Here is a 115,343-nt window from a genome sequence, read left to right on the forward strand (position 1 = left end):
AATCCATACTATATATGCAAGAACAATTATCCCCAACAATCTGAATAATACATTCACAATAGTAACTTCACCAAAAAATGGCTCTAAGAAGCCTAAGTAATTAAAGCTTGATAAAAGGTAAGCTATCAAAGGAACAGCTAAAAATGAGAGTATAACGACCCAATGCCCTGCCTTAATACCAAATGTCTTTTTATCGATCAATCGGTCCTCAGGTGGCATCCCTTTATCTCCGAAAACTCCTTGCTTCATACCTACATAAAAGAATAATAATCCGGCTAACATTCCAATACCGGCTAATCCAAACCCATAGTGGTATCCGAATTCAGCTGCCAGATACCCACATAACAATGGAGAAGCCAAAGCACCAATATTGATACCCATATAAAAAATGGTAAATCCTTTATCCTTACGAACATCTCCGGTTTCATAAAGTGTGCCGACAAAAGTCGAAATATTAGGTTTAAAGAAACCGTTTCCAACAATTATAAATGCAAGCGCCAGATAGAATAAAATATTGTCCTCAAAGGCCAGAACAAAGTGACCGATAGCCATAAGAATACCTCCAAGCATTATGGAATTCCGGTATCCCATTATTTTATCTGCCAGTCGACCTCCAATAACAGGAGTAGCATAGACCAGAGATCCATAAGAAGAGTACACAATAGCTGCAACAGCATCCTTAGCCTGAATGGCATCAAATACTTTTTCAACCATGTAGAGCGTAAGTAACGCCCGCATTCCATAAAAACTAAATCTTTCCCACAGTTCGGCGAAGAAGAGATAAAATAACCCTTTCGGGTGGCCAAACAATTCATTTTCCTTTGCAGAAGACGTATTGCCCAGGGGTTCTGCTGATTGACTCATAGGTTTATGTTAAGTTTTTCTTTTTTCAAAAAATCGGATAAATCTACAACCCGATCAGTGAAATAACAACTTTAGTAGCTACAAGGTGGTTGATTGGTATAAAATAACAGTTTTATTTTCCATGTTAGTTAATTAATTTTTAGCTTTGCGAAAACGATTGAAATCAACAATAACCCTTATTTAATCAAAATAGCAATGGTAGAATACGGCTTGAAATCAACGGTCTCTGGCATAGACAAATATGACATTGACCGGGCAGGACAGGTTTTTTGGAATTTAACCCCCGCAGAATTAGTCGAACACGCCTTAAATAATGACGAAGGCAAACTGACTGACACCGGAGCATTAATGTGTGACACCGGAAAATTCACCGGACGTTCTCCAAAGGATCGTTTTGTTGTTGAAGATGAAAAAACTAAAGATTCTGTATGGTGGGGAGATATCAACATCCCTATTTCTCCGGATCACTTTGACAAGATCTACAAAAAGATGATCGCCAATCTTGAAGGCAAAAACCTATATGTCAGAGATGCATTCGCCGGAGCTGACCCTCGATACAGGCTAAACCTTAGAGTCATCAACACAAAGGCATGGCAGAACCTGTTTTGTAACAATATGTTCATGAGACCTGAGAGAAGCGAACTTGAAGGTTTCGATCCGAATTTCACTATCATTTGCGATCCCGATTTTAAAGCTGATCCTTCATCAGATGGCACTCGCCAGGAAAACTTCGCTATTATCAATTTCACAAAAAGAATGATTCTTATCGGAGGAACTGCTTATGCCGGAGAAATGAAAAAAGGTATTTTTTCTGTACTGAATTTCATTCTTCCTCATGACGAAAATGTCCTGTCTATGCACTGCTCGGCTAATATGAGCATGGATGAAACTGATACGGCAATCTTCTTCGGGCTTTCGGGAACAGGTAAAACTACTCTTTCTGCAGACCCTGAAAGACATCTTATCGGTGATGATGAGCACGGGTGGACTGATAACGGAGTTTTTAACTTCGAAGGTGGATGCTATGCCAAAGTGATCGATCTGACGCGTGAAAAAGAACCTGAGATCTGGGATGCAATTAAATTTGGTGCAATTGTAGAAAATACAAGGTTCAAAGAAGGTACCCGAACTGTTGATTACGAAAACACTTCAGTTACTGAAAATACCAGGACTGCCTACCCGATTCATCATATAGCTAATGCTAAGATCCCTTCGATGGGTGGTATCCCTAAAAATATATTCTTCCTGACTTGTGATGCTTTTGGTGTGTTACCACCAATCTCAAGGCTTTCTAAAGGTCAGGCAATGTTCCATTTCATTTCTGGTTACACAGCCAAAGTAGCTGGCACAGAAGCTGGAATTACAGAACCACAATCTGCCTTTTCAGCATGTTTTGGTGCTCCGTTCCTTCCTCTACATCCAACTAAATATGCAGAAATGCTGGGCGAGAAAATGGAAAAATACGATGTGAATGTATGGCTGGTTAACACAGGATGGAGCGGCGGCCCTTATGGAGTAGGCTCAAGAATGAAACTTCCATATACCAGAGCAATGATCACTGCTGCACTTAATGGAACACTTGCAAAAAGTGATTTTGTTAAGCATGGTATCTTTGGTTGCGAAATGCCAACTTCCTGTCCTAATGTTCCTGATGAAGTTCTGGACCCTAGAAAAACCTGGGAGGATAAAGATGCTTATGATGAAAAAGCAAATAACCTGGCTTCAATGTTCATAAAGAACTTCGATAAATATTCAGACTTCGCAAATGACGAAATCATGGCAGGAGCTCCTGTAACAGGTGAAAAAGTAAAATAATCTGTGAAATTTATACTCAAAAAAAAAGGGACCGAATCGGTCCCTTTTTTTATTATAATGCTATAAATAAAGGAACAAAACTCTAAAATCCTGTTCCTTTACAAGTTAACTGATTAATTCATCTGTAATGAATAGGTGTTATTTACAAGGTCTAAAGTAACAGTATAGTTACCTGCTTCACTTACCTGGATATTATCTCCACCAGCATCAAGACTTCCATCAGCCCCAGAGTCGCCATAATTTAGAGCCCAATCATCATTGGCTCGGAATTTCATTTCACCTGCTTCCAGATCTCCAGTCCATGTCCAGATTTGTCTCTGTCCATCATAAGACATATTATGATCATCAACCCAACCAGCATCTCCATATGGAGGTGTAGCAGAACCAATTATACCCCAGTCGTTCGCTTCTGTTAACTCGATAGTCAAATTAGCTGCATCAACAACTACATTATACACACCTGCAGGAACAGAGAAGTTACCACCTGATGGATCAAGAGTTCCCGTAAACCCTTCAGTAGTTGAAGTTAAAGATCCACCCCATGAATTATCCCAGCTTGGAGCAGGAGTGATCTTAAATTCAACAGGATCACCACCATCAAATCGAATTATATTCTCGTAGATATCATTAAAACCATAAGAATACAATCTGCCATTTTCTCCTCCCGGATTCCATCCCTGGTAAGCACCGGGAACGTAATACATCGGATAGTCTATCAAAGTTTCATAAGGAGTAACTGTATATGAGTTAACAGCTGAATACAACGTATCAACATCAGGAACTACCGTTGAATATACCCTGGCATAAATAGTAGCCTGCTGATCAATAGGTAGATCCCATGCTAATAAAGTAGCATTCAAATCACTCACCTTTACATCTGCTGACAAATCATTTGTCGTTGCTAACGTAGAAAATTCACTGAAACTCTCATCAGGAGAGATTTGAATGAAATACGATGATGCTGAGCTAAATCCTAAATCTGCAGCTGACCATTCAAATGTCAACGTATCACCTGCATTTTCTTTGGTGAACTCAAGATTACCCTCAGCTGGTGAAATCAATGAAGGAGCTGTTGGCTGATCGCTAATCACCACTTCATCAAAATCTTCTTCGCAGGCTACAAATGTTATTGCAGCCATTAAAAACACTAATATTTTATATGTACTTTTCATGTTATTTGCATTTAAGTTCATTAATAACCCGGATTTTGTTCCAAATTAGGATTAGCAGCTATATCAGAAGCCGGAATAGGAAAAAGAAGATATTTATTATCAGTTGCTCTTCCCTCCTGAATTCCACCTTTCCATGGCCACACATAATCCGCAGATGTAAACACTCCGAACCTTATTAAATCAGTTCTTCTATGGCACTCCCAGGCTAATTCTCTGGCTCTTTCATCAAGAATAAAATCTAATGTTAGTCCGTCCTGAGCAATATTACCAGAAGCGTCCCCGTAAGCTCTTTCTCTTAGTGCATTCACATACCCAAGAGCTTCAGATGTAGTTCCACCTGATCCACCTCTTAAAACAGCTTCTGCATACATTAAGTAGATATCAGCTAAACGGAAAATCGGGAAATCTGTATCCGTAAAAGTCAGGTCAGATCCAGGTTGACCGCCAGATGTAATATTCTTCCATTTAGAAACGGCATAACCATCTGTAAAGGTACTAAGGTCTGCTATTTCAAGCGACTGACCCTCAGTAAAGAATAATGCTCTGGAATCAGAATCGCCAGATATATCATCAAACTTATTTACGAATGCAGAAGTTGTTCTCAGTCCGGCCCAACCTCCGTCGATTCCAAAAGCAGAAGCACTCATATCACCTCCTACGGCAGCATGAATTATAAAAGTCGTACCACCAAAAGATTGAGTATTTTGGCCATCAAAAGCTACTCTGAAAATAAATTCACCAACATCCTGGTTGTCAGCAAGAAACATTTCCTGAAAATCAGGATGCAAGGTATAACCTGCATTAATTACTTTATTACAATAAGTAATACACTCAGTATACATACCAGTACCTGTGTAAACTTCTGCATTTAGGTATAGTTTAGCAAGTAAAGACCATACCGCAGCTCTGTCAGCTCTGGCAAATTCATTTGACATTGGTGCGATCATTTGCTCCTCGATTGCTAGAAGCTCTGATTCAACATATTCAAAAACCTCTTCTCTTGATGCTTGTCTTGGAAGGAAAGCTCCAACATTATCTTCTTCTGTTACAAATGGAATGTCTCCGAAAAGATCAAGTGCATGCCAGTAACTTAACGCTCTTAAGAATCGTGCTTCCGCTCTGAAATTAGCAATAGTTTCTACATCAGTAATACCTCTTTCAGCAAGTTTATCAGTAGAAGATTGTCTCAAAAATTCATTAATCAAAACTATTTGATAATAAATACGAGAGTACATTCCTCTGATAAATACATCATTTGCACCCCAATCATGATTGTGAAAATCTTTTATTGTCTGATCATTCCATGCAATTACAGCTTCATCAGTAGTTAATTCCTGATGGTAATAATACTGTCTCAGATAAGATGAAAACCCTTCATCTATACCAGCAATATCTCCTTGTCCCGCAGGACCTTGCTGACCAGTAAGTGCTAACCCCCCATAGATCTTAGCTAAGACCTGCTTGTAGGATTCTACATCTGTAAAAACCGTTTCTGCAGTTTCTTCGTCCGGATCTATCGGCACTACATTCAGGTCGTCTACACAAGAAGTCATATAGACAACCAACCCGATAAATAATATAAATATATTTTTTTTCATTGTCTTAGTATTTAATGTCTCTACAATTATAAGTTCACACCTATTCCAATTAAGAATGTTCTTGGTCTAGGATAGAAATTATTATCTATACCACCATCAACTTCCGGATCTAATCCAGAGTATTTCGTTATTACAAACGCATTTTGTACAGTGAAATTAGCATACATTCCTAACTTATCAGAAATTAAATTCCCGAAGTCATAGCTCAAAGTCATGTTATCCATTCTGAAGAATGAAGCATCTTCAAGATAGAACGATGATAAATATTGAGGCTGTAAAAATCCAGATTCATAAAAATAAGGGGATACATTATTCAGATATCCTGTAGAATTGTAAACATTAGCTAATTGCCCATATTGCGAAGCTACGTTGTTATAAACGTGGTTTCCAATATTCATTCTGGCATTAAAAGAGAATGTTAGATTTTTATAATTAAGCATTGAACTGAATCCAAAGTATGCGTCAGGCGCAGGATCTTCACGTCTGATTCGATCCAGGTCATTTATTATTCCATCACCATTTTGGTCAACATATAGCCCCTCGATTGGAACTCCGCTATTATTGTAAACTTGCTCGTAAACGAAGAATGTATTTCTAGGGTGCCCTGTACTGTGAATTTGGACAGTATTTCCTACACCTCCTCCTATACCACCAACAAACACTCCTAAATAATCAGGATTATCTACTGCGGTCAGGTTAGTGATTTCATTATCATTATAGGTAAAATTCACACCAGCGTCCCATCTGAATTTCCCAGTGTTAACTACCACTGCATTCACAGCTAGTTCCACACCACGGTTTTCCAGACTACCAATGTTTGTTAAAAGTTCATTAGTGAAATTTGTTCCCTGAGGAATTGGAATACTATTTAACAGGTCGGTACTTTCTTTATAATAAAAATCAAGGCTACCGGTAATTCTGTCTTCCAGGAATCCAAAGTCAATACCCGCATTCCAGGTTGCTGTTTCTTCCCATTTCAGATTTGCATCATATCCTTCAAACCTGGTAGTCCTATAAAATTCATTACCTAATTGATATCTTGCTCGGGGCCCACTGGTTGTCACACGTGCAAGGGCTGGGTATCGCGATAACACATTCTGCTGTCCGATCTCACCGTAACCTAATCTCAATTTTAATTGTGAGATGGTTTCATTGTCAACAAGGAAATCTTCCTGATCGATTTTCCATGCAAAAGCTCCTGAAAGGAAATTACCCCATCTGTTTTCTTCGCTAAAACGAGAAGATCCATCTCTACGATAAGTAGCTGTAAAAACATATCTGTCTTTTAATGTATAATTTAAACGGCCATAAAAAGAGATAAGAAATGCTTCACTTTTATCAATCCTTAGTGAATCTTTTACATTTTCTTCTGTAGCATCATATACAGTATTTGAGTTTTCATTGTAGAAATGCTGGTAAGAATAACCACCAAGAACTTCTATTTTACTGTCAATCGACTCTAAATCTTTTGTATAGTTCAGGTAAAACTCCAGGATTTCATCCCTTGTTTCTCCTTCATAGTTATTAGTCGTTCCATTTCCGAATTCGTCATCTATCGCATAACTCGCATCCGCTGAAACAAATTCTGTACCATCTGTCTTAGATCTGTCTAAACCAAGATTTAAATTAGCTTTTAATTCCGGTAAAAAATGGAATTTATAAGTAATATTCGCATTTGTTGTAATGCGGTTTACAGCTGCTGAGTTATTAGTTTGCTCAAGTAATGCAACTGGGTTAGTTGGTGCAATAGTAATTGGACGAGATGGATTTGAAGGCTGTTGCCAGTAGTAATAACCTCCCCACTGTCCATCAGAAACTCTAACAGGTTGAGTCGGATCAAATGTTACAGCAGATCCAATAGCACCTTGATTAGCAAATCTATTATCTACCCAAGAGCTTTTAAAGTTAATATCAAATTTCAAATGATCATCTAATAAAGAAGGATCGAAATTTGCACCAATGGCTTTTCTTTCAAAATTAGAAGTTCTTAAAATACCATCCTGGTTAGAATAATTAAAAGAAAGCCTGAATGGTGTATCAAATTTGGAACCTGATAATGAAACATTGTGTTCTGTTCCGATAGCAGTATCATAAATTTCATCCTGCCAGTCAGTATTTTCATTTCCTAATAAATCCAATGCATCATCCGGAATATTACCAAACGACACCTGGTTATTTATCAATTCTCTGTATTCATCCGAAGATAATACATCAGCAGTATTTGGAACTGTATAAATTGATACGTTACCATCATAAGAGATACTTAATGGAGCATCCTTTCCACCACTTTTAGTAGTGATCATAATAACTCCGTTTGCTGCTCTTGATCCGTAAATCGCAGCAGCTGAAGCATCCTTTAGAACTGTAAATGATTCAATGTCATTCGGGTTAATTGTACTTAACGGGTTTCTCATCCCGGCAATACCCGATTCTCCTAATGGAACACCATCGACAACGATCAATGGATCATTACTTGCTGATAGCGAAGAACCACCACGAATTCTGATAGTTGAACCAGACCCTGGTGCACCACCGTTGGTAGTAACCTGAACACCAGGAAGTCTACCTACAATAAGATCCTGAGGCGAAACCATCGCTCCTTTATTAAAATCTTCTTCCTCTATAGCGCCCACGGAACCAGTCACGTCTTCCTTTTCCTGAGTACCATAACCAATTACAACTACTTCAGACAAAGATTGGATATCTTCAGCCAAAGTCATATCAATAGTAGTTCTGCCATTTACCGGCACTTCTTCTTTTACAAATCCTATTGATGAAAATACAAGAATGGCATCACCTGGTAGAGTTACCGAATAATTACCATTAACGTCTGTCACTGCTCCATTATTTGTCCCCTTTTCGATGACATTCACTGCAGGCAAAGGCTGACCGTTAAAATCAGTTACTGTACCTGAAACAGTAATGGATTGTGCTTGAATGGTAGTAAAAGACATTAAGCCAATTACAACAATTGCGAAGCACGTTAACTTTTGATAAAGCTGCTTCATAGATTATGTTTATTTAGGTTATCAGTTAAAAACACGTATAAATTAATTTTTCTTATTAAAACAGATATTTATCTATCTATAATTCCAGTTTTTCTAAAATGCTTATCAAAAATTGAAAAATTTCTAATAAATAAAGCTCCAGACACATACTTCTCGAAAACGTTTGCAATTAAAATATTCTTGAAAAAAGGCCTCTAAAGCTTCTGAAAACGGTTTTTTTATGTGATTCTTGATAAGCATCTATACCAATTATAAATAAATCTATCTCCTAAAAACAAAGATTATTTTACTTTTTTTAACAATTACGAAACACAAATAGCATATTGTTAACAATTACATTAAATAAAATATTTAATTTTCATGAAAGCTATTGAAATACAAACAGTTAACTCAAAAGAAATACAACTTGTTTCGAAAACGATTCCGGAAACTTCAGAAGATGAAATTTTAATTAAAGGACTTGCTGCAGCTTTAAATCACCGGGATGAATATATCCGTGAAGGTTTATATCCAGGAATTAAAGATGGAGTAACCCTGGGGTCTGATCTTTGCGGAATTGTCATTGAAGCAAAAAAAGACAATAGCCTGATTAATAAACGTGTGATCGTTAACCCTAACCGTCAATGGGGAGATTCAGAAAAGGTTCAGTCAAAAGATTTTCATATCATGGGATTGCCACATAACGGTGCTTTAGCTGAATATTGTAAAGTTCCAGCAGATAAGATTTTTCCTGCTCCTGATTTTTTAACCGATGAGGAATGTGCTGCTTTACCTTTAGGTGGGTTAACAGCATACAGAGCTCTGTTCTATCATGGGAAAGCCGAAAAAGGACAGAAAGTATTGATCACAGGAATTGGCGGAGGAGTAGCACAATTTGCCTGCCAATTTGCTATCGCACTGGGATGTGAAGTATATGTTACTTCCAGTAGTGAACAGAAAGCTAAAAAAATGATAGATCTTGGAGCCAAACAGTCTTTTAATTACAAAGAAGAAAACTGGCATAAAGAACTGGTTAAAGAAACGAATGGTGGTGTAGACCTGGTAATTGATTCTGCAGGTGGTGAACAAATGAATAAATATATAAAGGCCACTAAACCGGGAGGGAAAATTGTATTTTACGGGGCCAGCGCAGGTAAAACCAATAAATTTGACCTCCATTCAGCATTCTGGAAACAACTAACCATCCAGGGATCAACCATGGGTAGTGACAATGAATTTGAGAAAATGCTCGATTTTGTAAACAAACACCAGATACACCCGATTATAGATAGTGAAGGCTTCAATCTCGACAATGCCATAGAAGCCTTCGATAAAATGAAGTCCGGAAAGCAATTCGGCAAATTAGTGATTAACTTAAAAGAAAATTAATCCTGATCGAACTGCCAGTTAGTATATGCATTGCGCAATTCGGCCAGAGTTTTAAGATCTCCCTGTATTTGGGCCAGTTTTATGCCCTCTTCGAAGATCTCAGAAGTTCTGTCCGGATCAGTATCCATAAAAAAATGTGCTGCATGATAATACGTTGGCAGATACTCAGGAAATGTTTTTAGAAGCTTAACGAAATATTCTTCGGCTTCGGCACGATTTTCATCCAAATACTCGAGTGCCAATGCATAGTAGTTAAATGGATCGGAAGAATCTTCTTTAATATAGGTTTTCAGCAACTCTATGCGTTGTTTATTCATGGTTTTAAGTTTTATTATAACGTTTGAATGAGTATATTCGTGCGAAAATAGTATGTATTCATAACAAATTTTATTCTGTATAAATATGAAAATACTGGTTTGTATAACACACGTACCCGATACAACTTCAAAAATCAGTTTTACTGATAACAATACCAAATTTGATTCATCGGGGGTGCAATATATCATCGGACCATATGATGATTATGCACTGGCTAGAGCAGTTGAACTGAAAGAATCTAACGGAGCAACTGTTACTGTATTAAATGTTGGAACTTCTGAAACAGAACCAACAATCAGAAAAGCATTAGCAATTGGTGCTGATGATGCGATCAGAGTTGATGCATTCCCTGAGAATGGTCATTTCGTAGCTGAGCAAATTGCACATATTGCAAAAGAAAACAATTACGATCTTATTCTTATGGGTCGTGAGTCGATTGATTATAATGGTGGTGCTGTTCACGGCATGGTTGGTGAAATGCTGGGATTACCTTCATTATCTCCGGTGATGACTCTTGACATCGAAGGCAATACTGCTAAGATGACCAGAGAGATCGAAGGCGGTAAGGAGTATGTCGAAGCAGATCTTCCTTTCGTTGCTGGTTGCCAGGAGCCTATCGCAGAGTGGAAAATCCCTAACATGCGAGGTATCATGACAGCTAGAACTAAACCACTTAACGTAGTTGAGGCTGTGGACACCACGGAGAAAACAGAACTTAAAAACTACGAGCTTCCACCTGAGAAAGGTGATTGCAAGATGGTAGATCCTGACAATGTAGAAGAGTTAGTTGATCTATTAAAAAACGAAGCTAAAGTACTTTAATCAATCAAAAGAGAATTAATTATGTCATCTATATTAGTATTTGCAGAAAGTACAGACGGAAAATTCAAAAAGACATCCAGGGAAGCGGTAAGTTATGCTGCTGAAATGGGAGGTGATGTTACTGCCGTTGCTTTTGGAGATATTGAGCAGTCTGAACTTGAATCATTAGGAAACAATGGAGCCGGAAAAGTTTTACACGCCGGTGACGACAAATTAAACCAGGGTGTGATCCAGGCTTACGCTACAGCTTTGGCTCAGGCAGTTGAGCAAACTGGTTCCGAGATCGTAGTGATGTCTAAATCATCTTTAGGTGATGCTATTGCTGCACGATTAGCAGCTAAAATTGGAGCTGCCCTTGCTGGGAACGTAGTCAGCCTTCCAGACACATCTAATGGTTTTGTAGTAAAAAGAAGTATCTACACTAACAAGGCCTTTGTTAACGTGGATATGAAAGAAGGTAAAAAAATCATTGCTGTTAAGAAAAATGCAGTAGCAATCAAAGAAGACGGTGGAAGTGCAACAGTTGAAAGCTTCTCTCCTGATCTTGGCGATTCTGATTTCGCTGTAAAAATCACAAAAACTGAAAAAGCTGAAGGAGACATCCTTCTTCCCGAGGCTGACCTTGTAGTTTCCGGTGGTAGAGGTCTTAAAGGACCTGAAAACTGGGATATGATTGAAGAACTTGCTGGTGAGCTTGGAGCAGCGACAGGATGTAGTAAACCTGTATCGGATATGGGATGGAGACCGCATCACGAACATGTCGGTCAAACAGGTGTAAAAGTCGCACCTTCCTTGTATATTGCGATAGGAATCAGTGGAGCTATTCAGCACCTTGCTGGTGTGAATGCTTCTAAAGTGCTGGTTGCCATAAACAAAGACCCGGAAGCACCTTTCTTCAAGGCCGCTGATTATGGTATTGTCGGAGATGCTTTTGAGGTAGTACCAAAATTGATTGATGCTGTCAAAGCTTCTAATGACTAAATAATCATATATCTGTGGATAATAGAATACGACTGGAAATACTTGGATTATCATCGAGTCAATCGCAAAGCGGCTCATTCGCACTTGTATTAGGTGAAGTTGGAGGCAACCGACGCCTTCCGATTATCATCGGAATGCCAGAAGCTCAGGCTATTGCTATTGAAATTGAAAAGATAACTCCAAACAGGCCCATGACACACGACCTGTTTAAGTCGTTTGCCCATAGTTTTGATTTCTCTGTTGACTCAATTACCATCAGCGAATTAAAAGAGGGTGTATTCTATGCAAAAATTGTTTGTCGCAATGAATCAAAAGCAGTAGAAATTGACGCCAGGCCTTCTGATGCTATTGCTATCGGCCTACGCTTTGATGTCCCTATTTTTACCTATGAGCAAATCATGGAAGAGGCAGGTATCGAGCTAACCGAGGAAGCTGATGAAGAAATGTCTGAAGCAAAAAAAGACAAAACTAAGTCTACTGCTGAAAAAAGCAAACCATTCACAGATCGTCTTAAGGATTTTTCAATGGACAAGCTAAAAGAGATGCTTGACAAGGCGCTATCAGACGAAAGTTATGAAGAAGCAGCCAAAATCCGCGACGAAATAAACAGAAGAAATTGATTGATAATCAATAAATTTATAAACCTTTTGACAAAAGCCTTTCCATCTTTGGAGAGGCTTTTTTATTTTTGGCCAAATTTTTAATTTTTTATGGATATTCTCAGAGCCGCATTTGGCATTTTGGTTCTTCTTGGTATTGGATTTTTATTTTCGCGAAATAAAAAAGCGATAGACTGGAAAATTGTCGGGATAGGAATAGCATTGCAAATCCTTTTTGGGTTGTTAATTGCTGAGGTTGAAATCGTAACCAAGATCTTTAGAGGAGTATCCTATGCATTTGTTAAATTTCTGGATTATGCCGGTGAAGGAGCCTATTTCCTTTTTGGAGGATTAGCCAAAAACAGTTACGAAGATGCCTCTGCAGGCCATCAACTGGGGTTTATTTTTGCTTTCCAGGTATTACCAACAATAATCTTTTTCTCAGCTGTATCCAGTGGTCTTTACTACCTGGGTATCCTTCAAAAAATTGTTTATGGAATCGCCTGGGTGATGTCTAAAACCATGCGGCTTTCTGGAGCTGAATCTTTATCTGCAGCTGGAAACATTTTTCTTGGACAAACTGAAGCACCTCTTCTTGTTCGTCCATTTATAAAGAATATGACCCAGTCGGAATTAATGTGTCTGATGACTGGTGGTATGGCAACAATGGCCGGAGCTGTTCTTGCGGCTTATGTAAAGCTTCTTGGAGGAGATAGTATCGAGCTACAAACTCAATATGCATCTTACCTGCTATCTGCATCATTCATGAATGCTCCAGCAGCTATTGTGATGTCTAAGATCTTTGTTCCGGAAACAAACCCGGAAAGTATTGATACTGAACTAAGGGTTAACAAAGAAAATATCGGAGTAAATCTTGTCGATGCACTTTCGCAAGGTACCAGTGTGGGACTTAAGCTAGCTGCAAATGTCGGAGCCATGCTACTGGCGTTTATTGCGATAATTTATGCACTTAATGGATTGCTTGTCGGTGTGATCGGTGATTACACTGGCCTTAACCAATACGTAATCGAATCTACGAATGGAAGCTTTGATGGCTTCTCGTTACAATATATCCTGGGACAAATATTTAGAGTATTTGCATGGGTAATTGGAGTTCCATGGGAAGATACCTTGCAGGTTGGTAGTTTGTTGGGACAGAAAACAGTAATCAACGAATTCATTGCCTATGATAACCTGGCAAAAAGTTTAGGTGGAGAAAATCCACTAACTGGAAAATCATTGATTATTGCAACTTATGTTCTTTGCGGGTTTTCGAATTTCAGTTCAATAGCCATACAGGTAGGAGGTATTGGTTCGCTTGCTCCTAATCAACAAGGAAATTTATCTAAATTAGGTTTTCAGGCACTTTTTGCTGCTACAATCGCTTGTATGCTAACTGCAACGATCGCCGGTGCATTGATCACTAAATAACCTTTTTTGGCATTGTACATTCATTGGTTTAATTTGGTCATCAATTAAACCAGACTAACTATGCTTGTAAAAGACTTTCGATACATATACCTTTTTGTTTTCCTTATTTCTTTTTTTCCTGTACGCAGGATACAACGACGGTTGATGAACAGATAGTTGCAGAGGGAAGCTACGAAATGGATAGTAGCTTTTTTTCGACACAGCTTTTTGAAGATGTTCAAATGGCTGCTGTTTATCCTGACTCTAAAACCTTTGCGGATGCAATTCCTTTGAATCCAATTCCTACTATTCTTGATATTTACGAAGAAAATAAGAATGATGAGAATTTTAATTTGAAGTCTTTTGTTGCTGACAACTTTAAATCTCCCGACAAGCCTGCTTCAGGATTTGTTTCTGATACATCACTAAGTGTAAATGAACACATTACCAAACTCTGGCCGGTACTTACCAGAGAAGAAGAAAACCAACCGGAAGCAGGTTCATTAATCCCCCTGCCCTATGATTATGTAGTTCCCGGAGGAAGGTTCGGGGAGATCTATTACTGGGACTCTTATTTTACCATGCTCGGTCTTGTAGCAGACCAGAAGGAAAGCACAGTCCGAAATATGGTAAACAATTTTAGCTATCTCTTAAATAACCAGGGGTTTATTCCAAATGGAAACAGAACATACTTTCTTGGTAGAAGTCAACCACCATTTTACTCTTTAATGGTCAGGCTGGTTCATGAAAATTACGGTGATAGTATCTCCAAATACCTTCCTCAGCTTTTAAAAGAATATAATTACTGGACCAAGGGCTCATCTGCTTTGATAAATGTGGGTGAACGGTACAGATCGCCCGTAAAAATCGCTGATGGCCTTATATTAAACAGGTATTTTGATACGAAAACCGGTCCACGACCTGAATCTTTTAAAGAAGATGTATATCTGATGAAACAATCAGGCAGAGAGGCTAAAGATCTTTACGCGGATGTCCGTGCGGCATGTGCATCGGGATGGGATTTCAGTAGTCGTTGGTTTGCTGATAGAGAAACTATGGCAACCATTGAAACGAGCAAAATAGTTCCTGTTGACCTGAATGCTTTACTCTTTCATCTTGAGCTGATGATCAGTAAAGGATTTGATGAATTAGAAAATGGAGATAGAGCAGAGGAATATGCTGAGAAAGCCGAAATCAGAAAAGATGCAATAAGGGAATACTTCTGGGATGAGAAACAGCAAATCTTTTCCGATTACCATATAGACAGTGGTACAGTTACCGGCAAGAAGACCCTAGCCATGGCGTTTCCACTTTACTTCGAAATAGCCACTCCCGACCAGGCTGAAAAGGTGAAAAACGTATTGATGAGTGAATTTTTAAAAGAAGGAGGATTTACTACTACCTTGGTAAACAGCGGCGAACAATGGGATGCACCAAATGGCTGGGCTCCTCTGCAATGGATAACGATACAAGGATTGAAGAACTATGGCTTTCATGCGGAAGCTAATGAGGCGAAAAAGCGATGGATAAATCGAAATAAGGAAGTATTTAAGAGAACCGGCAAGATGGTGGAGAAATATGTCGTTACCGGCCAAGTCGAAGAAGCCGGTGGTGGTGAATATCCCTTACAGGATGGTTTTGGATGGTCTAATGGAGTTTATAAGGCTTTAACGACTCAGGAATGATATGATGATCCATTTGCACGCACTGGTGCAAGCCACCACTGGCGCAAGCGTCTCGCTTGTGCCCAAATTCAGCACTTGGATAATTGCAAATTAATCCGGATCACAGATCCTATGATAACAGCACGACATTGCAAATGTCGTGCAGCAGCATAATCTCAGTCCCTGATTTCAAGTGTCCTCACTTGAAATGTATAGCATATTTTTCACTTTGCTTGTGGAGACACAAGCAAGCAATTATTGTTTAATAAAAAACGCTCTTCGGAATTTGCAATTCCGAAGCCTTATCGGTGGATTTGTAATCCATCCATACTTGCCTCATAACTAACAATAATTTTATGGTTATTCAACAATGTTATTTAATCCGGATCACAGATCCTATGATAACAGCACGACATTGCAAATGTCGAGCAGCAGCATAATCTCAGTCCCTGATTTCAAGTGTCCTCACTAGAAATGTAAAGGCAATTATACCTTACTTGTGGGGACACAGGCAAGCAATGTAGCAGTTTTTATTTACGATTTGGACCAAATAATTTGAAGCAGCAATTTCAGCGTTACAAACGCTGGTCTCTTTCCCACCCTCGTTACGCTTCGCTAAACAAGGGCGATGGAGCATTTTTATAGATTTTAACTTCTATAAATAATGTAGCTATAATTAATAAACTGAACTAAGTAGCTTCAAAAAAATAGCAATATCATAAGGGAAAGCAGCCAATCGTCCTCGTTTGCAACGAGGATGCTTGAGGTTGGCGATTGTATCGCCTTATACTTTCATTCCCTCACCAAAATCATCATGCTAACATTCTCAACCCCAACTGATCCTGAAAGTGTTTCAATACCTGTCTCATCCACCTTCTCTTTATATGCAATTACCTTCCAGTCTCCTTCCGGTAGATCAAATTCCAGTGGCTCCTTCCTGGCGTTGTAAATTACTATTACCTTTTTCCAATCTTCGTTTTCTATTTTACTACCATCGATCTCATATACCAGTGCATTATCCTCATCTAAATGAAATTTGATTGACTTGCTGATTTCTTCCTGACTATGCAACCTGAATACCGGATGATCATTATGAACTTTCAATAAATTAACCATATACTCTTTCAGTTCTTTATATTTTACTTGTCGGTCCCAATCGATTTGATTGATCGAATCCGGTGATTCAAATGAGTTTTCTACTCCGTCTTTGGTTCTGGCCATCTCTGATCCTGCATGTAAAAAGGTAATTCCCTGAGAGGTAATCACCATCGATAGAGCCAGTTTGTGCATGGCTAATATCTCCTCCTCACTATCTTCTTCACCATTCGACAAATTCAGTCTGTCAAACAACGTGTTGTTGTCATGACATGAAACGTAATTAACGGTCTTATTTGGCGAATCAGACCAGGGACTGTCACTATAATTCACCGCAGTATAATCAACTCCTTCATGTTTAGTGGATCCTACAACTCCGAATTTGATGCTTTCTTCGAGTCCTTCAGCTCCTGATACAAATCCTTTTTCTTCTACTTCAAAAACGGATCCTTTAATTCCATCACGCATATCATCAGAGAATGCAGCTATTCCTTTTAGTTCTTTAGTGTTTGCTTTTAAAGCCAAAACACTATCCGGTAGTGGTGACGATCCGGCCTTCCATCCTTCTCCATATAGCAGAACATCAGGGTTTATTTTCCTTAGTTCTGCACTGATCTGATTCATCGTTTCAATATCGTGAATACCCATCAAATCGAACCTGAAACCGTCAATATGGTATTCTGTCATCCAGTATTTCAGTGATTCGATAATAAATTTTCGCATCATAGGCTTTTCAGAAGCTGTTTCATTTCCGCATGCTGCAGCATCTGAAAGGCTACCATCTTTATTATACCGATAATAATATCCTGGCACTGTTTCATGAAATGACATTCCATCTACACTGTGAGTATGATTGTATACTACATCCATCACCACACCCATACCTGCATCGTGGATTGCCTTGATCATTTGTTTTGCTTCTTTAATTCTCACTTTTCCCTCTGATGGATCAGTGCTGAAACTTCCTTCCGGCACATTGTAATTCAACGGATCATATCCCCAATTGTAATTTGGATCCTTAAGGGTTTCATCGATTGAAGCAAAATCAAAAAATGGAAGAATATGCAAATGTGTTACTCCTAAATCTTTAATGTAATTTAATCCGGAAGGGTTTCCGTTTTTTGTGGTGGTATTTCCTTCTGTAAAAGCAATAAACTTGCCTTTGTTTTCCATTCCGCTTTCCGGATGTTTAGAAAAATCCCTTACATGCAATTCATAAATCACAGCATCCACCTGGTTCTTTAATTCAGGGCCCTGGTCATTATCCCATTCATCGGGATTTGTTTCTGATAGATCGACAACCTGTGCTCTTACACCATTCGTCCCAACTGCCTTCGCATAAGGTCCCGGAACTTCCTGCATTTCTACATCATCGACTGTTACCTGGTATGTATAGTAGATACCTTTCGCATCTCCATCGTACACAAATTCCCAAACACCCTTTTCAATTGGTTTCATTGGATAACGATCAGTTTCTTTAGAATCAAGATCCTTATCGTAAAAAATCAAATCAACTTTTTCAGCAGTTGGTGCCCATAATTTAAATGTGCTTTTTTCAGGTGAGTAGGTCAGGCCAAGATCATCCTCTAAGTATACGGGATACTCATCATTCATATTAGCATCATTTTTCTTAGCGCAAGAGACCGTAATTACAAATACTGTAAATATAAAATAATAGTTTATTTTCATGTTTGGGAGTCAATAATTAAAAAAACCAGGGTAAAATAACCCTGGTCTCAATAACATACAATATTTATTTATATATAATTTTTATCTAGAATGGAGAATCATCTTCTGTCGGGTCGAGTCCTCCACCTTTTTCTCCAGGACCATAACCAAACCCTCCACCAGAAGGTGGTGGTAAATCATCATCAAAATCATCATTAATCTTTGATCCGAAAATTGCACCACTATCATCTCCTCCGGAACCACCTCCTGAATTTTCAAATGATGAAAATCCACCGGAACCGGCAGTATTCTGGAAACCGCTATCATCAAGATCGGTAAATCGAGTATACTTACCGATAAATTTAAGTTTGACTGTGTCCAGCGAACCATTCCTGTGTTTTGCAATCAGCACCTCACCCATATTGGTCGTTGGCATTCCATCTTCGTCTTCAGTGATTCCATAATATTCCGGACGATAAAGGAACATTACCATATCGGCATCCTGCTCGATCGATCCTGATTCCCTCAAGTCAGAAAGCTGTGGTCTCTTATCGCCCCCACGGGTTTCTACCGCACGGCTCAACTGGGATAGTGCAATTACCGGCACATTAAGTTCCTTAGCCAGGTTTTTTAATGAACGTGAAATTGTAGCGATCTCCTGTTCACGATTTCCCTTACTTGAAGAATCTCCCTGCATCAGCTGAAGGTAGTCAATGATCACCAGTTGGATATCATGCTGAGACTTTAGTCGACGACATTTAGCCCTAAGCTCAAGCACTGATAAGGCCGGAGTATCATCGATAAATATCGGAGCCTCGGTTAATTGAGTAGTCTTATGAACTAATTGTTCCCACTCATAATCTTCCAGGTTACCTTTCTTAAGTTTTTCAGATTCCAGTTCAGCTTCAGCAGAAATCATCCTGTTTACAAGCTGAACGGCAGACATCTCAAGAGAGAATATTGCCACACCTTTGGCAAAATCTACTGCAGCATTACGCATGGCAGAAACTACGAAAGCAGTTTTACCCATACCAGGACGTGCTGCAATAATTACGAGGTCAGATTTTTGCCATCCTGATGTCACTCTGTCTAATGCTGAAAAACCTGTAGGCACTCCTGTAAGTCCTTCTTTTTGATCACGCTTGGCCTCAAGCTCAGTTAAGGCGTCTTTCATGATCGACTTCATATCGGCATAAGACTTACGGATACTTTTTTCACTGATCTCAAATAAATGACCCTGGGTCTTGTCTAGCAATTCAAAGACATCAGTAGTATCTTCAAAAGCCATTTCCTGGATTTCAGAAGAGACAGATATCAATTCTCTCTTGATAGCCTGCTCAACAATAATTCTGGCGTGAGCTTCAATGTTAGCAGCGGAGTTAACCCTTGAAGTCAGTTCGGCGATATAATATGCACCACCGACAAACTCTAAGGTTCCGCTTTTACGGAGTTGGTTTACTACCGTTTCCATATCGATCGGTTCCGACTCATTAAAGAGCGTTACGATCGCTTTATATATTTCTTTGTGATTATCCTTGTAGAAAGATTCAGGATGCAATACATCTATTACTGCTGTTAAAGCATCCTTTTCAAGCATTAATGCTCCTAATACTACCTGCTCAAGATCCGTAGCCTTTGGTGGTACTTTTCCTAATCCCTTCAAACTTTCAGGTACAGCAGGCCTTCGCTGCTTTCTGTTTCCCTTACCTGCCAGAACATTTTCATTATCCATAGAACAAAACTACACTTTAATTTGAGTGGTCTGCCATTTAGTAGATTGTTTTTATCCACTGCAATATCCACAGACTTATCCACAATCCTGATTTTCAGACTGAAACCAACTAAAAATTAATTAAATTAATCTATTCAAAACGCAAAGATTCGCAATGAATTTCATTTTGAAAACGATCTTTTGCAAATTATGATATCTTTGTATCTATAAAACCGGGGAATTCCCCACTACATATTGATTAATTGAGACAAATACTGCCAATGGAAAACATAAAAAAAGTTCACTTTATCGCCATAGGCGGCAGCATAATGCACAATCTTGCCGTAAATCTGAAAAATGATGGTTACCAGGTCACCGGTTCAGACGATACTTTCTTCGAACCTTCTAAGTCAACTCTCAGGGAAAATGAGTTACTACCTGAAAAAGAGGGCTGGTACCCGGAAAAATTATCTTCCGATATTGACGCTGTAATCCTCGGGATGCATGCCAAAAAAGATAATCCGGAATTATTAAAAGCAAAAGAACTAAATATTCCCATTTACTCTTTCCCGGAATTTATCTATGAAAGAAGTAAGAATAAGCAGCGGATCGTGATTGCCGGTAGTCATGGAAAAACGACTATCACTTCAATGATCATGCATGTCCTTAACAAGCTTGGCAAACCTTTCGATTACCTGGTAGGCGCTAAAGTTGATGGTTTTGATTTAATGGTCAAACTTTCTGATGCTCCATTGATCATTATTGAAGGTGATGAATATTCTACTTCAGCACTTGATAACACTCCGAAATTTCTCCATTACCACCATCATATTGCCTTGATCTCAGGAATTGAATGGGATCACGTAAATATTTATCCTGATAGAGACAATTATGTTGCTCAGTTTGATAAACTTGCTGATCAAACTCCAAAAGCCGGGTCTCTTGTATTTAATGAAGATGACAATCTTGTTAGCGTTATTGGGAATAAGGAACGGGAAGATGTTGTAAGAGTACCTTACACTACTCCCGATCATTATGTAAAAGATGGTAAAACATATTTAAAAACCGAGTTTGGTGATATCGAATTAGGTGTTTTTGGTATACATAACCTTCAAAATATAGCAGGCGCAAAAGCAGTGTTATCTCGTATCTCAGTTCAGGATAAAGAGTTTTACGATGCTATCGGATCATTTACAGGTGCTTCAAAAAGAATGGAACTGGTAGGATATAGTACTAATGGAGCAGTATATAAGGATTACGCTCATGCTCCATCAAAGATTGAAGCAACTACCAAAGCTTTAAAAAATCAATATCCAGACCGCAAACTAATTGCATGTATGGAATTACATACCTATAGCAGTTTAAGTAAAGATTTCCTGAAAGAATACAAAGGGAAACTTAAATCGGCTGATGAAAAACTGGTATATTTTAATCCCAAAGCCATTGCTATAAAAGGGCTTGATGATCTGAACCCTGAAGAAGTAAAACAAGCATTTAATGATGATGAAATCAAAGTTTTTAAAGATAGTGGAGAATTAAAATCATATCTGGAAGAACTTGATCTTGGTAATACAAACTTACTGATGATGAGTTCCGGTAACTTTGACGGTATCAACATTGACAATCTATCAGAAAAACTTTTATAAATATGTATTTAAATCTCAAGAGCCCTCTTGCATTTTTTGATCTTGAAACTACAGGCACTAATATCAGCCACGACCGCATCGTTGAAATCTCGATTGTCAAGGCAATGCCTGATGGCACAAAAGATATAAAAACAATGAAACTAAATCCTGAAATGCCGATTCCTGAAGAGGTTTCATTAATACATGGTATCAGGGATGAGGATGTTAAGGATGCTCCGACATTTAAGCAAGTAGCAAAAGAACTGGCTAAATTTCTTGAAGGTGCAGACCTTGCAGGATATAACATTGTAAAATTTGATGTACCTGTGCTCGTTGAAGAATTTTTAAGAGCGGATATTGACTTTGACCTCAGTAACAGAAAACTTGTTGATGCTCAGAAAATATTCTTTATGATGGAAAAAAGAACTTTATCTGCAGCATATAAATTTTACTGTGATAAAACTCTCGATGGAGCACATAGTGCCGAAGCTGATACACTTGCGACATTCGATGTATTAAATGCCCAGCTTGAAAGGTATGAGGGAATGGAAGTCGAAGATCTTCTTGGTAAAAAAATTGGTGTATTAGAAAATGATATGGATAAAATCCATGCACTGACCAATAAGAAAATGGTGGATTTAGCAGGTAGAATCGTTTTCAACAATAAAGGAGAAGAGGTATTTAACTTTGGTAAGCACCGTGGAAAACTAGTTAGCGACGTACTTAAGAAAGAGCCGGGATATTACGATTGGATGATGCGTGGAGATTTTCCATTAGATACAAAACGCAAGTTGACTCAGATCAAGCTACGCGATTTTAACAAGAAATAATTAGCAATTACAAAATTTTTAACAGCCCTTTAACTAATTATCGATTTTTAAAAATCGTGTTTAATTAGTTAAAAGGGCTGTTTTTTTATAGGAGAACTGGATAATTATTAGTAGTATAAATGACAGAAATCAAATCTGCTATGTCAAAAATAATTATTGTCTCCAACAGGTTGCCTTTGAGGGTTGAAAAGAAAGCAGAAGGCATGAAATTCAAACCCAGTGAAGGTGGACTTGCCACAGGGTTAGGTTCTATTTATAAAGAAGGTGATAATGTTTGGGTCGGATGGCCTGGTGCATTTTTTTCAGATTCCACCGAGGAATCAAATGTAACACTGAGACTTAAACAAGAAAACATGCTTCCTGTGTTTCTAACTCAGGAAGAAATTCATAACTATTATGAAGGTTTCAGTAATGAAACACTCTGGCCTACATATCATTACTTTTCTCAATACGCTGTTTACGAACCCGAATTCTGGGAAAGCTATAAACGAGTAAACCAAAAATTTGCAGATGCTGTTGTAAGCATAGCAGAAAAAGGTGATATCGTTTGGGTCCATGACTATCAGCTTTTACTAGTACCCCAGATGATCAGGGATAAATTCCCGGATATCACAATTGGCTTTTTCCAGCACATTCCATTTCCTTCATTCGAGGTTTTCAGGCTTCTGCCTTGGAGAAGAGAATTGATTCAGGGTATGTTTGGCGCAGACCTAATTGGTTTCCATACCTATGATGATATGCGTCACTTTTTAAGTGCAGTGAGTCGTGTGGTCGCAAAAAGTAATTCCAGCGGAATTATTGAAGTTGGAAATCGATCAGTCCTTGTTGATAGCTTCCCAATGGGAATAGATTACGATAAATATTCCGGTCTCGCCATATCTGATGAAACTGGTGAAAGAGAGAAACGGTATCGGGAATCACTGGGAGATGTGCGTTTGATACTTTCTATGGACAGACTGGATTATAGTAAAGGCATACCCCAAAGACTTGCTGCTTTTGAAGCTTTTCTAACTAACTACCCTGAGTACAGAGAAAAAATCTCTCTACTTTTGCAGGTCGTTCCTTCAAGGGATAAAGTAGAAAAATACAAAAAACTAAAAGAAGAAATTGAATTATTAGTCGGCCGCATTAATGGTAAATTCAGCCGTATAAAATGGACACCAATTCATTATTTCTACAGATCACTTCCAATCAACGCCATTTCAGCTTTTTATGGAATGAGTGACGTAGCATTAGTTACACCAATGCGTGACGGTATGAACCTGGTTTGTAAGGAATATATAGCCAGTAAGGCTCATGAAGGCCGGGGCGTGCTGATACTTAGTGAAATGGCCGGAGCTGCGAAAGAACTAAGTGATGCTATATTGGTAAATCCAAATAATCAGAAACAAATGGTCGAAGCATTATACCGGGCCTTGACAATGCCTGCACCAGAGCAAAAAAAGCATCTGGATGTTATGAATGATTCGATTAAAAAATACAATATTCATCATTGGGTAAAGCTATTCATGGATAGATTAACTTTTATTAAAGAAGAACAAAAACAACAAGCAACTAAAATGATCGACCTGAATGCCATCGGAACTATTAAAGATGAATACAGAAAAGCCGATTCAAGAGTTTTGTTTTTAGATTATGACGGAACCCTCGTTGGATTTAACAATGATCCAAAAAAAGTTGCTCCTGATGAAGAATTGGTATCCCTGCTTGACGACTTAAGCAAGGATGATAAGAACAGGGTAGTAGTTATTTCGGGCAGAGATAAAAACACCCTTAACGAATGGCTAGGCGGTCTTGATATAGATTTAATTTGTGAGCATGGTGTCTGGCTTAGAGAAAGAGGTTCCAACTGGAAAAACATCACCAAATTAGATCCGTCCTGGAAAGATCAGATAAAACCGGTGCTGGATAGGTATGTAGATCGTACTCCCGGCTCATTCATTGAAGAAAAGGATTTTTCATTAGCATGGCATTATCGTAAAGTTGAAACAGGCCTGGGTGAAATGAGGGCCAGAGAATTAACTTCCCATCTTAAATACTTAGCTGCACCGATGGATCTGATGGTTCTTGAAGGTGACATGGTGGTTGAAATTAAAAACAGCCAGGTCAATAAAGGTCGTGCAGCTCAGAAGTGGATAGAAAAATTTCCGGCCGAATTTAACCTCGCAATCGGAGATGATAAAACAGATGAGGACACTTTTAGTGTTATGCCTGATGAAGCTTTTACAATAAAGGTAGGTATTGGAAATTCTAACGCTGACTATTCCGTAGAAGATCACGATCAGGTTCGTGTACTTCTCAAAAGTCTATTATAATAAATCTATATAAGAAATTTAAAAAGCCGGTTTAAACCGGCTTTTTTTTATCTATCAGGTCTGATAATTATTTCATTTATCACTGCATGATCAGGCTGTGAAAGCATATAGTAAATACTTTCTGCTATATCCTTACTTTTTAAAACCGTTCCGGAAAAATAGTCTTCAAATTTTTCTGCTGTTTCTTTATGATGGGTATGATCTTTAAACTCAGTATCTACCGCCCCCGGAGAAATATTACTGATTCGAACTTTATCTCTTAATTCAAGCCTTATACCTCTGGTGATCACATCCACAGCATGTTTGCTTGCTGCATACACCACACTACCTGGAAAGACATCATGCGCTGCAACACTTGCAAGATTAATAATGTGCCCTGAAGATTTCAGAAGGTGAGGTAAAGAATAATGAATACATGAAAGCAATCCATTTACATTCACATCAAACATATTGTGAAAATCTTCCAATTTACCTTCTGCTACAGGCCCCAGGTAACCTACCCCTGCATTATTGATCAGAACATCGATTGATCCGAATTTTTCAATAGCTTTATCAATAAAATTCTTAACCTGAGATTTATCGGTTACATCCAACTGTATAGCCAGTGCCCTCTCTCCTATTTCTGAGGCTGTTTTTTCTATTTCATCCTGTCGTCTTGCTCCCAGCACCACATTAGCACCTTTTTCCGCCAAAAGCCTGGCTGTCGCTTCTCCTATTCCACTACTCGCTCCGGTGATTAAAACAGTTTTATCTTTAATTTCCATATTAAAATATTTCGTCAAACTTTTAGTTCTAACAAGAATACTTAGAACTTGTTTATTTAACCTCTTTTTTAATAAAAGTAGTTAAAACCGGGAGTAACATATGATGCAATGGCCCTTCATTAAAGTAACTATCAAGATTTTGCTGATAACCACCCTCGATATCCTTAAGCACATGATTCATTCCCTCAATTTCTTTATATTCAGCAATCCGGCTTTCCTTGGATAGCGCCTTTAATTGTTCTGGTTTAACTTGAAGGTCTTTCGTGCCAGCTACCAGGAGCACAGGAATATCAATCTCATTAATCACTTCTTGAGGATCATATTTCAACCATGTTTTGATGAAATATTGAGCTTGTGGATTAAAAATTGATTTTAATAATAAATGAGGTTGCATAATCGAATCGCCTGCAATCAATGTATCCAGATAGCTACGACTTAATTTTAAAATACCCGGGCCCTGGGGTTCAAGCTGCTCGATTAATACTTTATCTATTCTGTAACCCTGACCACAAAGACTAATAACACCTTTAACTGGAGCTGAATCTCTGGCGGCAACTACCATAGACACCAAGCCGCCCTGACTGTGACCAAGTAAAACTTGCTCATAATCCGGATATAAACTATCTAATTGTAAACTCCATGCTTCCAGATCATTGATGAAATTATCAAATGTGATAAGCTCATTAATCTTACCACTTTCTAACAAGGCAATAGATCGCTTATTATATCTAAATGAAGCTATTCCTTCTTTCGCAAGTTCTTCAGCTAACACCTTCAGGTAAGAAGTTTGCATCATTTGCATATTACCATCCTGGTTAACCGGTCCTGATCCTGGTGTAATGATAACCAAAACACCTTTATCTGAACTTTCAGGTAAAAGAAGGGTACCTGTTAAATCCAGGCTATCCCTGGTAATTGAAAGAACTTTTTCGGTCTGACCATTAATATAAAAAAATGGAAATAAGATCAGAATGAATAAAAGGGCTCTAATCATAAAAATGAGGGTTTATCTAATTTTCTGGATATTCTTGTTGCAGCATTGATTAACCCTACATGACTGTAAGCCTGAGGGAAATTACCCCATTGAGAACCTGACTCCGCATCGACATCCTCACTTAATAAGCCTACGTGATTTTCAAAACTGATCAGCTCTTCAAAGATTTTTATGGCTTCTTCGATCCTACCCACACAAGTAAGAGCTTCAACGTACCAAAACGCTGTTATTAAAAATGTTGTTTCAGGGGTTCCAAAATCATCGGCATGTTTATATCTGTAAAACAACCCGCTATCTGCAGATAATTCCATTTCCAGGTTTTTAAGATGGCTCTTAGCCTTATCACTATTATGAGGAATATAATTCATCATAATCATTTGGAGAGTAGATGCATCCAAATGTTTACTTCCTATAGCCTGAGTATAAACTCCCCGCTCGTCATCCCAGCATTTTTCAATCTTTTCCGTGGATCTGGATACCAGGTCTTCTGCCTGAGAAATAATCTCATCATCTTTTAAATGACGTCCGATTTTCAATGCTGCGCTTGCTCCAGCCCATTGAAAAAGATTAGTGTAGCAATGCTCTTGTGCAAGTGTTCTGAATTCCCATAAACCTGCATCAGGCTCGTCCAGTGTCTTATTAATGAGTCCGAGCATTTTATTGATCAGCTTATGGCTACCAGCTCTTTCATCTATAATAAACCTGTTATCAATATACAGAGGTAATAAAGAAACTAAAACCTGGCCGTAAACGTCATTTTGGATATGTTCATAGGCCTGGTTACCAATTCTCACAGGCTGGTTACCCATATACCCCTCAAGGTCCAGAATATGTTCGATTAGAGATTTCTCACCACTTATACTATAAAGTGGCTGAAATCTTTCACTTTCCTGTACTGAGATATTCGCGATATATTGAAAGTATTGTTCTACCTCTTCGAAGTGACCAATACTATTAAAAGCATTTAAAGTATAGAAAGTATCTCTCATCCAGCAATACCGGTAATCCCAGTTTCGAGTACTTCCAGGAGCTTCAGGCAACGACGTAGTACCCGCTGCAATGATAGCACCGGTATCTTCATATTGGTGAATCTTTAATGCGAGTGCCGATCGAATGATAACTTTCTGATAGAAATTACCTATACTGGTACTTTTTACCCATCCTCTCCAGTACAAGATGGTTTCATTCATAAACCTCTCCGATGTCCGCTCAATAGATGCTTCCAACGGTGCACCATAAGTTAACACAAGGTATTTTGGTTCATTTAACACAAATCCTCTTTCATCTTCGATATATGTTAGAGAGATATTGGTGGTTAGCCTGAGATTTTGTTCGAGACCCAGATATTCGATATGATTACTACCTCTGTGAGCTTCGGGTACTATCTCACCATAATTACCAACAGGATTACATTTCACTTTTATCCTGGGTGTTCCGGAAAGCGGCTCGATTTTCCTGATCATCATCAGCGGTTTGTAATACCTGTCATTCTGATAAAATCTTGGAGCAAAGTCAGTAACCCGATAACTACCATCGGAAGTTTCAATTTCTGTTCTGACTACATTAGTATTTTCTATATAATATTGCTTACTGCTAAACCCGCCATCATCATCGGGAAGTATTGAAAACTCACCACCTTTCCGTTGATCCAGCATCCTTCCGAAAATAAATGAGCTGTCAAACCGAGGCCAGCACATCCAATCGATGTTCGTATTTTTATTTACATATGCCAGAAAAGCACAGTTTCCGACGATAGCGTGAGGATATATATGTTTTTTCTTTTTCATTAATCTTATTCTTTCCTGTAAAAGGTCAAGGTTAACCGGTTTATGCCGAATCTTGAAATCATTATCCAAGAAATAGAACTTATAGATCTAACATCCAACAATCATTTAAGTTTATGATGATTTAATGTAAAATTTATAAAAGTTAGACCATTCGGAGGGGTAAAAAAATAAAAAGCCCAAAAACTTATGTTTCCGGGCTTCTTTAAAATGATCTCTATTTATTTTTATTGTAGTATTCCATTGCTTTTGGCATTAATTCTTGTAAGTCTGATATACGAGTATCATGACTCGGGTGAGTACTCAAGAATTCAGGTGGTTGCTGTCCTCCGGATTTTTCAGACATTCTACCCCAAAAATCAACGGCTTCTCTAGGGTCATAACCAGCAATAGCCATAAATATTAATCCTATTTCATCGGCTTCAGATTCGTGTTTTCTTGAAAATTTCAGCATTCCTAATTGACCACCTACTCCAAAAGCCTGAAGAATCAATTGCTCTCCTGCAGAGGGATTTTGCCCCATAAGTGCACCAAAAGTCCCAAAAGCACCTTGAAGGACCATGGCGTTACTAATTCGTTCTCTACCATGATTGGCTATTGCGTGGGCAATTTCGTGCCCCATAACTACGGCGACACCGGTTTCATTTTCACAAATCGGCATTATTCCTTCATAAAAAGCTACCTTTCCTCCAGGTAAACACCAGGCATTGGCTATATCTTCGTTCACGAGTTTAAATTCCCATTCAAACCCCTCGATAACCTCTATCGAATTGTTATCTCTTAAATACTGTTCTACAGCTGTCTGAATTCTATTCCCGGCATTCTTTACCATCTGGGCATTTTTTGTTCCTGTTACTACTCTTGAAGTATCCAGGAACTGATCATATTGTTGAAAAGCAACGGGAATAAGTTCTTCGTTACTCACCAGGCTAAGTTGTCTTCTTCCTGTTACTGGTACCGTGGCACATCCATAAGCGATAATTGCCACGAAAAATATTGCAAGTACTTTCTTCATGGTTTTTGACTTCAAATTTTTAATAATATAATATTAACTTTGAAATTGGCGTATTGAAACTTAATAATTAATAAATCATAGCTTAAACTTATTATATAAAATATGAAAATTCTGGCAATTGGCAGAAATTATGTTGATCATATTAAAGAATTGAACAACGAGATCCCTGAGGATCCTGTAATTTTTACAAAACCGGATACCGCGTTACTTAAAAATAACGATCCTTTTTATTACCCGGATTACAGTAATGACATCCATCATGAGATCGAAGTAATCATAAAAATTTGTAAACAAGGCAAAAGTATTCAGCCTAAGTTCGCACATAAATATTATGATGCCGTTGGACTGGGAATAGATTTTACTGCCAGGGATATACAATCAAAAGCTAAATCAAAAGGACTCCCATGGGCTATAGCCAAGGGATTTAATGGTTCTGCTCCAATTTCTGAATTTATTCCAAAAAGTGAATTTAAAGATCTGCAAGACCTGAATTTTGAACTTCAGGTAAATGGAGAAACCAAACAAAAGGGAAATACGTCATTAATGATGTATAAGATAGATGAGCTGCTTGCTCATATTTCAAAATACATCACATTAAGTACAGGAGACATAATTTTTACCGGTACTCCCAAAGGAGTCGGGCCGGTTAAAAAAGGGGATAGATTAACCGGATTTTTAGAAGGTAAAAAAATGCTTGATTTCGAGATAAAATAATAATTATGGGTGATTTTTTCAGGGCAACTTTGGTCATTTACTTGATCTTTCAAACTTATTCCATTTTCGGGCAATCAAATGGATCGTCAGAAGGTCCATATTTATTCCCGATGAATCCACATAACCGCAATTACCTGGCTGGAACAATGGGCGAATTGAGATCTACACATTTTCATGGTGGACTCGACATTAAAACAGGTGGAGTTGAAGGCTGGGATGTATATGCTGTGACAGGGGATATATTTCCCGAATTAAAGTTTCGACAAGTGGATACGGAAATGTACTTTATGTTACTCATCCAAATGGATATACTACTGTTTATGCTCACCTAAGTGAATTTGAGCCGGATTTGGCCAAATGGGTAAGAGAACAACAATATCAAAAAGAAACTTTTGAAATTGAACTTTTCCCGAAACCCGGTCAATTTAAATACAATAAAGGTGAGTTAATCGCCCTAAGTGGAAATTCAGGATCAAGTTCAGGACCTCATTTGCATTTTGAGATTAGAGATGAAAAACAACGACCAATAAACCCTCTTTTTAATTATTACAAAGAAGAAATAGTAGATCAAATTCCTCCCACTCTTTACGAAATAGCATTTGAACCATTAAGTAAGGATTCGAGAATAAATGGAAAATACGAGCGACTGGAAGTCAGACCATACAGAAGAGGAAATAATTATTACATCAATAAAAATATAAATATCGAAGGGCCTGTCGGAATTGAAGTAAAGGCTTATGATAAATTTAATGGAGTACCCAATCAAAATGGAGTGCCAGTAGTTCAGTTATTTGAAAATGATCAGATTCTATTTGATCAGTCATTAAATTATTTCTCTTTTAGCGATCAGAGAGATATACTTATCCACACTAATTATGCTGCCAAAATAAAAGGAAGTGGTATGTTTAATAAACTATACATTGAAGACGACAATCCCCTTCCTTTTTACGACCGATCTTTAGGCAAAGGAATTCTGGAGATTTCTGAAGGCGACCAAAAAGATTACTCAATCAAATTAAAAGATGCTTATGGAAATACTTCTACTGCATCTTTTAAGTTATTTGGAGAAAAAACAGACCCTTCTGGCCTCTACACTGCTATTGATGTGCCTTATGAAGTTGACAGAAAAAGAAATAACCTTATAATTTCAACCCCGAAAACAGAGAGTCCTGATAGTATCATAGTCTATTCCGGTTTTCAAAAACACTTTGAGACTCCTGCATATATCACATCAAATGCAAAATTCTATATCTGGGATTTAAACTGGGGAACTCCTGATTCTGCAATGATCAATGAAGTTTCTCATAAATTTGATTTCGTTGCAACCATCCCTAACAAAACCAGCTATAAATTTTATAGCAAAACAGCTGACATAAATTTCCCTTACCGGTCAGGGTTTGATACTCTTTATCTGGAATACAATTACGAATATGATTCGGTTAAAGAAATTGAAAAGTTTTCTATTGGTGACCATACAGTTCCTTTGAGAAAAAGCATGGTCGTAACACTCAAACCTAAAAAAGAATATAGTGACAAAGCCGGAGTATACCGAATAGGAAATAATGGCAGATGGTTTAGTTATGAAGGCGGCAAACGATCTGGCGACGCCTTTACTTTTTACACAAGATACTTTGGTGATTTCACGATCAGGGAAGACAATGAAAAACCTGACATTCGAGCGATAACATTGAATCAAAATTCACTTAGATTTGTTATTGATGATGACATGTCCGGAATAAATACATATAACCTGTATATGAATGGAGAATGGGTATTAATGAAGTATGATTATAAAAGGAAACTGATCGAATCAGAAAAACTTGATCCAAACATTCCTTTTAAAGGTAAGTTATTACTGAGAGTTACTGACAATGCAGGTAACGTAAAAGAATACAACACACAATTATAAACCAAAAAAAACACGATTATGGCATTAGAAATTGGCGATAAAGCGCCGGATTTTGAAGTAAATGATCAAGACGGTAATAAAGTTAAACTCTCTGATTTCAGAGGTAAAAAAGTAGTATTGTATTTTTATCCAAAAGATGCTACACCAGGCTGTACAGCCCAGGCCTGTAACCTTCGAGATAATTATGAAGCATTGCAAAAGGCAGGCTATGAAATTCTCGGAATAAGTTCTGACGATGAAGCAAAGCATAGAAAATTCATTGAAAAGCAAGAGCTCCCATTCACTTTACTTGCTGATACCGAAAAAGAAGTTCATGAAAAATACGGTACCTGGGTAGAGAAAAATATGTATGGCAGAAAATATATGGGTACACAAAGAACCACCTTTATTATCGATGAAGAAGGTAAAATCGAGGATATAATAAAGAAGGTGAAAACAAAAGAACATACGTCACAGATACTCAAATAATTACACAAAATTATACTGTGTAATTATATCCAGATATAATCGGGTATTAGGCCGCAAGATTTCATGGAAATGATTGATTTTTCATGTAACTTGCGGCCTGTTTGATATAAATAACATTATCCTCAGCAAAAAGCATGGAGCAGCAAGTAGATATTGAAAAGTTACAAAACCTGGCTTCACAAGTCAGAAGAGACGTTTTACGCATGGTTCACGCTGTACAATCAGGGCACCCTGGCGGGTCACTGGGATGTACAGATTATTTCGTAGCCATGTATAATGAAATTATGGACTACAAAGTCCCTTTTAACCCGGACGGCATTGGTGAAGACCTGTTCTTCTTATCAAACGGTCATATTTCACCTGTTTGGTATAGTACGTTAGCACATGCCGGTTTTTTTGATGTGAGCGAATTAGCAACCTTCAGAAAGATTGATAGCCGCCTACAAGGTCACCCGGCAACCGAGGAAGGACTTCCCGGTATCAGAGTGGCATCCGGTTCTTTAGGCCAGGGACTTTCAGTAGCCGCAGGTGCTGCTCAGGCTAAAAAATTGAATGATGACAATCACACTGTCTACGTATTGATGGGTGATGGCGAACTTCAGGAAGGTCAGGTATGGGAAGCAGCAATGTATGCATCTCACCACAGAATAGACAACCTGGTTGCAACAGTAGATTACAATGGCCAGCAGATTGACGGCCCGACAAAAGACGTTATGGATCTTGCCGATTTAAAATCAAAGTGGGAATCTTTTGGATGGTCTGTAGTAGAGTCTAATGGTAATGACATGGACAGCATTGTTAAAGCCATGAAACATGCACACAGTCTGACAAGAAAAGGCAGACCAGTTGTTAATTTAATGAGTACTGAAATGGGATTCCCTATTGATTTCATGGTAGGAACTCACAAATGGCACGGTGTTGCTCCTAATGATGAACAATTAGAGCAGGCTTTAGGTCAACTGGAAGAAACCTTAGGAGACTATTAATCTTCCCAATAAATTTTAAATCAAATTAAGAATTAAAGGGTTCGCCCTTCAAAAATATAAATCGATGAAATTCTCTTTTACTGAAAAGAAAGATACACGCTCGGGATTCGGTGATGGTTTATTAGAAGCCGGAAAGCAAGACGAAAGAATTGTGGCTCTTTGTGCTGACCTTACCGGATCACTTAAAATGGGAGCATTCCAAAACGAATTCCCTGAAAGATTCTATCAAACAGGTATTGCAGAAGCAAATATGATGGGACTTGCAGCCGGTATGACAATCGGAGGCAAAATTCCTTTCACAGGAACTTTTGCAAATTTCAGTACTGGCCGTGTTTATGACCAGATCAGGCAATCTATTGCTTATTCCGGAAAAAATGTAAAAATCTGTGCTTCTCATGCCGGTCTAACATTGGGAGAAGATGGAGCTACTCACCAGATTCTAGAGGATGTTGGAATGATGAAAATGCTTCCTCACATGACTGTGATCAACCCTTGTGATTACAACCAAACCAAAGCTGCTACTTTAGCTGTAGCTAAACACGAAGGCCCGGTTTATTTAAGGTTTGGACGTCCAAAATGGCCTGTTTTCACTCCAGAAGACCAAACCTTTGAGATTGGTAAAGCAATCAAAATGATCGAAGGCAGCGATGTGACAATTTTTGCTACCGGACATATGGTATGGTATGCTATTGAAGCTGAAGCTAAACTTGAAGAAATGGGCATCAATGCCGAAGTGATCAATATTCATACGATCAAGCCGATCGATCGTGAAGCGATCATCGAATCAGTTAAGAAAACAGGTTGCGCAGTAACTGCAGAAGAGCATCAGATCAACGGTGGTCTTGGTGAAAGCGTTGCTTCTGTTCTTTCAAGAGAATTACCAGCACCACTTGAAATCATCGGAGTCAATGATTCATTCGGTGAAAGTGGTAAGCCTGAAGAGCTGCTTGCAAAATACGGACTTAGTCCTGAAGCGATCGTTGAAGCTGCTCAAAAAGTAATTAAAAGAAAATAAGTAAAATCAACTTATAATCTGAAGCCCTGACCTGAACGTCAGGGCTTTTTTATTTAATATATCTATTAAAATTGGCCTCTTCTTAAAAATTCAACTATTGAAACCATCGAATATTTTGACTATTCAAAGAAATTATTCGATTGTATAATTCGTGTTTAGGGTATGTTTTATATTTTTACCCTGCCTATGATATTAAAACACATTAACCAGATACCAGTAATTGCGGAAGCCCACGGTGCAAAATATGCTGTATTATCACCTGGATCCAGGGTTGCCCCATTAACATTGGCCTTTACCAGGTATAAAAAAATAGAATGTTTTACGCTTTCTGATGAAAGAAGCGCTGCCTTTGCCGCCATGGGAATGGCTGAAGCATCCAGCACACCAGTCGTCATTGCATGTACTTCAGGAACTGCTGCCTCTAACTATATCCCGGCAGTAACAGAGGCTTATTACAGGCAGATCCCCATGGTAATCCTAACGGCAGACCGACCTCCGGAGTGGATCGATCAATGGGATGGCCAGACAATCAGGCAGAATAACCTTTATTCGAATCATATAAAAAGATCCTTTGAACTTCCGGTAGACACCAGTCATGAGGATGCCCAATGGCAATCTAATCGAATCATCAACGAAGCCTTCATAGAGGCAAAAAAACATCCATGTGGACCGGTACATGTCAATATTCCACTGAGAGAACCCTTTTACCCTGAACCAGGAGAAAATTTCAAATTTGAAAGAAAGGTTAGAATAATAGAAAATGGGGAAATCACCAGATCGATCCCTCTTAATATTTTATCTGATCTTGAGAAAAAATACAAGGAAAGTAGAAATGTATTAATCCTGGCCGGTCAATCAAATATTAGTAGAGAAAACCAGGAAAAACTATCTGATTGGGCAAGAAGGAAGAACATTCCGGTAATTACAGACATAATCAGTAATTGCTTTAATGTTGATACAGCAATTACTAAAGCAGACATCTTCCTTAAAACACTTAAAGAGAGTGAATTTAACAAGCTAAATCCAGACCTCATCATCAGCTTCGGCAAATCAATAATAAGCAAAAACACCAAAATATATTTAAGATTACGGATAAACAGAAAGCAGGAACACTGGTACGTGGGCATCAATGAGTTCTTATCTGATCCGCTACAGAACCTCACCAAGACGATAGATGTAGAAATAGATCAATTTCTGGATCAGACAATGGATTGGGAAAATAAAGATCCCAAGTACTTGAAATCATGGCAGGCTAAGGAAGAAAAAGCGGAAGCAAAGTTGAATAGTATTTTAGGTAAAAACGGGGAGACCCTAAACGAATTATCTGTAAGTAAAGCGATCTTACAAAGCCTTCCGGAAAATACAAATCTCCATCTGGCGAACAGCATGCCTGTCAGATGGGTGAACTTTATATCGGGTAAAGGAAGAAATTTACATATCATAGCAAACAGGGGCACCAGTGGAATTGATGGGACCATCTCCACTGCAATGGGTCATTCAATAGTAAAATCCGATAAGTATAATGTAATCCTTACCGGGGATCTATCATTTTTCTACGACCGCAATAGTTTATGGCATAACTATGACTATAAAAATCTATGTATTGTCATCATGAATAATCGTTCCGGGGGTATATTCGGACTGATAGATGGCCCATCCAGACAACCGGAAAGTAATGAATGGTTTGAAACCAGGCAAATGCTAACTGCCAGAAATATTGCAAGGGACCACAAACTTCAATATTTTAAGTGTACAACGACTACTCATATAGCAGAAGCTAAAGAGCTAATTAAATCTTCTTCCGGTCGAATAATAATTGAAATATTCACTGAACCAGATCATAATAAAAAAGTATTTAAAGCTTTGTTTCAATAAATGAAACGCAGAAATATTAATTTAAAAATAAACGGAAGAGTAATAAGTTTTGAAGAAATACTCAATTCTCAAACCGACCTTGCTCAGTCTGAATTCGAAAAAAGCGTTTTAGAAACCTTAAGATTTTTTTAAGAGAAGATAATGAGCTTATTCAGCAAACTTCAGGTTCTACGGGTAAACCAAAAAAAATTAAGATCAGTCGTGATAGACTAATTGCTTCAGCAAAAATGACCGGTGATTTCCTGGGTTATGATCAAAAATCAAGAGAATCTTTTCTCTGTATCCCAGCATCGTTCATTGGAGGAAAAATGGTGTTGATACGAGCCCTGGTTTTTGACCTTCCTATAATAGCTGAGGAACCATCGGGAAATCCTTTTAAAGGAAATAAAAAAATCGGAATTACCTCGGTAACACCTTATCAGATGAAAAACATCATAGAAAATGGGGATATAGGTGGCATTAATAAAGATTCGATCATTTTAATTGGTGGTGGTGCGATAAGCTATGAATTAGGAAAAAAATTGAGTGGCCTGCCAGGCAGTATTTTTCACACTTATGCAATGACAGAAACAGTGTCAAATATTGCCCTGAGAAAAGTTAACAGGCATGAAAAAGCAGATTTTTTCACAACACTACCCGGAATAAGCATAAAAAGTGAGGAGAGGAAACTATTAGTTCGAGGGAAAGTAACTTCGGACCAATGGCTGGATACAAATGATATTGTGGAAATCATCGATGAGGATAAGTTCAGATGGCTGGGGCGAGCAGACAATGTTATTAATTCGGGAGGAATAAAAATCAATCTTGATGATCTGAAGACCAAAATTGAAGACTACTTAAATAAAAAAAATATTAACAATGATATTGCACTATTAAAAGTATATGACGACAGTTTTGGCGAAAGTTTCGTGATTTTTATCGAAGCAAACCAAAAACTGGCATCAAAGTTGGCCATAAATGAAATGTTAAAACTTTTTGTTAAAGTAAAACCGAAAAAAATAATATACGTTAGTAAAATACCGAAGACAAATACCGATAAAACAGATTATAAATTATTAAAAGAAGAATACGAAAAAATTACTGATAAATAAAAGCTAATTGAAAATAATAACCCCTGAAAAACAGATAGTTACATTAAATTAGCTGAAAACATCATAAAAAAACATATAAATACTTTTAAATAAAATTCTTAAATAATTATAATTGCAAAGATTTTTAAAACCAAGGAATATTTTTTTATCATATACAACTATAATTAATCATTTTACTATTATGAAAATTAAATCATTATTAGGATTAGCGTTTGCGCTAGTAATTACATTTGGTGCTAATGCTCAGGAATTCGGTGCAAGAGTAGGTGGAAACCTTTCAAGCATAAACTATTCAGCAGACGGAGCTGGCGACGATGCTAAGAGCCTTTTCGGTTTACAGTTCGGTGGTACTGCTTTATTGCCAATCAATGACAATCTTAAAATCAACGCTTCATTACTATACACTCAAGCAGGTGAAAGATATGAAGACGGTGATGCTACAACTAAATTCATTGTTAACTATTTACAATTACCAGTTGCAGTAGAATACGGATTTGGTGGAGATCAAATTAAGCCTTTCATTCAGGCTGGTCCTTATTTAGGATATGCTATCGGAGCTAAAGTTAAAGTTGACGGTGGTGATGTTTCTGGAGAAGCAGATCTAAACGTTGGAAACAGCGAAGATGATGATATCGCACCAATGAACTTTGGTTTCACTTTAGGTGGTGGTGTTGACATCCAGAAATTCAGAGTTGGTGTTAACTACGACCTTGGACTTTCTGATTTGACTCCAAAAGATCTACAAGGAGACGAAACAGCTAAAACAAGTGTTTTCAGCTTAAACGTTTCTTATTTCTTCAACAGATAAGAAAAAAGAAATTTACTATAAAAGCCCGGAGAAATTTCTCCGGGTTTTTTTTTGATCAAATAAAACACGCTCCGCCATATACACTTATTACCCCTCTCATGTAAGTATTATAATGTTTCTGCAGATGTTTAATAAGCATTAACTACCTATACTTGTAGAAAATTAATTTATATAATTATGAGACTAAGACTTTTACTAGGATCAGCGTTTTTGATCTTCATGTCGCTAAATTCCCAAGCTCAGGAATTCGGAGCTAGAATCGGAGGCAATTTTTCAAGATTTAACTACTCCGTAGAAGAAATTAATGAAGATGCACTAAGCCTTTTTGGTTTCCATATAGGAGCAACTGGCATTTATCCCATTAATGACAATGTAAGAATCAACGGTTCTTTATTATATTCTCAAAAGGGAGAGCGTTTTAAAGAAGATGGTGGTACTTTAAAAGAAATCGTGAATTACATTCACTTGCCATTTGCTATCGAATATTCATTTGGAGGTGATCAGTTAAAGCCATTTCTTCAGGCCGGACCATATTTTTCTTTTGCAGCATCATCCAAATATAAAATCGATACGCCTGACTTCTCAGGAGAAGTAGATAACAATATTGGTAATGGAGAAAATGACGACATAGCGCCAATGGATTTCGGATTAAATATAGGCGGTGGAGTTGACGTTGAAAAATTCAGAGTAGGCCTGAACTATGAGGCTGGAATTGCTAATTTAATTCCCAATGGATGGGACTCAAACGAGACCTGGAAAAATAGCTCATTCAACATCAATGTTTCTTATTTTTTCAATAGATAATACAAAAATTTTTAATATAATTGAGCCCGAAGAAAATTCTTCGGGCTTTTTTTATTTATTAACTAAAAAACTATGCAACCAAAAAAATTAATCTTTCTCTTAACCATTTTAGCATTACCAAATTTATTGAACGCCCAGGAATTGGGTATCAGAGCAGGTGGAAATCTTTCAACCTGGAACATCTCCTTTCCTTTGGAAGAAGAAGAAACAAAAAAATATCTATTCGGATTTCATATAGGTGGTACGGCACTATATGAACTATCGGACAACTTAAAATTGAATACTGGTTTATATTTCACTCAAAAAGGTGTAGTTGCGGAATATAATGACATCGATGAAACTTCCGAAACCAGACTAAAAGTAAATTATTTGCAACTACAAGGAGCTCTGGAATATTCATTTGGAGAGCAAAACGTTAAGCCGTTTATACAAGCCGGACCTTATTTCTCTTATGGAATCTCCGGGAAAGCTGAAGAAACTTTTGAAGGAACCACTATCGAATCAGATTTGGACTTGGGTAATTCAGAAGATGATGACTTTGACCCGATAGATTTTGGACTTAATTTCGGAGCTGGAGTAGATATCGATAAATTCAGAGTTGGAGTAAATTATGAACTGGGGTTAACAGATCTTGAGCCAAACGATCTTGACAGTGAAGACACATATAAAAATAGTTCTTTTAACTTAAATGTTTCTTATTTCTTTAATCGATAGAAAAGACAGGAAATAAAATATCAGGAAGGGCTTATGAAATATTTCATAAGTCCTTTCTAATTAGTAATCTTTAACAGCACTATTGGTAGCTGCGATATACTCTGAAATACCTTCCACGATCATATCAATCATCATATCCGATCCACCTATTAACTTTGGAGGAACATTGTGAACGAGATTCAGCGTATGATTAATTATCAAGGTTTTATTTTCACCAATCGGATAATAAGCGCAAAACACCACTGACATTTTATTGGTTTTCTGCCATAAAACAGTACTAAAGTTATAATTATGCTGTAAAGTCACCATCATGGGTGTTTTACCAGGGTAATCATGGGTAGTAACATTCTTAAGGAAATACTTCAAAAGAGGCTCTTTATATTCAGGGTAGAAGGTTCTAAGACTATATTCAAAATCCGGAGCCATTCCAGAAGAACCGATTTTATAGTTCCCGTCTTCTTTTAAGCTGACTTCGTATTCAGGCAATGTCTTTCTGATAAAAGAAAGATCTTTTACACGGTTAGAAGAGAAAAAATCTGATGGAGCATCAACTACATATGCAGTCTTAGACATGATGACATGGTAATCCTCATCCTTGTTTTTATTAAGTACATTATAAATATCATATTTTAAAAACCTGGAAAAATCATCCTTTTTGGTCCCTGAAGGCAATTCTCCTTTAGGCTTATAACTGATAAAATACTGGTACGATCCATTAAGAAGTTTTTCAGTATCAATGCGAAAGTCAAAAGAGTTCTCTTTAATTGGACGCAGATCACTGTCCCCGACAGAGATTGAAAATGAGCAGAGACTCAATACTAAAAATGCAAGTATAATATTTTTAAACATATAAGCCTGTTACGAATGATATCACAAAGATAAACGTAACAAACCTGAAATCAAGTATCAAGCCTTTAGACAAATATCATGAGAGTGTAAGATATTTACCTGTCTTTCAACTTAATAACTTCCTGTTGTAGCTCCAGCACCATTTTAGCCAGCTTATCTAACGTCATATCTTTTCCGGATTCAGGCTCCGGAAAGCTTACACTGATAAATGCCTTTGCTTCCCATATTTCAAAAACCTCATCGACCGGAACGCTATACGGTGCATAATTTGTATTATCAGAAACGAGATAAAGACTACCTTTTTCTTCCAGGTAATTAAAAACCCTCTTATAAACAATACCTTCCTTTCCTGTGACCAGCACATAGGTCTTCCCATTTTTAATATCTTCAGGACGTTCTAAATACTGCCCAATAACTATAGTCCCGGATTGAAGTGGCAACATCGAATCTCCACTGATCTCAAATGCCCTGTAAGTAGCATTACCCGGCAAATTGGGTAATTGAAACTTAGGTAGCTCCTCAATATACTCAGGATCTGAATAACCATTGAGATAACCTGCGGAGGCTTTATCAGGCACAAGTTCGATATTCTCGCGGTCATGCTCATCTACAGTGATCGCCAGAACTTTCATTTCAGGGTTTTTACTAACAGAAAGTTTCCTGCCTGAACTATCTATTTTCTCAAGCGATTCACTAACCAGCTCATCCATACTATAATCAAACACTTCAGAGATTCTCATGAGTGTTGGAATGCGGGGATCTGCCCTACCCTCTTCATAGGCTCCCACTTGTGACCGCTTGATTCCCAGCTTATCTGCAAATTGCTCCTGGGTCAGGTCGTTCTTTTTTCTCAGGTATTTAAGGTTTTGACTGATCAGACTCATAATTGAAAAAGTATAATGGTAAAATTAGAATACACCATCCATATATTATACTCCCGAATGAATAAAATACCTTCCCTTCGCCTGGCTACCCGAAAAAACTTCAGAAGCAAGACCTCGCTTTCTCAAAACCTCCTGCCTGATATGCTCTGTCACTTCTTTAAGTGTTAACCCGGAATCAACCAGGCAATATCCCTGCACTGTTTCACGGCTTAATCCGGCTTTGAAATGAACTCCGCACTTATTGGCTTCCAGCTTCTTACTCTTTAACTCTTTAATAATTATATCTCGCATGTCTGTTTATTATTTCTACTACAAATATTAGTAATTATACCAATTAATCAAATTAAATACTAATTTATTTAGCTAAAAGATTATTAAAACAGTATAAATTACTAATTTTGTTAGTAATTAAATGAAGGGAATTATGGAAAAATACTCTACAGTTGGCAGAAGCATCGTCCACATGGATCTCGACTCTTTTTTGTGTCGGTGGAATGTCTGCGCAACCCTACGCTGAAGGGTAAACCATTGATAATCGGCGGGAGCAGTCGTCGGGGTGTAGTAGCTTCGTGCAGCTATGAAGCCAGACGGTTTGGCGTGAGATCAGCCATGCCTATCGCTTTAGCCAGACAACTGTGCCCACACCTGATTAATATCTCAGGCGACATGGATGCATATAGTAAGTATTCCAGGCTGATTACTGATATAATAAAAGATGATGTACCACTCTTTGAAAAATCGTCGATCGATGAATTTTACATTGATGCAACAGGAATGGATCGCTTTTTCGGAACGGTTAAATGGGCTGGAGAACTGAGGCAAAAGATCATGAAAGAAAGCGGACTCCCTATCTCCATGGGACTATCCATCAACAAATTGGTATCAAAAGTTGCCACCGGGGAAGCTAAGCCCAACGGACAACGCCACATCCCCTATGGCATGGAAAAAGCTTTTCTCGCTCCTCTACCTATTCAGAAAATACCGATGATCGGCGACAAAACAGCCCGTTTTCTCACCGACATGGGGATATTTAACGTCCGCACATTACGGGAGATGCCCGTCGAAATATTAGCTGCTGCACTCGGAAGCAATGGAGTAGCCCTGTGGAAAAAAGCCAACGGGGAAGACAATTCTCCCGTAATTCCGTTTCGGGAACAAAAATCGATCTCCACGGAGACTACGTTCCAGAAGGATACTATCGATGTGCAATTCCTTAAAAATGTACTGACGGCTATGGTCGAAAAACTCGGCTTTAAAATAAGAGAAAAGCAAAAACTCACTGCCTGCATTACAGTCAAGCTTCGCTATTCTAACTTTGATACGGTAAGCAAACAGTGTAGAATAGCCTATACTTCTTCCGATCATACCCTGATAAAAAAAGCGCAGGAATTATTTGACCAGCTTTACAACCGCCGAATGCTCATAAGGCTCATCGGCGTACGATTTAGCGAACTGGTTCACGGAAACTACCAGATCAGCCTTTTTGATGATACCGAAGAAACAATAAAGCTTTACGAGGCTATGGATAAAATAAAACATAAGCATGGCAGTCTTAAACTTATGAGAGCTTCTTCCCTTGATCTCAACATGAGACTAAAAGACAGCATCCCTTCTTTTAATGGCAATGAATAAAAAAAGAGCGGTCATACAACCGCTCCTCATGTGCTATAAACTAACTACTCTGTTTTCTTATAACCAGGTAATCTGATATTCGTCAAATTCATCTCCCAGCTCCACTTCTTTTGTGAAATCGACACGAACCCCTGTAGCCTTCGACTTACGCACAAGCCCGTCAAGTAACCCCAACTGTAGCTTACCGTTAAAAGTCTGAGTACGACGAACCACGATCTTTTTTGGTTCATCAGACACAATCTCCCAGCCTCTGCCCTGAGGGTCCTGTATCATCTGGCTTGCCACAAGCTTAAGCGCTTTGATGATATCTATGGGTTTTGAATTTGTATTGATCAAATTGTTTTTCAGAAACTGAGTGTGAACAGTCTCACCAATCGTCCTGCCTACTTTGATCAAATTGAACTTACCTAAATTTTGTTCTATCCACATGCAAAGATCATTATAGATATCCATGGGAACATTGCCTTTCAACTCTATTCCATCTACGATCTGATAAAGCTCGGGATATTTAGACTTGTCATAATTACTTAACACGTCATTAATAAATACAGCATCCAGTGTTACACCTTCTGTTGAGTTATTCATGGTATTTTTAATTTAATTTTATACAAAGTAAGCGCATACCGGTCATTAAAATTACGTCATTAAATGTCACACTATTACATGAAAAAATATTTATCCCTATTTAAACAATATGCTTGAAAGAAAATACGATCATAACCAAAAACAGCCTTTTTAACTGTTTAAACAAACATTTACTTATCACGACAAAGCTGTAGTTAACCCTGTTTTTTCCTCTATTTACAGAATACCCTCGTTTCAACAATCCCCTTGACCACCATGCTAAATAGATTCAGACATGGGACTCACCGAAGTAACAAAAACACTTTCCAACGACATAGCAGACCAGTTTACTCTCCTTTTATTAAAAATATTGCACCAGACTAATACCTCATAATACATTATCCAAAAAAAGTTCCTTCAAACACATTATTTAAAAGCTAAACGAAAAAACATTTTACTAAAAAAATTAGTAAATAATACTAAATAAATTAGTATTTTTGAAGTCCGACTAAAATGTTTTTATGTACCTTAATTGTCACACATGGTTTAGCTTAAAGTACGGTGTACTGTCACCGCAGGAGCTTATTGATGAAGCTAAAAAAAATGGGGTCCGGAAATTAGCACTTACTGATATCCACAATACTTCTGCCTATATCGAGGTAGCCCGGCTAATCAGTGAGCAATCTGCTCCGCTTGAAATAATAACGGGCATTGAATTCAGAAGAGACAATAAGACTGCATACATCATGATAGCCCGGTCGATAAAAGGATTTGAACTAATCAACCGACACTTATCAAGATTAAATTCATTAAAAGAAGAACCTGAATTCAGGGCTCCCCAACTTGAAGATACTTTTGTTATCTACCCATGGTCTCAAAACATACCAAATTCTCTGTCTGAGAATGAATATATTGGAATAAAGCCTCAACAGGCTCACCTCCTTTACCGGGTGAAAAACAAGCAGCTGATCGATCAGGGTGTCATCCTGCAACCGGTCACCTTCAGTTCGAAAATTGGTTACAACACCCATCGCCTGCTCCGTGCGATACACCACAATACTTTACTCAGCAAGCTTACTACGGATCTGCAGGCTTCTCCGGATGAACAAATGATTCCGGAGAGCGAACTCTTAAAATACTACTGGCAGTATCCAAAGATCATCGCAAATACTGAGCAGATCCTTGAAAATTGTTCAATGGATATAGAACTCGAAACCAATAAGAATAAAAAACAACTAAACAATAAAACATCCGATCACAATCAGCTACGGACTAAATCCCTGGAAGGGTTCCGGAGGCGATATGAGCATTACAACAGCTATGCGATGGAAAGACTGCTCAAAGAACTCGATGTGATCGAAAAGCATGGTTTTGAATCTTATTTCCTGATCACTCTGGATATCATTGAATTTGCCAGGCATAAAAACTTTGCCCACGTGGGCCGTGGTAGTGGCGCTAACAGCATGGTAGCTTATTGCCTGGGAATAACAGAAGTAGATCCTATCGAACTCGATTTGTATTTTGAACGTTTTTTAAATCCTTACAGAAGTTCACCTCCGGATTTTGACATCGATTTTTCATGGCAGGACAGGGATGAGGTCACTAAATACATTTTTGAGCGGCATGGTAGCGAACACACCGCCTTGCTGGCTACCTATGTTACATTTCAGGGAAGGTCGATCATTCGTGAACTCGGCAAAGTCTTCGGGCTTCCAAAAGAGGAAATTGATAAAATAGTCAGGGAACCGGATCGCTACGCCAACAGCGACGAAATCAGCGGATTGATCTTTCGTTATGGAAAGAGGCTCCAGGATATGCCCCGAAACTTATCGATCCATGCCGGAGGGGTACTCATCACCGAAAAACCAATTTATACTTATACTGCGACAGACCTTCCTCCCAAAGGCTTCCCTATTACTCATTTTGATATGTTTTCTGCTGAAGATATCGGCATCCATAAATACGACATCCTCAGTCAGCGGGGACTCGGACACATAAAAGATAGTGTAGGACTGGTCAAAAAAAACAAAGGTGTAAGTGTGGACATCACACGAACCGACAAATTTAAAAAGGACAAAAAAATACGCTCGTTACTGAGTGAAGGCCGAACCATGGGTGCTTTTTATGTTGAATCTCCTGCAATGCGAATGTTGCTCGGCAAGCTTAAATGCGAAGACTACATCACTCTTGTCGCTGCAAGCTCGATCATTCGTCCCGGTGTAGCCCGTTCGGGAATGATGCGCGAATATATATTCCGTCATCACAATCCAAACGATTACCAGTACCTCCATCCTAAAATGGAGGAACTCATGAAAGAAACCTATGGTGTGATGGTTTACCAGGAAGATGTAATTAAAGTAGCCCACCATTTTGCCGGCCTGGATCTTGCCGAAGCGGATATTTTAAGGAGGGGAATGTCGGGGAAATATCGATCCCGAAAAGAGTTTGAACGTGTCGAGGAAAAATTCTTTACCAACTGTAAACAAAAAGGATATCCCGAGGCTATTTACAAGGAAGTCTGGCGTCAGATCGAAAGCTTTTCCGGTTACTCCTTTTCCAAGGCACATTCAGCCAGTTACGCAGTAGAAAGTTATCAAAGCTTATATCTGAAAGCCCACTACCCTCTTGAATTCATGGTCGGGGTGATTAATAACTTCGGGGGTTTTTATAAAACAGAATTCTACTTTCACGAAGCCAAACGATACGGAGCGATCATCCAGGCACCCTGTGTAAACACAAGTGAATATTTAACAAGTATCAACGGAAAAGAAATCCATGTTGGTTTTATTCATCTAAAAAGTCTTGAAACCAAACTTGCTCACCGAATCGTAAGCGAAAGAGAAAATGGGAAATACACCGGACTCCAGGATTTTATTGAACGTACTCTTCCCGGACCCGAGCAGATTTATATCCTGATCAGAATCGGTGCATTCAGATTTACCGGCGAAGAAAAAAGAGCCCTGTTGTGGCAGGCAAGACTTTACTATGGCAAAAAAGAAAAAAGCAAAACAAAACTTCCCGGTGGAGATATGTTCCACACAAAAATGAAAACCTATTCTCTTCCCAACCTGGATCATATACCATTTGAAGATGCATTTGACGAATTTGAGCTTATAGGTTTCCCTTTGTGCGATCCTTTTCTTCTACTTCCCGAAAACAGTTTGCTTCCACTGGCGGCAAAAGACATGATCAGCTATTTGAAAAAGCGTTTTTCAATTACCGGATACCTGGTCACGATAAAAAACACGAGAACTAAAGACAGGAAACCGATGTTTTTCGGAACGTTTATCGATAAAAACGGTGATTTTTTTGACACCACTCACTTTCCAAATACAGCAAAGAAATATCCGTTCAGAGGTGCCGGGTTTTACAATATTGAAGGAAAGGTCGTTGAAGATTTTGAATACCCGATGATCGAGATTACGAAAATGGAAAAAGTTCCAATGGTAGACCGGGATAAACTGAGGCAACAGGCATTACTATCTACCTGACAAATTACTTATAGATCACTTTAAAGAACAGAAGAATACCGGCAAGAAATAATGTGGCGCTATTGGCAAGAATTACCGGTAGGTCAGCAACCACTATTCCATAAATCAGCCATAATAATACACCGGTAAAAAATATTAGAAACATGGATAATGACAGATCACGTGCACTTTTTGTCCTCCAGGTTTTTATCACCTGTGGTAAAAAAGCAATGGTTGTACAACAACCTGCCACTATCCCGATAATTTCCTTCCAGTCTATCATGTCTGTATAGAATGCGAAAGCGAAGAATTCAGCAATTCTTCAAATTCAGTCCAGGCATATATTCTTTTATACCTGGTTTCTTTTGCATTGTGGAGTGAATGAAATAAAATTCCCTCTCCTTTGAAACCATCAAAATTATGCGCATGATCATCGATAAGATAATCGGCAATCACAATTGACTTGTCACCACACATCACCATATTTCTCCATCCAATATATGGAAAATGCTTGTTAAGCCATTTAACTTTTTCTTCCATACTATGTGGTAATTGAGTCGCTGCAGTCACGATAAAAATCTCGTGATCCCTATGAAGTTTTTCTATGGTTTCCTGCGCCCCTTCTATAAGCGGAAGATTCTCGAAAAACCCCCTTTGCATCATGTAATTAAGAATTTTCTGCTTATGTTCAGGATCTACATAATCTTCCAGGTGCCATCCCTCCATATCAGTACGGTCGATCTCAATATTGAAATCATTTTGATATCTATCGATCAGAGCTTCAAGCGTGTCAGCCATCACCTCATCCATATCTATTGCAATACGTTTTTTCATAACATTTTCCTTTCTTAACAACTGCACTGCCTAACTAAATTTTCAAGCATCTGCAAAAAATGAACAGCAAATAAAGTTAAAACACCACAATGCTGCAATGTGTTTTATTAATTCATCGAACTAGAGTATGATTTATTCAATTTTTGATGATAATTATATAAGTAAATTACATTTATGGCGACATTTTGACTCACAGATTGAAACAATAAACCAAGTAGCCCGTTTGCTCATAAAAAAAGGCTCTTAGAATTTCTCTAAGAGCCTACTGCCAAAACCGTAATGAATTTGAATATTGTCAGTCTAAAAAATAATATCAAAAAATCAACTGCATGTAAAAAAATAACGTCTAAAAAATTTTCAAATTCATTAGTATATACCGGCAAAGAAAAAAAGGAAACCCCCGAAAGCAATTTTTTTTAATTTTTTTATAAGTTGTATTAATAATCAATGAATAATCAGTTTTTTAACTTATTTTTTGAGGTAAAAAATTTTTATTTTTTTCTGCACTTTATCAATAAGCACCCTTTACCTGATAGTTTTATCAGTCACAATGGTTACCACATTAGATTATCAGAGCTCATAGTTTTTTAGAGTATTTTTAAAATAATTTCAACTAAACCCTTGTACGGTTAAAATCTACTACATACATTTGTATCAAATCAATTCTAAATAATTGATTTATAAAGAAGAGTGGAGGGAACAGGCCCGGTGAAACTCTAGCAACCTATTAAACAAATTAAATAAGGTGCTAATTCCTGCCCGATGTTGGGAAATATAAATGCAATTAAAATGAAAGCACTTACAAACATCTTCAGAGTTTCACAATCAAAGTCTACTAAAGACTTTAATTCTATTCTTGTTGCTTATCCTACTATTTGTTGTTACAGGGTAATGTGTTGCTGTTGCTGATCTGACAACTTTTAACAACACTTACTGATTCAAAGCATTGCAGCAGATCTATATTTCTACTGCGAGATTCAAATTATTTTTTCAATTATTAACAACAAAATCGATGGCAATTTATATAACCGAAGAATGTATTAACTGCGGAGCTTGCGAGCCAGAATGCCCAAACACTGCTATTTACGAAGGTGGTGTACCCTGGACATGGGGCGGCGGAACCAGTCTTGATGAGGTTGAATTAGAAGACGGCACTTCTGTACCTGCAGATGAAGACCAGGAACCCGTTTCTGATGAATTCTATTATATCGTACCGGCAAAATGTACAGAATGCACCGGTTTTCACGAAGAACCTCAATGCGCAGCTGTTTGCCCGGTAGATTGCTGTGTACCCGATCCTGATTATGAAGAAACACAGGAAGAATTAGAACAGAAAAAGGAATGGCTTCACCAGGAAGCATAAATAATATTTAATATGGCAGATTTTAAACATTTTGAAACAAAAGCAGTCAGGACCAGATATCCTCAAACGGAGTTTAACGAGCATTCCAGTCCGCTTTTCCTGACTTCTTCATTTACATTTGATGACGCTGAGCATGCAAGAGCATTATTTCAGGATGAGGTGGAAGGAAATATTTATTCCCGGTTTAGCAACCCGAATGTATCCGAGTTTGTAGAAAAGCTATGTGCTCTTGAAGGCACTGAAGATGGCTTTGCCACTGCAACCGGAATGTCTGCCATGTTTACAAGTATGGCTGCACTGCTGCGTGCCGGTGATCATGTTATCGCAAGCAGAGCAGTATTTGGCTCTACTCATCAGCTATTTACAAGGATATTTCCCCGATGGAATGTGGAAATAACCTATGTTGACATTAATGCTCCGGCTGAAGAATGGGAAAAAGCTGTAAAACCAAACACAAAGCTTTTATTTGCAGAAACTCCATCTAATCCCGGTCTGGATATTATAGATCTTGAATGGCTGGGTGGTTTTGCCAAAGATCATGACCTGATTTTGAACATCGACAATTGTTTTGCAACCCCATACCTTCAAAATCCGGCAAAATTTGGCGCCCATATTGTCACTCACTCTGCTACCAAATTTATTGACGGACAGGGAAGAGTACTCGGTGGAGCAATACTCGGTTCTCAGGAACTAATTGATGAAGTCAGGTTCTTTTCCAGACAAACCGGACCGGTAATATCTCCTTTTAACGCCTGGATTTTATCTAAAAGCCTGGAAACGCTGCCTGTCAGAATGGACAGACATTGCAGCAATGCACTGGAACTTGCAAATTATTTTCTCGACCACGAAGATGTGAATAAAGCAAAGTATCCTTTTCTTCCTTCCCATCCCCAGTTTGAAGTTGCAAAAAACAAATGAGGCATGGTGGCGGCTTAATAACCTTTGAAGTAAAAGGAGGTGTTGAAAGAGGTGCAGCATTTTTAAACAATCTTAAAATGTGTTCTCTATCTGCAAACCTGGGTGATACACGAACAATTGTAACTCACCCTGCCAGTACTACACATAGCAAACTTTCTGAGGAAGAAAGAAGTGCTGTAGGTATTACTCCCGGATTAGTAAGAGTATCAGTCGGCCTTGAAAATATAAATGATATCGTAGAAGACCTTGAGCAGGCTCTTCGGGCAAGCAGAAAAATCTCACAAACAGTATGAAAAACTATTTAGCCATACAGATGAATATTTGTTGTTGTCACAGGTACATGTACGCATGTATTAAGATACCCTATTGTCCGTAGGTACACCCAATTTATATTCATTTGGAAAGCCCCCGCGGATAGTATATCAAATCCCGGGGGCTTTTTTATTGACTTTTAACAAAACAAAATCATGTCCAGTTTATCAAAAAAAGATCTAATTAATCCTGAAGCTCAGGAAGATATAAAAGAATTAAAAACTAAGATCGACCTTTTTAAGGATGGGAAGATCGATGAAGAACGCTTCAAAGCATTTCGTCTTGCCAGGGGAGTTTATGGCCAGCGGCAACAAGGTGTGCAGATGTTCAGGACTAAAATTCCTTATGGAAAATTAACCACTGATCAGCTTTCTGTACTGGCAGATCTTTCTGATCAATTCAGCACAGGAAACCTCCACCTGACAACAAGACAAAACATTCAGTTACATTATGTAAATCTTGATGACTCACCTCAACTCTGGGAAGAACTGGAAGCTGCAGGAATTACCGGAAGAGAAGCTTGTGGAAACACATTAAGAAATATTACTGCCTCACCAGCTGCAGGGATCGATCCACAAGAACCATTTGATGTAAGCCCTTATGTACAGGCTGTATTCGAATATTTCCTCAGATATCCGGTAAATCAGGAAATGGGTAGAAAAATAAAGATCGCATTTTCATCAAGTGATAAAGATGATGCGTATGGTTTTATCCATGATTTTGGATTTATACCTAAAACTAAATTGATCGATGGTAAAGAAGTCAGGGGTTTTCGTGTGCTTATCGGTGGTGGTCTGGGGGCTCAGCCATTTACCGCACAAGAAGCTTTTGATTTTCTTCCATCTGATCAGCTTATTCCATTTATCGAATCCGGGCTGCGGGTCTTTGACCGGTATGGTGAAAGAGAAAAGCGATTTAAAGCCCGCATGAAGTACCTAATCGAACCTAAACGTGGACTTGGACTGGAGGCTTTTCTTGAACTGGCAGAGAAAGAACGTACTGCCCTGCCCTTCCCGGTTTACTCAATCAATCCTGAGCAGCAGGACATTCCTGAGCTACCAAAGTTTAACCGGGAAAAATTATCGCGAGAATTTGACAGGATAAAATTTGAAAAGTGGAGAGCAATAAATGTTTTTGAGCAAAAACAAAAAGGCTTCTATGCAGCACAGGTTAAAGTTGCAAAAGGAGACATCCATTCTGATACAGCACGGAAGCTTTCGTCAATTGTAAAGAAATATGCTGCTAATGATATCCGGATCACTATAAATCAGGGACTGCTACTTAAGTTCATTCCGTCATTGCATCTACCTCATTTATTTGCTGAATTAGATGAATTAGGACTAGCCGAACCAGGTTTTGACAGCTTTGCGGACATCACTTCCTGCCCAGGAACTGACACCTGTAATCTTGCTGTGACTAACAGTACCGGGTTAACTGTTGAACTTGAAAAACTTATTTCAAAAGATTACCCGGAGCTCGTTGGTGATAAAAACCTTCATATCAAGATTAGTGGTTGCATGAATAGTTGCGGCCAACATATGATTGCAGACATTGGCTTTCATGGTAGTTCGATCAGAAATGGTGATAAGGTTTTACCGGCTATGCAAATTGTACTGGGTGGCGGACTGGATGAAAATGGAAACGGACTGATCGCAGAGAAAGTCATTAAACTACCTACTAAGCGAATTCCAAGAGCATTAAAAACAATTATTGATGACTTCCAGGCTTTCAAAAGCGGTGGGAATGAAAAGTTTCACAGGTATTTCAAACAGCAAGGGAAACGATACTTTTATGATATCCTCAAACCATTAGCTGACACAAGCGCCATTCTGCCCGAAGAATATCTTGATTGGGGAGCAGACAGTGAGTTTATTCCTGAGATCGGAACGGGAGAATGCGCTGGAGTAAGTCTCGATGTCATTGGAACGATCATAAAAGATGCCGGAGAAAAGTTAGAGAAATCTAACAAAGAGCTCTATCAAGGGAGGTATGCGCACTCAATATACTTTGCTTACAGCAGCATGATTATTGCAGCCAAGGCAGTATTACTTTCACTGGACATATCATGCAATACACATGCAGGCATTATTAATGACTTCCAGAAGCATGTGGTTGACGAAAATAAAATAGCCTGGACCGATTTTAAAACCAGTGTTCTGGAAATAAACAAAAACAATCCTACAGTAGATTTTGCTACAAAATATAATTCTGAAGCTTCAGAGTTCTTTAAAAAGATCAATGATTTCAGAGCTAATCAAATATCAAACTTTGACAAGGTAGTTGTCAGTGAACATTATAAAGCATGAGAACAAAATTGACATTAGTTGGTGCAGGTCCGGGAGATCCGGATCTGATCACCTTAAAAGGTATAAAGGCTATTCAAGCTGCAGATGTAATTTTATATGATGCCCTGGTCTCACAGGAATTACTGGAGTATAACAAAAATGCTCTGAAAGTTTTTGTAGGAAAAAGAGCAGGTAAGCACAGTAAAAAACAGTCTGAAATAAACGACATGATCATATATTATGCGTTCAAACATGGGCATGTGGTTCGATTAAAAGGAGGAGATCCGTTTGTATTTGCCCATGGGAAAGAAGAATTAGATTACGCTGAGACTTTTGGTATTGAAACAGCAGTAGTGCCGGGAATTTCAAGTTTTCAGTTACCAGGACTTTATTCCTATCCATTAACTCACCGAGGGATTAGTCAGAGTTTCACAGTGGTGACAGCCACTGGTTCTAACGGAAAAATTTCAGAAGACCTGCAAAATTTGATCACTTCAAAATCGACCCTGGTAATACTTATGGGAATGAGAAAGCTTTCGGGTATTATGCAACTATTTAAAAATGCAGGGAGAGAAAATCTTCCGGTTGCTGTAATTATCAACGGAAGCCTTCCCGATGCACAGATCATTAGTGGAAGAGTGAGTGATATCGAAGAAAAGCTAAATGCAGAACCCACTTTGAATAGTCCCGGAATTATTGTAGCCGGAGAAAGTCTTTCAACCCATACAGATTATCAAAGAGTACTTAAATCATGGTTAAAAACAGCATAGCTAATAATTTTAATCCGGAAGCATACCCTGATCGCCAGGATTATCTCGATTACCTGCACAGGAAATACAATGACTTTCAGCCAGAAGACCGTCTGAAAGAATTTTTTAATCTTTTTGAAGAGAAAGACATTCTTTTAACAACGTCCTTTGGAAGTAGTTCGATTGTTCTTCTATCGATGGTAAGTAAAATAAAACCTGCGCTGCCAGTATATTTTATTGATACGGGCTATCATTTTGAAGAGACTTACGAATACAAAGAACTGATTAAAGATCAATTGGGTCTAAACCTGATAGAAATTCATCCGGAAGAAACGAAACATCAATTTACCAGGAAAAATAAAACCTGGATAGCTAATCATGACTTGTGTTGTATGGTAAATAAGGTGGATCCCCTGGAAAAAATAAAACGGAATCACAAAGTTTGGATCAGCGGTCTGATGGCTCATCAGAATGCTAACAGGTCGGGACTCAGAATTTTTGAAAAATCAAAAGGTATCCTGAAGTTTCATCCATTGCTGGATATGACACGGGAAGATATTTCGCTGTATAAATTCATTTATCAGCTTCCAGAAAACAGATTAATTCACAAAGGATATTCTTCGATCGGATGTATCCATTGTACTAAGAAAGGTAATGGAAGAGAAGGGAGATGGGCTGGTACTGATAAGACTGAATGTGGAATCCACATATAAAGATACTGATTGAGTAAAAGGTTTTTTCCTTTTGGCCGGGTATAATCCCGGTTTTTTTATACCCATAAAGCTAAATGATTAATAATCAGATAATTTTGAATTAACTTTTTACTAATATCACTTGACTTTATTCATCGTAATAACGATATTAATAAAAGACGATTAGTGCATAATTAATGTTTTTGGTTGAAAGACCGCCGCCTTCCCAGGGCGGCGTTTTTCAACCTATTTTATTTTTACCCCTGACTTCTCAAGCAAATAATCTTTAAATTCAGAATATGCTTTCCCCATCGGGATCTTTAAAATTTCTTTATCATACAGATCACTGATTTCTTCCGGTATTTTGAGTTTTTCACCAATTGATTTCTCAACGTGCTCGGCAAACTTTATGGGGTGAGCAGTTTCGAGCAATATTCCGGTTGTATTTGTTCTTCCATTTAAATAAGAAGACAAAGCTTTATATCCTACCGCACCATGTGGATCCAAAATGTATCCATACTTTTGATGAACATGGGAAATGGCATCGAGCGTTTCTTCATCTGTATAGTAATAGCCTTTTATTATTTGCCTGGTCAGCTGCCAGTTTTTATTAAATATAGCCATCAACCTTTCAAAATTAGATGGATTCCCCACATCCATAGCATTAGACACAGTCTGAATAGACGGCCTTGGAAGAAATTCCCCCTGATCGAGATAATCAGGAACTACCTTATTAACATTTGTGGCTGCAATAAAATTATCAATCGGAAGTCCCATCATCCTGGCAAATAATCCGCCGGTAATATTTCCGAAATTTCCGCTTGGAACAGCAAATACAATTTTATTTTTGTCAGACTTCAACCTTGACCAGGCATAAAAATAATAAACAGACTGAGGTAAAAGCCTTGCTACATTGATTGAATTCGCTGATGACAAATTTATTTTTTTATTTAACTCCTCATCGAGAAAAGCCTTTTTGACCAGCTTCTGACAATCATCAAAAGTTCCATCTACTTCGATAGCTGTTATATTTTCTCCCAGGGTGGTTAATTGCCTTTCCTGCAATTCACTGACTTTTCCTTTCGGATATAAAATAGTTACTTTAACTCCATTAGTTTTATAGAAACCTGCCGCTACTGCACCACCTGTATCTCCAGATGTAGCCGCTAAAATATTTACTTCTGTATCATTTTCAGAAGCAAAAAATCCCATACAGCCAGCCATAAACCTGGCTCCGAAATCCTTAAAGGCTAACGTAGGACCATGATAAAGTTCCATTGAATAAAAGCTGGGCTTTACTTCTGTTAATGGAACTTTGAAATTAAATGCATTTTCACAAATATCTCTCAAGACATTTTCCGGAATATCCTCTTTCACAAAAGGGTAAATAACTTCTGTAGCGATCTGGTCAATTGACTTTTCGGAAAGGCTTTCAAAAAAATCACTATCATATTTTGGAAAGGTCTCTGGCATAAAAAGACCATTATCGTCAGGGAGACCCTTTATTACCACTTCTTTAAATGAAAATGGCCTATTCTTATTTTTTGTACTAAAATATTTCATCATTCTTACTCTTTAACTACAGGTCCGTCCTGATTAACCTGTGAAACATATATTTTTCCGGAAATCCCAACATGATCCAGCACTTCATTGAGAGGTTTAACAAGTTTTTCAGCACTTTCTTTGCCTTCACATAAAGCGAACATTGAAGGTCCACTACCGGAAATTCCATACCCAAGGGCTCCGTTTTCCATTGCGGTATACTTCATTTTATCATAAACAGGAATTAAAATTTTTCTTATCGGTTCAACTAATACATCCTGAAGAGAACGACTTAATAATTGATAATCATCAGAATAAAGGGCACTAATCAACCCTGCCACATTACCCGTTTGAATAACTGCATCCTGAAGTGATACCTTTTGCTTTAATATTTCTCTTGCGCTTTGTGTTCTCACTTCAACATCCGGGTTTATTAAAACACAATACAGTTTTTCGGGCACCGGCAACCTTACAACATCCAATGGCTGGTAACTTCTTATCAGTGTAAATCCACCATAAAGAGCAGGAGCAACATTATCAGCATGTGCCGTACCACAAGCCTTCCTTTCTCCTTCCATAGCAATTTTCAACTGATCAATTAATGGCATTCCGGTATTAAATAATGCTTCACAGGCAGCTACAGCAGCAACTGCACTCGCAGCACTTGACCCCATCCCACTTCCCAAAGGCATTTGTTTTTCTATATTGATATCGACACTATCAGATATACACGCCTTTTCTAAATAAAGTCTTACAGCAACTCCTGCTGTATTTTCATCAACTTCTTTTGGGAGCCTCCCTCCGTCTCCTGATATGCCGGATATTTGTATGTTACCTTTTCCATCCCGGGTTCTTTGAAGTGTTACTTCATCTCCCGGACTGGATAATGCAAATCCAAGTATATCGAATCCACAGCTAACATTAGCCACAGTGGCCGGTGCAAAAACCTTTATTCTATTTTTCACTTCTATATCAGACATGATTATTCCAGATAGCTGCTGATCAATAATAAATCGCCAAATACTCCTCCGGCTGTTACTTCTGCTCCTGCCCCCGGACCTTTAATAACCATCGGTCTTTCCTTATATCGAGTTGAAGTATAAGATACAACATTATCACTACCAGACATATCAAATAATGGATGTCCCTGCCCAACAGTAATTAATTTTATCTCAGCTTCACCTTCATTCAAGCTGGCGATGTATCGAAGCTTTTTCCCTTCTTCATCCGCTTTTTCTTTTCTTTTTAACATCTCATTGTCAAACTTTTCCAGTTCCACAAAAAAGTCGTCTACTGAATCGACATTAAAACATGATTCCGGCAACATACCTTCTAATTTTATATCCTCCGGCTCCAGTTCATGCCCCGACTCCCTGGCGAGTATCAACAATTTTCTGGCTACATCCATTCCGTTTAGATCTTCTCGCGGATCTGGTTCTGTATAACCTTTTTCCATTGCTTCTTTTACCAGCTTACTAAATGGTTTACTCCCATCGAATTCGTTAAATAAATAAGAAATCGTCCCTGAAAGAACACCTTCAACTTTAATTACACGGTCTCCAGATAATTTCAAGCTTTCAATAGTTTTGATCACAGGTAAACCAGCGCTAACATTAGTTTCATATAGGTATTTAACCCCGTTTTTTAATTCAGCATTCTTTAGTTCTTTATAATATCGGTAAGGACCGGAATTAGCCAGTTTATTAGGAGTTACCACAGAAATTCTGCTATTCAATATCTTTTTATACTGGGCGGCAACCATTTTATTAGCTGTGTTATCAATAAAGACGGATTGCTGCAAATTCATATCTTTCATTTTCTGCACAAACAAATGGACATCACTTTGTTCACCACCTTCCATTAATTCATCATACCACGAATCGATATTAATTCCGTCTTTGCTGAACAGCATTTTTCTACTATTTGCCACACCAACCAGTTTTATATTCAGCCTTCGTTCACTGATGAAATATTCATGCTGATCCCGAATCTGTTCCCAAAGCGTTTTTCCTATAAGCCCGGCACCGATCATGAATACATTTAAGCTATGGATCTCACCCTTAAAGAATGCCCCGTGCAACGCATTTAACCCTTTACTCAGGTCGGGCTTTTCGATTACTACACTGATATTTAGCTCGGAAGAACCCTGGGCTGTGGCTTTTATATTTACACCGTTTTTACCCAGAGTACTGAATAAGCGACCACTTATACCGGGAGTTTCCCGCATCCTTTCTCCAATACAAGCAAGAATGGAAAGATTATATTCTATATCCAATTCATCAATCTTACCGGTTTCGATTTCCCTTTCGAATTCGTTTTCAACAATTTCTCTACAGAGTTCTGCATCTTTCGGATGTACTGCAAAAGTGATCGAATGCTCAGAAGAAGCCTGAGTAATCAAAATAACATTAATTTCAGCACGTGCTAACGAGCCAAACAATCTTGAAGCAATACCGGGAACTCCAACCATACCCGAACCTTGAAAATTCACCAGGACAACATCCTCTACCGAAGTAATCCCTTTCACTGTATAATCACTCTTTGAGGAAAGATCACTGATCATAGTTCCTTCAAACCCCTTGTTAAAAGTATTCTTGATTCTTAAAGGAATACTTTTATTCACAGCTGGCTGTAAGGTTCTTGGGTAAATGACTTTTGCCCCAAAGTGAGTCATTTCCATGGCTTCCATATAAGTTATAGTTGCCAATGAAAAAGCCCGTCTTACTTTTTTCGGATCAGCTGTCATTACTCCATCCACATCAGTCCAGATCTGTATCTCTTCAGCATCTAAGGCAGCACCAAGTATGGCTGCAGTATAATCTGAGCCTCCTCTACCAAGAGTAGTAGTCTGGCCTTTTTCATTAGATGAAATAAAACCAGTAACTATGTTAAGCTTCTGATGATTGTCAAAATATTTTGTTATTTGCTTTTCCGTTTCTTCAAATCGTACCCTTGCCTCACCAAAGCTTGAATCAGTTAATATTAGTTTACGTGCATCTGTATAATTGGCATCAATGCCATTCACTGCTAAATATGCCGACACCATTCTTGCTGAGAACCGCTCTCCAAATGAAAGAATGAAATCAGATGACCTCGGGGTAAGTTCCCTCAATAAAAAGACTCCGTGAACAACGTCTTCAAGATCATTCAAAAGCTTTTTAACCTCTGCAATCACCTGACTTTGTCGGTTAATAGGCATCAGATCACCTATCAAGCCCATCAATTGGTCTTCAATCTCATTAAAGATCCGGGTATACGTTTCATCTTGTTCCGCTGCTAACTCCCCGATCCTTACCAGTTTATTGGTAATTCCAGATTGAGCAGAAACTACAACTGCTACCTTTTCTCCTTCTGATTCAAGGTTCTCAATAATGTTAAATACTTCTTTTACTGCATCAGCACTCCCTACGGAAGTACCTCCGAACTTGATGATTTTCATAAGATTATCTTTACCTGCCTGACTTAATAAGCAATGAAAAAATATCCCTTCAAAGAAAGGGATATATAATTAAGGGTATCTCAACAAAAATGATATATAATTAACAAAAAGACAACTTTTACCAGTCTATTTTAAAAATACGATCAATCGTTAGGCTATAACTTTATTAATTCTTGGAATCAGTTAATCAATTTATTTTATTTATCTTTAATTGAAATTCACATCTAATGAATAAGCTGATATACATAATAATTTTTGTTCTTCTTATACCACCAGCAATAAGTGCTCAACATATATCCTGGGCAGACAAAATAGTTTCTATTTCTAATATTTCTCCTGAAAAAGGAAGTAACAGTGACAACATAATAGGTAAACCTGATGCTATCCAGGGAGTCTCTTCTGAAGGTGGAGTTGAGGTAAATGGATTTGATAAAATTGGTAAAATAGAAGTTGAGTTCGAAAAGCCTCATCAGGTTCAAACTGTGGTAATTATAGAAAATTATGCTCCGGGAAAGGTAACCAAAGTGATTTTAACAGACATCAAAGGTAATGAAATCGAAGTTTATAAAAGCGCCCCTGAAAACATGGTGCAAAATGTAAACTGGCATTTTATTAAAGTTCCTTTAACTGAAGAAAAAATCAAAACTCTGAAATTATCTGTGAGTTCCATAGGAGCTGAAGAGATGCCGCAGATTGATGCGGTTGGTATTAGCCGAACTGCTGATATACCTTTATTAAGGAGAGAATTATTGGCTATGAACCTTCCTTCAGCAGGTAATAACCCTGATTTAAAAATAAAGACAGGAAGGGAGCATCTTGGTCCTGCAGTCAACTATCCTGAACCTGAATTATATCCATTAATTTCAGCAGACGGAGAAACACTATTTTTTAATAGAAAGAATTTTTCTAAAAATAAAAGAGGCCGGAAAGATAAAGGAGATATTTATTTGAGCAATGCTCTTGGAAATAGTTTTGTGAAGGGAAAAAATTTATCTGAACTGAATACCAGAAAATTTGACCGCCTTTTAAGCATTGGTGCTGATGGTGCTACTTATTTAATTTCAGGTAAAACTCCTAATGCTGACAGAGGATTGTTAATAACCTACCGATCAGGAAATGGCTGGACAGATCCTGTACCTATTTCTGTTTCAGGATTAGCGTTTGATGGCATGGAAATGGATGCCGTTTTATCTCCCTCAGGCAAACAAATGATTCTGAGTTTTGCTAGTAAGAAAGATGGCGATAAAGACCTTTACGTAGCTTTCAAGCAAAATAATTTAGCATGGAGCGCTCCTATTCCATTAAAAGGAGTTAAAAGTGGAGAAGATGATTATGCTCCGTTCCTTGCTGCCGATGGGAAAACACTTTATTTCTCATCAAAAGGATTCGGCGGTATGGGTGGGTCAGATATTTACGTTTCCCGACGCCTGGACGACACCTATAGAAATTGGTCTAAACCTGAAAACATCGGTGGTGCTGTAAATACTATTGGTGATGAAGAATATTTTACAGTGACAGCTAAAGGAGACTATGGTTATTTCACTTCTAATCAAAATTCTTACGATAGTAAAGAAGACATTTACAGAATACTTCTGAACATTAATTACAAACCAGACCCGGTGGTGTTAATGTCCGGCCAGGTCTTTGAAAGAAAATCCAAGGATCCTGTCGATGCATCGATTATTCTTACGAATCTTGAAAATGGAAACGCCATAGACCGGTTTAACAACTCACTTTCAGAAGGTTTTTATCAATTCATCATACCTTCTGGTAAATATTATGACTTCACTGCTGTAGCAGAAGGATATCTCTCATTTAGTGAAAATGTGGATCTTAGAGACCTGAATTTTTTCCAGGAAATCCGAAGAGACCTTAAGTTATATCCAAAAGAAGTTGGGGAGATAATACCACTGGACAATATTTTATTCGAAGAAGCAAAAGCAATCATTCTACCTGCAAGTAAAAGCGAATTAAATCAATTGATCAAAATGATGGTTGATAACCCAAATTTAAAAATCGAACTTGGAGGACATACAGATAATAGAGGTAGTTTTGAAAATAAACTGGAACTTTCACAAAAACGTGTTGATGCTGTTAAACAAGTGTTGGTTCAGGCGGGGATTTCACCAGACAGAATATCCACTGTAGGATATGGTGATAAAAAGCCAATTGCTCCGAATGACACTGAAGAAAATATGGCTAAGAACCGTCGGGTCGAAGTAAAAATCCTCGAGATATAAGGCTATAAAAATTTTCTGCTTCACTGCCTGAACTATTATTAAATACTTGCGTATTCATAATAATTCAGGCAATTTTTATGGATAATATTTTAGAATTAAAAAAAGAACTCAAACCTCTTCGAAATAGCTTATTAAACCATTCACTTTATCAGGAAGTAAAAAACATAGATGAACTTCATCTTTTCATGGAAAGTCATGTCTATGCAGTTTGGGATTTCATGTCCCTGTTAAAATCACTTCAGAATCAACTGACTTCAGTTTCTATTCCCTGGAAAGCACCTGAAAATCCTGAGATTTGTCGTTTAATCAATGAAATTGTTTTGGGAGAGGAAAGTGATCTCGATGAAAACGGAAAAGCTGCATCCCATCTTGATATGTATCTAAAGGCGATGGAAACAGCCGGTGCTGATACATCCACTTTCTATGATTTCATGAATAATCTTCCTGAAGACATTGAGAAAATACAGGACTACATTACCTATTCAGATATACCTTCAGAAGCTAAAAAGTTCGTCTCAAAGACTTTTGAGTATATTTCAAAAGGGCAGCCTCATATCCTGGCCTCGCTTTTTACCTTTGGGCGTGAAGACCTCATTCCGGACATGTTTAATGTGATGCTTCAAAAGATGGAGCGAAGTACAAAGGTGAATTTGAACCCTTACATCTATTACTTTGAACGACACATAGAAGTAGATGGAGATCACCACGGTCCGATGGCATTAAAAATGATCAGATCACTATGTGGTAATGACACTGTTAAATGGGCTGACGCTTACCGGTTTAGTGCTTCTGCTCTAAAAGACAGAATCATTTTCTGGAATGAAATAGAAAACAAGATTAAAAATTCCAGGATAAATTCCTTATGAAAGTAGTTGATAGGCTATCAAGGATGATAAATAAGCCAGAGCTCCCATAAAGAAAAATTGTATCGTAGGCCACTTCCAGGATTTAGTTTCTCTTTTTACTACTGCCAGAGTACTCATACATTGCATGGCAAAAACATAAAAGAGTAATAAAGAAACAGAAGTAGCAACGGTGTAGACCTTTTCTCCTGTCTCCGGATCGGTCGCTTTAACCAGTTTATTTCTTATCGTTACTTCATCGTCTTCTTTACTGGCTATACTGTAAATAGTTGCCATAGTACCTACAAACACTTCTCTTGCGGCAAATGAGGTAATAATAGCGATCCCGATCTGCCAGTTAAAACCTAATGGTTCAATCGACGGCTCTATAGCTTTTCCGAAAAAGCCTGCATAACTATTTTCTATTTGCTTGGACGCGATCAGGTCTTCAGTTTCATCCTCATTCAGGTTTCTTGCCTGAGCTAATTCAATTGCTTCTTCTCTTGCCTGATCCATTTGCTGTCCGGGACCATAACTTGCTAAAAACCAAAGTAAGATGGAAATAATCATTATAACTTTACCGGCCTGAAAAATAAATGCTTCAACTTTTTCACGAACAGTTAATAACACATTTTTAATATTCGGTTTCCTGTAAGGAGGTAATTCGATCATTAAAAAACTATGCTCTTCTGTTTTTAGGATCAATTTAAAAATCACAGCAGAAAGCAATGCTCCGATAATACCTAACAAATAAAGCCCCATAAACATTAACGCCTGTGCATTAATAAAGCCACCAATCATAATTGGTGGTACAGTAAAAGCTATTAGTAATGTATATACAGGTATTCTCGCCGAACAACTTATTAACGGCGTAACCATAATAGTTATTAATCTTTCCTTCCAGTTACTGATAGTTCTTGTCGCCATTACAGCAGGTACAGCACACGCACCGCCCGAGATCAAAGCAACGATCGATCTTCCATTAAGGCCGAATTTTTGCATGATGTTATCAAACATAAATACAGCACGAGACATATAACCTATCTCCTCAAGCAAACTGATTAATAAAAAAAGAATTGCTATCTGAGGTATGAACACCAGAACTCCACCAAGACCAGAAATTACTCCATCAGCCAGTAATGATGTATACCAGGCATCGGGTAAATTGGATTTTAGAAAAGTACCTGCTTCGGCAAACATCCATTCTATACCGTCCATTGGATAAGAAGACCAGGAAAATATCGCATGAAATACCAGGAACATCAATCCGAAGAATATGATCGGTCCGGCAATCTTATGAGTTAAAACGCGGTCTACTTTATCAGTAAATGATCGTGCTTCTTCATTGGATTTCCGAACAGCCGATTTCACTATCGGAGTAAATCGGTTATACCGGGCCATTGTCTCGTCGATCTGCCCTCTGAGGTCGTTGTATTCAAATTTATTAACGATTTCTTCAATCTGAGATTTTTGTGTCCCTTCAAGAAAATTAATGTCCTTATAATGATGAGCTACAATTAGTGACCGATAGTCGTTTTCACTACCAATTACTGAATTAATCTCCTTTGCAATATGCTTTTCATTTTCAGAAAGCTTATAAAAAGTATTATGAGATTGATCTAAATGATTGATTCCTTTGTAAACCTGGAAAACCGCTTCTTTTAGTTTATCGAAATTCTCCTCCCTTCGACCACTGACAGCAACGACCGGAATACCTAATTCCTGTCGCAATTTTTCTTCATCAAAAGCAAGGTTTGTTTCTTCAGCCAGGTCGGTCATATTAAGAGCCAGAACCACAGGAAGGTTCAGATCCAAAATCTGGGTTAAAAGCAGCATCTGAGGCTCTAGCTTAGTTACATCAGCAACATAAACTACAACATCAGGATAATTTTGGTCAAAAGGATTACTGAAGGTATTAATGATAATTGACTCATCCTTACTGGTGGGATATAAACTATACGTACCGGGAAAATCTATCACTCTTACTGACTGATCTGCCAGTTTGGTGATACCAACTTTCTTATCAACAGTTACTCCAGGGAAGTTTCCTACCTTTTGTCGTAAACCAGTTAAAATATTAAAAATTGATGATTTTCCACAGTTAGGATTACCCAGCAATGCCAGGGTGGGTAGGTTATTATCACTCATATATCAACTCTGCTCTTCAAGTAAAACACTTGCGGCCTCATGGTTTCGAAGTGCGATACCATATCCGTTAGCTTTCAAATAAATAGCCCCTCTCCCAGGCAATTTACGCACCACTTGTATCATCGATCCGGGCAAAATCCCCATACTCAAAAGTTTCGAAGCAATTCGATCATCCTGAAAAGATAAAATTCTTGCCGATCGTTTTTCTTTAAGTGAAGCTAATGTTGCCATTTATAACGTAATGTTAAGAGACTTATTTAGACTAATTCTAATCAAAGCCCAAAAATAAGGAAAATTATACATGAATCCACCTCTTTGTATATGATTTATTAACCATTTTTCGTATTCATATATCATATCTTCATTCGAAATGAAGATCGTATTCCGGAAACATGGAGTTAACATCTCAGCCATAATTGGCTAACCAACAAATACTGCTTATTTTTGCGCCATGCTCACAAACAGACAATTATTTCAGTCGCACTTAGCAAAGACCTCAGGCTTTCCATTAATGGTAGAAATTGAAAAAGCTGAAGGGGTATGGATGTACGGCCCAAATGGCAATAAATACCTGGATCTAATTTCAGGAATTGCCGTAAGTAACCTCGGGCATTGTAATCCTGCTGTGGTTAAGGCTGTTCAGAAGCAGGCAGAAGAATATATGCATTTACTTGTGTATGGTGAATTTATTCAAAGTCCCCAGGTGAAATTAGCCAAAGCATTAGCAGATACCTTACCAGAAGAGCTGAGCGTGGTTTACCTGGTTAATTCAGGAACAGAAGCGACTGAAGGAGCCATGAAACTCGCTAAAAGATACACTGGAAGATCTAAGCTTGTTTCATGTTTTGATGCCTACCATGGCAGCACAAATGGTTCTCTTTCTTTATTGGGGAATGAAACCTTTAAAAAGAATTACAGGCCTCTCCTACCTGGTGTTGACCATATAGAATTCGGAAATTTTGATCATCTGTATGAATTCATTAATGAGGAAACTGCAGCTTTCTTTGTTGAAACTGTCAGAGGTGAATCAGGTGTGGTAAAAGGTTCTGAAGAATACTGGCAGGCTGTAAGAAAGAGATGCACCGAAACCGGTACTTTATTAGTAATGGATGAAATTCAGGCAGGAATGGGCCGGACCGGGAAATTCTGGGCTTTTGAACATTACGGAATCCAGCCTGATATCTTGCTTACAGCTAAAGGATTAGGCGGCGGAATGCCAATCGGAGCATTTATATCTTCACGGGAAATAATGGAATGCCTGACAGACAATCCAATCCTTGGACACATCACCACCTTTGGCGGTCACCCGGTTTCTGCTGCTGCAGCACTGGCTACGGTGAATACATTAACTGAAACAAAAGTATACGAACATGCACAAATAAAAGCAGATAGATTTGCTGAAAACCTGAAGTCAAATCCTAAGGTAAAAGATGTCAGGTCAGCCGGTCTGATGATGGCAGTTGAATTTGATTCTTTTGAACAGTTAAAAGCAATTATCGACAAAGCCATCGAATACGGTGTAATGACCGACTGGTTTTTATTTAATGATAAATCTATGCGGGTAGCTCCTCCCCTGGTTATTACAGAAGAAGAAATTGACTGGGCATGCAAACAATTACACAAAGCGATCAATGAGGCAGGTTAAATTAGTTATTTTAGGCATTTTTCTTATCCTTGGTTGCCAACAAGAGGAGAAAGTATTAAAAACGTCTGTCACCTTATCAGATATTTCAGACTTCAAGCTCGATGGTGCTCTCCAGGAAAGTGGATGGCGAAATCAACAATGGTATGAGGTTCCCGGAAGAAAAAGAGATTACCTGAAATTTAAAATTGGGAAAACGGAAAACGGGCTGGTCTTATACTTCAGAATTGATGACAATGAATTAATATCAACTCATGAAGTGAATAAGGAAAAATGTGATGATCTGCTCCAGCTTATTATATCAGGAAAAAATATAGAAAAACAGGTGATAGATATTTTTCCGGGAGGATATATAATAGAAAACAACATGGAATCTGATCACCCTGTTTACCTCAAAAGCTCTCAATGGAACGAATCTTTCGATAGCGAAATTCTTGTAAAAACCGAATTAGATCCTCAAACTAAATTTGAATTTGTCTGGACAGACTCGGATACAGAAAATTGCAAGAAAAAGAGGTTAATAACTATTAAATCAGTTCAAATCGACCTGATCAACAAAAAAAAGAAGTAAGAAAACTACTGATAGATCTTTTCACCCCTGGAAAGCCAAACTCCCCACTTTCTGCTATAAGCATGGACCTGATCTGTTGGATTGCCATAACTATCTACAATGGGATAAGACCTGTTTACCCATTCAAAAATTCCCCCGTATAAATTATAAATATTAGTAAAACCTGATTCTACCAACTGTTTAGTTATTTTTTCAGAACGATAACCGATGCTACAATAAACAATTATTGGAGTGCCCTTTTCCAGGTCAGATACTTTTTCGATATCAAACTCTTCAAATCCTACCCACTTGCTGGCAGGGATATGACTTACTGCGTATTCATCAAATGATCTGGTATCCAGAAAAACTGCATCAGGCCTTCTTAATGCTTCATCAACATTAATCTCTTCAACTGAATGATCCAACATAGTTTTAAGAAGTAAATTATAAGAACTGCTTGAAACTTTAGACTGAGCATTCGAAGAAAATATCCCCATAAAAAAAATTAAACCAATAAGTATTTTACTTTTCATTCTTCTATAAGATTCAACTTTAATAAATCTACGTATTCACCTGATCTCCAGGCTTTACAAGTTACATGTTCCTTTAACAAATGTGGCTTTAAAATTGATTTTCCACATAAAATTCGAGCACATTCCTGTATACCCTCAGTGATACTTGGATGTGGATGTACCAATTCTGCCATCTGTTCTATTCCCTGGTTCATATGAATTAAAAGGGCTATCGCCTCGATCGATGCAGAGGCTGAAAATCCAACTACCCGCATACCTAAAATTTTCATATCCTGGTCATCAGTCACAATGATTTTCATAAATCCATCGGTGAGCTGACGGGCTATTGCCCTTGGTATGCACTCATAATCTAGTGTTACTACCCTGTAATCAACACCCTTTTCTTTTACTTGCTGTTCATTATGACCCACCCCGGCAACTTCAGGATTTAAGAACATTATAGTACTAACGTTTTTATAGTTTAATTCCTTATTCGAGCTACCATAAATCTGATCAACCGCATGTCTTCCTTCTAGTTCACCAATATTCACTAATGCCATATCTGATGTTATATCTCCAACAGCATGGATATTGGGTACAGAGGTTCTTGTATCATCATTAATTATGCCCCGATTGTCATGCTCTATCGGAACATTTTCAGACCATAAATTTTCGATATTCGGAACCCTGCCAACTGAAACAAGGGCTTTTTCAACAGTGAAAAGTTGTTTTCTTCCGTTGTGATACTCCAGTTCATATTCCACTCGATCGTCTACTACTTCCATTCTTATCAACCGGGACTTCCTGTGAATAAGGACGTTATTTTTCTCAAAATTGTTTTCTATTCTATTAACAACATCCGGATCTTCAAAAGGAAGAATTCTGTCACCCTTATCGATCAGGTGAACTTTAGTATACCCAAAATTGGAAAATACTGTAGCATATTCACATCCAATAACACCAGCACCAAGAATTACCATACTTTTAGGGAAATCACGAAGATGTTCGATCCCGTCACTACTGAGAATATATTCTTCATCTATTTTGATATCTGGTAATTGCCTGGGTCGACTGCCGGTGGCAATAATAATATGTTCTGTTTCTATTATTTCTTCTGAATTATCTTCACTAGTGATTTTAACAGTATGAGGAGTATCTATAAAAGCTTTTCCTTCTTTAAAAGTAATGTTTTCATCAAAATCAGTATTCCCGGCATATTGAATCTGGCTTAGCAACTGTGCCTGTCTCATATTAGTAGCATTAAGCACCTCATTAAATACTTCTTTAAACCTGATTCTGGGCATATCTTTACCCTGAAGATTCAAATGATGCCTGACTGTTGAAATCTGCCGACTTAACTCCCACCATGTTTTACTACTCAACGCGCCATTCCACAGGCCGGCACCTCCGAGCTTTTTACCTTCTACCAATAAAACTTTCTTATTATAATCAAGTGCTCTCATAGCTGCAGCATAACCCGAGGGGCCTGCACCGATCACACATAAGTCGTATTTCTCCATAAAAAAACCCTGACGTATTATTGTTGTCAGGGTTAAAATAATAATTTCTTATCGATATAAGTTGTTAATTCGCATTCTTTTCGAGCCAGACACCGGCAAGCATGCATCTTACACTGCCCCCGCCGTATTTTTCAATGGTAGGTATTGAAGGAGTTAAGATTGTTGAATGCTTTTCAATCTCCTTAATCTGACCTTCCAGTAATGAATCATAAGCCGTTTTAGACATGATTGTAAATGATTCTCCTTCATTATTTATCACTTCAAGCATATTACCCGCGAAATTATTCATCTGGGCATAGCTGATAGCGATCACCTTTTTATTGGTCTGTTCAAATTTATCGAGCAACATACCGTGATCTTCTTCGGGAATCGCATCAAGGCAGATCACCACAAAATTCTCTGCAAGGCACATTACCACATTTGTATGATAAACATCTTTTCCATACTTCTGGTCATAGGCATGAAAAATAACAGGCTCAAAACCAAGCTCCTCACATAAATTCGTTAACAGTTCTTCGTCAGTTCTAGTCGACAAATTCGCATAGGCCAGTTTATTATCATAGTCAAAAACGATCGAACCAGTACCTTCTAAATATTTACCAGACTTTTCGGGTTCAGAAATATCCCTTACATCAGAAACAGTATATCCAGCTTCCTTTAAAATGTCTACAATATCTTCCCTCCTTTCAAAACGTCGATTTTCAGCTTCCATAGGGTATTTAACTACAATATTACCCTCATGAAACGATATCCAGTTATTCGGAAAAATACTATCCGGTGTATGAGGATCATCAGTATCCTGCACCACTACCACCTCAATTCCATTTTCTTTTAAGAGATCATAAAATGCATCAAACTCATTGATCGCATTTTGCTGGGTTAATTCACTCGCACTATTCTCATCAGATTGCTGAAATGCATTTGACTCGGCAGTTTCAGGATTAGCTCCAAATCTTACCGGTCTGATCATCATCACTGCCGGAGCTGCCTGTATCGAATTACTCATAATATTTTATTTATGTCTCTTTTGTAAAACTTCAATTACTTCTTCCAGATCAATTTCTTTTGCCTGTAATAATACCAGGTAATGATATAAAAGATCAGCTGCTTCACCGAGGAACAACTCTTTATTATCATCCTTTGCTTCAATGACAATTTCTACTGCTTCCTCACCAACTTTCTGGGCTACTTTATTGATTCCCTTCTTAAAAAGAGATGAAGTATAAGATTTTTCAGATGGTGATTCGTAACGGTCTTTTATAGTTTTCTTCAAATGATCTATAAACTGAATACTCCCTTCATTTGATTCATCAAAACAGGTATCTGCACCGGTATGACATGCCGGACCGGCAGGTTTCACATACACAAGTAGTGTATCTGCATCACAATCCTGCCTTATTGATTCAAGGTTTAAAACGTTTCCGCTTATCTCTCCTTTTGTCCATAATCTTTCTTTCGAACGGCTGTAGAAAGTCACCAGATTCGATTCCAGTGTTTTTTCAAGCGCTTCCCTGTTCATGTAGCCCATCATGAGTACACTTTTTGTAGTCACATCCTGAACGATTGCAGGGATCAAACCATCACCTTTTTCAAAATCAAGTTGATCAATATTTAATTTATCAGTCATTATAATCTGATCGTTAGTCCTTTTTCTAATAAATATCTTTTTAATTCCGGAATACCTATCTCATGAAAGTGAAAAATACTGGCTGCCAGTCCTGCGTCAGCATTTCCATGAGTAAAAACATCATAAAAGTGATCCATATTACCTGCACCACCACTGGCTATAATTGGAATATCTACTTTTTCATTTAATTCTCTCATCAGTTCACATGCAAATCCCTGCTTAGTCCCATCGTGATCCATGGATGTTAACAATATCTCTCCTGCTCCACGATCATACACTTCCTTGACCCATTCAAACGTTCTTTTCTCTGTTGGAGTTCTGCCTCCTCTGACATGGACGATATGCTCTCCATCAACAAATCGAGTATCGACAGCAACTACTATGCACTGACTTCCAAATTCAAGAGCTAATTTATCTACCAAAGATGGATCTTTAACTGCTGATGAGTTTATAGATATTTTATCTGCACCTGCATTAAGCAGAGCGGAAACATCTTCAATGGAAGAAATTCCACCACCTACGGTGAAGGGAATATCAACCTGGCTACCCACTTTCCTAACAAGGTCAACCAGGGTCTTTCTTTTTTCGACAGTGGCAGTTATATCCAGAAACACAAGTTCATCGGCACCTTGTGAAGCATAAACAGCTGCCTGTTCAACAGGATCACCGGCATCAACAAGATCAACGAAATTAATTCCCTTGACAGTTCTGCCATCTTTAATATCTAAACAAGGAATAATTCTTTTACTAAGCATTCTGTTCTAATATTATTTGAGATAATTGCTTCAAAGAAACTTTGTTCTCATAAATTGCTTTTCCAATTATAATACCTTCAACTTCCATTGCTATCAGATCTTTGATATCATCTATTCCCGAGACACCTCCACTGGCAATTAATCTAGTCTTTGAAGTTTTTGTCATGATCTCTTTATACAGATCAAAAGATGGCCCTTGAAGAAGGCCGTCTTTAGCTACGTCTGTGCAGATCACATATTCCACACCTTTCTTTTCGTAATCATTGATAAAATCAGTGACTTCCAGCTCAGATTTTTCTTCCCATCCACTGGTGGCGATCATTTTATCCCGAGCATCAGCACCAAGAATTATTTTTTTAGAACCATATTTTTCGAGCCATCGTAAAAATGTTTCTGGCTCTTTTGCAGCAATACTACCACCTGTGATCTGATCAGCACCTGCATTAAAAGCATCTGTAGCATCCTGATCACGTTTTATACCTCCACCGAAATCTACATGGAGACCGTCCAGAGAAGCGATTTTTTCTAAAACCTTGAGATTTACAATCTGCTTATTTCTCGCACCATCAAGATCTACAAGGTGAAGATTTTTCAGACCATTATCTAAAAACTCCCTGGCTACTTCAACCGGATCCTCATTATAGACAGTTTTCTTTCCATAATCTCCCTGTGTAAGTCTGACGCACTTACCTTCGATAATATCTATTGCCGGTATTAATCTGGTTTCCATTTATTTAATGTTTTCAATAAAATTCTTCAAAAATAAACTTCCTGCATCAGCACTTTTTTCGGGGTGTGGCTGAATTGCATAAAAATTATTTCGTTGTATAACAACACTGAAGTCGTGCATATAGTTTGCCGATGCCACGGTATATTTTGATAAAGGAGCATAATAACTATGTACAAAATAAAAATAAGGTTCTGCACCCATTCCATCGAAAAGCGGACCTTCCTTGTAAGCTACTTTATTCCAACCCATATGAGGGATTTTATATGATATGACAGCATTTGGATCCGGCTTAAAACGTTTAACGTCTATATCAAAAACACCCAGGCATTCGGTGTCATTTTCTTCAGTATGGCGACACATCAACTGAAGTCCCAGGCACACCCCTAATGTAGGTTGAGATAAACTTCTTAACACCGTATCAAGGCCGTTTTCCTTTAAGTAATTCATTGCTGTACTGGCCTCCCCCACACCGGGAAAGATCACCTTATCTGCAGACATGATCTCCGAAGCATTATCAGTAAGTCTGTACTTGACGCCTAATCTATCCAGAGCGTATTTTACGGACTGCACATTTCCGGCGTTATATTTAATTATTGCTATATCCATTCAGGTAAAATTGATCGTAAAAAAATTAATAAAATTTGTTCTTAGGGCAACACCCACAAGAATAGATCAATGACAATGATGGTGATGGTGACAGTTTCCGAGAATGTAACTGTGCAACAATGATTTAATTAATTGATTGGTATTCGTAGAAACCATTTTCACCTCTTTGGTCGATTTGTTTTAAAAATTAAAAGCACCTCTATTAAAGGTGCTTTCAAAATTATTGGTTTTAATAGATAAAAACTACTTTGTAACAGCAGAATCTTCATGTTCTGCTACTTTTTTAGCTAAAAGCCTGTCAATTTCAGGGATAGAGTTATAAAGTTGTTCATAACTATCTATAATAAAATACTTTGTCTGGAAAACGTCTTTTCTATAAGAAGTGTCCAGCATAGTATCTACATCGTATTCTATATGCTCTGGCTTATCAGTAGTAGCATATTCTGTTTCACCTTTTGAAGAAAGAATTCCGGCTCCGTAGATTTTCAACTCGCCATTTTCTCTAATTAATCCAAACTCAACTGTAAACCAGTAGACTCTTGATAACAGGTGAATTGCATGAGGATTATCGATATACTTTAATCCAAGTTTTGATAAATCCTGGAGAAAATCTACAAACGATTGATTAGTAAGTAATGGCACGTGACCGTAAATATCGTGGAACATATCAGGTTCCTCAAGATAATCCAGCTGATCTAAGCTCCTTAACCATGTTGAGCTTGGGAACTTTTTATTAGACATCAACTGGAAAAATTTATCATCGTCGATCAGTCCCGGAACGATGAATATTTCCCACCCGGTTATTCCTTTTAATATCTCATTAGTTTTCTTAATATCAGGAATCTCTTCAGCTTTAAACTTGATCAACTCCAATCCTCTGATGTATTCTTCAGAAGCATAGACAGGAATATTGTCTTTCTGTCTATCAAAAAGCATTTTCCAAACCTTAAAATCTTCCTCAGTATAAGCCTCGTAATCCTGGTTCATAACTGGAAGACCGCTGTGTTTTTCGTATTCAGTACTCATATTCCTTAGGGTTAATGTTGTCTAATGTCGTCTAGTTTTAAGAACGAATTTTATTTTACTATGATACAATTCACAGCATTAAAATTCTTATATGGTGAAATTAGTAAAAAAAAAGTATCCGATGCAACCAAAACGACTACAACCTTACAACTGTTAGGTTTTTAATATTAGTAAAAAGCCTTTCTTAATTTATGAGTTTCCTTCATTGCCTTGATCAATTTTTCAGATTCTTTAAAATCAAGGGTTTGCTGACCATCGCTATACGCTTTTTCAGGACATGAATGTGATTCAAATATCACTCCATCAGCACCTGCTATAACAGAAGCCATAGCAACTTCACCAACGTGTTTTCTTATACCAATACCATGTGACGGATCTGCTATCACCGGCAGGTGTGTCTTCTCCTTTAAGATCGGAATGGCATTGATATCAAAGGTATTCCTCGATGCCTTTTCATAGGTTCTTATACCTCTCTCGCATAATAGTAATTTTTCGTTTCCACCTGAAAAAACATATTCAGCTGAATACAATAATTCATCAATTGTCCCCGAAATACCTCGTTTGATCATTACTGCTTTGTCTACTTTCCCAAGTTCATCTAACAGATTGAAGTTTTGAGTATTTCTTGCTCCTACCTGATAGATATCGACGTAATCATGCATTTCTTCTATCTGAGATACCTGCATCACTTCGGTAATGATCTTGAGCCCCGCCTCTCTGGCCATTTTATACCATAATTTAAGCCCATCAATACCCAGACCTCTGAATGAATATGGCGAACTTCGGGGCTTATAAACACCTCCACGCATAATCTTTACACCCTGGCTTTTAAGAAAATCAATCGTATCGGCTATTTGTTCCTCGCCTTCAATACTACACGGCCCGGACATAATTGCAAACTCATCGCCACCAATGATCACTCCATTTCCAAGATCAATAACAGTGGGATTTACTTTCCATTTATTAGAAACCAGTTTATAATCATCGGAAACTATATGGATATCTTTAATCCCTGGTAATTGGCCTATTGCCCGGATATCAAAATCTTTTTTACCGATGCCTATAAGATATTTACCCTTTTGAGTATTAACTTCATTGGCCTTATAACCGATATCCTCAAGACTTTCTTTGACCTTCAATATCTGGTCTTCAGAAGCATTATTTTCTAATTGTATGATCATTGATTTACCTCTTCTCCTTTCACCATGTTTATAAATGAATGAACCCGATCTGCGATCGAATTCTTTTCAGATCCCTTTAATGCCTTAATGAAGGCACTACCGATAATCGCTCCTGATGAATATTCAGAAGCAGTTCTATAAGTCTTGTTATCACTGATTCCAAAACCTATTAGTCTCGGATTACTCAGATTCATACTCTTAATTCTGTTGAAATACTCCAGTTGCTCTTCCGAAATCTCCTTCTTCGCTCCAGTGATCGAACTATTGCTGACCATATAAATAAAGCCTGAAGTATTTTCATCAATCATCCTGATTCTTTCTTCAGATGTCTGTGGTGTAATCAAATACATATTGTGCAGATCATAGCTATCAAACAGATCTTTGTACTGCTCTACATATTCGAGGATAGGAAGATCCGGTATGATCACTCCATCTACTCCACATTCCTTACACTTTTTACAGAAATCCTGCAGGCCATATTGTAGCACCGGATTAAAATATCCCATGAGGACAACAGGAATATCAACCTTTTGTCTCATGTCTTTCAACTGACTGAAGATCTTTTCCATGCTGATCCCGTTATTCAGGGCTACCCCATTGCTTTCCTGTATTGTAGGTCCATCAGCTACCGGGTCAGAATACGGTATACCAATTTCGACCATGTCTGCACCAGACTTTTCAAGTTCAACTAGTATATCCAACGTATCCTCTAACTCAGGGTAACCAGCAGTAAAATATACCGTCAGGACATTTTCAGATTTATTGTCAAATAATTTATTTATCCTGTTCTTAACCATAATCATCAGTATTTTCCCCAATTAATATATGTTTGAAGATCTTTATCGCCTCTTCCGGAAAGATTTATAACCACTACATCACTTTCATTTAAATCCAGTTGATCGAGGGCTGAAAATGCATGAGCAGATTCTACTGCCGGGATTATTCCTTCAAGTCGGCTTAATTCAACACCGGCTTTCATGGAGTTCTCATCATCTACGGCGATAAACTGTGCTCTTCCACTTTCAAACAAGTGAGCATGTAGTGGTCCTATTCCAGGGTAATCCAGACCAGCAGAAATACTATAAGGCTCCACAACCTGTCCATCGACAGTTTGCATCAATAGTGTCATACTACCATGCAATACTCCCGGAGTTCCTTTAAAAGTCGTTGCGGCGGTTTCACCTGACTCAACTCCTTTACCTGCCGCTTCCGCAGCAATAATTTTCACTTCTGGGTTATCGAGATAGTGGTAATATATTCCTGCAGCATTACTTCCTCCACCAACACATGCCACCACATAATCCGGATTCTCTCTACCTTCTACTTCTTTTAATTGCTTTTTAACCTCCTCGCTGATCACAGCCTGAAATCGGGTCACCATATCCGGATAAGGGTGAGGTCCGACAACGGAACCAATTATATAATGAGTATCCTGAGGATTATTGATCCAGTGACGCATCGCCTCGTTAGTTGCATCTTTCAGGGTTCGACTGCCGGATTCTGCCGGGATCACTTCTGCACCAAGGATACGCATCCTCTCTACATTGGGCTTTTGCCTTTCCATATCGACAGCACCCATATAAACTTTGCATTCTAATCCTGCCAGAGCACAAACGGTAGCTGTGGCCACACCATGCTGGCCAGCTCCGGTTTCCGCAATGATCTTTTTCTTTCCTAACCTTTTTGCCAGCAAAATCTGACCAATGGTATTATTTACCTTGTGAGCCCCGGTATGGCATAGGTCTTCTCTTTTAAGATATATTTTTGCTCCGTATTTTTCGGAAAGCCTTTTTGCAAAAAACAAAGGTGTAGGTCTCCCCACATAATCTTTTAGCAATGCCCTGAATTCCTTTTGAAAATCAGGATCATCGATTATTTCAAGATAATTAGTCCTGAGTTCTTCCACATTGGGATATAGCATCTCAGGTATGAAAGCTCCTCCGAACTTTCCGTAATAGCCTCTTTCATCTACTGCGTACTTTGACATATTTGAGCTATTTTATTTTTTATAATTTTAATTTCATTAAGATCTTTTAAAGCGGGTTTAATCTCTACACCACTATTGAGATCAACAGCATAAAAAGCCGGGTTTTTTATTTTGGTGATATTGTGAATGTTTTCCTTATTTATTCCTCCAGCGAGAAAAAATGGCCTTGAAAATTCAAATCCATTCAGGATACTCCAATCGAAAGCAATTCCGTTTCCACCGGGTTTGTCACCCTTAGTATCAAAGAGGTAAAAGTCCACCGAATCTTTAAATTGCTCTGCTTTTTCCAGGTCTTCTTTTGTTCTTACAGGAAAAGCCTTTATTACTTTCACCCCATCCTGCTTAATCTTTTGTGCAAATTCAGGAGATTCATCGCCATGTAGCTGCACAGCTTTGAGATCATATTTTTTGATTGCCTTGTGGATATCTTCCAGATCCAAATTAACAAATACACCGGTTTTAATTATTCCGTCAAACTGAGTAAAGTCTGTGTCGGCATCACCCGCAAACCGTGAGGATTTCGGATAAAATATCAGCCCCATAAAATCGACATCCAGCTTTATTAGCTGATCGATATTCTCAGGATCACGCATCCCACAAACTTTTACTTTTATATCTTTCATCTCAGGCGTTCGTCGGATAGAAATTTTCAAGCTCTTTTACTTTAGCCAAAAACTTAGCCGCTTCTTCATGAGGCCTGGAATATCGCATGAATCGTTCACCGATAAGGAAGCCGTCAAAACCATTATTTTTTAGGTAAACCAGGTCTTCCGGACGATCTATTCCGCTCTCTGCAATCTTTAGTTTTCCTTCTGGTATTAGCGATAGTAGTTCAACTGAATTTTCAAGATTTACATCAAAAGTTTTTAAGTTTCTGTTGTTAACACCAAAAAGATCAGCATCACTATCTGTATTTGAAGTCAATTCATCTTTATCATGAACTTCCAGTAATACTTCCAGGCCAAGATCGTGAGCAAAAGCTGTAAATTTCTTTATGGTCTCAGGGTCCAAAACTGAGGCGATCAACAAAATGCAATCCGCACCAATCGATTTTGCTTCAAGAATCTGGTATTCATCAACAATGAATTCCTTTCTTAAAATCGGGCAGTAATTAAATTTTCTTGCCGTCATCACATCCTCATTGGTTCCTCCAAAATATTTCTGATCAGTCAGTACTGACAAAGCTGATGCTCCTGCCTGCATATATCCAATAGAGATTTCTTCTACAGATATATATTTATTGATGTCGCCTTTACTTGGAGATCGTCGCTTTATTTCTGCTATTACCCCACTTTTATCATCTCTTTTGATATAGTGGCTCATTGAAACAGGCATCGTTTCAAACCAGATGCTCTTTTCAAGTTTTTTAACCGGAATGAGCTCCTTCTTTTCTTTAACCTCTTCTTTCTTATCAACTATAATTCTATCGAGTATATTCATCAGGCTACCAGTTTTTTTAGTACAGAATAAGCATTTCCGGATTCCAGTGATTCTTTCGCTTTTCCAATAGCATCAGCATCGGATAGTTTATCATCAGCACATTTTAAGGCCATGGCAGAATTAGCTAAAACGACTTCTTTTTGTGCCTCAGTTCCATTTCCTTCAAGAATATCGATGAAAATCTTAGCAGAAGTCTCAACTGTTTCTCCACCATATATCTGCTTTGCATCAACTTTGTTCAATCCTAATTGTTTCGGGCTGATAATACTTTCACCGGTATTAGTAATGGCTTTAAAATCACCTGTCAGTGAAATTTCATCATAACCATCTAATGCATGAAGGACAACAAAGTCTTTATCCGTTTGCTGAAACAAATAAGCATACAATCTTGCCAGCTCCAGGCTAAATACTCCTGTAAGCTGCTTTTTAGGGCTTGAAGGATTTACCATCGGTCCAAGCATATTAAAGAATGTCTTTACTCCTAAGTCTTTTCTCACCGGAGCAACGTTTTTCATTGCAGGGTGGAACAAAGGAGCATGAAGAAAGCAGATACCTGCTTCGTCGATCTGCTTTTTAAGCGTGGATTCATCATTTGTGAACTCATAACCCAGGTGATCTAATAAATTTGAAGAACCGCAGGCTGAAGAAACCCCGTTATTACCATGCTTGGCAACTTTCACTCCTGCCCCGGCAACAACAAAAGAACTCAAAGTAGAAATATTGAACGTATTCTTACCGTCTCCCCCGGTACCACAGAGGTCTATCGGATCAAATTCAGCAAGGTTTATCGGAACGCATAATTCCATCATTGCTTTTCTAAATCCACTTAACTCTTCTACGGTGATACTTCGCATCATATAGACCGTCAGAAAAGAAGCCATCTGTGAAGCATTGTATTCTCCCTTTGCCAGGTTAATCAAAACCTCCTTGGCCTGGCCCTCAGACAATGTCCTGTATTCAAATAGTGTATTTAATATCTCTTTCATTTTTATCAGATTTTTAACCAGTTTTGGATCATTTTACTTCCTTCAGGAGTCATGACTGATTCAGGGTGAAACTGCACTCCTCTCACATCCTGAGTCTCATGGCTCAGCGCCATAATTACTCCTGAAATATCTGTAGCTGTAATTTTTATTGGTGAGTTTTCCAGTGAATCAGGGTTCACAGCCCAAGAGTGATACCTGGTAGTAACAAACCGGTCGGGAAGGTCCTTAAATATGGGTTCACTTTTATCTTTCAGATAAGTATCCATTGCCACACCGTGAATAACAGTATCGAGGTTATATAGTTTTCCACCATAAGCCTCTGCTATTCCCTGGCATCCAAGACATACTCCAAAGATGCTTTTTGATGCCCCGTATTCCTTAAGAAGATCCGGAAGAATTCCAGCTTCGTAGGGAAGGCCGGGACCTGGTGAAATCAGAATCTTGTCGTAATTTCTGACATCCTCCAGAGATATTTTATCATTTCTGAACACATCAGTATTATTCTCATATCCAAGATCCCTAAGAATATGAACCAGGTTATAAGTAAATGAATCGTAATTATCGAGAACTAATATTTTCACTTGATCAATTATTAATATCTTTTATTAATTTCTTCCGCATCCGTAATTGCCTGGCGCAAGGCTGCTACCTTGTTATTTACTTCCTGCAATTCGCTTTCTATTTCTGATTTTGCCACCACTCCGGCACCTGCCTGAAAATAGAGCTTATTTTGTTTACTCAGAAAAGACCTGATCATAATCGCATGGTTGAAATCACCGTTAAAACCAAGGTAGCCAATTGCCCCTCCATAGTAACTTCTGGCTGTCGGTTCGAGCGAATCGATCAACGACATCGCTTTATATTTCGGAGCTCCGGATAAAGTCCCTGCAGGGAAAGTATCTGCTACTAACCTGATCGGGCTTGCCGAACCATTGAGCTTCCCGGTAACTTTAGAAACAAGGTGTATTACGTGAGAATAAAACTGAACTTCCTTATACGTTTCAACTTCCACTGATTTAGCAGAACGACTCAGATCGTTTCTCGCCAGATCAACCAGCATTAAATGTTCAGAGTTTTCTTTAGGATCTTCAAGTAGTCTTTCCGCCAGTTGAGCATCAGTTTTATCATTCCCGGTTCTTTTAAAAGTTCCTGCTATCGGGTAAATACCAGCCTGTCCTTCATTAATTACCAGTTGTGCTTCCGGTGAAGACCCGAATATCTTGTAGCTACCATAATCAAAGTAAAATAGATAAGGAGATGGATTGATAGATCTTAGTGCCCTGTAAACATTAAATTCATCACCGTTAAACCCAATATTAAATCTACGGCTCAATACAATTTGAAAGACATCTCCATTAAAACAGGCTTGCTGTCCTTTGTCTAAAATTTCAAGAAAATCTTTTTCATCAATATTGGCTTGCTCATTTTCAGATACTGAGAAGGTATATCCCGGGTAATTTTTATTGTCGATCAAAGACATCAATTCCTGCTCAGTCATTCCTTCATCTTCACTTAAATGATGAGAAATCAGAAAGCAAGCATTTTTAAAATGATCGATTACCAGAATATAACGGTAAACAGAGTACCTAATTTCAGGAATATGGTTTTCATCATCCTTTTGCTGTAGATCCAGATCTTCGAAATATTGAACTGCATCATATCCCATGTATCCGAATAAACCATTCACTGCGAAAGGTAGATCCAGATCACTTCCTTCAAATGATCGTGCAAACTCAGTAAGCTTATCAACGACATTTGATCTGTCAACCTTTTCAGTCACCGGATTTTCACCAGGCATTTCCAGGGTTAACTCACCTTTGTCTACAATAAAAGATGCTATCGGATCAAAACAGATATAAGAATAACTATTCTCATGACCATGGTAATCTGAACTTTCCAGTAGCAGAGTGCCCGGGAATTTATCTCTTAGTTTTAAGTAAAGGTTTACTGGTGTGATCGTATCAGCCAGAAAGCGCTTTACCGTTGATTTAAACCTGTATTTCATACTTTTTTATTGAGTTTAGACCAAAAAAAAAGCTTGCCGGAACCGACAAGCTTTTTAAGATTATTAATTATATCTTTTTATACATAACGGTCCCGTGTTCATCTGTCGATGTACCACCAGTACCATGCATTATGTATATTAATTTTCATCATTTGAAACAAATGTAATCCTTCATATCAATTTGTCAAACAATTTTACATCATTTTTTTTGGGCTGAGGCTCTTACCTCTTTTTTCGTTTCGGCATTTTTCTGTTTTCTGGGTCTGTTCACACCATATGAACCTCTCCAGATTTTACCTTTTCTTGTCTTTTTATCTCCTTTTCCCATAATTATTAATTTTGAGTTAACAGATAATACAACTGAATTAAAAATAAAAAATATCGCCTAAAATAAAAAAAGCAGTTACTGTGATCTTTAGTAACTGCCTTCTCTTAAATACTTATTAACTCTTACCAGATCTTCACTCTTTTTTCTTCCGGAAGATACATATCATCACCTTCTTCAACATTAAACGCAGCATAGAAAGCATCAATGTTTTTTAACGGACCATTTGCACGGTACATTCCCGGAGAATGAGAATCCGTTTGTATAAGGTTTCTTAACGTTTCATCTCTGTATTTGATTCTCCATACAGTTGCCCATGACATAAAGAATCGCTGTTCAGCTGTAAATCCTGCAATTGGTTCAGGCTTACTGGTTGCTTCATAATGATTCATTAACCCATCATAAGCTACTGAAAGACCACATAGGTCACCGATATTTTCTCCAAGAGTCAGCTTTCCATTTACATTTACTGCCGGAAGTGGTTCATACTGATCAAATTGTTTGATCAACATAGCTGATTTTGATTCAAATTGTTCAGCATCTGTTTCACTCCACCAGTTTTTCATATTTCCTTCTGAATCAAATCTCGATCCGTTATCATCAAAACCGTGAGACACTTCATGACCAATTACTGCACCAATACCACCATAATTTACTGCATCATCAGCTTTAAAATCAAAGAAAGGAGGTTGTAAAATTGCTGCAGGGAAAACGATTTCATTGTTTAAAGGACTATAGTAAGCATTAACAGTCTGAGGAGTCATGCCCCATTCTTTTTTATCTACCGGCTGACCTACTTTTTCAATATCTTTTTTGAAATTCCACTCCCTTGCATTGATCATATTTTCAACTAGGCTGGTTTCAACGATATTAAGGTCGCTATAATCTTTCCATTCATCCGGATAACCAATCTTAACTGTGATAGTACTCAATTTCTCTAAAGCTTTAGTTTTAGTTGAGTCTGTCATCCAATCAAGGGCTTCGATTCTATCACCGAATGCTGAAAGAACGTTTTTAACCATTTTATCAGCTGTTTCCTTTGCTTCAGGAGGAAAAGCTTCAGCAACGTACAATTTACCAACAGCTTCACCGGCAACCCCGTTTACCATAGAAAGAACTCTCTTCCATCTAGGTCTCATTTCTTCAGTTCCCCTTAGTTTTTTACCGTAAAAAGCAAAATTTTGAGAAACTAAATCATTACTAAGGTAATTGGCATAATCATTTATTAGATGCCATTTCAAGTAAGCTTTCCAGGCTTCAGAATCATAATTAGAAACAACAACATCCACGCCCTGGAAAAATTCAGGGACAGAAACGATTATACTATCAAGATCTGCAAGACCGATTCCTGCAAAATATTCACTCCAATTAAACTCATCATTTAACTCTGCCACATTCCCAACTGCATATTTATTGTACAGAGCAGGAATATTTCTCATCTCAACCCTTGTTCTTGAAGAATCAGCTAATAGAGTTTCTATCTCCATTACCTTTTTCGCCTGAGAAGAAGCTATTTCCAGATCTTCACCAGCCAGGACGAGCATTTTTTCTACGTGCTTAACATATTCCTCTCTAATAGATTGAGAAACTGAATCTTCTTTAAAATAATAATCTCTGTCAGGCAGACCCAAACCAGATTGCCATAGGTAAGCAGCATTAACTTTACTATTCTTAAGATCAGCAAGAACACCAAAACCAAAGAATACGCTACCACCTCTTTTATGATCCTGAATCACATACTCCTGAAGAGATACTTTATCAGAAATGTCATTTATCTGATCAAAGTAAGGAGCTAACGGTTTAATTCCTACATTTTCTGCAAGACTTGAATCCATACCAACATTGTAAAAAAGTCCTGCTTTGTATTCATCAGAGCCTTCTTTCAACTCTCCGCTTTCAAGTGCATTTTCGAGAACCTCTCTTACAGTTGTTGTACTTTTTTCTCTTAATTCGTTAAAGCTCCCCCATCTTCCCTGATCTCCAGGAATTTCAGTTTCATCTACCCAGGTACCATTTACATACCTGAAAAAATCATCCTGTGCTCTAACTGTTGTATCCATTAATGAAACATCAATGGCCTTATTAGAAGAATTTTCTTCATTAGTCTGACATCCCATTATACCGGCTGCCAACAGAAGTAAATAAATTTTTTTCATGTTATATGATCGAATTTTTAAACTTCAAACTTAACAATATGGTTGATTATCTGGTTAATAAATTTGATAAATGGTAATTTTTAAGTGTAGAAAACAAATTAATTATGGCCAGACCTAATAAATCGTTGATAAATGCCTTGAGAAAGGCCGCGGAGAAATTGAATGAAAGTGATAAATATCAATGGGGGCACATGGGAAGCTGCAATTGTGGATTTCTGGCTCAGGAAATCACTAATTTAAATAAAGGCGAAATACATACTTATGCGATGCAAAAATATGGTGACTGGACTGAGCAAGCCATGGACTATTGCACAGATAGCAAACAACCGTTTGACCTGATTATCAACACAATGGTAAATGAAGGGCTCACTATTGAAGACCTGATCGAGCTCGAAAGGTTAAAAAACAAAGAAGTGCTTAAAAGAATTCCGAACAAGGATTATCTGAGACACAACAAAAAAGATGATGTAGTAAAATACATGAATGCCTGGGCTGATCTACTGGAAGAAAAGCTATTGGAAAAAGAAAGTAGAAAAAATTCTAAAGTTGAAATAGAAATATCTGAACCTGTATTCGCCTAAAAGATCGTCAAATTATATAGAACTTAAACTGCTCATGATTAATTTTGAGCATGAAAAAATCTATTGTAGTATTTGATTACTTTAAAAAAGAATTTCCCGAAGGATTTATTTTATTACAAATCAATCCTCACGATCTGTCCGGAACTGAATTAATGGTTTCTTCTGAGGGAAATATGAAAAAAGAAGAAAGAGAATTTGACGAAGAGATATATGAAGATCTTAAAGAAGATGGGTTTGAAAAAGGTAATCCGTTAGAATTTAATCTTTACCTGGAGAAATATAAAAAGGCCGACAAATAATCATCGGCCTTTCTTTATATCTATACATTTAAAATCTCGAAAATACTATTAGGTAGTTCAGCTGCTGCAAAAAAGAGCCCAAGACCAAACACTTTATGTGCAGGATTTAATCTTAAAAAAGCATTAGGAATTGTACTTACCGAAAGACCGGCATATACTATAGCAAAAACGAAGATCAATATGGTCGAAAGCACACCCGTGGTCAAATAGATCAGACCTCCGAATAATATACTTAGTATGATCGAAGCAATCATCGCTTTATTAATCCCGACTTTACTAACTAATAAAGAAACAGGATAACAGACTAATGCTGAAAAGGCGATTACAATTCCGGTTTTAGTGGCTGCACTCAGATCGATAAATGATATTAAATTAAACTCAGAGATCAGTCCGGGTAATACATTAAAGAAGAAATTAGTAGCTATTCCAAAGATCAATCCCAGTACAAAAACCAACAGGGGCTGACTCTCTTTATTCTTGGCATTCTTCACTTTTAAATTCGTTTTTCGGGAAGAATTTAAATTAGAAAATTGCTTTTGAAGATAGAAACCTGTTCCAAATACCAATACTCCCCCACAGCAAATGTTAACGGGCCACCAAAGAATTCAAGTAATTGTATAATCACCGGTTCCACTGCCTGAGCGAGCTGGATCAATACAATAAATAATGCCATAACTTGTGGATACTTCTTTTCCGGAACGAACATTTCGAATGTGGAAAATGCCGGACTATGAAATACATTCATTAAAATTAACCAAAAGACAATCAGAATAGGAACGAGAAAGCGCCACCATCCATCCGGCTGAAAGAAGACCGTGAAAGCTACAGACATAAAAACCATTGTAACCAGGTTTATCCCCGCCTTGATAATCGGTAACTTTTCCTTTCTCTTTAACCAGATCTTATCTGCAAAAATACCTGCTGCAGGTGGAGTTATTAATAATATAATTGCCTGAATTATTAAAAATTCCCTGGTAATAGATGAAAAACCAAAAATATCCAGTACCACAGGTTGGTATTTGTGATAAGCTATCCAGCTAATTAAAATTGCTATATCTAAAAATATTAACGCCCAGATTTGAGGCCATTTGATAGAAAAAGTTCGAGCCATAATTTAAAAAATTGATCAATTTGTTAACAATACAAAAAACCGGATGAAAAGGTTGCCTGATATTCAGCTAATTATAAAAAAAGTTTCAAAAAAGGAGTTAAAACTGTGGAAAATTAACCGATTTTTCTACCTTTGCATCCGCGAGTCGGCACGACCAGCTCCCGTCGAATTCCCCCAGGGCAGGAATGCAGCAAGGGTAGACGGTCGTAGCGGTGCGATGTCGGCTCGCCTTTTTTTATCCCTCTCAAAATTCTTATCCTTTTAATTCCTTTTGTCTTACCTAATAAAGATTTAGTTTTGCAGCAAAATTCAAACTAATATCTGCAACATGAAATTCTTTATTGATACCGCCAACCTGGCAGAAATCGAAGAAGCACACGACCTCGGAGTTCTTGATGGAGTAACCACTAACCCTTCACTTATGGCTAAGGAAGGAATCACAGGTGAAGAAAATGTGAGAAATCACTATAAGGCCATCTGTGATATCGTTGATAACAACGTTAGTGCTGAAGTAATCGCAACTGACTTTGACAACATTATTAAAGAAGGAAAAGAGCTTGCAAAGATCGATGATAAGATCGTTGTAAAGGTTCCTATGATCAAAGAAGGTGTAAAAGCAATCAAATGGTTTTCTTCTGAAGGCATCAGAACTAACTGTACATTGATTTTCAGTCCGGGACAGGCACTTTTAGCTGCTAAAGCTGGAGCAAGCTACGTTTCTCCATTTATTGGAAGACTTGACGATATTTCAACTGATGGTCTGGAACTTATTGATCAAATTGTACATATTTACGGAAACTACGGTTATGAAACTGAAGTTTTAGCAGCATCAGTAAGACACACGATGCACTTGATCAAATGTGCTGAAATTGGCGCTGACGTTGCTACTTGTCCACTAAAAGTGATTACTGGTTTATTAAACCATCCTTTAACTGACAGCGGACTAGAGAAGTTTCTTGCAGACCACAAAAAAGCAAACGGATAATTTAATTTAGCAGCTATGACTTTCTCCTCTGATCCTTTAGTAAAAGTAGAAAACCTTACTATTTTCCAGTCCGGGATTCCAATCCTTACAGATATTAATTTCGAGTTGGAAAAAGGAGAATTCGCTTTTCTTGTAGGAAGAACTGGTTCAGGAAAAAGTTCATTACTGAAAACATTATATGCTGACCTGCCACTAAAACAAGGGAATGTTGAAGTGGCAGGTTTTAATCTTAAAAACCTCAGCTCATCTAAAGTACCATACCTTAGAAGAAAACTTGGAATCGTCTTCCAGGACTTTCAGCTATTTGATGACAGAACTGTAGCCGAAAATCTTCAGTTTGTTATGAAAGCTACGGGATGGACTGAAAGTTCTAAGATTAAAAACAGAATGACTGACGTTCTTATGCAGGTGGGCTTGGGATCTATTCCTCAAAAATACCCACATCAATTAAGTGGTGGAGAACAGCAACGGGTGGCAATAGCCAGGGCGTTAATTAATGAACCTGCAATGCTAGTAGCTGATGAGCCTACAGGAAATCTGGATCCGGAAGTATCTGAAGGCATCTTTAAGTTATTCCAGGATATAAACAGATCCGGCACTGCTATATTAATGGCTACGCACGACCACAACCTGGTAAAAAAACACCCTGCCAGAATCCTCAAGTGTGAGACCGGCAAGGTGATTGATTCTTCAAAAGAAGATATTGAACTCAATAGTAGTTTTTAATTACTTTAAAGTCACATTCGAAAACTGACCATCAATTGACAGTTTTTTACCTGACCCTCCATTCCTTCGGTATGTAGCGGAAGTAGACTTCTCATTAACAGTTTGGAAAGTAAAACCTGAAGGGTAAGATACTTTTCCATGGCTCACATCAATTTCCATCGTCCAGGCGTTTAAATTTTCAAAATGAAATGTTGGAGAAGAAAACTGAACGTCTAGTTCTATATTACTAACTGATCCAGAGACTTTATCAACCTTAAAAGAACCTGTGTGTTGAACATCCAGAGAAAGACTTTTAGTTAAAGTTCCAATGGAAAACTTGCTGAACTGCACATCCCCTTCTATACTACCAAGCTTATCCGAATGAAACTTACCGTGTTGTAATTCGATTTCAACTGAGGATACTTCTCCAAAACTGATATTAGAGTGCTGACTTTCCAATTCAACATTATTGGCCTTTTCAATGGTTACATTTCCACAATGCTGTATTTCTACTTCTGCGTTTGATAACTCTTCAATATCAAGGTCACCAAACTGAAGCTCGATCGTGGACCCTTCGCCGGTAACTTTGCCAAGCATTGCATTGCCATGTTGATGTGACACATCTAATTTTCCTTTAAGATCTCCGATCACCAATGTACCAAACTGATGACGGACGGACATGGGTTGTGAAGAGGGTACTTTTACTTCATAATTAATCTCAAACTTTTCGTTTTTTGAAGTATTCATGTTACCATTCATATCAGTCTTAGCTCCAACTTCACTTGAATTATCGCTTCCTGTAAATTCGACAGATATTCTTTCCAGAAGTCGATCGGCTCTGTCGTCATTTCTGGCTTCTACTATCACCTCGACATCAATTTTGACATAGTTTTGATTCCATGGTACAATATTCACCTTACCGAATTTATTTTTGACAGTTACTAAAGTCGAATTGTTGACTTTAAATTGCTTGTTAAACTTTTTCTCTTTTCTAACATCAGCCTTGCTATCAGCAATAATTGAAAAAGCTGATATCAGCATGATCAGAAAGAAAATATTAACTGTTTTTATGTTTTTCATCGTTCTCATTTTCGTAGTTTTTGTAATTTTCAAGAATTAATAGTTGTTCATTGAGCAAATCGATCTGCAGTTTTAAATTTTTAACTAAAGCCTGGATAAGCATTTCATTTCCCGGGTTAGCCTCCAGGTCAGCTTTTAATTTTCTATAATTTTTCAATAGGGATTCGATCTCCTGATCATATGCTTCACTAACAGATTTAGGAGCATCCATTTGATCTATTTCCTTTTTCCTTTCAGAAATTAATTGGAAATAATATGTTTCAGTACTGACAGGATCAAAAGAAATCTCTTTATTCTGATCAGGAATATTATATGATTCGACAGTCAATTGTGGTTGAGCTTCATTATTTCTTACGAACATCACTGTGATCAATCCTATGGTACAAACCATAAATATCACAGCAGCAGCTTTCCACCAGTTAAATCTGCTTTCGCTTTTATCGGAAACTTCACCTTTGAGTTCAGATTCAATCCCTGACCACAAATCTTTAGAAGGTTCAAGATCGTCGAACTCCTGTCTGTGATTGTTAAAATATTCTTTTAATTTATCTTTATCTTCCATCGCTTTGATGATTTAATATCGATTCTTTTAATTTCTTCTTACCACGCATATATTGGGTTTTAGAAGTATTCGGGCTGATTCCAAGAATTTCTCCAATCTCATTGTGATCATACCCTTCCATTAAATAGAGTGAAAGAACCACCCGGAAGCCATCAGGTAATTTCTCAAGGCATTTTTTTACGCTTTCTACATCTACCTCACTCAAATATCCTTCCTCAGATTCGTAATCAGGTTTATCACCTATCTGTTCATCCCCGACAAATTCTATTTTACTTTTTTTCAAAACCTGTAAAGATTCATTCACTACAATTCTTTTTAGCCAGGCTCCAAACCTTGAGCGTCCCTCAAAGGCATATAGATTATTGAAAGCCTTAATAAAAGAATCCTGAACAACATCTTCAGCAGCTTGCTTTTCACCCACAATCCGAAAAGCTGTATTTAACATAGCTTTCGAATAAAGCTTATATAATTCATACTGAGCTTTCCTGTCTCCTTCCCTGCATTGATCAATCAGGCTAAAATGTATTTCGTGATTTGCGGATACCAATTTTTTAAACTTTCACAATAAAGATTCAACTAAATATCAAGGGTTGCATTTTCTATATAAAGATTGCAAAAAATTAAAAAAAACTAACTGTAGGTTGAATTTATAATCAAATATCAAGGTGTTTAACAACGATTAATTTAATTTTGTCCTCCTTTTATAAAACTAAATAATACTATGTTAAATCCTTGGCATGATGTAGATCCGGGAGCAGGAGCGCCGGAGCAAGTAAACGGAATTATCGAAATACCTAAAAATAGCAGAGCAAAGTACGAACTGGATAAAGAGTCTGGTTTATTGATATTAGATAGAGTCCTTTATTCTAATGTTTATTATCCTGCAAACTATGGTTTTATTCCTAAGACCTATTGTGATGATGATGATCCATTAGATATCCTTGTCTTTTCACAGATTGAAATTGTTCCTATGTGTATCACTCCGGCTAAAGTAATTGGAGTAATGAGAATGCTTGACAATGGTGAAGCTGACGATAAGATCATCGCCGTTGCTGATCAGGATATGAGTGTAAACCACCTTAAAGACATAGGTGATCTACCGGAGCATATGTTAAGGGAAATGAGAGCATTCTTCGAGGATTACAAAAAACTTGAACACAAAGAAGTGGTTGTTGAAGAATTTCAGAACAGGGAGACAGCTCTGGAAATCATCAACCAGGCCTTTGAAGATTACAATAAAAAATTCGGTAAGGACAATAAAATTCTTCCGTAAATATTGAATTCAAGATCAAACCTTACTTTATATCAATATTTACTTTTGATAAACTCGAAACTTATTTTTTAAATTATACATTTGATCAAAAATCACACGAATCATGAAAAATTATTATTAACATTTTTTGCTGTAGTAGCATTATCATTTGCTTCAAATGCCCAAGGTTGGGGACCTGATAACGGAACCACTCAATTAAGTGTTGGGGTAGGAACAAGCGGATGGGGAGTTCCTGTATTTGCTGATGTTCAATTTGGTGTTTCAGAATTTATTACTGTTGGACCAAGAGCTTCATACTCAAGTAAAACTTACAGAAGCCAGGGATTTAAATATAATGCTTCTGTATTTACTTTGGCTGCGGTTGGTAATTATCACTATTCAAGACACTTAAATATTCCCAGAGAATTGGATCTTTATGGTGGACTTGAGCTAGGATATGCTGTATGGAACAACGATTGGGACGATGATTTTGGTCCTTATTATGGTGAAACTTCAACAATTTATCTTGGACTAAGAGCAGGGGTGAAATACTTCTTCAATCCTAACATAGCTGCCATGTTAGAAGTTGGTGGAGGAACGGGTACTTCTGGTGCTTTAATTGGTGTTACATTTGGCTTATAATAAGCAGATTATCATAATATAAAAAAAGGCCGGAAGAAATCAGATCTTCCGGCCTTTTTTATATTAGAGAATTTATATTAATCTTATTTAAGCTTATCCAAAGCTGATTGAGCAGCTGAAAAATCAGGATTCAGTTTCAATGACATGTTATAATATTCTTTAGCCTTATCCTTATCTCCTGAGTTTTCAAATCGCAAGCCCTGCAAATATCTCACTGCTGTTTCCATTGTTACTTGCTGAGTACCTCCGTTTCCATCACTAATCTCCAAAATTCTATCTTTAAAATTATCAACAAGTGTTGAGGCATTAGTATCAAACTCCTCATATCTTTTTAGATCCAGATTTAAAGTTGCCACTTTATACAGAGTAACAGGATCATTATTCTTCAAATATAAAGTTTCATACCTTGTCACTGCCTGATCCAGTACCCCGAGGTTTTCATAACTTAAAGCTGAAATTTCCAATGCCATTTCATCTTCAGGCAGCACTTGTAAAACATCCTTGGTTACAAGAGCCGCTGACACATAGTTTCTTTCCTCAATATACATTAAAGCTAATGTATCTAATAGATTAATATTATTCGGATTGATTGCGATCAATTGATAAATGGCATCTTTTTGTGCATTTCTATCATTGTATCTTTTCGCTAGCTGATATTTAGAAGCTGCTACCTGAGTAAAGGCCATGCCCATTTGCTGCATTTGTTGTTGTGCAGCTTTTTGCTCAGGTGTCATTGCTCGTTTCGTAGAATCCTGCTGCGCATCCATTGTGAAAAATAACCCTGCAAGTAAAATTAAAATAAAAAGTTTCTTCATGATTTTTGTTTTTGTTTTAGTCCTAGTCTGTTTCCTATTTCTATCATAAGAGGGTAGGTATCTTCATAATTATTAGAAACAGTCCCCTCCAGTACCGCCTCTCTTATTTCGTCTTTTATTTCTCCTATAACCTTTGAAGGTTTAATATCAAAAGTCTTCATTATATCCTCCCCTGTTATTGAAAGTTGAAAATTCCGAAGGTGGTCCTTTTCCTCAACTTCCTTCATTTTCTTTTCAACTTTTTCAAAATTCTTAAGGTACCGCTTTACTCTTTCGTGGTTTTTTGATGTTATATCAGCTTTACAAAGCATCATCAATTCATCGATATGCTCTCCGGCCTCAAAAAGAACCCGCCTGACTGCACTATCTGTAACAGTATCTTTTACCAGGGCTATTGGTCTTAAATGAAGCTTGACAAGCTTTTGAACCATCTTCATTTTCTCATTTAAGGGAAGCTTCAATCTTCTGAAAATCCCCGGAACCATTCTTGCGCCTTTGTCTTCGTGTCCATGAAAGGTCCATCCAACTTTAGGATTAAACCTTTTGGTTGGTGGCTTGGCAATATCATGCAAGATCGCAGCCCATCTAAGCCATAGGTCATCTGAGACTTCTGCTACATTATCAAGCACTTCCAAAGTGTGGTAAAAATTATCCTTATGCGATTGTCCTTTTCTTTTCTCCACTCCGTGCAGATCGACCATCTCCGGAAAGAAATGATTTAATAAGCCTGCCTGGAAAAGTAACTTAAACCCATAAGAAGGCTTTGGTGATAATATAATCTTATTGAGTTCATCTACGATCCTTTCTTTGCTGACAATCTCTATCCGGCCGGCATTTTGCATTATTGACTCAAAAGTATCCGGCTCAATATCAAAATTTAATTGAGAAGCAAAGCGAATGGCCCTCATCATTCTTAAAGGATCATCAGAAAAAGTAATATCAGGATCAAGAGGCGTTCGAATTAATTTTCTACGTAAATCCTTTACCCCACCAAAAGGATCAACTAATTCACCGAAATTATCTTCGTTTAAACTTAAAGCCAGTGCATTAATTGTAAAATCTCTTCTGTTCTGATCATCTTCAAGAGTTCCATCTTCTACTACAGGCTTTCTACTGTTCTTGCGATAAGACTCTTTCCTGGCTCCCACGAATTCTAATTCATAGTCGCCTGAATTAATCATTGCAGTTCCGAAATTTTTAAAGTAGTTCACCTGGTTTTTGCCCGGAAGTTTTCCTGCTACAACTTTTGCAAGTTCTATGCCACTTCCGACACAAACAAAATCGATATCTTTAGAAGGGCGTTTAAGTATAAGGTCTCTAACGTATCCTCCCACACAATAAACATCGACTTTACATTCTCTGGCAGCCTCACTGACTATCTTAAATACGGGTATATCTTCTAAATGTGCTCTTAAATCAACCATTCAATTATATCAGACTCACTCAATCTTCAAAAGTAGCCTAATACAATGGTATTTTCAAAAATACAGAGATCAGAAGCGTGGACAAGGCATGAATTTTTCCTTTCTGGTGATTTTACCTCTTGAAAAGGTCGGAAAGTCATAGATAACCGATACTTCATGAGATCCTCCGGCACGAGGCCCGAGTTCACTTACTGTAATATCATAAGAATATCCGAAATGGAGTTTGTTTATCTCAATCCCAAACATCAATACCACTGCATCATGATTAATGTTATCTTCTATTTCCTGTTGAATGGGTATGCCTCTATACCAGAAACCAATTTTAATAGGTAAATAATTTAACTGTGCTCCAACATCAAGCTGATCATATCTCCCTTGTTTTCTATAGATAAATGAAGGTAACAATGATACTGGTTCCGCTTGCCTTGATTTGGGCTCCCCTATTTTTAGCTTCACTCCACCATGTACAGTGAGTTTAGCAGGTAGTCTGATATCTTCTCCAGTAAGAGAATAAGAAGGAGAATTCATATGTGATACTGATATACCTCCCCAGAATTGCCTGCTGTAAACCAATAACCCGGTTCCAAAGTCCATAAAAGTTACTGGTCGGATATCCCTGATGATCGGATCACTGGTACCGGGAGTAACATTATCAAAATCCAATTGATCACCAAAAAGTAGTTTTTGGGCATCCAATTGTCGACGGACAACTCCAAAAGATATTCCTGGAGAAAACATTATTTTATCTGAAATCTTCAATTTATAGGAATAATTAAAACTGCCATTAAATGTAGTGAGATTTGCAGATCCCATTTTATCGGCCATCAAAAAAACTCCAAAACCACTATTGAGGTGATCAACAGACTTATCAAATGAAAAAGTATAGGTATTAAAAGCCTGGGATAATCCCGGCCATTGAATTCTGTTTACTAAAGCAACCCTATTTCCCTCCGAAGTTCCGGTAAAACCCGGATTCAGATATAAAGGTGCAGCGTAAAATTGAGAGAGCTGCGGATCCTGGGCATTGGCATTTAATAAACTACCAAGCACAAGAATACTAAAAAATAGTTGTTTCAAGTACATTTTCTTTCAGTTAGCTGGTTGCAGACCTATAAAATAGCTGGTCTTAAAAGTCCGCATACAAAAAGAAAGAATAAATGGATAAAAACCAAATCATCAACCGAAGGAAAACACCCTTTAAAACACTGATTAACAGAAGTTTAAATACAATAAAAACGAAATATACTAAAAACTTACATTGGCTAATTCACTATTAAAAAATCCAATGTTTTAAAGGCAAAATTCAAATAATCGATTAATTTGGATTTATCAAACGATTTAAATTAAATATGATTTCAAAAATATAGCTAGTAAGCATCTTTTATAAATGATAAATTGCTTGAGTATAAACAAGTTAAAATGGTTATTAAATAGCCAGAAAAAATCATATTTTCGGATTTAATAACATAGCACTGCTATTTTATTAATAAATTATCGTTAATTAATTTTTTAACAGTACCTTTGTACCCCGTAAGATTTGGAATCTAAAAAAACTTATGGGCGCAGTTAAATACATCTTCGTTACGGGCGGCGTTACGTCCTCACTTGGTAAAGGAATCATCTCTGCATCGCTTGCGAAGCTACTACAGGCAAGAGGCTATTCAGTCACAATTCAAAAATTCGATCCATACATTAATGTTGATCCGGGTACACTAAACCCGTATGAACATGGAGAATGCTATGTTACGAATGATGGAGCTGAAACAGATCTTGACCTGGGTCATTATGAGAGGTTTCTCAATATACCTACATCACAAGATAATAATGTAACCACCGGACGTATCTATTATAATGTTATAATGAAGGAACGTCGTGGCGATTACCTTGGTAAAACTGTGCAGGTAATCCCTCATATTACTGACGAGATCAAAAAGAATTTTTATAAGCTTGGGGAAAGCGAAGATTATGATTTTATCATTACAGAAATAGGTGGTTGCGTAGGTGATATCGAATCTTTACCATTTCTGGAAGCAGTAAGGCAAGCCAGAATTGAACTAGGAACAAGCAATTTCCTGAATATCCACCTGACTTTAATTCCATTCCTACAGGCTGCTGGTGAATTAAAAACTAAGCCTACCCAGCATTCTGTAAAGCAATTACTTGAAAATGGTATTCAGCCTGATATTTTAGTTTGTCGTTCTGAACAACATTTACCTCAGGATATCAGAAAGAAGCTGGCCCTGTTTTGCAATGTCCAGATCAATAGTGTCATTGAAGCTCTGGATGCAGAGTCGATATATGATGTACCACTATTGATGCGCAAAGAAAAACTGGATGAGCGAGTGTTAAGTAAACTAAAGCTCCCTACCAAAACTCAGCCTGACATTGATCAATGGAAAGAATTCCTTGGTAGACTAAAAAATCCTACTAATGAAGTTCAAATAGCAGTTATCGGGAAATATGTTGAATTGCCTGATGCTTACAAATCTATCAATGAATCATTTGTTCATGGGGGTGCTGAAAACGAATGTAAAGTAAAAGTTCATCATATTTCATCTGAAATTGTTTCTGAAGATAATGTTAAAGAGTATCTCGATGAAATGGACGGGATTCTTGTAGCACCGGGTTTTGGAGAAAGAGGTATAGATGGGAAATTAGCTGCTGTGAAATATGCCAGGGAAAATAAAATTCCTTTCTTTGGTATTTGTCTTGGTATGCAGTGTGCAGTTGTTGAGTTTGCAAGAAACGTAATCGGACTTAACGGTGCTGCCTCTTCAGAAATTGATCCTGAAACCAAATATCCTGTAATTGATCTTATGGAAGATCAAAAAGATATTGAAAATATGGGTGGCACTATGAGATTAGGTGCTTATGCCTGTAAAATTAAAAAGGGTACTAAGGCTTTTAATATTTACCATAAAGCAAATATCGAAGAGCGACACAGACACAGATTCGAGTTCAACAATAAATATCTCGAGCAGTTCGAGAAAAACGGTATGATCGCGTCCGGAATGAACCCGGATAGAAACCTGGTTGAAATTGTCGAATTAAAAGATCACCCCTGGTTTGTGGGCTCTCAATTTCACCCGGAATTAAAAAGTACCGTTTTAAAACCGCATCCTTTATTCACCGGATTCGTTAAGGCGGCTATTGAGTATAAGAAAAATAAGAATAAAGAATAGATATAATGGATAGAAATCAAGCTATAGGGTTAGCCCTCATTGCAGCTATGTTTATCATTTACGTACAGTTCTTCATGGGAGAACCTAAGGTAGATGAAACAGCTGAAAGCACGACTGAACAAGTTGAACAAAAAGCTACTGCAGATCAGGATCAGGAAATATCTGAAGTTGTAGAAGAAGAACCTGAAGAGGAATTAAGTGATTCTGTTAAAGCAGCTTTAGCTAACAACAAATTCGGTTCATTTGCAGGTCTTTCTCAAGGCCAGGAGGAATTTTTTACCCTTGAAAATAATCTTGTAGAAATAAAAATCAGTTCTCAGGGTGCTGTAATTAAATCGGTACGTTTAAAGAACAGGGAAACCTATCTTGGTGAACCTCTTTATTTAATAGATGAAGAAAGTTCAAAGCAATCACTGATAACTGAGCTGGATGGTAAAAAGATTGATCTTTCAGATCTTTATTATACTTCCAACTCACCAAAAATAATGGTTGCAAGTGAGGGAGATACAGCAAAATTAGTTTTTACCGGTGAAGGAGCTGGTGGCAAACAAATAAATATTTCTTACGGACTTGCCCCTGATCAGTTCACAGTTGATTATGGTTTATCTTTTAAAGGAATCAAGAATAAAGGAAAAGATCTGATCATTTCATGGGACAATCATACAAAGCGTCTTGAAAAACAATTAGAAGGTGCAAGGGTTGGTTCAAGACCGGAAACAACAATTAATTATTTCCGAACTGACAATGAGGAATTTAAATCACTAGATGCTTCTTCAACTGATCCTCAGTTTGACACTCTTGCTTCACCAGTAAAATGGTTTAGCATGTCTCAGAAATATTTTTCTGCTGCCTTGATATCTGAAAATGGGTTTTCAAACTCTCAGTTTAAAACCATCACTCCTCCGGAAAGTGACACTACAACTGTAAAAGAACTTTATGCTACGGTTGCTGTTCCTATGAAAAACCTGGAAGGAAATTCACCTGAATTCAAATACTACTTCGGCCCTAATAACTACTATGTTATGCAGGATGTAGCCGGAGCTCCCGAGTTTAAAGAAAACGTTCGTTTTGGATGGAAAATACTTGCCTTCATTAATAAAGGATTAGTACTTCCAATTTTCCACTTCCTGGAAAGATTTACCAGTAATTACGGATTAATAATTTTCATGCTGGTACTGATCATTAAGTTGATGTTATCTCCATTAACTTATAAGTCGTACAAGTCAATGGCGAAAATGAAAGTGTTGAATAACCTTTTAAAGCCAGAGACTGATCAGCTAAAAGAAAAATATGGCGATGACCAGGCGAAGATTCAGCAGGAAACTATGAAACTCTATCAGAAAATGGGTACAAGCCCGTTTGCTGCAATGAGTGGTTGTATTCCAATGATCCTTCAAATGCCGATTCTGTTTGCCCTGTTTAATTTCTTCCCGTTTTCTGTAGAGCTGAGAGGAGAATCATTCTTATGGGCAAAAGACCTTTCGACATACGATAGCATTGCAACTTTGCCATTCACCATTCCTTTTTATGGTGACCACGTATCTCTGTTCACTTTACTTATGACATTGTCAACAGTTTTGATGACGTACACCAACAGCCAGATGAACAGTGCACAGATGCAAGGCCCAATGAAGACAATACAGTACTTTACCCCAGTAATTATTATGTTCGTGCTTAATTCATTCCCTGCAGGACTTACATACTATTACTTCCTTTCAAACATTATTACCTTCGGTCAGCAAACATTGATCAAGAAATTCATGATCGATGACGAGAAAATTGAAAGACAAATCGAAGAGAACAGAAAGCTTAAAGGCGGTAAAAAGTCAAAGTTCCAGGCTAAATTAGAAGAAGCAATGAAAGCCCAGGAATCAAAAGCGAAGAAAAAAGCAAAAAGAAAATAGGAATTCAATTTCTAAATAAATCAAAAAGCCCGGTCGGAAAACTTTCCAACCGGGCTTTTTTTATTCATCTATCGATCCCTCAAAAAAATAATTATTTTCTTTATGTAATATAAAGTCATAATTTGGTTTGGAAGAGATCTGCGATATGGTTCTACTGCGTAATCTTGACTCTTCATTACTTAAAGTAGCATTGCCTATCCTCTATTTTTAATGAGTATCATCAAGTGAATGGCTATAACTGGTCAAGATAATCCTTGTAGGATAGATACACATCAGAAGTCTACATCATCTGATCTCAATATGTTGGTGCTTTATACTCACCGGAGGACCAATACCCCGTACAGTGTTACTTCCTTTACTTTATCTAAATGAAAAAAGCCTGCTTGAAAAATCAAGCAGGCCTTCTCCATGTTAAAATATTTATTAACTGCTATTCAGTAATTACTTCGATATCATCAGAAGAATCTTCTGAACCCTCAGTAGAAGCCTCTAACGTTTCAGGATCCTGGATGTCTACTTTTTCCAGTTTAAGAACGTTCATCGGGTTAGACTGAAGATTTTGGATATTGTCATGAACTAATCTCACAACTTCATCATAGAATAAAACGATAACAGGTGCTTCTTCAACGATGATATTATCCATTTTTTGATATAGATCGAAACGCTTAAATCCATCAGTTGTTTCTTTTGCTACATTGTAAAGGCTATCATAATCCTCATTACTGAAATGAGTTTTATTTGGCCCTGCTGGTGCATAATACTTACTGTAGAACATAGAAAGATAGTTTTCAGCATCAGGGTAGTCACCTAACCATGAACCTCTGAAGAACTTTACTTTACTATTATCAACCATTTCCTGATGTTGAGGAACCTGGTTAATCTGGATATTAACATTAACACCAATGCTGTTCCACTGATTTTTAAGGTATTCGATTATGTCTTTAGATTGAATAGTAGTATAAAGATCAAAAGAAGGATATTCTGAAGCATCGTAACCAGACTTCTTCAATAACTCTTCTGCTTTCTTAGTGTTATACTCATATCCTTTAACTACTTCTGCATCAAACGAAGGAAGTGCGGCAGGAACGATTCCAGAGTTACCAGGACGCCCAAGGTTATTTAACAGACCAGAAACAAGTTCTTCTCTGTTGATTGCATAGTTTAATGCTTTTCTAAAATCTTTATTTAGGAATGGGTGATTTGCATCTTCATAGACAGATTTGTCCATCATGAACCCGATATACTCAGTGTTCAAGTATGGTTCTTTGTAAATCTGGCAATTGTGTTCTTTCTCAAACTCTTCTTTTGGCTCGCCATCTTTATTAAGAATCAAGTCAACTGAAGCAGAAAGAATACCAGAAACGAAGTCTAATTTCCCTTGCTGGAAGGTTAAGAGCTCCTGGTTTTTGTCATTAATAAATGATACTTCAACTGCATCAAGATATGGTAATTGTTTACCATTGATATCTTTTTTCCAGTAGTCCTCGTTTTTCACCATGATAAGAGTGTTATTCTCTTTCCATGTGTTAAGCATAAAAGGGCCTGTACCAACTGGGTTGGTTCTGAAGTCTTTACCATATTTATCAACTGCTTCTTTAGGAACAGGGAAAGTATATGGCATTGTTAAAATTTCAAGGAATGGAGCGAATGGCTCATTTAATGTGATTTCCAATGTGTAATCATCAATTGCTTTTACCCAATCTTCAGCGATTTCACCATTTTCATCTACTTTGATTTTGTCTCTGAATACCCATGCTCCGGTACTGGCAGTCGCCGGATCAAGAATTCTGTTAAAAGAGTAAACAAAATCAGAAGCTTTCAATTCTCTTCCTTCTCCCTCTGGGAAACACTCATTATCATGGAATTTAACACCTTTCTGAATAGTGATTGTGTAAACCAATCCATCATCAGAAATCTTCCATGTATCTGCAAGATTAGGAGCAGTATACAATTCATCAGTAAGTTCAAACAAACCACTGAATAATTGAGTAGTTGCCCAAATATTAGCCTGATTTCTTGCAAATGCAGGATCTAATGAACTAAGACCTTCAGCCTGATTGTATCTAAATACTTTTTTTCCTGACAGGTCATTCTGGCCCTCAACATTATCATCTCCGCCACATGACGCGAATAATACAAGGATCATTAATGAATAGCATAACTTTCTAAGCATAGTTATAAAAATTTTACTCATGGAACTTTAATCTCAAAAATAATTCAGGGGTTAAATATTCACTTATTTTCAATTAAAAACAAATAGAATGCTAATTCATTACTGTCCCTGTAATATTGAGAGTAAATTTGCACAAGAAGATTTTACAAATTATGAAATCCAACCAAAATTGATAATATTTGGAACTTGAATTGAAGACTTTTCGATTCAGCTTTATTTAATTAAATCAAACCTATAATTTATCCTATATTCATGGGCAAAGTTATCGCAATTGCTAACCAAAAAGGTGGGGTAGGAAAAACTACAACAGCCATTAACTTAGCTGCCAGTTTAGCAGCTTTAGACCATAAAACCCTCGTGGTCGATGCAGACCCGCAGGCTAATAGTACTTCAGGCGTTGGAATGGATCCAAAAGCCGTAGAGGTTAGTATTTACGAATGTATGGTCAATGACATAGATGTGGATGAAGCTATCGTCAAGACTGATATTGACTACCTTGACATTCTTCCATCACACATTAACCTGGTAGGTGCTGAAGTAGAAATGGTCGACATTGAAGGCAGGGAAACCAGAATGAGAGAGGCATTGACTAACATCGTTGATAATTACGATTATATTATTATCGATTGCTCTCCATCTCTTGGTCTGATTACTGTAAACGCTATGACAGCAGCAGACTCAGTGATCATCCCCGTACAATGTGAGTACTTCGCTCTGGAAGGATTAGGAAAATTATTAAATACAATTAAAATTATTCAGTCAAGACTAAATCCTGAATTAGAAATCGAGGGTATTTTACTTACAATGTACGATGTAAGGTTAAGACTGTCTAATCAGGTAGTAGAAGAAGTAACCGCACACTTTAAGGAATTAGTATTTAAGACAATAATCCCCAGGAACATCAAGCTTAGTGAATCACCAAGTTTTGGCGTACCGGCGATCATTCACGATGCAGAAAGTAAAGGGGCAATCTCTTACTTGAACCTGGCAAAAGAAATTATTGAGAATAACGTAGAAGCGTAGTAGAAAGGAAGAGGACCGATGAGTAAGTCACCACAGAAAAAAAGAAATGCTTTAGGTAAAGGGTTAGGAGCTCTTTTAGCAGATACTCCTTCACAGGAAAAGAAAGCTGAAATTGTTAAAAAAGCTTCAGGATCCATTAATGAGATCCCTGTATCAGCAATTGAGGTAAACCCATTCCAGCCACGAACAGATTTCGATGAAGATGCATTGAATGAACTGGCTGAGTCTATTAAAATACAAGGCATCATACAACCAATAACGGTCCGTGAGCTTGAAAAAGGGAAATATCAGTTGATTTCCGGTGAAAGAAGAACTCAGGCTTCTAAAATTGCCGGACTGGAAAAAATTCCTGCCTATATCAGAGTCGCTAACGATCAGCAAATGCTGGAAATGGCATTGATCGAAAATATTCAGCGCGAAAATTTAAATGCTATAGAAATTGCCCTTTCTTATCAAAGGTTAATGGCTGAATGTGACCTGAAACAAGAACAACTTGGTGACAGAGTTGGTAAAAACAGAACTACGGTAAATAACTACCTGAGATTATTAAAGCTCCCACCGGATATTCAGGCTGGTTTACGAGATGGGCGAATAAGCATGGGTCATGCGAGAGCATTGATCACGATAGATTCAATCGATCATCAGCTTGATATATATAAGAAGATAGTTCAGGAAGACCTTTCTGTAAGAAAAGTTGAAGAGCTGGTGCGTACTATGAGTCAACCTCAAAAGCCAAAGCTTCAAAAAAATGAAGAGTCTTCTCCGGAGATCAAAAGTATGCAAAACAAGCTTTCAAGCCATTTTGGCACGAAAGTAACTATCAATAGTAAAGATAATAAAAAGGGAATTATCAACATTCCTTTCACAAATCCAGATGATCTTTCGAGAATTCTCGAACTTATTGACGGATTATAATGAAAATAATCAAAATATTTATCATCCTGATCATTGCAGCATCAGGAACATATCACCTACAGGCTCAGGATAAAGATACTCTTTACTCTGAGCCTGTACGGGTTTTATCAGATTCCTCAAAGGTTAAAAGAAAGAAATTATCCAGAAGTGAAAGACTGGACAAGAAATATCAAACCCTTCCGGATCCAAGAAGGGCTGGTCTTTTATCGGCAGTGGTTCCCGGTCTGGGACAGATATACAATAAAAAATATTGGAAGGTTCCGCTGATTTATGGCTTAGCAGCCACAGATATCTACTTTATAGACTGGAACAATGGTCAATATGAAGAATTACTGGGTTTACTTTTCGAACAACAAAACACAGGCAGCAATGAAACAGGTCTGTCTGAAGATCAGCTCATCAACCTTGCTGATGAATACAGAAGAAACAGAGATCTTTTAATCATTCTTGGAGTAGTTTTATACACTTTAAATATAGTAGATGCGCATGTTGATGCTCATTTAATTGAATTTAGAGTAAATAAAAAGTATTTTAATGCCGTTAATATCAAACCTGTCAATTATCAACTCGCCACCGGTGAGTATCAGGCAGGATTTACACTGAGCTTGAAACTCAAATAAACAACAATAAACCCTTTATTAAAGTGAAATTAGCAATAATAGGATACGGCAAAATGGGTAAAACCATTGAAAAAATTGCTCTCGACCGTGGACATGAAATAGTCAATATCGTAGAGGAAAGAGGAGCGAACGTCTTAAAACAATTATCCCAGAACGGTGCAGAAGTTGCTATCGAATTTAGCCAGCCTGAAGCAGCTGCCGAAAATATAAAAGCATGCATTGATCAAAAAGTTAAGGTAGTTTCCGGTACTACAGGATGGCTCGACAAAATGGATGAAATAAAAAAATATGCCAAGCAAAAAGAAGGGACATTTTTTTACGCATCCAATTACAGTGTAGGTGTTAATTTATTTTTCCACCTCAATGAATGGATGGCAAACCTGATGAGCAGATATTCTGATTATAATGTTAAAATGGAGGAGATCCATCATACAGAGAAAAAAGATGCTCCTTCCGGAACTGCAATAACATTGGCTGAGGGAATTGTAAAGAATCACCCGGACATTCAAAACTGGAAACTTTTTGAAGGAGATAACGTTCCTGAAAATTCCCCTGAAAACATTGTCCCTATCCTTAGTAAAAGAATTGATCCCACACCCGGAACACATGAGATCATTTATAAATCTGATATAGATGAAATCTCGATCAAACACACTGCTCATAGCAGAACAGGCTTTGCTCTTGGTGCGGTTCTTGTTGCAGAATGGATTAAAGATAAGCAGGGCATCCTTACCATGAAGGATTTTTTACCACTATAAACTTTTGAAATAATTAGGCGATAATGGGTTATACTACTTTTTTTATTATTCTGGCAGTACTATATATTTTATATAAAGCCGGGCTTTACAAATTATTTGAATTAGCAGGGTTAGAAGGATGGAAATCTATAATTCCACTTTATAATTTAATCGTACTCACCGATTTTGTTGAAAAACCAATGTGGTGGAAGATCCTTGTATTCGTTCCATATATAAATATTATTATCTGGGGAGCTTTGATGATCGAATTCCTTCGAGGATTCAAAAAGGCTACATTCTGGCCTATGGCACTAACCCTCGCAGTTCCGTTTTTCTGCCTTCCGTACCTCGGATTTGTAGAAAAACCCAAGTGGCAGATCTCTCCTAAAGAAGCAAGAGACCTTAAAAAGAAAAAGAAAAACAGAGACTGGGCTGAATCGATTGTTTTTGCAGTATTTGCAGTAACAGTGATGAAATGGGGAGTCCTGGGGGCTTTTACAATTCCTACTTCAAGTATGGAAAACACATTGCTTACAGGAGACTACCTTTTCGTAAGTAAGCTGCATTACGGAGTCAGGACTCCAGAAACTCCATTACAAATACCATTAACTCATAAAAGATTAGGACCGATAAAATCTTATAGTACTCTTTTACAACTACCTCCCATTCAAATCCCTGGATTTAAAGAGGTAGAACGCAATGATATTGTTGTATTTAACTGGCCTCGCGATCTTAACGAAGATGGTGATTTACTACCTGTTGACATGAAGGAATATTATGTTAAAAGGTGCGTGGCAATTGCTGGAGATACATTGGAAATCAGAGAAGCTGAATTGTTTATAAATGGAAAACCTGCATTCAAACCGGAAGACATGCAGCATACTCATATCATTAAAACTAATGGTAAAATATCCCGTGAAACGCTGGATGAATTGGGTATCAATATAGAGGAATTACAGGCTCTTAATTCATACACCTATGTTACCAACATTAGTGACGATGTAGCTGCCAAATTAGAAGCCAATCCAAATGTCGATGAAGTTAAGAAGCATATAGAACAGGAAAACCAGGGTAATGCCAGAATCTTCCCATCTTATTATAGCAATAAATGGAATCAGGATTGGTATGGACCACTAGTAATTCCAAAAAAAGAAATGACCATCAAACTAACGGAGGAAAATCTGTACACCTATGGTCATACAATAGCTGATTATGAAAAGCTAAAGGATGTTGAATTTAATAAAAACGGACTTTTTATTAATGGCAATAAGGTCGAAGAATATACCTTTAAACAGGATTATTACTTCATGATGGGAGATAACAGGCATAATTCTCTCGATTCAAGATTCTGGGGATTTGTTCCTGCTGATCATATCATGGGATATCCTTTATTCATTCACTGGTCTAAAAATCCAAACAAACCAATTTCCAGGGGTTATAGACTGGACAGAATTGGCCTAATTGATCACAGAGAATAATAGCGTTTTTAAATTATTATGAAAGTCCTCAATTAGTTGAGGACTTTTTTATTACCAGTCAATAGGTTCTTTTCCAACTGATTTTAAGTACTGATTTATTTTACTAAAAGGCTTTGAACCAAAAAATCCACGATGGGCACTCAACGGACTTGGATGAGCTGATTTCAAAATGAAATTCTTATCCCTATCTATTAAAGACTCTTTCTTCTCAGCATATTTCCCCCACAAAACAAAAGCAATTCCCGAATAATTCTTCCCCAGGTATTCAATTATCGAATCAGTAAATTCTTCCCACCCCCTCTTTTGATGAGATCCAGCTTCTCCTGCCCTTACTGTCAGAGTAGCATTTAATAAAAGAACTCCTTGTTCTGCCCAATTTTCGAGGTTACCACTAAATGGAATATCCATATCAAGATCAGCTTTTAATTCTTTAAAAATATTGCGAAGACTGGGCGGAAATTTCACCCCGTCATTTACAGAAAAACTCAATCCATGGGCCTGTCCGGGACCATGATAAGGATCCTGGCCAAGAATCACTACTTTGCATTCCGAGGGAGAACATTTATTTAAAGAATTATATATAAGGCTTTTCGGAGGAAAAATTGTGTTATTTCTATATTCGTCTTCTACAAAGTGGATAAGATCTTTATAATAATTTTTATCCATCTCTTTTTTTAAGGCCGAATTCCACTCATTCGTAAGAGGTATTTCCATTTATATCGAAACTTTTATATCAAAATTCAGTTTTACTATTGTATTAATATTTATAATTTTCAAAAAATATTATATTTAATAATAACTAACTATCAAAAAAAACTAATGGTTACTGAAATCACAAAGGGCGTTAAGGTAACAGTTGAAACCGAATATCAACCGGAGTATTCTTCTCCGTCACAATACCATTATGTTTTTACCTACCGAATCACAATAGAGAACAACAGTCAATATACAGTAAAATTACTCAGAAGACACTGGTTTATCCATGACGCTGCCACAGTAGTCAGAGAAGTTGAAGGTGAAGGTGTTGTCGGTCAACAACCTATCATTGAGCCAGGACAGCAACACAAATATGTTAGTGGGTGTAATCTTAAATCAGGTCTCGGTAAAATGTATGGAACCTATCTAATGGAAAAAGTTGTCGATGGAAACGAATTCTTCGTCAACATTCCTGAGTTTTCAATGGTCGCACCATTCAGATTAAATTAATCAACATTGTTTACCAGAATTTATAATGCAGTATTGCATTGGCTGAGGTGTGTCAATGATCACAGCCTTCATTCACCATTTTTATTCAATATTTATAAAAATCTTATCAGGAGAAAATACAGGGATTCTGACTCGATTGATAATTACCTTTCCTCATTAAAAACTAATGAATCCATACTTTTAATAGACGATTATGGGGTCGGAAGCAGCACGTTAAAAAGCAATTCGAGAAGAATAAAAGATATAGCAAAAACCAGCACTTCATCTTTAAGTATCAGAAAAATTATTCGCAATTATATTTTTCAAAATCAGCCTAAATGTATAATAGAATTAGGCACAAACCTTGGAGTAACAACTATGTTGATGGCTGAAAGTTCTTTGGATTATGGAGGTCAGGTTTATAGCTTTGAAGGAAGTAATGCCCTTGCTGAATTAGCCGAAAGATCATTTAAAGACTTTAATTTAGGAAACATTAAAATCATAAAGGGTGATCTGGACTCTACCCTTGATACCACTTTAGCCACTTTAGATGATAAAATAGACTTCGTTTATATGGATGCCAACCATACTTACGAAGCCACTATAAATTATCTGAATTTAATTTACCCCTACTTAAATGAAAACGCTGCGATCCTTATTGGTGATATATATTGGTCAAAGAGCATGAAAAAAGCCTGGAAGGAAATCTGTTCTTCAGGGATGTTTAATACCAAATTAGATTTTTATCATTCCGGCTTAATACTGAAAGGGCCGAATATCCCAGAGGAACATGAAATATTAATGAGCAGGCCTTTGTAAAATCATGAAAAATTCATTTCCCAACCTCGGCTTTATTGAATTATAACAAGGTTCAGCCACTTTGATATCAAATTTATCACTAAACATATTAATATATTCATTCGGATCACCTCCAAAGGGTGGGCCTTTTTCGGTAAGAGGAAAAGTAAACCAAACGCCGGCAAGCTTCCCTCCCGGAACCAATAATTCATATATTTTATCGCGATAGTCATTTCTTTGTTTAGGATCCAGAGCACAAAAAAAGGTTTGTTCCAGTATTAAATCATAATAACCCTCCAATTTAAAAAAATCACCATGTATAAGGTGAGAATCCTCAAAATCAGGACATCTTGTTTTAATATGCTCAAGGGGTTCACGGGCTATATCAATTACATGAACATTTTTAAATCCAGCTTCCTTTAAATAACAAGCCTCATAACCATTGCCCACTCCGGGAATTAATATTGTTTTGAATTTATCTAATAATTGATCTACATATTCAGTGATTGGAGGAGATGGATACCCTATATCCCAACCTGTTAAGCCTTTTTCCCATCGTTCCTGCCAGTAAAATTCATTCATTTTATTATTTTGCATGTTTAAGTTTTATTTTACCTTTATAGCGGCAAAAAAATACGAATTTCTATTTGTTTGCGTTGAACAACAAAATTAACTGAAAACAGTATATGAGCGAAGATAAGAAAACCCAGGGAACTCCGACACCTGGAAACCAGCCTCCTAAGAAAGAAAAAGAAGGTACTAACAAAACGGTGATCACTGTTCTGATCGGTGTTCTATTTGCAATTAATTTGTTACTGGGATATTTGTGGTGGCAAGATAACCAGGATTACCAGAAGCAAGAAAGTGCAATGCAATCAGAAATTTCAGCACAAGTTAAAAAGCTCGATGAATTGAGCGTCGAGCTGGAAGAAAAGATTGCTACAATAGAAAGACTTGGTGGTGACGTAGAAGAACTGAAAAAAGTAAAAGCAGAACTCGAAGCCGAAAAAGAAAAATTCAAATCGCAGGCTAATTGGGCAACAACAAATTTAAATCGCCTTAAAAATAAAGTAGAAGGATATGAGGAGCTGCTTGTTCAAAAAGATGAGGAAATAGCAGACCTGAAAGCTATAAACGAAGCCTTATATACAGAAAACACCGATTTAAAAACAGAGAAAGAAAGTCTTAATGATAGTATTGGTGAGCTATCTGAAGTAAGGGAAGAACTGCAGTCAAAGGTTGAAATGGCTTCAAGATTAAAAGCTGAAAATATCACCGTAGCAGCAGTTAACAATCGAGGCAAAGAAAGAGAAGGTGAATTCAGAAACAGGCACGTTGATCAGTTAAAAGTTTCTTTCAACCTGGCTAAAAACGATGTAGCCCCTATTGAAGGTAAAGATATTTTTATCCGTGTAATAGACAATAATGGTCAGGTGATATTCGATGTAGCCAAAGGATCCGGTACTTTTATGTTAAATAATAAAGAGGAGTTTTATACGAGTAAAAAGAACATCCTTTTTGATAATACCAGGCAACAGTTAACCTTTCTTTATGAAAAAGGAAGTGAATACGAAGAAGGTGAGTACCTCGTTGAGATCTGGGCGGAAGATTATATTATTGGAGAAGAAACATTTACCGTTAAATAGCATTTTATAAAACAGTTATAAAAAAAAGGAGTTTGTTTTCACAAGCTCCTTTTTTATTCTTCAATAATGTATCTATTAATTATCCACAATTGTCATTACAGGCATGTGGTCAGAAATATCAAATAAGTATTTTGGATAATTTTCTTTTAAATTCAAAGTCTGGGTATTGACAATATTATCAAAAAGCTCATCAGTGATCAAAATATGATCAATATGGCTTGGGTAAGAAGGGTAACTCCAATATGAACTTGAACCCTGCTCTATAGCCAGGTCGGCAAATTTGTAATCAGCATCTTCTACAAAATTATCAAAAGCACCATTTGAGTCGTTTATTTCTTCGTTAAAATCACCAATTACAAGAACATTATCATTAGGATGCTCTGAATCGAGATATGATTTCAAGCTTGCTGATGCCTGAGTTCTTTTAAATCCACCATCGTTGCAGCACTTCATATGAAGATTGATCACTCTTGAGGTATTTCCATTCGTATGAGTGACCTCAATCATAATGGGCGGTCTGCCTGCAAAATAATTCACATCAGCAGTCAGAATTGAACTAACATTTGAAACAGACGAAAACGATTCTGTTTTCCACAGAAAGGCAAGATTTAATCCTGCAGCATTCGAAACAACTTTACCTTCCCATCCAGTCAATAAATTATCAAGCCTGTTAAACTCACTAATATCATATATTTCCTGGAAACCAATCAAGTCTACATCCAAAGAATCAATCATTCTGGCAACCTGGTCAACTACCTCTGGATCGTTATCAAGAGGGAAAAATTCCAGATTCCACGTCATGACCTCCAGAGTAGTATCTGTAGCTAGTGTAGGCCCATCAACAGGTAATTCATAATCATCATCATCATCTTCTTTTGGGACTGGTTTTACTTTTTCAGATATCTCTTCTTTACAGGAAAATGCAAGAAGAATAAATAACAGAAATGAAAACTTTTTATAATTAAACACCATATCTAAATTATATCTTAAAAAATTAATTTACTGTATTCGATTTTAATATTATATAAGTTGGTAAATGATCACTATAACCACCATCAAAACGATCGCCAACGAAAGATCGTAAAGGATATCCCGCATAATCGCCTTCCTGTACAAGCATTTTTTCCTGAACATACACCCTGAAAGACTCATCGATATATTTTAATCCCTCAGCGTTATTACTTTCAAGTAATCCCTGACTTATAATGATCTGATCAAAAAGATTCCATGCTCCCCTGTATTTTAAAGTACCATAACCCTTTTTATGAGTAGCAAAAGATGTATTAAATAATTCACCATCATCCAATTTTTCCTTTTTACCTTCAGCCAATAAATATTCAGTTATTGATTTATTATACGGATCATCGTTAAAATCTCCCATAATAATAATTTTTGCCTGAGGATTTTCGTCCTGTAACTCAACAACTTTGGCTCTTAAAACTTTAGCTGCCAGAATCCTTTTATCTTCTTTTCCGCCCCTTCTGGAAGGCCAGTGATTCACAAAAAAATGCAATGTATCGTTATCCATCAATCCTTTAACATATAAAATATCCCTCGTCTTAAAATCAGGATCTTCAGAATCGACAACTGCCAGTTGCTCAGTATAAAAAGGCGTAAATTTTTGAGGATTATACATCAGGGCCACATCAATACCGCGGCCATCTGGTGAATCAAAGTGAACAAGATTATAATTCACCCCATATCTTCTCAAAACAATTGCCAGGTGCTCCATAACTGCACGATTTTCAATTTCACAAACACCAAGAACATCCGGACCGCCATTTACCGAGGCAATAATACTTGCCATATTTCCCAGCTTTTTGAAGTACCTTTCTCTCCCCCATTGCTTATCTCCTCCAGGTAAAAATTCTTCATCTCTTATGTTGGGATCATCAATAGTATCAAACAGATTTTCAAGATTATAAAACGCCACAGTCGACTTAAATGAATCTTGATTCTCTGATTGTGCAACACAGAAATATCCAATAAAGACTAATAAAAAAATGTGTAATGTTTTAGTCATTTTACAAAGTATTTTTTGATTTGCGACCGCAAGAATACTCATAATAGCAGAATAATGTACTATCCAAGTGTTAACAAATTATTAATATTGAATTCTTTTTTTGACAAAAACATATTTAATTTTGCGTTCGCAAATGTAAGAATCGACCAGTTCAAAATATTTTTTGCAAAGCGAAATAACTAACTAACTGAATTTTTAAGCAGCCAACTAAACAATTTAATTTTTAGACAAAACGTCAATCAAAATGAGAAAAATGTTAAGGATCTTTATCCTTATCCTGGGAATGCTTGTGACTACACAAATAAGTGCACAAGAAAGCGCAGTAGTTTCAGGAAAGGTAATCGATGCTGAAAGCAACGAACCATTGATCGGGGTTTCAGTGGTAATCAAAAACTCTACAAAGGGGGTTATCACAGATCTGAATGGAGAATTTAATATCTCTGGATTATCAACAGGCAAAACCACCATTGTTCTAAGCTACATTGGTTATGGTAACAAAGAAATTCCTGCAAATTTAAAAGCAGGGAATAACTCTTTAGGAACTATAGAATTAGCTCAGGATGTTACAACACTAGGTGAGGTTGAAGTATTTGCAGACGTTGTAGTAGACAGAAAAACACCTGTCGCAGCATCTACAATTAAAGCAATTACGATCGATGAGCAACTTGGAGCAATGGCACTACCAGAATTATTAAACTCAACTCCAGGTGTTTATGCTACTAAAGGTAGTGGTGCTTATGGAGATGCGAGAGTAAATATTCGTGGTTTTGAGCAGACTGAAGTACTTTTCATGATCAATGGAGTTCCTCTTAACGACATGGAAAATGGCCGGCTTTACTGGTCAAACTTTGCAGGTTTAAGTGAAATCACAAGAAACATGCAGGTTCAAAGAGGATTGGGTGCTTCTAAACTTGGCTTAAACTCTGTAGGTGGAACAATCAATATTGTTACTAAGCCATCAGAAGAAGAGGCAGGAGGACAGATCGACCTCAGAATGAACTCTGCAACGTGGAACAACCGATATGGTCTGACACTCCACTCAGGAAAATTAGAAGGCGGATGGGCTTTTACGTTCCAGGGTGCCCGCACAACTGGAGACGGTTATAAAAAAGGCGCATACACTGACGCATGGTCATATTTCTTCAATGCTCAAAAAACTATAAATAAGGACCACACTTTAATGTTTACCATTTTTGGTGCTCCGGCTAATTATGGAAGAGCATGGAATACCAGCACAGCTGAATATGAATTAAGAGATGATTACTGGTTCAACCCTTCTGTAGGTTATTACAAAGGTGGATTATATAACAGTTCTCAAGGATATTCTCATAAACCACAAGCAACTGTAAACTGGTTCTGGGACATCAATGATAAAATGTCATTATCAACATCAGCTTATGTATCACTTGCGAGAGCATATGGTACCAGTATAAGAAGATCTAGTGATGCTCCATCAGTACCACGCGATAATGATGGATACATTGATTTCGCATTAATCGATGAGAGAAACAGGGAGAATGAGCAAACGGTAGACAATGTTTATGGAACAAGCAACAGCATTACAGGAGCTCAATCTTTATATTATCTTGAAGGAAGACACAACAACCATAACTGGATCGGTGCAATTTCTAACCTTAACTGGGATGTTTCTGATGCAGGAAACCTGGTATTAGGTATTGATGTCAGAACCTACAAAGCACTTCACTACGCTTCTGTTGAAGATTTGTTAGGTGGTGAGTTTTTTGTAGATAGCTTCAACGGAACGGATAACAACATTCTGAATCCAAATAATGCTGCCAGAATAGGTGACAAAGTAAATTACAACTATGATGGTCACGTAAAATGGGGCGCAGCTTTTGGTCAGTATGAGCACGACTTTGGTAAGTTAAATGCTTTTGTCTCTGTGAATGTTAGCCGTAGCCAAATGTTCAGATACGGGAACTTCTGGAGTGGGAGCTCTTCAAACATTAATAATAGTTTTGGCAAATCAGATGTGAGAGTTTTCAATAACTACAATGCTAAAGCTGGTTTGAATTACAACATAGATGGAAAGCAAAATATCTTCGTTAACGGAGGTTATATCACCAGGGCTCCATTCCTTAGAAATGCTTTCAGAGACGCAAGATATGCAAATGACTATCTAGAAGGCCTTACTAACGAGAAGATACAAGCTGCAGAGCTGGGATATTCATATCGTACAAGTCGTTTAAGTGCAAATGTTAATGCTTACTGGATCAGATGGAATGATAAAGCATTTACTTATTCAGTATTTGACCAGGAAACTTCAACAAGAACATTCTTTGCTGTAACAGGTCAGGCTCAACAACACATGGGAGTTGAAATGGATGTAAGATTCGAATTATTCCAGGGTCTTGAAGTTACCGGTATGGCTTCTGTAGGAGACTATCAGTATCTAAATGACGTAAACACAGTCCTTACTGATGAGGAAGGAAATTCTGACGAGGTAAATATGTTAATTGGTGGTCTTCCGGTTGGAAACTCCGCTCAAACGACTGGATATCTTGGATTACACTACAAAGGAATTAAGGATTTCTACATCGGAACCCGAATTAACTACTTCGGTAATCTGTATGAAGAATATGATCCAACGGTAGCGATCGGAAATGAAAATGTTGAAGTCAGACAACTTGACGATTATAAAATCATTGACCTTTATGCCGGTTACTATTTCAACATCAATGGCTTTAGAGCAAGAGTTTCTGGTAACATCCACAACCTGTTAGATGAACTTTACATTCGAAGAAGTGATCAGAGATTTAACGGTGAGGACTACGGCTTTGGAATTACTTACAACGCAGGTCTTAATATCTATTTCTAAAAAGGTAAATCAAGATGAAATACTTTAATAAATATAAAATATTCTTTCTCTCTTTATTCGCAATATCATTTATCGCGTGTGAAGATGAATCAATGAAAGAACAGGTAACAGTAACTTTCGGACCTGAATACAATGCTACAATGAACGAGAGTTCTGATGGTGAAACAAATTCGAAAGAAGTAACAATCAACTTTTCACAAGTCATTGCTAGTGATGCAGCAGTAAACATAAATGTTGATACTGATGCAGAATATGGCATAAACTACATTACTTACCCACCAATGGTTGAGGATGGAAAGCTAACTATCTTTGCAGGGAGAGGAGAAACAACAGCTTCTTTTACTGTAACATCACTTTATGATGGTCAATTCACAGGAGGTAGTGAATTATCTTTCAGCCTTGATCAATTTAATGGCGAGTTCAAATCAGCTGCAGGAGATGATTATAACCTAACAATTTATGATGCTGATACTCCTCCGGTAATTACTGTAATTGATTTTAATGAATATGGAAACTATGAAGTTCCTGGTTCTCCATTTACAGTTGAATTCGTTCCCGGATTTAAAACAGATCGAGGATGGCAAACAAGAGCAACTTTTGGGTTTGAAGATACTCCCGGAGTTCAGGCAAGTGCTTTTGGTGGAGATCCCGGAACAGATAATGCATGGATGATACTTGATCTTACCCAGGTACAAAGAGAAAGCAATTCTGAAAACCTCGATCCGTCAGCTCTAAATTCTCTTGTTCTTTCTATGGTTGTAGAGAGTTATTTTGATGGGAGTGGTGAATTGGAAATGAAATATTCAACTACCTATCCTGGTTCAGGAAATCCGGAAGACTACGACTGGACAATGGTTAATGAATTCAATCAGAACCTTCCTGAAAAAGGCTCAGGTTCAGCAAATGCACCTGACGGATACTGGAAAGAAGTTTCTGCAAACCTTTCTGATGCTCTTGGAAGTGATCAGCTATATATCGCATTTCATTTTTACAATGCGTCAAGTGCTAATTCAGTTTCTTACACAATTGATAATCTTGAAATAAGAGGAGAATAAAATGAAATTATCAAAAAATATATTAAGTGCTATCGCAGGGTTAGTATTCTTAGGCGGATTAGCTTCTTGTGAAGAAGAACAGCCTTTTGATATTACAACTAAAATTGGTTTTGCATCCCCTTCATATGCTATAGAAGAAGGACAATCGCAGGGTGTTTTACTTTATGTAAATGATCAGGGTCCAAAAGCCGGATCAGTATCAGTAGAAATCATACCTCTTTCAGCAGAATATGAATATGGAGTTGATTTTGTGACTATTCCAGCGGCTGTTAATAACGTTGTGACATTTGATTTTTCGGATGAAACACCAAATTTCCAATTTGTCAGCCTGGACGATGAAGTGGAAGAAGAAAACTCTACAGTTCTGTTTAATATTTTAAATGAAGGAACTGATTTCACATTAGGACAAACAGGAGTGATTTCAACACAGATTTCTATCGCTGATAATGACGAATCTACTGTAGAAGTAAATCGTTTTTATGATTTTAATGATCAGACAGAACAATACGGTATACCTGCAGAATTCACTGAAGTAATCATTGATGGATTTAAAACAGATCGTGGTTGGGGATTACGTGATTATGGCGTCGATGGATCATGGGCTGTAAATGCTTCAGGGTATGGTGGTGATGAAGGAACAGAAAATGCGTGGTTAATCAATGATGCCATGACATTATCAGGTCAATCTACTGCT

At 37.5% G+C, this 115,343-nt stretch carries 103 protein-coding genes, 1 other RNA gene, 1 pseudogene and 1 riboswitch (2 of these 106 running past the window's edge); of the genes and pseudogenes, 52 read left to right on the forward strand and 53 right to left on the reverse strand.

Going from position 1 to position 115,343, the window contains the following annotated elements; genetic code table 11:
* Positions 1 to 864: the 5' portion of a peptide MFS transporter gene (locus tag DCC35_RS14860; RefSeq protein ID WP_137091548.1), read on the reverse strand. Its footprint begins 687 nt before the window's first position; 864 of the gene's 1,551 nt are visible here — the first part of the coding sequence; it begins with the start codon at positions 862 to 864; its stop codon lies beyond the left edge, outside the window.
* A 195-nt stretch (positions 865 to 1,059) separates the two neighbouring features.
* On the opposite strand from DCC35_RS14860, the gene pckA reads away from it, so the two are divergent.
* On the forward strand, positions 1,060 to 2,679 hold the full coding sequence (pckA, locus tag DCC35_RS14865; protein ID WP_137091549.1) for a phosphoenolpyruvate carboxykinase (ATP): 1,620 nt from the start codon (positions 1,060 to 1,062) through the stop codon (positions 2,677 to 2,679).
* A gap of 113 nt (positions 2,680 to 2,792) precedes the next feature.
* On the opposite strand, the gene DCC35_RS14870 is transcribed toward pckA, so the two are convergent.
* The 3 genes from DCC35_RS14870 to DCC35_RS14880 are packed head-to-tail and all read right to left on the reverse strand — an operon-like array spanning position 2,793 to position 8,457.
* On the reverse strand, positions 2,793 to 3,851 hold the full coding sequence (locus DCC35_RS14870) for a SusE domain-containing protein (RefSeq protein ID WP_175402833.1): 1,059 nt from the start codon (positions 3,849 to 3,851) through the stop codon (positions 2,793 to 2,795).
* 20 nt (positions 3,852 to 3,871) lie between these two features.
* Positions 3,872 to 5,449 carry a RagB/SusD family nutrient uptake outer membrane protein gene (locus tag DCC35_RS14875; protein WP_137091551.1) on the reverse strand — a complete coding sequence of 526 codons (1,578 nt, stop codon included), beginning with the start codon at positions 5,447 to 5,449 and terminating at the stop codon, positions 3,872 to 3,874.
* A gap of 26 nt (positions 5,450 to 5,475) precedes the next feature.
* Positions 5,476 to 8,457 carry a SusC/RagA family TonB-linked outer membrane protein gene (locus tag DCC35_RS14880; protein WP_137091552.1) on the reverse strand — a complete coding sequence of 994 codons (2,982 nt, stop codon included), beginning with the start codon at positions 8,455 to 8,457 and terminating at the stop codon, positions 5,476 to 5,478.
* A gap of 360 nt (positions 8,458 to 8,817) precedes the next feature.
* Here DCC35_RS14880 and DCC35_RS14885 point away from each other — a divergent pair, with 360 nt between their 5' ends.
* The gene (locus tag DCC35_RS14885) at positions 8,818 to 9,825 is read left to right on the forward strand and encodes a quinone oxidoreductase family protein (RefSeq protein ID WP_137091553.1); all 1,008 of its coding nucleotides are present in this window, start codon (positions 8,818 to 8,820) and stop codon (positions 9,823 to 9,825) included.
* On the opposite strand, the gene DCC35_RS14890 is transcribed toward DCC35_RS14885, so the two are convergent.
* A complete protein-coding gene (locus DCC35_RS14890) occupies positions 9,822 to 10,142 on the reverse strand; it encodes a tetratricopeptide repeat protein (RefSeq protein WP_137091554.1) in 321 nt (106 codons plus the stop codon). The two genes, DCC35_RS14885 and DCC35_RS14890, sit on opposite strands and share 4 nt — an antisense overlap.
* 85 nt (positions 10,143 to 10,227) lie before the next feature.
* Here DCC35_RS14890 and DCC35_RS14895 point away from each other — a divergent pair, with 85 nt between their 5' ends.
* From DCC35_RS14895 to treF, 5 genes are all read left to right on the forward strand, one after another.
* On the forward strand, positions 10,228 to 10,965 hold the full coding sequence (locus DCC35_RS14895) for an electron transfer flavoprotein subunit beta/FixA family protein (protein WP_137091555.1): 738 nt from the start codon (positions 10,228 to 10,230) through the stop codon (positions 10,963 to 10,965).
* A gap of 21 nt (positions 10,966 to 10,986) precedes the next feature.
* Positions 10,987 to 11,946, forward strand: a complete 960-nt coding sequence (locus DCC35_RS14900) for an electron transfer flavoprotein subunit alpha/FixB family protein (protein ID WP_137091556.1) — start codon at positions 10,987 to 10,989, stop codon at positions 11,944 to 11,946.
* Between the two features lie 14 nt (positions 11,947 to 11,960).
* The gene (locus DCC35_RS14905) at positions 11,961 to 12,566 is read left to right on the forward strand and encodes a bifunctional nuclease family protein (RefSeq protein ID WP_137091557.1); all 606 of its coding nucleotides are present in this window, start codon (positions 11,961 to 11,963) and stop codon (positions 12,564 to 12,566) included.
* Between the two features lie 90 nt (positions 12,567 to 12,656).
* On the forward strand, positions 12,657 to 13,976 hold the full coding sequence (locus tag DCC35_RS14910) for a NupC/NupG family nucleoside CNT transporter (protein WP_137091558.1): 1,320 nt from the start codon (positions 12,657 to 12,659) through the stop codon (positions 13,974 to 13,976).
* 176 nt (positions 13,977 to 14,152) lie between these two features.
* Complete coding sequence (gene treF, locus DCC35_RS14915) at positions 14,153 to 15,640, forward strand: alpha,alpha-trehalase TreF (RefSeq protein WP_137091559.1); 1,488 nt, start codon at positions 14,153 to 14,155, stop codon at positions 15,638 to 15,640.
* Positions 15,641 to 16,411: 771 nt separating this feature from the next.
* Here treF and pulA read toward each other — a convergent pair.
* Both pulA and dnaB read right to left on the reverse strand, forming a co-directional pair.
* Entirely contained in the window at positions 16,412 to 18,403 is a 1,992-nt protein-coding gene (gene pulA, locus DCC35_RS14920; RefSeq protein ID WP_137091560.1) for a type I pullulanase, read from the reverse strand.
* A gap of 85 nt (positions 18,404 to 18,488) precedes the next feature.
* The gene (dnaB, locus tag DCC35_RS14925) at positions 18,489 to 20,114 is read right to left on the reverse strand and encodes a replicative DNA helicase (protein ID WP_137091561.1); all 1,626 of its coding nucleotides are present in this window, start codon (positions 20,112 to 20,114) and stop codon (positions 18,489 to 18,491) included.
* 260 nt (positions 20,115 to 20,374) lie between these two features.
* Here dnaB and DCC35_RS14930 point away from each other — a divergent pair, with 260 nt between their 5' ends.
* The 3 genes from DCC35_RS14930 to DCC35_RS14940 all read left to right on the forward strand — a co-directional run bounded on the left by DCC35_RS14930 (position 20,375) and on the right by DCC35_RS14940 (position 24,863).
* Positions 20,375 to 21,739, forward strand: coding sequence for a UDP-N-acetylmuramate--L-alanine ligase (locus DCC35_RS14930; protein WP_137091562.1), 1,365 nt, complete (start codon positions 20,375 to 20,377; stop codon positions 21,737 to 21,739).
* A 2-nt stretch (positions 21,740 to 21,741) separates the two neighbouring features.
* Positions 21,742 to 22,548: a 3'-5' exonuclease gene (locus DCC35_RS14935; RefSeq protein ID WP_137091563.1), complete on the forward strand. Its 807-nt coding sequence runs from the start codon at positions 21,742 to 21,744 to the stop codon at positions 22,546 to 22,548.
* 140 nt (positions 22,549 to 22,688) lie between these two features.
* Positions 22,689 to 24,863, forward strand: coding sequence for a bifunctional alpha,alpha-trehalose-phosphate synthase (UDP-forming)/trehalose-phosphatase (locus DCC35_RS14940; protein ID WP_137091564.1), 2,175 nt, complete (start codon positions 22,689 to 22,691; stop codon positions 24,861 to 24,863).
* Between the two features lie 47 nt (positions 24,864 to 24,910).
* Here the strand turns inward: DCC35_RS14940 and DCC35_RS14945 are convergent, their stop codons facing one another.
* The 4 genes from DCC35_RS14945 to DCC35_RS14960 all read right to left on the reverse strand — a co-directional run bounded on the left by DCC35_RS14945 (position 24,911) and on the right by DCC35_RS14960 (position 29,420).
* The gene (locus DCC35_RS14945; RefSeq protein ID WP_137091565.1) at positions 24,911 to 25,627 is read right to left on the reverse strand and encodes an SDR family oxidoreductase; all 717 of its coding nucleotides are present in this window, start codon (positions 25,625 to 25,627) and stop codon (positions 24,911 to 24,913) included.
* Positions 25,628 to 25,679: 52 nt separating this feature from the next.
* Entirely contained in the window at positions 25,680 to 26,621 is a 942-nt protein-coding gene (locus DCC35_RS14950; protein ID WP_137091566.1) for an alpha/beta hydrolase, read from the reverse strand.
* Positions 26,618 to 28,408: a glycoside hydrolase family 15 protein gene (locus DCC35_RS14955; protein WP_137091567.1), complete on the reverse strand. Its 1,791-nt coding sequence runs from the start codon at positions 28,406 to 28,408 to the stop codon at positions 26,618 to 26,620. The genes DCC35_RS14950 and DCC35_RS14955 overlap by 4 nt, the downstream gene beginning before the upstream one ends.
* A 214-nt stretch (positions 28,409 to 28,622) precedes the next feature.
* Positions 28,623 to 29,420, reverse strand: coding sequence for a M48 family metallopeptidase (locus tag DCC35_RS14960; protein WP_137091568.1), 798 nt, complete (start codon positions 29,418 to 29,420; stop codon positions 28,623 to 28,625).
* 102 nt (positions 29,421 to 29,522) lie between these two features.
* Between DCC35_RS14960 and DCC35_RS14965 the strand changes: the two genes are divergently transcribed.
* The 11 genes from DCC35_RS14965 (at position 29,523) to DCC35_RS15010 (ending at position 39,804) form a co-directional block, all read left to right on the forward strand.
* Entirely contained in the window at positions 29,523 to 30,134 is a 612-nt protein-coding gene (locus tag DCC35_RS14965; protein ID WP_137091569.1) for a fumarylacetoacetate hydrolase family protein, read from the forward strand.
* 5 nt (positions 30,135 to 30,139) lie between these two features.
* Positions 30,140 to 30,466: a hypothetical protein gene (locus tag DCC35_RS20740; RefSeq protein ID WP_175402834.1), complete on the forward strand. Its 327-nt coding sequence runs from the start codon at positions 30,140 to 30,142 to the stop codon at positions 30,464 to 30,466.
* 17 nt (positions 30,467 to 30,483) lie between these two features.
* Positions 30,484 to 32,043 carry a M23 family peptidase gene (locus DCC35_RS14970; protein ID WP_175402835.1) on the forward strand — a complete coding sequence of 520 codons (1,560 nt, stop codon included), beginning with the start codon at positions 30,484 to 30,486 and terminating at the stop codon, positions 32,041 to 32,043.
* A gap of 18 nt (positions 32,044 to 32,061) precedes the next feature.
* A complete protein-coding gene (gene bcp / locus DCC35_RS14975) occupies positions 32,062 to 32,511 on the forward strand; it encodes a thioredoxin-dependent thiol peroxidase (RefSeq protein ID WP_137091571.1) in 450 nt (149 codons plus the stop codon).
* 134 nt (positions 32,512 to 32,645) lie between these two features.
* Complete coding sequence (locus DCC35_RS14980) at positions 32,646 to 33,497, forward strand: transketolase (protein ID WP_137091572.1); 852 nt, start codon at positions 32,646 to 32,648, stop codon at positions 33,495 to 33,497.
* A gap of 64 nt (positions 33,498 to 33,561) precedes the next feature.
* Positions 33,562 to 34,512, forward strand: coding sequence for a transketolase family protein (locus DCC35_RS14985; protein WP_137091573.1), 951 nt, complete (start codon positions 33,562 to 33,564; stop codon positions 34,510 to 34,512).
* A 186-nt stretch (positions 34,513 to 34,698) separates the two neighbouring features.
* A complete protein-coding gene (gene menD, locus DCC35_RS14990; RefSeq protein ID WP_175402836.1) occupies positions 34,699 to 36,387 on the forward strand; it encodes a 2-succinyl-5-enolpyruvyl-6-hydroxy-3-cyclohexene-1-carboxylic-acid synthase in 1,689 nt (562 codons plus the stop codon).
* Positions 36,388 to 36,536: 149 nt separating this feature from the next.
* Positions 36,537 to 37,478, forward strand: a complete 942-nt coding sequence (locus DCC35_RS14995; protein WP_394347734.1) for an AMP-binding protein — start codon at positions 36,537 to 36,539, stop codon at positions 37,476 to 37,478.
* 181 nt (positions 37,479 to 37,659) lie between these two features.
* Positions 37,660 to 38,286, forward strand: coding sequence for a porin family protein (locus DCC35_RS15000; protein WP_137091576.1), 627 nt, complete (start codon positions 37,660 to 37,662; stop codon positions 38,284 to 38,286).
* A 177-nt stretch (positions 38,287 to 38,463) separates the two neighbouring features.
* On the forward strand, positions 38,464 to 39,090 hold the full coding sequence (locus DCC35_RS15005; RefSeq protein ID WP_137091577.1) for a porin family protein: 627 nt from the start codon (positions 38,464 to 38,466) through the stop codon (positions 39,088 to 39,090).
* Between the two features lie 72 nt (positions 39,091 to 39,162).
* Positions 39,163 to 39,804: a porin family protein gene (locus tag DCC35_RS15010; RefSeq protein ID WP_137091578.1), complete on the forward strand. Its 642-nt coding sequence runs from the start codon at positions 39,163 to 39,165 to the stop codon at positions 39,802 to 39,804.
* A gap of 60 nt (positions 39,805 to 39,864) precedes the next feature.
* Here DCC35_RS15010 and DCC35_RS15015 read toward each other — a convergent pair whose 3' ends face one another.
* The 3 genes from DCC35_RS15015 to DCC35_RS15025 form a co-directional block, all read right to left on the reverse strand.
* Positions 39,865 to 40,653, reverse strand: coding sequence for a hypothetical protein (locus tag DCC35_RS15015; protein WP_137091579.1), 789 nt, complete (start codon positions 40,651 to 40,653; stop codon positions 39,865 to 39,867).
* A 95-nt stretch (positions 40,654 to 40,748) separates the two neighbouring features.
* Positions 40,749 to 41,537 carry an XRE family transcriptional regulator gene (locus DCC35_RS15020; RefSeq protein ID WP_137091580.1) on the reverse strand — a complete coding sequence of 263 codons (789 nt, stop codon included), beginning with the start codon at positions 41,535 to 41,537 and terminating at the stop codon, positions 40,749 to 40,751.
* A gap of 45 nt (positions 41,538 to 41,582) precedes the next feature.
* Entirely contained in the window at positions 41,583 to 41,828 is a 246-nt protein-coding gene (locus tag DCC35_RS15025) for a hypothetical protein (RefSeq protein ID WP_137091581.1), read from the reverse strand.
* A gap of 198 nt (positions 41,829 to 42,026) precedes the next feature.
* Here DCC35_RS15025 and dinB point away from each other — a divergent pair, with 198 nt between their 5' ends.
* A complete protein-coding gene (gene dinB / locus DCC35_RS15030; protein ID WP_317129025.1) occupies positions 42,027 to 43,169 on the forward strand; it encodes a DNA polymerase IV in 1,143 nt (380 codons plus the stop codon).
* Between the two features lie 57 nt (positions 43,170 to 43,226).
* On the opposite strand, the gene DCC35_RS15035 is transcribed toward dinB, so the two are convergent.
* Complete coding sequence (locus DCC35_RS15035) at positions 43,227 to 43,754, reverse strand: hypothetical protein (RefSeq protein ID WP_137091583.1); 528 nt, start codon at positions 43,752 to 43,754, stop codon at positions 43,227 to 43,229.
* A gap of 500 nt (positions 43,755 to 44,254) precedes the next feature.
* Between DCC35_RS15035 and DCC35_RS15040 the strand changes: the two genes are divergently transcribed.
* Entirely contained in the window at positions 44,255 to 47,224 is a 2,970-nt protein-coding gene (locus DCC35_RS15040; protein WP_137091584.1) for a DNA polymerase III subunit alpha, read from the forward strand.
* Positions 47,225 to 47,228: 4 nt separating this feature from the next.
* Here DCC35_RS15040 and DCC35_RS15045 read toward each other — a convergent pair whose 3' ends face one another.
* Positions 47,229 to 47,486 (reverse strand): SemiSWEET transporter, encoded by a 258-nt coding sequence (locus tag DCC35_RS15045; RefSeq protein ID WP_217495854.1) that lies wholly within the window; start codon positions 47,484 to 47,486, stop codon positions 47,229 to 47,231.
* The gene (locus DCC35_RS15050) at positions 47,483 to 48,037 is read right to left on the reverse strand and encodes a 5' nucleotidase, NT5C type (protein WP_137091585.1); all 555 of its coding nucleotides are present in this window, start codon (positions 48,035 to 48,037) and stop codon (positions 47,483 to 47,485) included. Before DCC35_RS15050 ends, DCC35_RS15045 begins: the two co-directional genes overlap by 4 nt.
* Before the next feature lie 675 nt (positions 48,038 to 48,712).
* A riboswitch (SAM riboswitch) is annotated at positions 48,713 to 48,818 on the forward strand.
* A 231-nt stretch (positions 48,819 to 49,049) separates the two neighbouring features.
* Here DCC35_RS15050 and DCC35_RS15055 point away from each other — a divergent pair.
* The 5 genes and pseudogenes from DCC35_RS15055 (at position 49,050) to DCC35_RS15075 (ending at position 54,377) form a co-directional block, all read left to right on the forward strand.
* Positions 49,050 to 49,400, forward strand: a complete 351-nt coding sequence (locus DCC35_RS15055; RefSeq protein ID WP_137091586.1) for a 4Fe-4S binding protein — start codon at positions 49,050 to 49,052, stop codon at positions 49,398 to 49,400.
* Positions 49,401 to 49,412: 12 nt separating this feature from the next.
* Positions 49,413 to 50,611: pseudogene (locus DCC35_RS15060) on the forward strand (trans-sulfuration enzyme family protein).
* Between the two features lie 174 nt (positions 50,612 to 50,785).
* The gene (locus DCC35_RS15065) at positions 50,786 to 52,936 is read left to right on the forward strand and encodes a HEPN domain-containing protein (protein WP_137091587.1); all 2,151 of its coding nucleotides are present in this window, start codon (positions 50,786 to 50,788) and stop codon (positions 52,934 to 52,936) included.
* Positions 52,933 to 53,685 (forward strand): uroporphyrinogen-III C-methyltransferase, encoded by a 753-nt coding sequence (gene cobA, locus DCC35_RS15070; protein ID WP_137091588.1) that lies wholly within the window; start codon positions 52,933 to 52,935, stop codon positions 53,683 to 53,685. Before DCC35_RS15065 ends, cobA begins: the two co-directional genes overlap by 4 nt.
* A complete protein-coding gene (locus DCC35_RS15075; RefSeq protein ID WP_137091589.1) occupies positions 53,667 to 54,377 on the forward strand; it encodes a phosphoadenylyl-sulfate reductase in 711 nt (236 codons plus the stop codon). The genes cobA and DCC35_RS15075 overlap by 19 nt, the downstream gene beginning before the upstream one ends.
* Positions 54,378 to 54,602: 225 nt before the next feature.
* On the opposite strand, the gene thrC is transcribed toward DCC35_RS15075, so the two are convergent.
* From thrC to thrA, 3 genes are read right to left on the reverse strand one after another with little or no spacing between them, the layout of a single operon-like run.
* Positions 54,603 to 55,922, reverse strand: a complete 1,320-nt coding sequence (gene thrC / locus DCC35_RS15080; RefSeq protein ID WP_246070039.1) for a threonine synthase — start codon at positions 55,920 to 55,922, stop codon at positions 54,603 to 54,605.
* A gap of 2 nt (positions 55,923 to 55,924) precedes the next feature.
* The gene (locus DCC35_RS15085; RefSeq protein WP_137091590.1) at positions 55,925 to 56,878 is read right to left on the reverse strand and encodes a homoserine kinase; all 954 of its coding nucleotides are present in this window, start codon (positions 56,876 to 56,878) and stop codon (positions 55,925 to 55,927) included.
* A 2-nt stretch (positions 56,879 to 56,880) separates the two neighbouring features.
* The gene (gene thrA / locus DCC35_RS15090; RefSeq protein WP_137091591.1) at positions 56,881 to 59,337 is read right to left on the reverse strand and encodes a bifunctional aspartate kinase/homoserine dehydrogenase I; all 2,457 of its coding nucleotides are present in this window, start codon (positions 59,335 to 59,337) and stop codon (positions 56,881 to 56,883) included.
* A 227-nt stretch (positions 59,338 to 59,564) separates the two neighbouring features.
* Between thrA and DCC35_RS15095 the strand changes: the two genes are divergently transcribed.
* Complete coding sequence (locus DCC35_RS15095; RefSeq protein WP_137091592.1) at positions 59,565 to 61,577, forward strand: OmpA family protein; 2,013 nt, start codon at positions 59,565 to 59,567, stop codon at positions 61,575 to 61,577.
* Positions 61,578 to 61,654: 77 nt separating this feature from the next.
* Positions 61,655 to 62,443 (forward strand): DUF3050 domain-containing protein, encoded by a 789-nt coding sequence (locus DCC35_RS15100; protein ID WP_137091593.1) that lies wholly within the window; start codon positions 61,655 to 61,657, stop codon positions 62,441 to 62,443.
* Here DCC35_RS15100 and feoB read toward each other — a convergent pair.
* The gene (gene feoB / locus DCC35_RS15105) at positions 62,438 to 64,567 is read right to left on the reverse strand and encodes a ferrous iron transport protein B (protein ID WP_137091594.1); all 2,130 of its coding nucleotides are present in this window, start codon (positions 64,565 to 64,567) and stop codon (positions 62,438 to 62,440) included. The two genes, DCC35_RS15100 and feoB, sit on opposite strands and share 6 nt — an antisense overlap.
* Positions 64,568 to 64,570: 3 nt before the next feature.
* Complete coding sequence (locus DCC35_RS15110) at positions 64,571 to 64,798, reverse strand: FeoA family protein (protein WP_137091595.1); 228 nt, start codon at positions 64,796 to 64,798, stop codon at positions 64,571 to 64,573.
* Positions 64,799 to 65,018: 220 nt separating this feature from the next.
* Here DCC35_RS15110 and DCC35_RS15115 point away from each other — a divergent pair, with 220 nt between their 5' ends.
* Both DCC35_RS15115 and DCC35_RS15120 read left to right on the forward strand, forming a co-directional pair.
* Positions 65,019 to 66,212 (forward strand): aspartate aminotransferase family protein, encoded by a 1,194-nt coding sequence (locus tag DCC35_RS15115; RefSeq protein WP_137091596.1) that lies wholly within the window; start codon positions 65,019 to 65,021, stop codon positions 66,210 to 66,212.
* Entirely contained in the window at positions 66,199 to 66,780 is a 582-nt protein-coding gene (locus tag DCC35_RS15120; protein ID WP_137091597.1) for a hypothetical protein, read from the forward strand. The genes DCC35_RS15115 and DCC35_RS15120 overlap by 14 nt, the downstream gene beginning before the upstream one ends.
* Positions 66,781 to 66,785: 5 nt before the next feature.
* Here DCC35_RS15120 and DCC35_RS15125 read toward each other — a convergent pair whose 3' ends face one another.
* From DCC35_RS15125 to DCC35_RS15210, 18 genes are all read right to left on the reverse strand, one after another.
* A complete protein-coding gene (locus DCC35_RS15125) occupies positions 66,786 to 67,292 on the reverse strand; it encodes a rhodanese-like domain-containing protein (RefSeq protein WP_217495855.1) in 507 nt (168 codons plus the stop codon).
* Complete coding sequence (locus tag DCC35_RS15130) at positions 67,289 to 68,791, reverse strand: dihydrolipoyl dehydrogenase family protein (protein WP_137091598.1); 1,503 nt, start codon at positions 68,789 to 68,791, stop codon at positions 67,289 to 67,291. Before DCC35_RS15130 ends, DCC35_RS15125 begins: the two co-directional genes overlap by 4 nt.
* Positions 68,792 to 68,855: 64 nt before the next feature.
* Positions 68,856 to 69,797, reverse strand: coding sequence for a citrulline utilization hydrolase CtlX (gene ctlX / locus DCC35_RS15135; protein WP_137091599.1), 942 nt, complete (start codon positions 69,795 to 69,797; stop codon positions 68,856 to 68,858).
* 6 nt (positions 69,798 to 69,803) lie between these two features.
* Complete coding sequence (hisIE, locus tag DCC35_RS15140; protein ID WP_137091600.1) at positions 69,804 to 70,418, reverse strand: bifunctional phosphoribosyl-AMP cyclohydrolase/phosphoribosyl-ATP diphosphatase HisIE; 615 nt, start codon at positions 70,416 to 70,418, stop codon at positions 69,804 to 69,806.
* Positions 70,418 to 71,173 (reverse strand): imidazole glycerol phosphate synthase subunit HisF, encoded by a 756-nt coding sequence (gene hisF / locus DCC35_RS15145; protein ID WP_137091601.1) that lies wholly within the window; start codon positions 71,171 to 71,173, stop codon positions 70,418 to 70,420. Before hisF ends, hisIE begins: the two co-directional genes overlap by 1 nt.
* Positions 71,166 to 71,903, reverse strand: a complete 738-nt coding sequence (hisA, locus tag DCC35_RS15150; RefSeq protein ID WP_137091602.1) for a 1-(5-phosphoribosyl)-5-[(5-phosphoribosylamino)methylideneamino]imidazole-4-carboxamide isomerase — start codon at positions 71,901 to 71,903, stop codon at positions 71,166 to 71,168. The genes hisF and hisA overlap by 8 nt, the downstream gene beginning before the upstream one ends.
* Positions 71,904 to 72,509 (reverse strand): imidazole glycerol phosphate synthase subunit HisH, encoded by a 606-nt coding sequence (gene hisH / locus DCC35_RS15155; RefSeq protein WP_137091603.1) that lies wholly within the window; start codon positions 72,507 to 72,509, stop codon positions 71,904 to 71,906.
* A 243-nt stretch (positions 72,510 to 72,752) separates the two neighbouring features.
* The gene (locus DCC35_RS15160) at positions 72,753 to 73,535 is read right to left on the reverse strand and encodes a phenylalanine 4-monooxygenase (RefSeq protein WP_137091604.1); all 783 of its coding nucleotides are present in this window, start codon (positions 73,533 to 73,535) and stop codon (positions 72,753 to 72,755) included.
* A gap of 167 nt (positions 73,536 to 73,702) precedes the next feature.
* Positions 73,703 to 74,716 (reverse strand): 3-deoxy-7-phosphoheptulonate synthase, encoded by a 1,014-nt coding sequence (aroF, locus tag DCC35_RS15165; protein WP_137091605.1) that lies wholly within the window; start codon positions 74,714 to 74,716, stop codon positions 73,703 to 73,705.
* Positions 74,713 to 75,513 (reverse strand): tryptophan synthase subunit alpha, encoded by an 801-nt coding sequence (gene trpA / locus DCC35_RS15170; protein WP_137091606.1) that lies wholly within the window; start codon positions 75,511 to 75,513, stop codon positions 74,713 to 74,715. Before trpA ends, aroF begins: the two co-directional genes overlap by 4 nt.
* Positions 75,514 to 75,518: 5 nt before the next feature.
* Entirely contained in the window at positions 75,519 to 76,703 is a 1,185-nt protein-coding gene (gene trpB / locus DCC35_RS15175; protein ID WP_137091607.1) for a tryptophan synthase subunit beta, read from the reverse strand.
* The gene (locus DCC35_RS15180) at positions 76,685 to 77,326 is read right to left on the reverse strand and encodes a phosphoribosylanthranilate isomerase (RefSeq protein WP_137091608.1); all 642 of its coding nucleotides are present in this window, start codon (positions 77,324 to 77,326) and stop codon (positions 76,685 to 76,687) included. The genes trpB and DCC35_RS15180 overlap by 19 nt, the downstream gene beginning before the upstream one ends.
* Before the next feature lies 1 nt (position 77,327).
* Positions 77,328 to 78,143 carry an indole-3-glycerol phosphate synthase TrpC gene (gene trpC / locus DCC35_RS15185; RefSeq protein WP_137091609.1) on the reverse strand — a complete coding sequence of 272 codons (816 nt, stop codon included), beginning with the start codon at positions 78,141 to 78,143 and terminating at the stop codon, positions 77,328 to 77,330.
* Complete coding sequence (gene trpD, locus DCC35_RS15190; RefSeq protein WP_137091610.1) at positions 78,143 to 79,129, reverse strand: anthranilate phosphoribosyltransferase; 987 nt, start codon at positions 79,127 to 79,129, stop codon at positions 78,143 to 78,145. The genes trpC and trpD overlap by 1 nt, the downstream gene beginning before the upstream one ends.
* Positions 79,130 to 79,134: 5 nt before the next feature.
* Positions 79,135 to 79,710, reverse strand: coding sequence for an anthranilate synthase component II (locus DCC35_RS15195; protein ID WP_137091611.1), 576 nt, complete (start codon positions 79,708 to 79,710; stop codon positions 79,135 to 79,137).
* Positions 79,711 to 79,721: 11 nt separating this feature from the next.
* Positions 79,722 to 81,134, reverse strand: a complete 1,413-nt coding sequence (locus DCC35_RS15200; protein ID WP_137091612.1) for an anthranilate synthase component I family protein — start codon at positions 81,132 to 81,134, stop codon at positions 79,722 to 79,724.
* A gap of 199 nt (positions 81,135 to 81,333) precedes the next feature.
* A complete protein-coding gene (locus tag DCC35_RS15205) occupies positions 81,334 to 81,462 on the reverse strand; it encodes a 30S ribosomal protein THX (RefSeq protein ID WP_137091613.1) in 129 nt (42 codons plus the stop codon).
* A 122-nt stretch (positions 81,463 to 81,584) separates the two neighbouring features.
* On the reverse strand, positions 81,585 to 83,615 hold the full coding sequence (locus tag DCC35_RS15210; RefSeq protein ID WP_137091614.1) for a M13 family metallopeptidase: 2,031 nt from the start codon (positions 83,613 to 83,615) through the stop codon (positions 81,585 to 81,587).
* A gap of 104 nt (positions 83,616 to 83,719) precedes the next feature.
* Here DCC35_RS15210 and DCC35_RS15215 point away from each other — a divergent pair, with 104 nt between their 5' ends.
* Positions 83,720 to 84,196, forward strand: a complete 477-nt coding sequence (locus DCC35_RS15215; RefSeq protein ID WP_137091615.1) for a hypothetical protein — start codon at positions 83,720 to 83,722, stop codon at positions 84,194 to 84,196.
* A 50-nt stretch (positions 84,197 to 84,246) separates the two neighbouring features.
* Positions 84,247 to 84,495 carry a hypothetical protein gene (locus DCC35_RS15220; protein ID WP_137091616.1) on the forward strand — a complete coding sequence of 83 codons (249 nt, stop codon included), beginning with the start codon at positions 84,247 to 84,249 and terminating at the stop codon, positions 84,493 to 84,495.
* A 20-nt stretch (positions 84,496 to 84,515) separates the two neighbouring features.
* Here DCC35_RS15220 and DCC35_RS15225 read toward each other — a convergent pair whose 3' ends face one another.
* The gene (locus DCC35_RS15225) at positions 84,516 to 84,986 is read right to left on the reverse strand and encodes a hypothetical protein (protein ID WP_137091617.1); all 471 of its coding nucleotides are present in this window, start codon (positions 84,984 to 84,986) and stop codon (positions 84,516 to 84,518) included.
* A 26-nt stretch (positions 84,987 to 85,012) separates the two neighbouring features.
* Positions 85,013 to 85,606 (reverse strand): hypothetical protein, encoded by a 594-nt coding sequence (locus DCC35_RS15230; RefSeq protein WP_137091618.1) that lies wholly within the window; start codon positions 85,604 to 85,606, stop codon positions 85,013 to 85,015.
* 137 nt (positions 85,607 to 85,743) lie between these two features.
* Between DCC35_RS15230 and ffs the strand changes: the two genes are divergently transcribed.
* The 3 genes from ffs to DCC35_RS15245 all read left to right on the forward strand — a co-directional run bounded on the left by ffs (position 85,744) and on the right by DCC35_RS15245 (position 87,317).
* Positions 85,744 to 85,841: signal recognition particle sRNA small type (ffs, locus tag DCC35_RS15235), an RNA gene on the forward strand.
* Between the two features lie 93 nt (positions 85,842 to 85,934).
* A complete protein-coding gene (gene fsa, locus DCC35_RS15240) occupies positions 85,935 to 86,591 on the forward strand; it encodes a fructose-6-phosphate aldolase (protein WP_137091619.1) in 657 nt (218 codons plus the stop codon).
* A gap of 15 nt (positions 86,592 to 86,606) precedes the next feature.
* Complete coding sequence (locus DCC35_RS15245) at positions 86,607 to 87,317, forward strand: cell division ATP-binding protein FtsE (protein WP_137091620.1); 711 nt, start codon at positions 86,607 to 86,609, stop codon at positions 87,315 to 87,317.
* Here DCC35_RS15245 and DCC35_RS15250 read toward each other — a convergent pair whose 3' ends face one another.
* The 3 genes from DCC35_RS15250 to DCC35_RS15260 are packed head-to-tail and all read right to left on the reverse strand — an operon-like array spanning position 87,318 to position 89,485.
* Positions 87,318 to 88,376, reverse strand: coding sequence for a hypothetical protein (locus tag DCC35_RS15250; protein ID WP_137091621.1), 1,059 nt, complete (start codon positions 88,374 to 88,376; stop codon positions 87,318 to 87,320). It abuts the gene before it with no gap.
* Complete coding sequence (locus DCC35_RS15255) at positions 88,354 to 88,938, reverse strand: hypothetical protein (protein ID WP_137091622.1); 585 nt, start codon at positions 88,936 to 88,938, stop codon at positions 88,354 to 88,356. Before DCC35_RS15255 ends, DCC35_RS15250 begins: the two co-directional genes overlap by 23 nt.
* Positions 88,928 to 89,485, reverse strand: coding sequence for an RNA polymerase sigma factor (locus DCC35_RS15260; protein WP_137091623.1), 558 nt, complete (start codon positions 89,483 to 89,485; stop codon positions 88,928 to 88,930). The genes DCC35_RS15255 and DCC35_RS15260 overlap by 11 nt, the downstream gene beginning before the upstream one ends.
* Before the next feature lie 174 nt (positions 89,486 to 89,659).
* Between DCC35_RS15260 and DCC35_RS15265 the strand changes: the two genes are divergently transcribed.
* Both DCC35_RS15265 and DCC35_RS15270 read left to right on the forward strand, forming a co-directional pair.
* Positions 89,660 to 90,211 carry an inorganic diphosphatase gene (locus tag DCC35_RS15265; RefSeq protein ID WP_137091624.1) on the forward strand — a complete coding sequence of 184 codons (552 nt, stop codon included), beginning with the start codon at positions 89,660 to 89,662 and terminating at the stop codon, positions 90,209 to 90,211.
* 81 nt (positions 90,212 to 90,292) lie between these two features.
* Positions 90,293 to 90,832: a hypothetical protein gene (locus DCC35_RS15270; protein WP_137091625.1), complete on the forward strand. Its 540-nt coding sequence runs from the start codon at positions 90,293 to 90,295 to the stop codon at positions 90,830 to 90,832.
* Between the two features lie 83 nt (positions 90,833 to 90,915).
* On the opposite strand, the gene DCC35_RS15275 is transcribed toward DCC35_RS15270, so the two are convergent.
* The 3 genes from DCC35_RS15275 to DCC35_RS15285 all read right to left on the reverse strand — a co-directional run bounded on the left by DCC35_RS15275 (position 90,916) and on the right by DCC35_RS15285 (position 94,154).
* Complete coding sequence (locus DCC35_RS15275) at positions 90,916 to 91,647, reverse strand: tetratricopeptide repeat protein (RefSeq protein WP_137091626.1); 732 nt, start codon at positions 91,645 to 91,647, stop codon at positions 90,916 to 90,918.
* The gene (locus DCC35_RS15280; RefSeq protein WP_137091627.1) at positions 91,644 to 93,071 is read right to left on the reverse strand and encodes a CCA tRNA nucleotidyltransferase; all 1,428 of its coding nucleotides are present in this window, start codon (positions 93,069 to 93,071) and stop codon (positions 91,644 to 91,646) included. The genes DCC35_RS15275 and DCC35_RS15280 overlap by 4 nt, the downstream gene beginning before the upstream one ends.
* 69 nt (positions 93,072 to 93,140) lie before the next feature.
* The gene (locus tag DCC35_RS15285; RefSeq protein ID WP_137091628.1) at positions 93,141 to 94,154 is read right to left on the reverse strand and encodes a PorP/SprF family type IX secretion system membrane protein; all 1,014 of its coding nucleotides are present in this window, start codon (positions 94,152 to 94,154) and stop codon (positions 93,141 to 93,143) included.
* Positions 94,155 to 94,627: 473 nt separating this feature from the next.
* Between DCC35_RS15285 and DCC35_RS15290 the strand changes: the two genes are divergently transcribed.
* A complete protein-coding gene (locus DCC35_RS15290; protein ID WP_137091629.1) occupies positions 94,628 to 96,253 on the forward strand; it encodes a CTP synthase in 1,626 nt (541 codons plus the stop codon).
* Between the two features lie 5 nt (positions 96,254 to 96,258).
* Complete coding sequence (yidC, locus tag DCC35_RS15295; RefSeq protein ID WP_137091630.1) at positions 96,259 to 98,157, forward strand: membrane protein insertase YidC; 1,899 nt, start codon at positions 96,259 to 96,261, stop codon at positions 98,155 to 98,157.
* 430 nt (positions 98,158 to 98,587) lie between these two features.
* Here yidC and DCC35_RS15300 read toward each other — a convergent pair whose 3' ends face one another.
* Entirely contained in the window at positions 98,588 to 100,330 is a 1,743-nt protein-coding gene (locus DCC35_RS15300) for an ABC transporter substrate-binding protein (RefSeq protein WP_137091631.1), read from the reverse strand.
* 252 nt (positions 100,331 to 100,582) lie between these two features.
* Here DCC35_RS15300 and DCC35_RS15305 point away from each other — a divergent pair, with 252 nt between their 5' ends.
* Genes DCC35_RS15305 through lepB form a run of 5 tightly spaced genes read left to right on the forward strand, consistent with a single transcriptional unit; the run spans position 100,583 to position 105,103 of the window.
* The gene (locus DCC35_RS15305) at positions 100,583 to 101,353 is read left to right on the forward strand and encodes a ParA family protein (protein WP_137091632.1); all 771 of its coding nucleotides are present in this window, start codon (positions 100,583 to 100,585) and stop codon (positions 101,351 to 101,353) included.
* 18 nt (positions 101,354 to 101,371) lie between these two features.
* Positions 101,372 to 102,268, forward strand: coding sequence for a ParB/RepB/Spo0J family partition protein (locus tag DCC35_RS15310; protein WP_137091633.1), 897 nt, complete (start codon positions 101,372 to 101,374; stop codon positions 102,266 to 102,268).
* The gene (locus DCC35_RS15315) at positions 102,268 to 102,888 is read left to right on the forward strand and encodes a DUF5683 domain-containing protein (protein WP_137091634.1); all 621 of its coding nucleotides are present in this window, start codon (positions 102,268 to 102,270) and stop codon (positions 102,886 to 102,888) included. The genes DCC35_RS15310 and DCC35_RS15315 overlap by 1 nt, the downstream gene beginning before the upstream one ends.
* Positions 102,889 to 102,911: 23 nt before the next feature.
* Positions 102,912 to 103,646 (forward strand): 4-hydroxy-tetrahydrodipicolinate reductase, encoded by a 735-nt coding sequence (gene dapB / locus DCC35_RS15320; protein WP_137091635.1) that lies wholly within the window; start codon positions 102,912 to 102,914, stop codon positions 103,644 to 103,646.
* Positions 103,647 to 103,669: 23 nt separating this feature from the next.
* Positions 103,670 to 105,103, forward strand: a complete 1,434-nt coding sequence (lepB, locus tag DCC35_RS15325) for a signal peptidase I (protein WP_137091636.1) — start codon at positions 103,670 to 103,672, stop codon at positions 105,101 to 105,103.
* Between the two features lie 51 nt (positions 105,104 to 105,154).
* On the opposite strand, the gene DCC35_RS15330 is transcribed toward lepB, so the two are convergent.
* The gene (locus DCC35_RS15330) at positions 105,155 to 105,817 is read right to left on the reverse strand and encodes a uracil-DNA glycosylase (RefSeq protein WP_137091637.1); all 663 of its coding nucleotides are present in this window, start codon (positions 105,815 to 105,817) and stop codon (positions 105,155 to 105,157) included.
* Positions 105,818 to 105,922: 105 nt separating this feature from the next.
* On the opposite strand from DCC35_RS15330, the gene apaG reads away from it, so the two are divergent.
* Positions 105,923 to 106,309 (forward strand): Co2+/Mg2+ efflux protein ApaG, encoded by a 387-nt coding sequence (apaG, locus tag DCC35_RS15335; RefSeq protein ID WP_137091638.1) that lies wholly within the window; start codon positions 105,923 to 105,925, stop codon positions 106,307 to 106,309.
* A gap of 6 nt (positions 106,310 to 106,315) precedes the next feature.
* Complete coding sequence (locus DCC35_RS15340; protein WP_137091639.1) at positions 106,316 to 107,107, forward strand: O-methyltransferase; 792 nt, start codon at positions 106,316 to 106,318, stop codon at positions 107,105 to 107,107.
* Here the strand turns inward: DCC35_RS15340 and DCC35_RS15345 are convergent.
* The gene (locus DCC35_RS15345; protein WP_217495856.1) at positions 107,087 to 107,683 is read right to left on the reverse strand and encodes a methyltransferase domain-containing protein; all 597 of its coding nucleotides are present in this window, start codon (positions 107,681 to 107,683) and stop codon (positions 107,087 to 107,089) included. The two genes, DCC35_RS15340 and DCC35_RS15345, sit on opposite strands and share 21 nt — an antisense overlap.
* 89 nt (positions 107,684 to 107,772) lie before the next feature.
* On the opposite strand from DCC35_RS15345, the gene DCC35_RS15350 reads away from it, so the two are divergent.
* Positions 107,773 to 108,732, forward strand: coding sequence for a chromosome segregation protein SMC (locus DCC35_RS15350; RefSeq protein ID WP_137091640.1), 960 nt, complete (start codon positions 107,773 to 107,775; stop codon positions 108,730 to 108,732).
* A gap of 75 nt (positions 108,733 to 108,807) precedes the next feature.
* Here DCC35_RS15350 and DCC35_RS15355 read toward each other — a convergent pair whose 3' ends face one another.
* Together DCC35_RS15355 and DCC35_RS15360 are read right to left on the reverse strand one after the other, a co-directional pair.
* Positions 108,808 to 109,704 carry an endonuclease/exonuclease/phosphatase family protein gene (locus tag DCC35_RS15355; RefSeq protein WP_137091641.1) on the reverse strand — a complete coding sequence of 299 codons (897 nt, stop codon included), beginning with the start codon at positions 109,702 to 109,704 and terminating at the stop codon, positions 108,808 to 108,810.
* A 22-nt stretch (positions 109,705 to 109,726) separates the two neighbouring features.
* On the reverse strand, positions 109,727 to 110,755 hold the full coding sequence (locus DCC35_RS15360; RefSeq protein ID WP_137091642.1) for an endonuclease/exonuclease/phosphatase family protein: 1,029 nt from the start codon (positions 110,753 to 110,755) through the stop codon (positions 109,727 to 109,729).
* Positions 110,756 to 110,999: 244 nt separating this feature from the next.
* Between DCC35_RS15360 and DCC35_RS15365 the strand changes: the two genes are divergently transcribed.
* The 3 genes in view from DCC35_RS15365 to DCC35_RS15375 are tightly spaced (at most 14 nt apart) and all read left to right on the forward strand, a layout consistent with a single transcriptional unit that may run on beyond the window.
* Complete coding sequence (locus tag DCC35_RS15365) at positions 111,000 to 113,594, forward strand: TonB-dependent receptor (RefSeq protein WP_137091643.1); 2,595 nt, start codon at positions 111,000 to 111,002, stop codon at positions 113,592 to 113,594.
* Between the two features lie 14 nt (positions 113,595 to 113,608).
* A complete protein-coding gene (locus tag DCC35_RS15370; RefSeq protein ID WP_137091644.1) occupies positions 113,609 to 114,649 on the forward strand; it encodes a hypothetical protein in 1,041 nt (346 codons plus the stop codon).
* Between the two features lies 1 nt (position 114,650).
* On the forward strand, positions 114,651 to 115,343 hold the 5' portion of the coding sequence (locus tag DCC35_RS15375; RefSeq protein WP_137091645.1) for a choice-of-anchor J domain-containing protein. 285 nt of this gene lie beyond the right edge of the window; the window shows 693 of its 978 coding nt (coding positions 1–693); the start codon lies at positions 114,651 to 114,653; its stop codon lies off the right edge, out of view.

It is taken from the genome of Mangrovivirga cuniculi (assembly GCF_005166025.1).
GTDB classification, from domain to species: Bacteria; Bacteroidota; Bacteroidia; order Cytophagales; family Cyclobacteriaceae; genus Mangrovivirga; species Mangrovivirga cuniculi.

What these genes read in the sequence shown, in the direction of transcription:
- pckA (WP_137091549.1), top strand. Translation starts at nt 1,060, where the DNA reads ATGGTAGAATACGGCTTGAAATCAACGGTCTCTGGCATAGACAAATAT.
- DCC35_RS14870 (WP_175402833.1), bottom strand. Translation starts at nt 3,851, where the DNA reads ATGAAAAGTACATATAAAATATTAGTGTTTTTAATGGCTGCAATAACA.
- DCC35_RS14875 (WP_137091551.1), bottom strand. Translation starts at nt 5,449, where the DNA reads ATGAAAAAAAATATATTTATATTATTTATCGGGTTGGTTGTCTATATG.
- DCC35_RS14880 (WP_137091552.1), bottom strand. Translation starts at nt 8,457, where the DNA reads ATGAAGCAGCTTTATCAAAAGTTAACGTGCTTCGCAATTGTTGTAATT.
- DCC35_RS14885 (WP_137091553.1), top strand. Translation starts at nt 8,818, where the DNA reads ATGAAAGCTATTGAAATACAAACAGTTAACTCAAAAGAAATACAACTT.
- DCC35_RS14890 (WP_137091554.1), bottom strand. Translation starts at nt 10,142, where the DNA reads ATGAATAAACAACGCATAGAGTTGCTGAAAACCTATATTAAAGAAGAT.
- DCC35_RS14895 (WP_137091555.1), top strand. Translation starts at nt 10,228, where the DNA reads ATGAAAATACTGGTTTGTATAACACACGTACCCGATACAACTTCAAAA.
- DCC35_RS14900 (WP_137091556.1), top strand. Translation starts at nt 10,987, where the DNA reads ATGTCATCTATATTAGTATTTGCAGAAAGTACAGACGGAAAATTCAAA.
- DCC35_RS14910 (WP_137091558.1), top strand. Translation starts at nt 12,657, where the DNA reads ATGGATATTCTCAGAGCCGCATTTGGCATTTTGGTTCTTCTTGGTATT.
- treF (WP_137091559.1), top strand. Translation starts at nt 14,153, where the DNA reads ATGGATAGTAGCTTTTTTTCGACACAGCTTTTTGAAGATGTTCAAATG.
- pulA (WP_137091560.1), bottom strand. Translation starts at nt 18,403, where the DNA reads ATGAAAATAAACTATTATTTTATATTTACAGTATTTGTAATTACGGTC.
- dnaB (WP_137091561.1), bottom strand. Translation starts at nt 20,114, where the DNA reads ATGGATAATGAAAATGTTCTGGCAGGTAAGGGAAACAGAAAGCAGCGA.
- DCC35_RS14930 (WP_137091562.1), top strand. Translation starts at nt 20,375, where the DNA reads ATGGAAAACATAAAAAAAGTTCACTTTATCGCCATAGGCGGCAGCATA.
- DCC35_RS14935 (WP_137091563.1), top strand. Translation starts at nt 21,742, where the DNA reads ATGTATTTAAATCTCAAGAGCCCTCTTGCATTTTTTGATCTTGAAACT.
- DCC35_RS14940 (WP_137091564.1), top strand. Translation starts at nt 22,689, where the DNA reads ATGTCAAAAATAATTATTGTCTCCAACAGGTTGCCTTTGAGGGTTGAA.
- DCC35_RS14945 (WP_137091565.1), bottom strand. Translation starts at nt 25,627, where the DNA reads ATGGAAATTAAAGATAAAACTGTTTTAATCACCGGAGCGAGTAGTGGA.
- DCC35_RS14950 (WP_137091566.1), bottom strand. Translation starts at nt 26,621, where the DNA reads ATGATTAGAGCCCTTTTATTCATTCTGATCTTATTTCCATTTTTTTAT.
- DCC35_RS14955 (WP_137091567.1), bottom strand. Translation starts at nt 28,408, where the DNA reads ATGAAAAAGAAAAAACATATATATCCTCACGCTATCGTCGGAAACTGT.
- DCC35_RS14960 (WP_137091568.1), bottom strand. Translation starts at nt 29,420, where the DNA reads ATGAAGAAAGTACTTGCAATATTTTTCGTGGCAATTATCGCTTATGGA.
- DCC35_RS14965 (WP_137091569.1), top strand. Translation starts at nt 29,523, where the DNA reads ATGAAAATTCTGGCAATTGGCAGAAATTATGTTGATCATATTAAAGAA.
- DCC35_RS20740 (WP_175402834.1), top strand. Translation starts at nt 30,140, where the DNA reads ATGGGTGATTTTTTCAGGGCAACTTTGGTCATTTACTTGATCTTTCAA.
- bcp (WP_137091571.1), top strand. Translation starts at nt 32,062, where the DNA reads ATGGCATTAGAAATTGGCGATAAAGCGCCGGATTTTGAAGTAAATGAT.
- DCC35_RS14980 (WP_137091572.1), top strand. Translation starts at nt 32,646, where the DNA reads ATGGAGCAGCAAGTAGATATTGAAAAGTTACAAAACCTGGCTTCACAA.
- DCC35_RS14985 (WP_137091573.1), top strand. Translation starts at nt 33,562, where the DNA reads ATGAAATTCTCTTTTACTGAAAAGAAAGATACACGCTCGGGATTCGGT.
- menD (WP_175402836.1), top strand. Translation starts at nt 34,699, where the DNA reads ATGATATTAAAACACATTAACCAGATACCAGTAATTGCGGAAGCCCAC.
- DCC35_RS15000 (WP_137091576.1), top strand. Translation starts at nt 37,660, where the DNA reads ATGAAAATTAAATCATTATTAGGATTAGCGTTTGCGCTAGTAATTACA.
- DCC35_RS15005 (WP_137091577.1), top strand. Translation starts at nt 38,464, where the DNA reads ATGAGACTAAGACTTTTACTAGGATCAGCGTTTTTGATCTTCATGTCG.
- DCC35_RS15010 (WP_137091578.1), top strand. Translation starts at nt 39,163, where the DNA reads ATGCAACCAAAAAAATTAATCTTTCTCTTAACCATTTTAGCATTACCA.
- DCC35_RS15015 (WP_137091579.1), bottom strand. Translation starts at nt 40,653, where the DNA reads ATGTTTAAAAATATTATACTTGCATTTTTAGTATTGAGTCTCTGCTCA.
- DCC35_RS15020 (WP_137091580.1), bottom strand. Translation starts at nt 41,537, where the DNA reads ATGAGTCTGATCAGTCAAAACCTTAAATACCTGAGAAAAAAGAACGAC.
- DCC35_RS15025 (WP_137091581.1), bottom strand. Translation starts at nt 41,828, where the DNA reads ATGCGAGATATAATTATTAAAGAGTTAAAGAGTAAGAAGCTGGAAGCC.
- DCC35_RS15035 (WP_137091583.1), bottom strand. Translation starts at nt 43,754, where the DNA reads ATGAATAACTCAACAGAAGGTGTAACACTGGATGCTGTATTTATTAAT.
- DCC35_RS15040 (WP_137091584.1), top strand. Translation starts at nt 44,255, where the DNA reads ATGTACCTTAATTGTCACACATGGTTTAGCTTAAAGTACGGTGTACTG.
- DCC35_RS15045 (WP_217495854.1), bottom strand. Translation starts at nt 47,486, where the DNA reads ATGATAGACTGGAAGGAAATTATCGGGATAGTGGCAGGTTGTTGTACA.
- DCC35_RS15050 (WP_137091585.1), bottom strand. Translation starts at nt 48,037, where the DNA reads ATGAAAAAACGTATTGCAATAGATATGGATGAGGTGATGGCTGACACG.
- DCC35_RS15055 (WP_137091586.1), top strand. Translation starts at nt 49,050, where the DNA reads ATGGCAATTTATATAACCGAAGAATGTATTAACTGCGGAGCTTGCGAG.
- DCC35_RS15065 (WP_137091587.1), top strand. Translation starts at nt 50,786, where the DNA reads ATGTCCAGTTTATCAAAAAAAGATCTAATTAATCCTGAAGCTCAGGAA.
- cobA (WP_137091588.1), top strand. Translation starts at nt 52,933, where the DNA reads ATGAGAACAAAATTGACATTAGTTGGTGCAGGTCCGGGAGATCCGGAT.
- DCC35_RS15075 (WP_137091589.1), top strand. Translation starts at nt 53,667, where the DNA reads ATGGTTAAAAACAGCATAGCTAATAATTTTAATCCGGAAGCATACCCT.
- thrC (WP_246070039.1), bottom strand. Translation starts at nt 55,922, where the DNA reads ATGATGAAATATTTTAGTACAAAAAATAAGAATAGGCCATTTTCATTT.
- DCC35_RS15085 (WP_137091590.1), bottom strand. Translation starts at nt 56,878, where the DNA reads ATGTCTGATATAGAAGTGAAAAATAGAATAAAGGTTTTTGCACCGGCC.
- thrA (WP_137091591.1), bottom strand. Translation starts at nt 59,337, where the DNA reads ATGAAAATCATCAAGTTCGGAGGTACTTCCGTAGGGAGTGCTGATGCA.
- DCC35_RS15095 (WP_137091592.1), top strand. Translation starts at nt 59,565, where the DNA reads ATGAATAAGCTGATATACATAATAATTTTTGTTCTTCTTATACCACCA.
- DCC35_RS15100 (WP_137091593.1), top strand. Translation starts at nt 61,655, where the DNA reads ATGGATAATATTTTAGAATTAAAAAAAGAACTCAAACCTCTTCGAAAT.
- feoB (WP_137091594.1), bottom strand. Translation starts at nt 64,567, where the DNA reads ATGAGTGATAATAACCTACCCACCCTGGCATTGCTGGGTAATCCTAAC.
- DCC35_RS15110 (WP_137091595.1), bottom strand. Translation starts at nt 64,798, where the DNA reads ATGGCAACATTAGCTTCACTTAAAGAAAAACGATCGGCAAGAATTTTA.
- DCC35_RS15115 (WP_137091596.1), top strand. Translation starts at nt 65,019, where the DNA reads ATGCTCACAAACAGACAATTATTTCAGTCGCACTTAGCAAAGACCTCA.
- DCC35_RS15120 (WP_137091597.1), top strand. Translation starts at nt 66,199, where the DNA reads ATGAGGCAGGTTAAATTAGTTATTTTAGGCATTTTTCTTATCCTTGGT.
- DCC35_RS15125 (WP_217495855.1), bottom strand. Translation starts at nt 67,292, where the DNA reads ATGAAAAGTAAAATACTTATTGGTTTAATTTTTTTTATGGGGATATTT.
- DCC35_RS15130 (WP_137091598.1), bottom strand. Translation starts at nt 68,791, where the DNA reads ATGGAGAAATACGACTTATGTGTGATCGGTGCAGGCCCCTCGGGTTAT.
- ctlX (WP_137091599.1), bottom strand. Translation starts at nt 69,797, where the DNA reads ATGAGTAATTCGATACAGGCAGCTCCGGCAGTGATGATGATCAGACCG.
- hisIE (WP_137091600.1), bottom strand. Translation starts at nt 70,418, where the DNA reads ATGACTGATAAATTAAATATTGATCAACTTGATTTTGAAAAAGGTGAT.
- hisF (WP_137091601.1), bottom strand. Translation starts at nt 71,173, where the DNA reads ATGCTTAGTAAAAGAATTATTCCTTGTTTAGATATTAAAGATGGCAGA.
- hisA (WP_137091602.1), bottom strand. Translation starts at nt 71,903, where the DNA reads ATGGAAACCAGATTAATACCGGCAATAGATATTATCGAAGGTAAGTGC.
- hisH (WP_137091603.1), bottom strand. Translation starts at nt 72,509, where the DNA reads ATGGATATAGCAATAATTAAATATAACGCCGGAAATGTGCAGTCCGTA.
- DCC35_RS15160 (WP_137091604.1), bottom strand. Translation starts at nt 73,535, where the DNA reads ATGAGTACTGAATACGAAAAACACAGCGGTCTTCCAGTTATGAACCAG.
- aroF (WP_137091605.1), bottom strand. Translation starts at nt 74,716, where the DNA reads ATGATCATACAATTAGAAAATAATGCTTCTGAAGACCAGATATTGAAG.
- trpA (WP_137091606.1), bottom strand. Translation starts at nt 75,513, where the DNA reads ATGGTTAAGAACAGGATAAATAAATTATTTGACAATAAATCTGAAAAT.
- trpB (WP_137091607.1), bottom strand. Translation starts at nt 76,703, where the DNA reads ATGTCAAAGTACGCAGTAGATGAAAGAGGCTATTACGGAAAGTTCGGA.
- DCC35_RS15180 (WP_137091608.1), bottom strand. Translation starts at nt 77,326, where the DNA reads ATGAAAGATATAAAAGTAAAAGTTTGTGGGATGCGTGATCCTGAGAAT.
- trpC (WP_137091609.1), bottom strand. Translation starts at nt 78,143, where the DNA reads ATGAATATACTCGATAGAATTATAGTTGATAAGAAAGAAGAGGTTAAA.
- trpD (WP_137091610.1), bottom strand. Translation starts at nt 79,129, where the DNA reads ATGAAAGAGATATTAAATACACTATTTGAATACAGGACATTGTCTGAG.
- DCC35_RS15200 (WP_137091612.1), bottom strand. Translation starts at nt 81,134, where the DNA reads ATGAAATACAGGTTTAAATCAACGGTAAAGCGCTTTCTGGCTGATACG.
- DCC35_RS15205 (WP_137091613.1), bottom strand. Translation starts at nt 81,462, where the DNA reads ATGGGAAAAGGAGATAAAAAGACAAGAAAAGGTAAAATCTGGAGAGGT.
- DCC35_RS15210 (WP_137091614.1), bottom strand. Translation starts at nt 83,615, where the DNA reads ATGAAAAAAATTTATTTACTTCTGTTGGCAGCCGGTATAATGGGATGT.
- DCC35_RS15215 (WP_137091615.1), top strand. Translation starts at nt 83,720, where the DNA reads ATGGCCAGACCTAATAAATCGTTGATAAATGCCTTGAGAAAGGCCGCG.
- DCC35_RS15220 (WP_137091616.1), top strand. Translation starts at nt 84,247, where the DNA reads ATGAAAAAATCTATTGTAGTATTTGATTACTTTAAAAAAGAATTTCCC.
- DCC35_RS15230 (WP_137091618.1), bottom strand. Translation starts at nt 85,606, where the DNA reads ATGGCTCGAACTTTTTCTATCAAATGGCCTCAAATCTGGGCGTTAATA.
- fsa (WP_137091619.1), top strand. Translation starts at nt 85,935, where the DNA reads ATGAAATTCTTTATTGATACCGCCAACCTGGCAGAAATCGAAGAAGCA.
- DCC35_RS15245 (WP_137091620.1), top strand. Translation starts at nt 86,607, where the DNA reads ATGACTTTCTCCTCTGATCCTTTAGTAAAAGTAGAAAACCTTACTATT.
- DCC35_RS15250 (WP_137091621.1), bottom strand. Translation starts at nt 88,376, where the DNA reads ATGAAAAACATAAAAACAGTTAATATTTTCTTTCTGATCATGCTGATA.
- DCC35_RS15255 (WP_137091622.1), bottom strand. Translation starts at nt 88,938, where the DNA reads ATGGAAGATAAAGATAAATTAAAAGAATATTTTAACAATCACAGACAG.
- DCC35_RS15265 (WP_137091624.1), top strand. Translation starts at nt 89,660, where the DNA reads ATGTTAAATCCTTGGCATGATGTAGATCCGGGAGCAGGAGCGCCGGAG.
- DCC35_RS15275 (WP_137091626.1), bottom strand. Translation starts at nt 91,647, where the DNA reads ATGAAGAAACTTTTTATTTTAATTTTACTTGCAGGGTTATTTTTCACA.
- DCC35_RS15280 (WP_137091627.1), bottom strand. Translation starts at nt 93,071, where the DNA reads ATGGTTGATTTAAGAGCACATTTAGAAGATATACCCGTATTTAAGATA.
- DCC35_RS15285 (WP_137091628.1), bottom strand. Translation starts at nt 94,154, where the DNA reads ATGTACTTGAAACAACTATTTTTTAGTATTCTTGTGCTTGGTAGTTTA.
- DCC35_RS15290 (WP_137091629.1), top strand. Translation starts at nt 94,628, where the DNA reads ATGGGCGCAGTTAAATACATCTTCGTTACGGGCGGCGTTACGTCCTCA.
- yidC (WP_137091630.1), top strand. Translation starts at nt 96,259, where the DNA reads ATGGATAGAAATCAAGCTATAGGGTTAGCCCTCATTGCAGCTATGTTT.
- DCC35_RS15300 (WP_137091631.1), bottom strand. Translation starts at nt 100,330, where the DNA reads ATGCTTAGAAAGTTATGCTATTCATTAATGATCCTTGTATTATTCGCG.
- DCC35_RS15305 (WP_137091632.1), top strand. Translation starts at nt 100,583, where the DNA reads ATGGGCAAAGTTATCGCAATTGCTAACCAAAAAGGTGGGGTAGGAAAA.
- DCC35_RS15310 (WP_137091633.1), top strand. Translation starts at nt 101,372, where the DNA reads ATGAGTAAGTCACCACAGAAAAAAAGAAATGCTTTAGGTAAAGGGTTA.
- DCC35_RS15315 (WP_137091634.1), top strand. Translation starts at nt 102,268, where the DNA reads ATGAAAATAATCAAAATATTTATCATCCTGATCATTGCAGCATCAGGA.
- lepB (WP_137091636.1), top strand. Translation starts at nt 103,670, where the DNA reads ATGGGTTATACTACTTTTTTTATTATTCTGGCAGTACTATATATTTTA.
- DCC35_RS15330 (WP_137091637.1), bottom strand. Translation starts at nt 105,817, where the DNA reads ATGGAAATACCTCTTACGAATGAGTGGAATTCGGCCTTAAAAAAAGAG.
- apaG (WP_137091638.1), top strand. Translation starts at nt 105,923, where the DNA reads ATGGTTACTGAAATCACAAAGGGCGTTAAGGTAACAGTTGAAACCGAA.
- DCC35_RS15345 (WP_217495856.1), bottom strand. Translation starts at nt 107,683, where the DNA reads ATGCAAAATAATAAAATGAATGAATTTTACTGGCAGGAACGATGGGAA.
- DCC35_RS15350 (WP_137091640.1), top strand. Translation starts at nt 107,773, where the DNA reads ATGAGCGAAGATAAGAAAACCCAGGGAACTCCGACACCTGGAAACCAG.
- DCC35_RS15355 (WP_137091641.1), bottom strand. Translation starts at nt 109,704, where the DNA reads ATGGTGTTTAATTATAAAAAGTTTTCATTTCTGTTATTTATTCTTCTT.
- DCC35_RS15360 (WP_137091642.1), bottom strand. Translation starts at nt 110,755, where the DNA reads ATGACTAAAACATTACACATTTTTTTATTAGTCTTTATTGGATATTTC.
- DCC35_RS15365 (WP_137091643.1), top strand. Translation starts at nt 111,000, where the DNA reads ATGAGAAAAATGTTAAGGATCTTTATCCTTATCCTGGGAATGCTTGTG.
- DCC35_RS15370 (WP_137091644.1), top strand. Translation starts at nt 113,609, where the DNA reads ATGAAATACTTTAATAAATATAAAATATTCTTTCTCTCTTTATTCGCA.